Origin of the sequence: Roseibacterium elongatum DSM 19469, from assembly GCF_000590925.1 — a bacterium.
Taxonomy (GTDB): Bacteria; Pseudomonadota; Alphaproteobacteria; order Rhodobacterales; family Rhodobacteraceae; genus Roseibacterium; species Roseibacterium elongatum.
Genome location: NZ_CP004372.1, coordinates 2,523,246 through 2,635,756, shown reverse-complemented (window position 1 = coordinate 2,635,756; position 112,511 = coordinate 2,523,246). Strand labels below are relative to the sequence as shown.

Genomic DNA, 112,511 nt, shown 5'->3' with positions numbered 1-112,511 from the left:
ACCCCGTGCGCATCCTGCGCCCGAAGTCGGCATCGTACAGCCGCCATGACATCTAGGTGCAGAAAAACGCGAGTTTTTCTGCCTGGAAAACGGCAGTTTTCCGTACGGAAATCTCGAGATTTCCGTTTGCTATCTTGGTGCGAGTTTCAACCAGATCCCGTCCTTGGCGCGCACGGTCAGGTAGGCCACCGGAACGGGGTCCTTGCCGTCGATCCGCTCGAATCGGAACGCGCGCAGCAGCATCGCCAGAAAAAGCGGCCCTTCGACCATGGCGAAACCGGCCCCGGTACAGACCCGCGCGCCCGTCGAAAACGGGATCCACGCCTCGCGCAGGCATGTCTTGCCGTTCTCGGTCGCCCACCGGCCCGGATCGAAGCCATCGGGGTTGTCCCACACCCGCTCATGGCGATGCAGGTGCCAGGGCGACAGCACCACCTGGCTGCCGACTGGCAGGTCGCGGTCGCGGAACCGTTCCGGCCTGACGGTTTCACGCACCATCATCGGCACGGGCGGATAAAGGCGCAGCGCCTCGCGGAACACGTCCCGCGCCAGTTTCAGCCGCGACATCACTGCGAAATCCATGCCGCCCGCGAGGACCGCCTCGGCCTCGGCGGCCACCTTGTCCTGCCAATCGGGAAACAGCGCCAAAAGGTAGAGCGTCCACCCCAGAGCGCTGGCGCTGGTCTCGTGGCCGGCCAGAAAGAAGATCGCAACCTGGTCCACCATCTCTTCGGTCGTGAAGCATTCGCCGGTTTCGGGATCGCTGGTCGTCATGATCTTGGTCGCCAGATCGTCAGGCGCCGTGCCCGCCTGGATCAGGGCCATGCGCTCGGCGGTCAAGGTCTCGATCAGGCCGCGGATGGCGCGGGCGGTCCGTTTTGTTTCGGCCGCGAACCCCCGCGGCATCCAGCGCGGCAATGGCACGAAGGCCGCCGCATTCAGAATGGGCTGCGTGCGTTGATAGGCCCGGAACTGGTGAAAGGTCTCGGCGGCGACCTCGTTCTCGATCGGGATGGAAAAGAGCGTGCGAAAGATCACATCGGCCGCCGCATGACTCATCTCGGCCTCGACTTCCACCTCGCCGGTGCCCATGCGCGCCACCGCCGCCTCTCCCGCCGCCCACATGGCGGGAAACGTGTCGCGCAGCCGCCCCCCCTCGAAGGCCGGGTCGATGATCCGTCGCTGCCGCAGCCATGCCGCGCCATTGGTCAGAAAGACCGAATTGCCCAGCAAGGGGCGCAACCCTTCGCCCACGCGGTCGGACTTCGGGAAATCCATGGGCCGCGCTTTCAGCACCTCGTCCACAAGGCTGGGCTGGTTCACCAGGTAGCTGCGAAAAAAGGGGGTCCGAAACTCGGCCATCCACGCCCGGTATAGCCGCGCCGGCTGGGCCGACAGAATATCCTGTCGGAACAGCTTCAGGTATTGGCGCAACGAGACGCGATCGGGGCGTGCCGGGGGCTTCGGGGGCAGGATCATGCCTTGGGTCTTTCCTTCTGCCCCGTGTGGCGGTTGACGGCGCGTTCGATCCGACTGGCCGAGGGGGCCCGCCGCCCGAACCGTTGCCATAGCGTCAGCGGACCGGCCGTCACACGGAAGTAATCATACTCGCCCACCGCCCCGGACAGATTGTCGAAGGCGTTGAGATACTGGAAATGCAACTCGAACAGCCGCCAGCGCAGGGCGGCCCATGTCTCGGGTTTCAGGGTTTGCGTATAGGCGGCCGACAGGATCAGGGGCCAGCGTTTGCCCACGGGCGCCACACCGCTGACCGCAACCGGATCGCAGAGCGCAAAGCAGCAGCCATCGCCCGGTGCGCTGACATCGACCCAGCTCAACTCGGGCCGGGTGGACAGATAGGCCAGATCGGCGCGCAACCTGTCGGCGCGCGGCAGAAACGCGACCATCGGGACAACATGGCCAAGCGTCAGGAACGACAGGCACGGCCCCTCGTTCGGCACCCGCCCGTCGCGGATCAGATCGGCCAGGATCGACACCGCGAGATAGGCCCCCGAGGAATGGCCGACGATCAGCACTTCGTCGAGATCCCGCTTCAGGGCCTCGGCGATCCTGTCGGCCACCTCGGCCATCCGGGCCTCCTGTTCCTGCGGGAAGGCCCCGCCCAGGCGCGCGGAGAATGCATAATCATGCATCAGATACCACTCGAACAGGGCATCGCGCCGCTGACACCAGCGCAGCACAAGCCAGACCATTGCCCCCCCGCCGGTCGCCGCGATCAAGGCAAAGGCCAGCGTCACGCCGCCCCCCGTGCCGAAAAGCCCCAGACCGGTCGCGGACCAGACCAGCACCTGATACAGGCCCAGCCCCGCGACAACACCGATCACCGCCGCGATGACCAATTCGGCCAAAAGCAGCACAACCGGGTACAGCGCCGCGATCACCGGCCCCTTGCGCAAGCGCATCAGGCGAAACAACGCGCCCGAGCCGATATAGGCCCAAGCCGTGCGCAAAAGCTGTCCATAGGTCGCCAGAACACCCTGCTGCATCGATGCGCGCACGATATCGGCCCAATAGGCGACCTCGATTTCGGTCTCGACCGCGGCCCCCTCCGATCCGCGCCGAGACATGCCAGCCGAAGCGCGCGTCGCCCCGCGCCTTGCCCATGTCGATCTCGTAGCACGCCAATACGGCCTGTTTCGCGGCCTCGCGCCGATACCGCTCGCGATACTTGCGCGGCGGCACAGGATCGTATCCGGGGATGTAGATCACCCGGCGGCGGGACACGCTTGCGCGCGGTGGGTCTGGCTCGCCCCTGCACATGAGCGCATGTTTAGCGGCCAATTCCGGCACGCCTATGGCACAAATCAGCCCAGGTTACCCAAGGCCGGGAAGGTCTCGAGGAGCCAGAAGGAAAAGGCCGAAAACGCCCCCGTCATCAGAGCCACCCCCACCGAGACCAGCAGCAGGCCCATGGCCCGCTCGATCAGGCGCATATGCCGCTTCAGACGCGTCATGACCGACATCGCCTTGTCGATGAAGCCCGCGGCCAGCAGGAAGGGGATACCCAGCCCAACGGCATAGACACCCAGCAAAACCGTGCCGCGCGTGACACTCGCCTCGGTGGCGGCGATCGACAGGATGGCGCCCAGTTGCGGCCCTATACAGGGCGTCCAGCCAAAGGCAAAGGCCAACCCCAGCACATAGGCCCCAAAGGCGGACCCGCCCTGGTCACCGGCATCCAACCGGGCCTCGCGGTTCAAAAGCGGGATGGTGATGATCCCAAGGAAATGCAGGCCGAAGATGATGATGACCGCACCTGCGATCCGCGCCAGCAGCATCTGGTTCTGCAAAAAGAACTGCCCGAAAATCGACGCCGTGAACCCCAGAAAGACGAACACCGTCGACAGGCCCAGCACAAAGAACACCGCTGCCAGCAACGCCTTTCTGCGCGCCGCGCGCCGAGCCTCGGTCGCGGCGTCTTCGGCGACATCGGCCATGGTGATGCCGCTCATGTAGGCCAGATAGGGCGGCACGATGGGCAAGACGCAGGGGCTGAGGAAACTCAGCACCCCGGCGGTCAGCGCCACCAGCATCGCCGGCAAGAGCGACGCATCGAACAGGTCAATTCCGAACATGACCGAGGCATACGCCGAAATCGGGGCGGCGTCACGCCGCCACGGGTCACATTGCCGTGGACAGGGCGTCGCGCCCGGGGCTAAGCCCCGTGGCATGGATTGGGATCTTGAACTCGACGCCGAAGGGCTGAAATGCCCCTTGCCCGTACTGCGATTGCAACAGGGCTTGCGGACCCTCGCGCCCGGACAGGTGCTGCGCCTGCTGGCCACCGATCCCATGGCCGCGATCGATGTGCCGCATTTCTGCGCCGAACACGGTCACGGCTTTCTCGGGGCTGACACCGGCGGCCCCTGCCCCGCCTATCTGGTGCGCAAGGGGGCCTGAGCCGCCCCGCCCCCTCTTTATCCTTCAAATATGCCCCCGCGCGGCACGCGCGACAGCGCCGCACGGGGCTCGATGCCCCGTGCGGCGCTTGCCCCCGGCGACGGCAAAGCCGGCGCAACCCCTCAAGGGAACAGAACCATCGCCCGCGGGTCCCAGGCCAGACGCGCCGGGTCACCACGTTCCAGCACCCTGCGGCCCGGCATGTTGCGCATCGAGACCGACACTTTCGACGGCGCGCCGTGAATGAGCACGTCGTAATAGGTCATGTCGCCATAATAGACGACCTCTTCGACCACGCCCTCGGCGCTGCGCCCGCTTTCGGCGGTCTGGCCTTCGAACAGGATGGTCAGGCTTTCGGGCCGCAAGCCGATCCGTGCGGCCCCTTTGGCCGCGCCGCCGGGGCATTGGCCGGCCTCCAGCGCCGCGCGGCCCAGTCCCGCGACCTCGACCTCGGCCTTGCCGCCCGCGACATCGACAACCTCGGCGGGCAGGAAGTTCATCATCCCGATGAACTCGGCCACGCGGCGCGACTGGGGCCTGCGATAAAGCATCTCCGGGTCATCCAGCTGCGCGATCTCGCCCTCGAACATCACGGCGATGCGGTCGGACATGACCAGCGCCTCTTCCTGATCGTGGGTGACAAGGATGAAGGTGATCCCCACCTCGCGCTGCAGCTTGATCAACTCCACCTGCATCTGCTCGCGCATCTTCTTGTCCAAAGCCGAAAGCGGCTCGTCCAGCAGCAGCACCTTGGGCTTGAGGATCAGCGCGCGCGCCAGCGCCACACGCTGCCGCTGCCCGCCCGACAACGCATGCGCGGCGCGTTTGCCGAAATCGGCCAATCCCACCATCTCCAGCGCTTCGGCCACGTCGCGACGCTTTTCGCCCGGCGTCTTGCCCGACTTCCGCAAGCCGAAGGCGACGTTCTCGGCCACGCTGAGATGCGGAAAGATCGCGTAGGACTGAAACACCATGTTGGTGGGCCGCCGGTTGGGCGGTACGCCTTCCATGTTGCGCCCGCTCAACTGGATCTCCCCCGAGGAGATATCCTCGAACCCCGCGATGGCGCGCAAGAGCGTGGTCTTGCCACAGCCCGAGGGCCCCAGCAGCGAAAAGAACTCGCCCTGCCGGATCTCGGCCGAGATGCCGCGCAGCGCGTGATAATCGCCGTAATACTTGTGCACCTTGTCCAGCGTGATGATGGCGCTCGGCGGTGTCGTGTCTGTCACAGGAACCCTCCGGTGTCTTCCAGGCCCGCCCGCCGCAATCCGCGGCGGCGGAAAATCTCGGCCACCACCAGCAGCAGCACGGACAGCGCCACCAGGATCGTGCCAAGCGCCATCACCACCGGCAGACGCGCGGGAAAGCGCAATTGACCCCACAGATAGACCGGCAGCGTCGGCTCGTTGCCCGACAGGAAGAAGGCGATGATGAACTCGTCCAGCGAAATCGTGAAACAGATCAGAAGCGACGCGATGATCCCCGGCAGGACCAGCGGCAATGTCACCAGCCGAAAGGTCGAGACCGGTGTTTCGCCCAGATCGATCGCGGCCTCCTCCAGGCTTTGGTCCATATTGGCAAAACTGCCCTGCAGGATCGCGATGGAAAACGGCATGCAGAGCAGCGTGTGGCCCAGGATGATGGTCCACAGGCCCGAATCCAGCCCCAGCTGCATCAGCACCGCCAACAGCGAGATCGCCACGATCACCTCGGGCAGAACCAGGGGCAGCATGATAAAGCCGAGGATGCCCGGCTTGCCCGGAAAGCGGTAGCGCGTGGCCGCGCGCGCGGCAAACAGCCCAAGCGAGGTGGCCAGAAGCGCGACAGACACCGCGATGATCAGTGAATTCAACGTCGCCTCGTGCAGTGCCGGCGTTTCGAGAAGGGCCGCGAACCATCCCAGGGTGAAGCCCTGCAGCGGAAAGGCGATGATCGTGCCGTCGTTGAACGCAAACAGCGGCAGCAGCACGATGGGCGCATAGAGGAACGCGAGATAAAGGATCGCGTAGAGCTTCAGACCCCCGCCCCTCATCGTTTCGGCCCCGTCCAGCGGCGCGTCAGCAGGATCAACCCGATCGAGATGACCGCGACCGTGCCCATCGCCAGAACGGCCAGCGTCGCCCCCATGGGCCGATTGTTGAGGTCGAAGATCTGCGCGTAGATCATGTTGGCGATCATCGTGCCGCCCGATCCGCCCACAAGGCGTGGGGTGACGTAATCGCCCACCGTCGGGATGAACACGATCAGCGCCGCGGCCAGCACACCCGGCATGGCCAATGGCAGGGTCACGCGAAAGAAGGTCATCACATGGCTTTCGCCCAGATCGCGCGCGGCCTCCAGAAGGCTGCGGTCGATGCGTTCGAGGCTGACGAAGATCGGCAGAATGGCAAAGGGCGCAAAGGCGTGGGCCAGGGTGATGACCACCGCATTGGCGTTGTAGAGGATGAAGCCCAACGGCTCGTCGATCACCCCCAGCCCCAGCAGCGTGCCGTTCACCGGCCCGTCATAGGCCAGGATCACGCGCCACAGAAAGACGCGGATCAGGTAACTGGTCCAGAACGGAATGGTGATCAGAAACAGCCACAGCGATTTCCGGTTCGACTGAACGTGAAAGCTGATGAAATAGGCGATGGGAAAGGCCGTCACCACCGTGGCCAGCGTCACCAGCCCCGAGATGCGCAGCGACCGCAGCATCAACTCGCGATAGAGCGGGTCAGTCAGCGCCTCTTCGTAGTTGGCGAGGGTAAAATTGGTGTCGATGGTCAGAAACTGCTGGGTCCAGAAACTCAGCAGGACGATGGTGGCCAACGGGGCCGCCAGAAGCAGGAGGGTATAGACCAAGGGCGGGCTGACGATGGTCAGGCCCTTGCCCCCCTCGCTGCGCAACGCGCGCCTGAGCCGTGATTGGCTATCGCCCATGGTCTGGCCGTTCCCCTGTGCCGGAGCCCCGTCCCCGGCCCCGGTGATCGACGATGGCGGCATGCGTGCGCCGCTGCAAGGGGGCATGAACGATCACGGGGCGCGCCATGACGAAAACCGCCCGCCCCCGCGCGCCGTCAGCTCAATTCCTGCACAGTTTCGAACACCTCCAGCACGGGCGGGCCATCATACATCTCGCCCGAGGATTTCGCGCCCTTGTGCGCCCGACGGAACGCCTCGGACTTGGTCCACGCCTCGAAGGCCGCCTTGTCGCGCCACATCGTGTGGCTGGCATAGAGGCGGAACCCGTCCGCGGACTCGCCCTTCATGAGGTAGAAACTGACGAAACCGTCCACGGTCTTGAGGTGGCTGTCGCGCGACACCCACATGTCCTCGAACGCCTCTTCCGAGCCGGATTTCACACGAAAGCGGTTCATCGTCAGATACATGGCTTGGCCTCGCTGGATTTGGTCGGTCTTTCACGCAGATGGGCGGGCTTGCCCCCGCCTTGTCAAGCCCGACACCGCGCTGGCTTTGCGCGCGTGGGTTTCAACGGGTCCGGTTGATTGGGCCGCCGAGAGGCGACCCAAGGTCTTGAACGACCGCCCCCCAAGAGCCGGGGGCGCGGATTACAGCGCCGGGGCGGGTGTCACGGGATCTGCGCCTGCGGGCTTGAGCCCCTCGCCGCTGGCGGCGGTATCGGCGTCGAGGACCAAGGCCTCGTCAAAGATCTGCTTCTTGCCTTGCAGCGCCAAAAGCGCATCTGCCGGCAAGGGCGCGGCCGCGTCATGCAGCTTTGCCGCAGGATCGGGCGTCCCTGCCCCGACGGCGACCGGGCTGCCCGAGGCTGCGGCAAGCGTCGGCAGGCCGAGGGACAGGACGAGCGAAAGCACCAAGCGTGTCATGATCGGAACTCCCTGGTATGGATGTGCAAGGATCGCGCGGGGGACTGACCCGCAGATCACCGCGCGACGCCCGCGATCCGGGAGATCCGTGGCTCCCACGGAAGATCGCCTCACGAAGATGTGACGCGGTATCGGCATAAGAAAATGGGCCGCCCCGAAGGGCGACCCGTGTCGGTCCGGAAACCGGGATGATCAGCGCTTGGAGAACTGGAAGCTGCGGCGCGCCTTGCGGCGGCCGAACTTCTTGCGTTCGACCACGCGGCTGTCGCGCGTCAGGAACCCGGCCGCTTTCAGCGCACCGCGCAGCGACGGTTCGTACAGTTGCAGCGCCTTCGAGATGCCGTGCTTGACCGCGCCGGCCTGACCCGACAGGCCGCCACCCTTGACGGTGGCCATCACGTCGAACTGGTCCTCGACACCGGCGACGGTGAAGGGCTGGCGCAGGATCATCTGCAAAACGGGACGGGCAAAGTACTTGTCCATCGACTTGCCGTTCACCACGACCTTGCCCGAGCCGGGCTTGATCCAGACGCGGGCGACCGCGTCCTTGCGCTTGCCTGTGGCGTAGGAGCGGCCAAGCGCATCGCGCTGAGGCTCGCGCGGGGTTTCGTCCATGGTGACGGCGGCAGCGGCATCCGCCCCGTCCACGGCGCCTTTCAGCGCATCGAGCGAAGAGAGAGTCTCGGCCATTGTCATGCGCTCCGGGTGTTCTTGGGGTTCATCGACTTGACGTCGAGCACTTTGGGCTGCTGCGCCTCGTGCGGGTGATCGGCACCGGCATAGACGCGCAGGTTGGTCATCTGCTGGCGCGACAGCTTGCCGCCCGGCAGCATGCGCTTGACGGCCTGCATGACGACACGCTCGGGGTGGTCCCCCTCGAGGATCTGGCCGGTCGTGCGCGACTTGATCCCGCCCGGATAGCCGGTGTGCCAGTAATTCGGCTTGTTGCGCTTGTTGCCCGTCAACTGCACCTTGTCGGCGTTGATGACGATGACATTGTCGCCCATGTCCATCGAAGGCGTGAAGCTCGGCTTGTGCTTGCCGCGCAGCCGCATGGCGATGATCGAGGCGAGACGGCCGAGCACGACGCCTTCGGCGTCGATCACGATCCAGTCCTTCTCGATATCCGCCGGGGTAGCGGTGAAGGTTTTCATCGGTTTTCGTCCTTTCGGGGGCCGGTGGGCCGGCCGGAAACACACGGGACACGCACAGTTCCCACGTGCCCCTTTGGTGGATGGCGGTGTTCTAAGCATTTCCAACGCGGCGTCAAGCGCTGCAGATCAGTGAAAAATATTGATATTCAATGGTTTACGTTTGTGGTACTATTTTACCCCACAAAATACCGCGCCGAACAAGAAACACCGCCCCCTCTCGGGGACGGTGCATAACGCCGCCGATGCGCCGTTGGGCGGGGTCAGTCGCCCAGCTTGTCGCGGAAAAACAGCGACTCGACCGTGTAGACCAGGATCGACATCCCGACCGCCCCCAGGACCGCGATCCCGAGGAAGACGATGATGTCCACCGGCCCGCCGATATCTGCCAGTTGCGAGTCGGTCATGAACATCACGAACCAGATGGCAAGCACGGCACCCACCGGCATGAAGAGCTGCGCGATCAGAAAGCGCCGCATGCCCAGGTTGTGGTCGCGGATCAGCACGTAGAGATACCCGACAGTGATGATGGCGGCGACGGCCACCATGGTCCAGAACAGGCCGGGGCCGAAGACTTCTTCGAACACGGCGATCATGGTTTCCAGTGTGAGTTCTTCCATGGTTTCGGTCTCCTCAGGCCTGGCCGCGCAGCATGGCGTTGTAGGTGGCTTTCAGGGCGATTTCCTTCATCAGCCAGCTGATCCACAATTCCTCTAGCGGGGCGATGACCCCGGGGAAGGACGGCGTCAGGTTGTTGTTGTAGTCGAATTCGATCAGCATGGCGCGCCCGATGCGCGTGATCATCGGGCAAGAGGTATAGCCGCCATAGGTGGCCGTACCTTCCTGGCCCTGGATCGCCGCGACGAGATGATCCTCGACCACCGGCACCTGGAACTTGACGCTGGCCGCGGTCTTGCCCTTGGGCACGCCGGCCACATCGCCCACCGCCCAGATGTTGTCATAGCGGTTGTGACGCATGGTGTACTGGTCGCAATCCACCCAGCCCTGATCGGTCCAGCGATCGGCCCAGCTGAGGCCCGAGTCGCGGATGAACTGCGGCGCGCGCTGCGGCGGGATGATGTGGATATAGTCGTAATCCTGCTCTTCGGTGCCGTCCGGCGTGTCGAAGGTCGCGATCTTGCGCTCCGAATCGATGGCACGCAGCGTGCGCTGATAGCTGTACTCGATATCGCGATCCCCAAAGAGCATCCGCACCCGCTCGGCCACGATGGGCACGCCGAACAGGTTGGTCTGCGGCGCGGCATAGAGGATTTCGGCCGCACCGCGATTGTCGGCGCGACGCAGCCGGTCGTCGATCAGGAACGTGTGCTTCAGCGGCGCCCCGGCGCATTTCATCTCGGTCGCGGGGCGCGTGAACAGGCCCTTGCCCCCCTCTTCGACGAATTGCGCAGCGGCAGCCCAGGTGGCGGCGGCGTCTTCGGGCCCGCCATAAAGCGCCCCGATGCCGTTCGTGCCGATCATGTCACGCGAAAATCCTTCAATCGCGCCATGATCCAGGATCAGACCAGGGGCCAGCACGAGGAAATCATAGTCGACCGTTTCGCCGCCTTCGGTTTCAACGCGCTGTACCTCGGGATCGACGGCCGAAACCGCGTCCTCGATCAGGGTCACGCCATCGGGCATCCATTCAGTCGTCGTGCTGACGACGTAATCGGCGGGCTTCAGGCCCGCGGCCACCAGCGTCAGGCCGGGCTGGTAGAGGTGGCGCGCCCGCGGGTCGATCAGCGTGATCTGCGCCCCGTCGAGGCGTTCGACCAGACGGTTGACCAGCGCCGTGCCGGCGGCGCCGGCCCCGATGATGACGATGCGGGCATTGGTCGGCACCTGTTGCGCGCGCGCCTCGGCGCCGGGCAGCGTGGCGGCTGCGCCCCCTGCTGCGGCCAGCGCCAGAAAGGCGCGGCGGCTGGTTTTGAATTTTTCGGTCATACGCATGTCTCCCGTGTCCTAGGCGCGTCTCTCTCTTGGCATGCAATAGTGTGCCGAGTTAATTTCCGACTTTGACATATATCAAATGACTCGCCCCTGGCGTGAATTTGTCGCGGCACGCGCAATTTCCCTCTTGATCCGAATCCGGCGGGGCCTTAGGTGCGCCTTCACGAACCGGGACCGATCCCAACTTCGGCGACAGCCGGGGGGGCGCTAAGGACCCACCACATCACTCTACTGGTAAGAAGGGGACGCGCCATGGACCGCGCAGACCTCTTCCAACTGGGGACTGGTCTGGAGACAGGCGCCCATGCGGAAGATTCCCGCAGCCTTTCGGCTGCAAACGACATGTCTCGCGACATTTTCGACGAGACCCGCGACGATCATTTCATTCGCCGTGACGGCGCGGTGTTCGCCGGCACGCACCTGATCATCGAGGTCGAAAACGGCCACGGTCTGGATGACGAAAGCCGCATCCAGCAGGCGTTTCGCGATTGCGTCGACGAATGCGGCGCGACGCTGTTGCACATCCATACGCACAAGTTCTCGCCCCAGGGCGTGAGCGGCGTGGCGGTGCTGGCTGAAAGCCATATCTCGGTGCATACATGGCCCGAGATCGGCTATGGCGCCTTCGACGTGTTCATGTGCGGCGATGCCCAGCCGTGGCGCGCCGTCGACGTGCTCAAGCGCGCCTTCGGAACCGACACGGTGCATGTCAAGGAACTGCGCCGCGGCGAGGGCCTTGTGACCGAGACCGCGGCGGCCTGACCCGCCCCACCGCATCGACAGATCACACGGGCCGCGCGCACCCGCCGCGGCCCGCATCCGTTTCACGAGCCTCAAGGGGACCGACGACATGACCGACCGGATCGACTGGCCCGCAGATTGGAACATCGAACGCCTGCATGACGATCACCTGCAGGGCCTGCGCATCACCACCGAGTTCTACGACAGCGCGACCGAGCACCAGCGCATCCGTGTCTTCGAGAACCCGACCTTTGGCCGGATCATGACACTCGATGGCGTGGTGCAGGTCACCGAAGCCGACAATTTCATCTATCACGAGATGCTGACCCATGTGCCGATCCTCGCCCATGGCAATGTCAGGCGGGTGCTGATCATCGGAGGGGGCGATGGCGGCATGGCCCGCGAGGTGCTCAAGCATGACAGTGTCGAACAGGTCACCATGGTCGAAATCGACGATGGCGTCCTCACCTTCTGCCGCGAATACCTGCCCGGCATCTCGGACGGGGCCTTCGACGATCCGCGGCTGGACCTGGTGATCGCGGACGGCGCGGTGTTCATGAAGGAAAACGCCGACCTCTACGATGTCATCATCGTCGACTCGACCGATCCGGTCGGCCCCGGCGAGGTGCTGTTCACCGACACGTTCTATGGCCACGCCCGCGCACGACTGGCCGAGGGCGGTATCCTCGTGACACAGAACGGTGTGCCCTTCCTGCAGGGCGAGGAATTGACCAACACGATGCGGGCCTTTCGCGCGCTGTTTGCGGATGCGACCTGCTACCTTGCCACAATCCCGACCTATGCGGGCGGGCCAATGGCGTTTGGCTGGGGCACGAATGGCGGCGCCCGGCAGACCGATCTTGCCACCCTGCGCGCGCGGTTCGACTCGGCGGGTCTGGCGACCGACTACTACACCCCCGAGGTGCACCAGGGCGCCTTCGCCCTGCCCCCTTACGTGGCGCGGCTCATCCCCTGACCGCGCCGTTTTCCTGAAGGAAAACGGACGAAAATCTCGGGATTTTCGGGGCGGAAAACAGGTGTTTTCCGCTCCTTTCTCATTCCGGCACGCAGATTTCCCCGCGGGCGAGGGCCAGGCCCGTGCGCAGGATCAGGCCGCCCACGACCAGCGCGAGAAAGATCAGCACGCCCTGCCCCAGCGCGATGTGAAAGGCGCTTTCACGCAGGCCGCCATAGAGGAACGAGGCGATCGACAGCGCCGCGACCGGAAAGGTCAATGCCCACCAGCTGAGCGCGAAGGGCAGCTTGCGCAGCTTGGGCAGTTCGAACAGCACCAGCGCCGCGAAGACATAGGCGATGTTGATCAGCATGATGGCAAAGGTATCGAGCGCGCCCACCAGCCGCATATAGGCGATGAAGCCGATGGCCGGCGGCGCGATCAGGATCACCATGGTCGGGAACAGCTTGCCCGGCAGCGGATTGTGAAAGATCAGCCGGTTGAAGACCAGCACCAGCAGCACCAGCCAAAAGATCATCCCGGCGGAAAAGAACAGCCAGCTGATCTCTTCGAACCCGAGGGGCGCGCCGGCCACAGGGACGACGACATTGCCGACGGCAGGAATGAACCAGGCCGGGTTCAGATGCCCAACCTCGAAGGCGCGGTGACTGATCCAGCCGTTGATGACGCTCAGCGTGAGTACCCCCTGCGCGACCGCGCCGATCATCCAGACCACACGCGCGACATCCGGATAGGGCGTCATCATCGCGGTGGCGGTCAGCAGCAGCGAGATCGAGATCGTCGGAAAGAAGGCCAGCTTGACGGGGTGGTGCCACTCGGCCACGACGGCGCGCGGAAAGCGTAGCGCCTTGAGCAGATAGGTTCCCGAGATCACGGCGAAGGACCCGATACCGACCCACAGCATGATCAGCGACAGCGCGTCGGTCCAGGGCGTGTGATGCGCCGCCGCATGCAAGGCGAGCGTCAGGCCGAACAGCCCCATGAGGATGGCATGAAAGGTCACCGGCATGTGTTCCAACCGGCTATGGGTGGCCTGGGGCGCAGCGGTCTCGGTCATGACGGTCCTCCGATCCTCATTCGATTGATTTCGTCAACTACCTAGGCCCGCACCCGGCGGAATGCAGCGGTGCAGGGTGTCGCAGGCCCGCGCCCTCAGCGCTCGGGCGGGATCGAATAGGTCATCGAGGCACGGGCGACCGGGGCCTCGGTTCCTTCCGAAAAGATCAGGCATTCGCCCACGGCCAGCACGCGCCCCAGCTTGAGCAGGCGACAGATGCAGATCAGGTCGGTCTGCGCGGCGGGTTTGCGCATGAAATCGATCGAGCAATTCGTCGTGACGGCCAACGCCTTGGGCCCGATCATGGCCAGCAGCGCCAGGTAGACGGACACATCGGCCAAGGCAAAGATCGACGGCCCCGAGACGGTGCCACCGGGCCGCAGGTGCCGCTCGGCCACAGGCAGGCGAACGCGGATCGACATGTCGGCCACCTCTTCGATCACGAAATCATCGGCCGTCTGCGGAAACTCGCGGGCGAGAAAGCCCTGCAAGTCGTCCTCGTTCATCACCACCGGCATCACACCACCCCTTGCTGTTTTCACCGCCCCCGATTGCGGCTAACGTGCCGCCCGGACGGGACGGTGGCAAGGGAGACATCCACGAATGACCGACGAAATCCTTTTGCGCGAAGATCGCGGCGCGGTCACGCATCTGACGCTGAACGCGCCGGGCAGCCTGAATGCACTGTCGGATGCCATGCTGGCGCGATTGACCGACAGTTTTCAGGACCTGATGACCTCGGACACGCAGCGCGTGATCGTGCTCAAGGGGACGGGCAAGGCGTTCTGCGCCGGTCATGATCTCAAGGAGATGAAGGCCAAACGCGAAGGCGGCAGCGGCGCGGCCGAGCTGCGCGACCTGTTCGACCGCTGTGCGCGGATGATGCAGGTGATCCCGCGCCTGCCCCAGCCCGTGATCGCCCAGACCCATGGCATCGCCACGGCCGCGGGCTGTCAACTGGTGGCGTCCTGCGACATGGCGGTCAGCGCCGAAAGCTGCCGTTTCGGTGTGAACGGCGTCAATATCGGCCTGTTCTGCTCGACCCCGATGGTGGCGTTGTCGCGCAACGCCCCGCGCAAGCAGGTGTTCGAGATGCTGACCACGGGCGAGTTCATCGACGCCGCCCGCGCGCGGGACCTGGGCCTGGTGAACCGCGTCGTGCCCGACAACGCCCTGGATCAGGAGGCCGAGGCCCTGGCCACCCTTGTCGCCAGCAAGCTGGGCACAGCCGTGCGCATCGGCAAGCGCGCCTTCTACGACCAGATCGACCTGCCCCTCGACAAGGCCTATGCGCTGACCGGCGCGGTGATGGTCGAGAACATGCTCGACAAGGGCACGGCCGAAGGGGTCGATGCCTTCATCGAAAAGCGCAAGCCGGACTGGAACCAGCCCGGCTGATCGCTTGACCGGCGCGCGCGGACCGGGGCCTAAAGGTCGTAGATCGCCCCGAACTTGGCGTCGAGATAGTCCAGAAGGGGTGCTTCGCTGATCTCGGCGCCGGTCGCTTCCATGATCGTCTCGCGCGGGGTGCGTAGCCCGCCATGGCGTTGCAGGCGTTCGCGCAGCCATGCGGTGGCCGGCGACGGGTCGCCCTCGGCCAGATGTTCGTCGAGCGCCGGGATATCGCGGCGCATCGCCTCGTGCAGGCAGCCGGCATAGACATTGCCCAGGGCATAGGTCGGGAAATAGCCGAACAGGCCCACCGACCAATGCACGTCCTGCAACATGCCGTGGCTGGGACGGTCGACCCTGACCCCGAAATCGGACTCGAACCGGTCGTTCCACGCGGCCTCGAGATCGGCGACGGCGAGATCCCCGGCAATCAGCGCGCGCTCCAGATCGAACCGCAGCATGATGTGCAGGTTGTAATGCACCTCGTCCGCCTCGGTCCGGATGAAGCCCGCGCTGACCCGGTTCACCGCCGCATGAAAGGCGGCCTCGTCGGGCAGGCCGATCTCGTCGAAATGCGCCCGCATCCGGTTGAACAGCCAGCCGGTGAAGGCGGTGGACCGGCCCAGCTGGTTTTCATAGATCCGGCTCTGGCTTTCGTGGACACCCATCGACACGCCCTGCCCCAAGGCGCTCAGCAGGTAGGCGTCATCGATATTCTGCTCATAGGTGGCGTGCCCGACCTCGTGGATCGTGGAATACAGACACCCCAGTGGTTCGGCCTCGTCCACCCGCGTGGTGATGCGCACATCCTTGCCCGACCCCGAGGAGAACGGGTGCACGGCCTGATCGATCCGCCCGTGCAGCATGTCATAGCCAAAGGCTTCGGCCACCTCCTGGGCCAGCGCCAGTTGCCCGGCCTCGCCAAAGGCGCCCGACAGGCCCTTGGGCGGGTGGCCCGCGCCCAGTACACGCTCGCGCAGGGCGACCAGACGCGGGCGCATCCGGTCGAACAGCCCGGCGATATCGGCGGCGCTGGTGCCCGGCTCGTAGTCTTCGAGCAGGGCGTCGTAAAGCGGGCCGTCACCGGCAAGGGCGGCGGCCTCCTGACGACGCAGGTTCACCACCCCTTCGAGCGTGGGCAGAAACCCCGCGACATCATCGGCGGCGCGCGCCCGCGCCCAGATGCCTTGCGCCAGCGACGTGGTCCGCGCCAGGGCCGTGGCAAGGTCCGCGGGCACCTTGACCGCGCGCTCATGGCCGCGGCGGATCAGGCGCAGGTGCGCCGCCTCGACCTCACCCAGTTCCATGTCTTCGACCGCCGACAGCCAGTCGCCCACGCGCGGGTCGGTCCGGCGGGCGATGCAGAACGGCCTCCAACGCGGCCATTTCCTCGGCCCGCTGCTCGGTCGCGCCGCGCGGCATCACGGTTTCCTGATCCCAGCCGAGCCGGCCCATGACCTGCGACAGGGCTTCGGTCTGGCGCTGATAGGCCAGCAGATCGGTCAATGCGGTCATCTCGGTCAGCCTCGGATGGATTGTTTCAGGGGGTACATGGACAAAAAGCGTGCGCGCAGGATCAGCACCATCAGCAACACCGCGCCCACCTGATGCAGAATGGCCATGTACCACGGTGCCGAGGCCATGACCGTCATGATGCCGATGGCGACCTGCACCACGAGCATTGCCATCATGTCGTGAAACGCCCCGCGCGTGGCCTTGCGGGCCGAGCGCAGGGCCATGACCCACGCCACCAGACCCATCAGCAAGACCAGATATCCCAGCATGCGATGGATGAACTGGACCGTGCCGTCATTCTCGAACAGGTTGCGCCACACCGGCTCGATCGCCCACATCCCCGGCGGCGTGAAGCCACCGGCCATCAGCGGCCAGTCGGTGTAATTCCGCCCCGCATCGATGCCCGCCACAAGGGCGCCGACGATGATCTGCAGAAACGCCAAGTGCATCACGCCCGTGGACACGCCCTTGAGCTTGCGGTCGCCCTCGCGCCGGGCGGCCAGCAGCTCGGATTCCGCGCGCCCCAGCCGCATGACGTACCACGCGATCAGCGACAGGATCAGAAAGGCCAGGCCCAGATGCGTCGCCAGCCGGTACGAGGCCACGTCGAGCATGCCCTCTTCCAGCCCCGAGGCCACCATCCACCAGCCGATGGCGCCCTGCGCGCCCCCCAGCGCGCCCAGCATCAGCAACCGCAAGGACCAGCCGCGCGGAATGTTGCGCGTCACCAGCAAGCCCAGGAACCCGACCGCCCAGACCAACCCGATAAAGCGGCCAAGCTGCCGATGCCCCCATTCCCACCAATAGATGACCTGGAACTCGGCCATGCTCATGCCGCGGTTCTGCAACTGGTACTCGGGAATGGCGCGGTAGGCCTCGAACTCGGCCTGCCAGTCGGCCTCGGACAAAGGCGGGATCGCCCCCGACAAGGGTGCCCATTCGGTGATCGACAGGCCCGAGTCGGTCAGCCGGGTCAATCCGCCCACGGCAACCATCACCACGACCAGCGCGAACAGGATCTTCAGCCAGCCACGCACCAGCCGCCGCGCGCGTGTGCGATCGCGGCTGATGCCACCGGGCGTGGCGGCGGGTTTCTGCGTTTCGCTGACGTCCTCGAAAATGCTGCGACGTTCGGCCATGGCCCGTCTCCCCTCACATTTCGGGTTCAGACCTATCCCGTGCCCCAACCGCCTTCAAGCGCCTGCGCCTGCCCGACATCGCCGCACCCGTCCCTTCATCTTGGCAAGAAACCGTCCGGGGGGGGCGCGGGACGCGCGCGGGGGCAGACGCCCCCTACCCGTCGCGGCGCTTGTCGGCCCAGCGGACCATCTGGCGCAGCATGCCATGCAGCATCTGCACATCGGCGCGCGTCAGCGGCAGGCGCGACCACATGTTGCGCAGGTTCAGCTTCATCCCCTCGGCCTTGAGCGCGGGAAAGAAGAACCCCGCCTCTTCCAGCCGTTCCTCGAAATGATCGCCCAGTTTCTCGACCTCGAGCGCAGTGGCGAAATCGGTGCGGGCCATCTCCGTCACCTCGGGCGGTGTTTCGACCGTGACGCGGCGCCATTCATAGGCTGTCAGCAGCACGCATTGCGCCAGATTGAGCGAGGGGAACGCCGGGTTCACCGGAACCGAGACGATGGCATTGGCCAGCGCGATATCGGCATTCTCCAGCCCGGCCCGTTCCGGCCCGAACAGAACGGCGACCTTTCCGCCCTCGGCTGCGATCGCGCGCGCCTGCTGCATGGCGCGTTCGGGCGTGACCACCGGCTTGGTCAACCCGCGCTCGCGCGCGGTGGTGGCAAAGACATATATGCAATCAGACACCGCATCCTCGACCCGGTCGAACAGGCCCGCCCGATCCAGCAGCCGCCCCGCCCCGCTGGCTAGGGCCACGGCGCGTTCGTTCGGCCAGCCGTCGCGCGGGCCCACGACCCGCATCCGGTCCAGGCCGAAATTCCACATCGCGCGCGCCGAGGCGCCGATATTCTCGCCCATCTGCGGGCGGACGAGGACGAAGGCGGGCTGTGTCGCAGGATCGTTCTGTTGCATGGCGGCCCGATAGCCGTTGCGGCGCGCACAGGCAAGGCACCGCACGCCACCTGCCCCTTGCTTGCACGTCCGGCTGCGCGTATCGACGCCCACGCGAAACAGAGGACACCGCATCATGGCCGACGCCGAGCGCCCGCAAATCTACCTGGTCACCCCCAAGACTTTCGATCCGCAGGCCTTCGCCCCGCAACTTGCGGCCGTTCTCGACGGGGTCGAGATCGCCTGTTTGCGCCTGGCCCTCGTCGCCGACGCCGAGGATGACCTTGCGCGCGCCGCCGATACCTGCCGCGAGCTGGCCCATGCCCGCGACGTGCCCCTGGTGATCGACGGTCCTTTCGGGCTGGTCGAGCGCCTGGGCCTCGACGGGGTGCATCTTTCGGATGGCGCGCGCTCGGTCCGGGCGGCGCGCAAGGCGCTTGGGGCCGACGCGATCCTCGGGGCCCATTGCGGGGCCTCGCGCCATGACGGGCTGGTCGCGGGCGAGGCCGGTGCCGATTACATCAGCTTCGGGCCTGTCGGACACAGCGATCTCGACGATGGCGCCCCGGCCGGGCGTGACCTGTTCGCCTGGTGGTCGCAGATGATCGAACTGCCTGTGGTTGCCGAAGGGGCATTGACACCCGATCTGGTGGCAGACTTCGCCCCGGTCGTCGATTTCTTCGCCATCGGCGCCGAGATCTGGCGTCAGGACGATCCGTTGGATGCGCTCCGTCGGATGATCGCCCCCCTGGACTGACGCGGCCGGGTCAAACCGACTTGGTCGATCGGGTGCCGCCCTTTGCCCCGCCGTCGTCAGGCGACCGGCCCTGGTCGTAACCGGCGCGCACCGCCCGTTCGGCCGCGCGGGCCAGGGCTTTGCGATCCTCGAAATCGCTGACTTTCAGGGGCGTGCCATAGCGCAGCTCGACCCAGCCCTGCCGTGGCGCGGCCAGCACCTGCAGCAGGTTTGCGCCGAACTCCATATCGCCCCACCACCCGTAGAATCGCGCATCCGCCCCGTGCGGGGCGTGGTAGTGCAAGCTGATTGGCTGCACCCACAGGATATCGCGCAGACGGTCGGACAGAAACGCCGCGAAAAGCGTGGTCTTGAACGGCAGAACCCGCCGCCCGTCGGTCGAGGTGCCCTCGGGAAAGAACAAGAGCTTGTGCCCCGCGCGCAGCCGATCCTCGAACATCCGGGTCTGGGCGGCGGCCTCGCTGCGCCGGTCGCGGCGGATGAACACGGTGCCGGTGCCCCGCGCCAGCCAGCCGATGCCCGCCCATCCCGCCACCTCGGCCTTGGAGACGAAATAGAGCCGTTTGCCGGCATTCAGCACGAAAATATCCAGCCAAGTGGAATGGTTGGCCACGAACGCCCCGCGCTGCGGCATCGGCTGGCCGATCACCTTGCGGCGCAGCCCCATGAACCGGCAGGCCAGCACGCAGACGGCCTGGGTGATCCAGGGCGTCACCGGGCGGTTCAACCCGAACAGCGCCCGCTCGGGCACCCGCAAGAGCAACAGCAACGGAAAACAGATCATCAGCGTGACCAGGATCGCGCCGCCCCGCCGGGCAACGCGCAGCCAATCGCCAAGGGCAAGGCGGCGCTGTGGCGGCGGCGGCGCGTCATCCGTCCAGGTCACGCTCATGGTACCGCGACCCCGGCGCCGCGCTGATAGATCGCGCGGTGCTTTTCGGACATGCGGGCCACATCCATCACCAGGCAAACGTCGATGCAGTTGAAGGCGCGGTCGATGAAGGCCCCCTCGCCCACAAAGCCGCCCAGCCGAAGATAGGCCTTGATCAGGGCCGGCATGGAGCGGATCGCAGCGGGCCGGTCGAGGGCCTCGGCCCCGATCAGGTCCATCCGCGTCGCCCCGGGCGGACGGGCGGCCGGCCGGATATCGGGCGGCGCGAGGTGGCGGTGATGCAACAGCGACAGCGGCGCGGCCAGGGGCGCGGGATCGGTGCCATGAAAGCTGGCGACGCCGAACATGACCTCGATGTCATGCGCGGCGATATAGGCCGCAAGACCGTTCCACAGATGCATCATCGCCGTGCCGCCGCGATAGTCGCGATGCACGCAGGAGCGGCCAAGCTCCAGCAGGGGCCGCCCCGACCGACGCAGCGGGGTCAGGTCATATTCATCCTCGGAATAGAATTGGCCCGCCGCCTCGGCCTGATCGAGGCGCATGACCCGGTAGACGCCGACCACCTGATCGTCGCCCGTGCGGCGGTGATCCAGAAGCAGCAGGTGATCGAAATAGGGATCGAAACGGTCCGCCTCGAGCCGGGCGGCATGATCGACAAGCGGCCCGTCGCCACCCAATTCGGCGACGAAGACCTCGTAGCGCAGCCGCTGCGCCGCGCGCCGGTCCTGCGCATCGCGGGCCAGGCGCAGTTCGAAATGGCTGTCGTCGATCTGCATCTCGGGGCGGCTCGGGTATTTGGATCTGGCACGCGGAGGCCGCGCGGTTGCTGAGGGGTTACCCGAGACGGGCAGACCTGTGCAAGCGATGGCGATGGGCCGCAGCGCCGCGCCATGTTAAACTCGTGTTAACCGCTCGCGCCTAGGGTGAGCCAAGAACCGGAGATCCGGCGACCCTTACGGGAGGAATTCCATGATCAGCGTCACGCGGCGGCCGTCAATCACGACCTTTCCCTCGTTCTCGAAATTCACCGTGATCCGGTCGGCGATGTTGGACTGGACCTGCCCCAATCCCCAATCTGGCCGGTCGGGGTGGCGCACGAACATTCCCGGTTCCAGAATTGCATTGACCGAGTCGGACATGAGGCCCCTTTCATGATGGATGATCACGCATATCCCGCCCAGACCGGGCAAAGCCTGGCCGACCTGATCGGCTCGCGTCTGTGTCACGACCTAAGTAACCCGCTTGGCGCGATCGGCAAGTGGGGTCGAGCTTCTGGGCATGACGGGGACGGCCGACGGCCCCGAGATGGACCTGATCCGTGACGCCGTGACGGATGCGCAGGCCCGGGTGCGCTTCTTTCGGCTCGCCTTTGGCGCGGCCAACGCGCAGCAGCTGACCAGCCCGCGCGAGGCCATCGGCACCCTGGAGGGATACTATCGCACCAGCCGCCTGTCCCCCGCACTGAGCGTGACACGCGACCTGCCCCGCCGCGAGGTGAAGCTGGCCTATCTGATGGCCCTCTGCGCCGACCGCGCCTTGCCCATGGGGGGAACGCTGGCGTTTGAGGCGACCGGCCCCGGCGCATGGCAGCTTATGGCCGAGGGGCCGCGCCTGGTGCTGGATGAACCGCTGTGGTCCGTGCTGCGGTTCGGGGCTGGCGGGGCTGGCCGGGCCCTGCGCCCGGCCGAGGTGCAGTTTCTCGCGCTGCACACCCTGGCCGAGGACATGAACCTGACGATCAATTTCGTCGCCGATGAGCCTGTCCTGCGCATGGCGACCCGCTAGCTGGCGGGGCCTGCGTCACCCGCATCACCCGATCGGGCGCAGACCCTCGCGAAACCGGCGCATCCGGTCGCGGTAATGCGCGGCCGAGCCGAGCAGGTCGCCTTGCGCCGCCGCATCGAGGCTGCGCACGATCTTGCCCGGCATGCCCATGACAAGCGATCCGTCGGGGATCTCTTTTCCTTCGGGGTATCAACGCACCGGCCCCGACTCAGGCACCCCCGCCCGATCCGCGCGCCATTGAGCACCGTCGCCCCCACTGCCGATCAGCGACCCGTCCCCGATGGTGCAGCCATGCAGCATCGCCTTGTGGCCGATGGTGCAGTCACGACCGACCTGCAGCGGATAGCCCATATCGGTGTGAAACACGCTGTTCTCCTGCACGTTCGACCCCACGCCGATACGGATCTCTTCGTTGTCGCCGCGCAAGGTCGCGCCGAACCAGACTGAGGCCCCGGCCTCGAGCACGACGCGGCCGATCAGATTCGCATCCGGGGCGACCCAGGTATCCTCGGCCAGCTCGGGTGCGATTCCGTCCAGTTCATAGATCATGCGGCGCCCTCCTCGAATTCATCATGCAACTGGCGGACATGGCCGGCCAGGCCCGGCTGCTGCGCCCGCCGCAACCGTTCCGCGGTGACAATCGTTTTCAACCGATCGAATGTCGCGTCCAGGTCGTCGTTGACCAGAACGTAATCATACCCGTCCCAATGGCTGATCTCATCCCAGCTTTTCTGCATGCGCTTGGCGATCACCTCATCGCCATCCTGCCCGCGCGAAATCAGCCGCCGTTTCAACTCGGCGATCGAGGGCGGCAGGATGAAGATCGACAAGGTGTGCCGCCCCAGGGCCGAATTGCGGATCTGTTGCGCGCCCTGCCAGTCGATGTCGAACAGCACGTCGCAGCCGCTTTCAATGGCCGTGGCGACCGGCGCCATGGGCGAGCCGTAGAAATTGCCAAAGACATGGGCGTGTTCCAGCATCGCGCCTTCGGCGACCATGGACTTGAAGGCCGCCTCGGACAAGAACCGGTAGTCTTGGCCATCCACCTCGCCGGGGCGCGGCCTGCGCGTGGTGGCCGAAACCGAAAAGCTCAGCGTCGGGTCCCACTCCATCAGCCGCCGGGCCAACGTGGATTTGCCGGCGCCGGATGGAGAGGACAGGATGATCAACAGCCCGCGCCGGGCAACGATGTCGGAGGCCATGCTCACTCCACGTTCTGAACCTGTTCGCGGGTCTGGTCGATGGCGAGTTTCAGGTCAAGCCCGATGGCCGTCAGCGCGGCGTCGCCGGATTTCGAACACAGCGTGTTGGCCTCGCGATTGAACTCCTGCATCAGGAAATCGAGCTTGCGGCCGACCGGGCCGCCACCGGCCAGCAACGCGCGCGCGGCCGCGATATGCGCCCGCAGACGGTCGATTTCCTCGGTGACGTCGGATTTCACGGCCAGAAGCGCCAGTTCCTGCGCCAGACGCGCCTCGTCGAGGTCGCTGGCCTCGACCAATTTCGCCAGGTTGGCGCGAAACGTATCGACCTGGGTTTCGGTCCGGGCGGCGGCCGCCTTGGCGGCCTGTTCGGTCAGATCCGCGATCTGGTCGATCTGGGCGGCCAGCACGCCCGCGAGCGCCGCGCCTTCGGTGCGGCGCATCTCGACGAAGGCGTCGATCAGGGGCGTGGCATCGGCCAGGAGCCGGTCCGCAGATGGCAGGCCCGCCCCGTCGGCGCTGTCGCCCACGCCGCGCAGCGACAGGATATCGGCCGCGCTGGGGTCGGCCAGCGGCATGCCGCGCGCCTCGGCCGCGACGCGGATCTGCGCAAGCGCGTGAAGGGCATGATCCAGCGCCTCGGCACTCGGCCCACCTGCGCCGGGCAGGCCGCTGCGCGCCAGGCGCAGGCCCAGGGCGACCGATCCGCGCGACAGACGCGCGGACAGCATCTTGCGCAGCGGCGCCTCGATCGCGCCCAAACCCTCGGGCAGACGCAGGCGGATGTCGAGGCCACGGGCATTCACGCTGCGCAACTCCCACGACCAGCCCATGGCCCCGTCCCCGCCTTCGCGCGCCGCGTAGCCCGTCATCGACGCGATGGCGCCGTGCCCCTCGGTATCGTTAACCAATGCTTAACTCTCCCCCTGCCCCTAAAAATTAATCCAAGCTATTAAGGAATGGGAAAGGAAAACGCCCCCATGGTCAAGCAAGGCCCCCGACCGGACCCCGATCGGCCCTTGTGGGTCTCGGAGGCGCGATGCGACGGCCACCCCGATCCCGGAAGGAGGCAAGGCCATGGAAACCCCAAAACCACCACCATCCGAGCGTGCCCGGACACACGCGATGATCCCGCCGCGCTATGGCGATGCGATCTTGCGCGATGCGCTGCGGTACTGGGACACGCGGCGGGCTGGCAGGATCGTCCCGGCGCGCCATGATCTCGACCCGGCGGAGATGGCCGATATCCTGGGCCATGCCGCCCTGATCGCGCGGCCACGCCCCGGCACGCTGCGCCTGCGCCTCGTGGGTGGGCGCATCACCCGGCTGATGGGGATGGAGCTGCATGGCATGCCGCTGCGCTGCCTGTTCGACCGGCGGGACCGGCCACGCCTGACAGCCGAGGTCGAAGCGGCCTTTGCACCCCCCGCCTGTGTTGGCGACGGTCTCGGCGGCGGCAGAGCGCAGCGCCGCGCCGGTCACGACCCAGATGGCCATTCTTCCCCTGAGCGATGCGCGTGGCGAGTTGTGTCAGGCCCTGTGCGTACTGGGCGAAGGCGCCTGCCGTGTCTCGGGGCCGCCGCCCTGCCGCTGGCGGATCGCACAGATGACGCGGGTTGCGCTGTCTGCCGGCCAGCCCGTGACCCCCGAAACCGCGCGCGCACAGGCGGGGCCGCGCCTGCGTGTCATCCAGGGCGGCAAACGGTAAGTCGTGAAAAAACCGCGTGCCCTGCGGCGACGCGGTTTTCCCGTTATTCGCGGATGTGACAGGCTCAGCCGGCGGCGCGCAACGCATCGCGGCTTTGCTGCAACTCCTCGGCCACGAGGAAGGCCAGTTCCAGCGACTGGCTGGCGTTCAGGCGCGGATCGCAGGCCGTGTGATAACGCGAGGACAGGTCCTCGTCGCTGAGCGCGCGCATGCCGCCGGTGCATTCGGTGACATCCTTGCCTGTCATCTCGAAATGCACACCGCCCGGCACCGTGCCCTCGGCGCGGTGGATGCCGAAAAACTCCTGCACCTCGCGCAGGATCGAGTCGAAGGGCCGCGTCTTGTACCCGGTCGAGGACTTGATGACGTTGCCATGCATCGGATCGCAGCACCACAGCACGTTGGCGCCTTCCTCCTGCACGGTCTTGATCAGACGCGGCAGGTGATCGCCGACCTTTCCCGCGCCGAAGCGCGCGATAAGCGTCAGGCGTCCGGCCTGGTTTGCGGGGTTCAGCTTGGCCATCAGCACCTTCAGGTCCTCTGCGGTCGTGCTCGGCCCGCATTTCAGGCCGATGGGGTTCTGCACGCCGCGGCAGAATTCGACATGGGCGCCATCGGGCTGGCGGGTGCGGTCGCCGATCCAGATCATGTGCCCCGATCCGGCCAGCCATTTGCCCGACGTGCTGTCGAGGCGGCACAGCGCCTCTTCGTATTCCAGCAGCAGCGCCTCGTGGCTGGTGTAGAAATCGACCGTGCTGAGTTCGTGATTGGTGTCCCCCGTCAGGCCCGCCGCCGTCATGAAATCGAGGCTGTCCTGAATCCGGTTGGCCAGATCGCGGTAGCGCTCGGCATCGTCGCCGTCGGTGAACCCCAGCGTCCAGCTATGCACGCGATGGATGTCCGCAAATCCCCCCGTCGAGAAGGCGCGCAACAGGTTGAGCGAGGCCGCGGCCTGCGTATAGGCCTGCAACATGCGCATCGGGTTCGGGCTGCGCGCCTCGAGCGTGGGCGCGATGTCGTTGATGATGTCGCCCTTGTAGGAGGGCATCTCGACACCATCGACCACCTCGGTCGGCGCGCTGCGCGGCTTGGCGAACTGACCGGCCATGCGGCCGACCTTCACCACCGGCACCTTGGCGCCATAGGTCAGCACCATCGCCATCTGCAGCATCACCTTGAACGTGTCGCGAATGGTGTCGGCGGAAAACTCGGCAAAGCTTTCGGCGCAGTCCCCGCCCTGCAGCAGGAACGCCTCGCCCCGGCTGGCCGCGGCCAACTCGTCACGCAGGCGCCGCGCCTCGCCGGCGAAAACGAGGGGCGGATACTTGCCAAGCTGGGCCTCGACCTCGGCCAGGGCCGCGGCGTCGGCATAGTCGGGCATCTGCACCCGAGGTTTCTCGCGCCAGTTCGATTTGCTCCAGGGCTGCGTGGTCATGGCCGCTCTCCGCTTGTCTCACGAACCGTGTCTATACTGGAGGTGAGGACGCGGGCCAATCCCGCATTTGCGACCGACCGGGGATTGCGCCCGGTCAAAATTGGTGCTTCGCTAAAAAACCGAGCTGAAACCGCGTGGGCACACGGACCCGACAACAGGAGGCGCGAGGCAGACATGGGCGAGCCAGTCGATCCGATCCAGCAGGCGTCATCGCCGCGCCGCTTCGTGTTCGTGCTGCTCGACCGCTTCACAATGCTGTGTTTTTCCAGCGCCGTCGAAGCCTTGCGCATCGCCAACCGCATGTCGGGCCGCCCGCTTTACAGCTGGGTTCTGGCCGGTGAAGGCGGCGAATTCGCCGAATGCAGCGCCGGCATCAGCTTCAAGCTCGACTGCGATCTCGAAGAGATCAACCGCGACGATACTATCCTCGTGTGCGGCGGCATCGACGTGCAGGGCGCTACCACAAAGCGCGTCATCGGCTGGCTGCGCCGCGAGGCGCGCAAGGGCCCGGTGATCGGCGGCTTATGCACCGCGGGCTACACGCTGGCCAAGGCGGGGCTGCTGGATGGCAAGCGCGCCACGATCCACTGGGAAAACCAGGACAGTTTCGCCGAGGAATTCGAAGAGGTGATGCTGACCAAGTCGGTCTTCGTCATCGACGGCAAGCGCATCACCACCGCCGGCGGCACGGCCTCGATCGACCTGATGCTCAAGATCATCGCGCAGGATCATGGCGAGGATCTGGCCAATCTGGTGGCCGATCAGTTGATCTATACCTCGATCCGCACCGATCAGGACACGCAGCGCCTGTCGATCCCGACCCGCATCGGCGTGCGCCACCCCAAGCTGGGGCAGGTCATCCGGATGATGGAACAGAACATCGAAGACCCGATCAGCCCCGCGCAACTGGCCACGCAGGTCGGCATGTCGACCCGGCAACTCGAGCGGCTGTTCCGCCGCTACCTCAACCGCTCGCCCAAGCGCTACTACATGGAGTTGCGGCTGGCCAAGGCGCGCAACCTGCTGATGCAGACCGACATGAGTGTCATCAATGTCGCCATGGCCTGCGGCTTTGCCAGCCCGTCGCATTTCTCGAAATGCTACCGGGCGCATTACGACACCACGCCCTATCGCGAACGTGGGTCGCAGGCGCACCGCAAGACAGAGACCGAAAGCTGACGCGCCGCCCCCTCAGAACAACGGGATCAGAACGTCGGGATCGCTGTTGAAGGTCATGTTCAGCGCCACCACGCCCCCCTCGGGCCGCGTATGAAACAGAAGCCGGGCATAGATGTAATTCGTCCCCCCCTCCCAATAGGCGATCAGTTCCTGCTGGAACCCGCCGCCCATCGGCTGGCGCAGCATGACGGCATTGCCGGTGAAATCGCGCGGGAACAGCGCGCGGACCTGCCCCTCGATCTGGGCCATGTCGGCCTGGCTGATTTCATCGGCCCCGCCGAACATGGTCAGCAATTGCGTGATCTGGCGCGTGCTCATCAGCTGATCGAGGGTCGCCCGCATCTGCTCGTAACTGGCGAACATGCCCGAGCCGGGGGTCTGGGCCAGGGCCGGTGATGTCGCCACCAGCGACAGGACAAGGGCAAGGGCGGAAAACAGTCGGGCCATCTGGGCACTCCTTAGGATGGTCGGGGATCACGAGTCGGCCAGCCGGGCGCGGCGGCCACCGCGTCGGCGCGGCATCGGCGGGTGCTCCAGCCCTTCGGCCAGAACCTTGTGCATCGGGTGATCGGCCGGGGCTTCGGCGTGCCGGGCGATCAGGGCCGCGATGGGGTCACGCATGTCCGCCGCCGTCACCGACAGCGCCCAGTCCACAAGGATCGAGCGGCATTCGTCATCGGTGATCCCCTCGATGCGGAACGCTTCGAAGACGAGACCCTTCGGGTCGTAGGGGTCAATCGGTCGGGTCGGCATGGGGTGCGGCCTTTGCGGTGATGCGGTCACTGTCATGGCATTCCAGCGCTGCGTCAATCACGCTGACCGCGCTGGCGCGCAAGCTGTCGAGCTGGCCGGCCAGCGCCGCCGCGTCCGGCATGCCGGCCTGTTCCGACACAAAGGCGCGCGCGCCCGCCCCCACCTGATCGGGGTCGAAGGCGTCATCGGTCACCAGGCGCATGGACTGGTTTACCGTGGCAAACAGCAGATGCCCCGCGCACAATGTGTCGGCCGCGCCTTGCGACAGCCATCCGATCTCGGCCCCGGCCCGGATCTGGTCGGACACCGGGCGCAGCGGCACACCGGCGATCAGGGCTGCGGCCTGGGACACCAGCTCGATATCCTGCATCCCGCCGGGGCCGTCCTTGACCTGCCAGGTGCCGCCCTTGCGCCCGGCCGCCGCAAGCCGGGCGCGCATCTCGGCCGCATCGGGGAGGACACGGGCGGCATCGGCCTTGTCCTGGATCACGGCGGCCCGGATCGTTTCGATATCCGCTTGCAACGACGCCTCCCCCGCCACCGCCCGCGCGCGGGTCAGGGCCATGTGCTCCCATGTCCACGCCTCCTCGCGCTGGTAGCGGTCGAAGGCGGACAAGGCGGTGGCCACGGGCCCCTGCCGGCCAGACGGCCGCAGGCGCATGTCCACATCATAGAGCTTGCCCGCCGCGGTCGGCGCCGAGAGCGCGGTGACAAGCGCCTTGGTCGCCTTGGCGAACCAGCCGCGCGCATCCAGCGGGCGCCGCCCCTCGGTCATCTCGACGCCGCCGGCGTCGTAGATCACGATCAGGTCGAGATCCGAGGCCGCCGTCATCCGACCCGAGCCCAGACTGCCCATGGCCACCACCGCCCCGCCGCGTCCAGGCGCGGGACCATGGCGGCGGGCGATCTCGTCGCAGACCGCCGGCCACAGCGCGATCAGGACCGCATCGGCCAGATCGGTGTAATGCGCGCCGGCGGTCTCGGCATCGATCATGCCGCGCAACTGATGAACGCCGGTGCGAAAATGCCATTCCTTCTGCCAGCGGCGCGTCTCGTCCAGCCGGTCTTCGTAATCGAGCCCCTCGAGCGCCGCGCCGAGATCGGCCACGAGTTCCGCCCGCCCCGGCCATGGGGCAAAAAAGCGCCCGTCCAGCACCGCGTCCAGAACCGCCGAATGCCGCGACAGATACTGCGACAGGCCCGGCGCAGTGGCGCAGATATCGACGATCAGATCGACCAGGGGCGGGTTGGCCTCGAACAGCGAGAAAAGTTGCACCCCGGCGGGCAGCCCGCGCAGGAACCCGTCGAAATTCTGCAGCGCCTCGAGCGGTTTGGCGGCCTTGCCGAAGCGGGCCAGGAAGCCGGGCTTGAGGCGTTCGAAAATCTCCTGCCCCCGCACGGAGCGCAACGCGGCGTAACCAGGCCAGCGCGCGACGATCTCGGCGGCCTCCTGGGAAATCTCCGAGGGACCATCGGCCTTTTCGCGCCCGGTCGGTGCAAAGAAGGCGCCGCAGATCTCTTCGGTCTGCTCCAGACGGGCAGAGAGCTGATCGCGAAACGCCTCGGTGTCGGCCTCGCCGCAAAACCGCGCCAGCCGGTCGAACCCTTCGGCCGATTTCGGCAGGCTGTGGGTCTGGGCATCATCGATCATCTGCAACCGGTGTTCGATTTCACGGTGCTGGACGTACAACTTGGCCAGATCGCCCGCGGCTGCGCCCTCGATCCAGCCCGCGCGGGCCAGCGCCTGAAGCGCCTTGACCGTACGGCGCTGGCGCAGGCTGTCGTCGCGCCCCCCGGCCACCAATTGCCGTGTCTGGGCGAAAAACTCGATCTCGCGGATGCCGCCCGCGCCCAGTTTCATGTTGTGGCCTTCCAGAACGATCGCCCCGCTGCCGCGATGCAGGCCCTTGTGCTCGCGGATGCGGCGGCGCATGTCCATCGTGTCTTGCACCATCGCGAAGTCGAGATGCCGCCGCCAGACAAAGGGCGTCAGCGTGTCGAGAAACCGCTCGCCCGCCGCGATGTCGCCCGCCGCCGCGCGGGCCTTGATATAGGCCGAGCGTTCCCAGCTGCGCCCCTCGGCCTCGTAATAGCGTTCGGCGGCGGCCATCGAGATGCAGACGGGCGTGACGGATGCGTCGGGCCGCAGGCGCAGGTCGGTGCGAAACACGTAACCCTCGGCCGTGTTGTCCGACAGGGCGGCGGCCATCTTGCGCGTGGCCCGGATGAAGCCCGCGCGCGCCTCCATCTCGTCGGCGTCGTCGAAGCGGGTTTCATCGAACAGGCAGATCAGGTCGATATCCGAGGAATAATTCAACTCGCCCGCGCCCATCTTGCCCATCGCCAGCGCCACCATGCCGCCCGCATCCGCAAGGGCCTGGTCCTCGGTCACGCCGGGGATCTTGCCGCGCTTGGCCTCGGCCGCGACATGGCGGTGCAGTGCGGCCTGCACACAGGCATCGGCGAAATCCGTCCAGGCCTGCGTGACCGTGTGCAACGCCCAGACGCCGCCCAGATCGGCCAGCGCCACGATCAGCGCCGCGCGCCGCTTCAACTGCCGCAAACCGGGCGCGAGGTCTTTGAGCGACAACTCGCCCGCCTCCTTGATCAGGGTGGCGATGGTGTCCTCGGGCGGCTCGGTCAGGGCATGCGACAGCCAATGGCCGTCCTTGGCCATAAGACCCGCCAGATAGGGGGAGCAGCCGGCTGTCCCTTGGATCAGCGGACGCAACTCGGGCGCCAGATCGTGCAGATGGGCAAGGGCCTCGGCCCCGCGGTCGGGGGCGTGGGCGATCGGATGGCGCGTGATGCGATTTGCGAAACTCATGGCACTTGCTTGCCCGTCAGGGGCGTGTCTTGGCTGAAGATGTTCACAAGGCGCCCCTGTTCGAGCCGCCAGATCGAGCTGACCAGCATGGTGTCGGGCGTGTGGCCGGGCCGCGCATAGCGCACGCGATAGGCATAGAGATAGTGCCCGACCCCAACGGGGGCGCACGTGATCCTCGGTGATCTCGTATGCCACGATCGAGGGACCAAAGGACAGCTGATCGACATGGGCTGAGCGCCCGGCGAACCCATCCGGGTAAACGCCCAGGAAATCGTCCGACGACAAGGCCTTGTCCGTCTCGACATCGCCGCGGCGCAGGGCCTCCCACACGGCGCATTCGGCCCGCCGCAACGCGGTTTTCGTGGCGTCGTCCAAGCGCCCCCCTTTCTTGTGGCTTGCAGCCCGGGGACGACCTTGCAAGGGTCGGCGCGCGACGACAAGGGGTGTAGCGATGTCCAAAAGCTTGAAACGTGTGAAACAGGCACTGGAGGCCGCGGGGATCGGGGCCGAGATCGTCGAAATGGCCGAAGGGACCCGCACCGCCGCCGAGGCCGCGCGCGCGGCCGGATGCGAGATCGACCAGATCGCGAAATCCATCATCTTCCGCGCCGAGGATCACGGCACCGCAGTTCTGTTCGTCACCGCGGGCGGCAACCGCGTCGACGATGCCAAGGCCACGGCGCTGGCCGGCGAGCCCCTGGGCAAGGCCGATGCCGCGCTGATCCGGGCCCAGACCGGGTTCGTGATCGGGGGCGTGGCGCCGGTTGGGCACCTGTCGCCCATCCGCGCGTGGTTCGACCCGCGCCTGTTGGCGTTCGACCGCGTCTATGCCGCCGCCGGAACGCCGCGCCACATCTTCGCCATCGCGCCGGACGATTTGCTGCGGCTGTCGGAAGCGGTTGCAGCGGATTTCACCGCCTGACACGGGCGGCCGCGTCAGATCACCGACAGGACCGACCGGGCCGCGCGCAGGCCCGGATCCTCGCCCCCGCGCCCCAGCCGCAGCATGGTTGCCGCCATCGCGTCCAGTTGGTCCCTGCGGGCGGCGTCATTCTCGATCAGGCGTCGCAGGGCCGGCGCGATCCGATCCGCGCGGCAATCGGGCCCGAGAAATTCGGGCACCGCGCGCGTATCGGACACCAGATTGACCAGGGTCACCGTATCCACCCGCAGCATCGAGGCGATGACCTTGCGCGTCAGCCAACTGAAATCATAGGCGATGACCATGGGTGTCGCAGTCGCCGCCAGTTCCAGGCTGACCGTGCCCGAGGCCGCCAGCGCGACATCGGCCGCCGCGAAAGCCGCCCGTTTCTCGGCCATGAAGGCGCCCCCGTCCTGCCCGCGCGGGTCGAGGATGATGGGATCGCCGGGCCAATCCGACAGTTTCGCGGGCAGACCGCCGGCCACCGCCTCGGTCGTGGGCACCACCAGACGCGCGGCCGGGTGTGCGGCCAGAACCGGCTGCAATCCCGCGCCGAAAACCGGTGCAAGACGCTCCACCTCGCCTCGGCGCGAGCCGGGCAGAACCAGGATCAGGGGCGCAAGGTCCGCAATACCGTGGCGCGCGCGAAAGGCCGCGGCCTCGGCCTCGGACGCGACCGGCTCGGTCGTGACGGGGTGGCCGACGAAATCGCAACTCATGCCGGCCGCTTCCATATAGGGCGGCTCGAATGGCAGGAGGGCCAGCACATGGTCGATGGATTTCGCCATTTTCGCGGCGCGCTTGGGCCGCCAAGCCCAGACCGTCGGCGCGACGTAATGGATGGTCGGCAGGGTTTCGGCCCGCGCCTTGACCCGGGCTGCCACGCGCAATGAGAACTCGGGGCTGTCGATGGTGATCAGCGCATCGGGTTTCAGATCGATCACGGCTTCGGCGGTCTGGCTGACCCGCGCCAGCAGGCTGCGCAAACGCGGGACGATCTCGGTCAGGCCCATGACCGACAACTCCTCCATCGGGAACAGGCTGACCAGCCCCTCGGCCTGCATCAACGGCCCGCCGATCCCGTGCAGCTCGACCGGCCCTGAATGAAGCTGTTTCAGACCACGGATCAGCGCGGCCCCCAGCCGGTCGCCCGATGGCTCGCCCGCCACCAGAAACACGCGCAAGCTCACGCCGCCGCCCACAGGGCCAGGCCCGTTTCAGCGCAGGCCTCCAGCACGGCCGCACGATCCAGCAGCAACACCGCCCCCGCCGCGATCTCGATCGCGGACAAGCCGGCCTCGGCGGCCAGATGCACGGTGCGCGGGCCGATCGCGGGCATGTCGACCCGCAGATCCTGCCCCGGCTTGGGGCGCTTGACCAGAACGCCCCCGGATGCGGGCGCGGTGGCGGCGACATATTGCAACAGCGCGTCGGTGCCTTGCAGCGTTTCGATGCCGATCACCTGCCCCTGCGCGGCGATGGCGGCCTGCCCCACATCCAGCGGGCCAAGCGCGTCCAGCACGGCCCGCGCGCGGGCGACATCCACCGCATTCGGCGCCGGGCCGCACAGGGCCCCGGCCTCGGCCACCAGGTCGGGCCGGATCTGATGCGCCCCCAGAATCGCGAAGCCGCGTTCCTCGAACAAGGCCATGACATCGCGCAGCAGCGCATCGTCGCCTTGCGCCATGGCCGCGGTCAGACGCGGCACAAGAGCGGCCGTGGCGGCGTCGAACTGGCCGGGGTCGAGGACCGGCCGCGACATCGCCCCGGCAAAGGCCACCTCGCGCACCCCGGCGACCGACAGGTCGTAAAACAGCTTGCCCAGCTTTTCGAACCGGGCCGGGATCAGGCGGGCCATGCCGGGCAGGTCGGGCGGGACATCGTCGAAACTGACCACATGGGCCGGGGAGCCGGCCAGCAGCAAGGCCGGCAAAGCCCCCGTTCCCGCAATGATGGCCCGCTTGACCATGGGTCTGTCTCCGCTCAGGGCGTCAGGTAGGAGCGGTCGCTGACGCCCAGCACGAACTCGACGATCTCGCGCACATAGGCGCTGTCGGCCAACTCGCTGTCACCAAGGCGCTTGGCACGATCCTGGAACGCGCCCTCGCCCTGGGCCAGCGCCTGAAACGCCGCCCTGAGCGCGGTGATATCGGCCCGGTCCACGCCGCGGCGTTTCAACCCGACCAGGTTCAGCCCGTCCAGGCCGCCGCGGGGGCCCTGCACCAACCCGTAGGGAATGACATCGTTGGTCACCATCGTGACCGCCCCGATGATGGCCCCCCGCCCGATCCGTACCCATTGATGCACGCCCGACAGGCCACCGATGATCACGTCATCGTCGATCACGCAATGCCCCGCGACCGAGGCATTGTTGACGAGGATCACGCGATCCCCGATCTGCGCATCATGGGCCACATGGGCCCCGGCCATGAACAGACCGTCATCGCCGATGCGCGTGACACCGCCGCCGCCCTCGGTCCCGGTGTTCATCGTCACACCTTCGCGGATCCGGTTGCGCGCGCCCACAACGAGGCGGGTGCGTTCGCCGCCGTATTTCAGATCCTGCGGGATGTCGCCGATATTGGCGAAGGGAAAGATCGCCGTTTGCGCGCCGATCTCGGTCCAGCCTGTGACAACCGCATGCGATTTCAGCACCACCTCGGGGCCAAGCGTCACCTCGGGCCCCACAACGCAAAACGGCCCGATCCGGCACCCCGGCCCGATGTTGGCCCCATCCTCGACCACCGCCGAGGGGTGAACCTGCGCGCTTGGATCGATGGCCATCACGCGCCCTCGGCGGGCAGGTCCATCATCGCGGTGAACTCGCATTCCGCCGCGACGTCGCCCTCGACCGTCGCCCGCGCGGCGAATTTCCAGACCTTGCCGCCAGGCTTGCCGCGGGTCACGTCGATGGCAAGCTCCAACACATCGCCGGGGCCGACCTTGCGGCGGAACTTGCATTTGTCGATGCCCATGAAATAGACCAGCAGGTCCTCGTCGGCGAGGTTCGAGCTGACGCCGACCATCACCGCCGCGGTCTGGGCCATCGCCTCGACGATGGTCACGCCGGGCATGATCGGAACGCCCGGAAAATGCCCCTGAAAATGAGGCTCGTTATAGGTGACATTCTTGATGCCGACCGCGGATTTGAACGGAACGATATCGCGCACCTTGTCGATCAGAAGAAACGGGTAGCGGTGCGGCAGAATGCGCTGGATCAACTCGATATCGGCGGTGGTGGGCGTATCGGCCGTGCGGCTCATCGGCGGCTCTCCTCAGGGTCGGATCTGGGGCGTCGGGGCGCCACTGCCGCCCGGCCCGTTCCTGCGCGGCTTAGCAACTTGGTCTGCCTCGGGCAAGCGCGGGTGTCTCGCCGCGCATCAAGGCTCGGTCTGCGGCGGGATGGGCGGCGGCGGTGCATCGGGGTCCGCGCCCGGATCGTCGTCGGGGGCGTCGGCGGATGCCGCGCCATCCAGCGAGATCAGGGGGCGCGCGCCGCCCTCGCCCAACTCGGCATCGATCCGGGTGATGGCCGCCTCGGTAATGTCGACGCTGTCGGCGGACAGCAACACCGCGCGACTGTCCATCAACACCGCCGCCCCGCGCGCCCGCACGAGGTCCAGCAGAATGGGCAGTGTCAGCTCGAAGAAACGGGCCTGCGCGATCTCGGTCTGGTCCTGCAGATCGCGTGCCTTGGCATCCTGTGCCGCGCGAATGCCCTCGACGCGGCTGTCGAAATCATCGGCAAGGGCGCGAAACTCCTCGGCCTGCAGCGTGTCGCGCAACTCGGTCAGGCGCAGCTCTTCCTCGGATAACTGCCCCTCGATGCGACGGTTTTCAGCCGCAAGCGCGTTCGAGGCCAACTCGAGTTCGCGCTGGATGCGCTGGCCATAGAGTGTCTGCGAAATCAGGCGTTCCTGGTTGAGAATGGCGATACCGCCGGTCGGGGCCGCCTCCTGCGCAAGGCCGGGCGGAACGAAAAGCAGCACGGCCGCCAGGACGGCGGCCGGCATGATCCTCACGAAACGTCGCATGAGCCCGCGATCAGAACCGCGCTTCGACGGTGAAATCGAACTCGCGCGTGCGGTCATAGGGCTGGGTATCCAGCGCGTGGCTGAAGTTGAACCGCAGCGGGCCAAGGACCGTGTCCCAGAAGATCGACACACCGATGGCCTGACGCCAATACAGGTCGTCATCCACGGTGCCGTTGGTCGATCCGTCGGCGTTGCCGCCCGCGGTGTTGTCCAAGCCCCAAACCGTTCCGATGTCATAGAAGACACCGCCGGTGATCCCGTATTCTTCCGGAAGGCCAAGGGGGAAGCCTGCCTCGAACCGCGCCACGGCGAAATAATTGCCGCCAAGGGCGTCTTCGTTGTCGGCGGCCAGGTCGCGCGGCCCCATGCCATAGGTGTCGAAACCACGCATCTGGCGCGAGCTGAGGTAGAAGCGATCCGACTGGCGGCTGTCACCGTCGATCGAGTAGAGCGCGCCGCCCTCGAACGTCGCCCGCAGGCTGACCTCTTCGCGCATCACCGAGGTTTCGGCAATGGCCAGGGCGCGGGCCCGAATGAATTCGGCATCGCCGCCAAGGCCCGCATATTCCGCGCCGAACTGCAGCCGCACACCGGCGTTCGGATTCAGGCCGGCATCGCGGCTGTCATAGGCATAGCTGATGCCCAGGATCGAGGCGATCCGCGCGCCCGCGTCTTCGTCGGCGCGGATGATGGCCGAAGAGCCATCGGGCACGTCCGAAATCTCGTTCTGCGAGAGGTCATAGGAAATGCGCAGGCGGCCAAGCTCGCTCAACGGGAAGCTGATCGACGTGCCGAGCGTGTAGTCCTCGGTATCATAGGCGCGGTCCTGCCCGGTGGTCTGGCTATAGCCGAGCGACATGCCAAGGCCCACGTCGCGTGCCATGAAATTCGGCTCGATGAAGGAGAAGCTGGCGCTTTGCCCGCCTTCCACGGTGTTGAACGCAAAGGCAAGGCGTTGTCCACGGCCAAGGAAATTATTCTCGGAGAAGTTCACCGCAAGACCCGCCCCCGTGTCGGACGAATAGCTGGCCGAGAATCCGAGCGAACCGGTGGGCTGCTCTTCGACATCGACATCGACCACGACCTGATCGGGCGCGCTGCCCTGGCGACCCTCGACCTGCACATCGGCAAAGAAGCCCGTGGCGCGGATGCGTTCGGCGGCCTGACGGATTGCCCGCGGATCGAACGGATCCCCTTCGACGGTGTCGAACTGGCGGCGGATCACGCGATCGAGCGTCGTGGCGTTGCCTTCGATGTCGATCCGCTCGACAAAGACGCGCTCACCCCGCGAAATCACGAATTCCAGGTCCAGCGTCAGGCTGGCGGGGTTGCGCGTGACCCGAGGCTCGATCCGGACAAAGCGCAGACCCTGCTGCGTGGCCAGGTTTTCCATCCGGCTGATGGTGTTGTCGACCAGGCGCGGGCTGTAGGTGACACCCTCGCGGATGCGGATGACGTCGCGATATTGATCAGCATTCGCCTCGGGGATCTCCGAGACCACCGAGATGCGACCGATGTCGAAGCTCTGCCCCTCGCGGATGTTGAAGGTCACGAAATAGGCGCCCCGGTCGCGCGACAACTCGGGCGTCACCGACAGGATCTCGAAGTCGACATAGCCGCGATCCTGGTAGAAATCGGTCAGCAATTGCCGGTCCAGCGCGATGCGGTCGTCGATGAAGGTGTCCGAGCGGATGAGCGCATTGAACAGGCCGGCCTGCGTGCTCTCGAGGACCTGCCGCAGGCGGCGGTCCGAGTATTCGCGGTTACCGACGAAGGAGATGCGCTGGGTTTCGACCACACGACCCTCGGCCACTTCGAAAACCAGGTCCACGCGGTTGTCGTCCCGACGGATGATGACCGGATTGACGGTGGCGGTCAGGCGGCCGGACTGACGATAGGCTTCGGCAATCGTCGCGGCATCGGCCTCGGCCACGGCGGGCGAGTAGACGCGGCGCGGCTGCGAGTCGATCATCGCCAGCAGATCCTCGTCATCCAGCCGGCGGTTGCCCTCGATCGCGATGCGGTTGATGGCCGGATACTCGCGGACCTGAATGACAAGTGTGCCGCCGCGCGGCAGGATCTCGACCTCTTCGAACAACCCGGTAGCCTGAAGCCGTTGCAAGGCATCGTTCACCTGCGCCGCCGATACGGTCGCACCGGGCGCAATGCCGGCATAGGCCAGGATGGTTTCGGCCTGAATGCGGGTGTTGCCCTCGACCGAGAAATTGGAAAAGCGGAAGTTCTGCGCATCGGCCGGGACCGGCGCCAGGGCCAGCGCGACTGCCACCACGACCGACGGGACCGACACGGCCCGAGTCCTTGGCGCACGCCCCTGCAAAGCCAAAAGTCGTACAGCAACCGCTGCGAACCATGCGCCGACATGCCGGATCATCGAATCCAACCCCTCAGTAACCTTGCAGACGTGATCTGCGTAGCCATTGGGCATTGGCTTGTCAAAACGATGATAAGCAGGGATTGGGTGTAGCGCCGTCTTTGTCACAACCTGTGGCCATGGAAGCACGAAATCGGCCCCTCGGCCCGATCTCGACAGCGCTGGACTTGACAGGTCGCCGCCCCGATTGCGGCGCGATGTCCCGAGTCGAAGCTGCGCCTCAGACGGCCGGCATCAGCGACAGCAACCACCCGGCCAGCGTCAGGGCCGCAACGATCATCACCGGCACGAGAAGACGGTCGGTGTTCAGCCGGATGACGAGCGACAGGCCGCGGTAGCTTTCGTTGATGAGTTTCATCGCGCACTCCTTCGCAGGCGTTACCGAACCGGGTATGCCGAAAGAAGATGGCGCGATTGTGGCTACCCAAAGACGATTTGGCGAAACCTGCGTTTGCGCTCAGGGGCAGAACAGATCGTTGGTCAGGGCAAACAGCATCAGCGACAAGAGCAGCGTCAGACCCACCGTCATGAAGACGCGCAACGCCTTGTCGGACGGCGGCTTGCCCGAGACGGCCTCGTAGGCGTGGAACATCAGGTGCCCGCCGTCGAGAACGGGGATCGGGAACAGGTTCAGCAACCCGACCGCCGTGGACAGGACGGCGATGAACCAGATGAAATTGTCGAGGCCCTGGCTGGCCGCCGCGCCCGAGGTTTCGGCGATCCCGATTGGGCCTTGCAGGTTGCACGAGGAAATCGCCCCCGTGATCATGTGCCATAGCCCCGACAGCGACGAGCGTACGACGAACCAGGTCTGGTCCGCGCCCGATACGATCGCCGACCAAAGACCGACGCGTTCGGTCACCGGGTCGAAGATCAGGCCGCCGCTGATCCCGATCAGCCAGCGGGTCTCGAACCCGCCATCGGCGGTGGGCAGATCCGTGCGGCGCGGGCTGAGGGTGATCGGAAGACGCGCGCCATCGCGCCAGATGGTCAGGTCCATCGGCGCCCCGGCCGAGGCATCGACCGCCTCGCGCAGTTCGGAAAAGGCATAGATCGGCGTGCCGTTGACCGCCTCGATCAGGTCGCCTTCCTCGAGCCCGGCCTCGATGGCCGCCGATTGCGGCGTCACCGACTGGACCAGCGGCAACAGCAGGAACGAGGCCGTCACGGTCATCTCCTCCCCTGCCCGCTCGACACGGTAGTCGAGCGTCGGGGACGGCGCGAGATCGCGCGCGGTCGCATAAAGCTCCGACAGGGTTTCGACCGGCTGCCCGTCGACGGCGAGGATCAGGTCGCCTTCCTGCAGCGTGATACGCTCGGCCGGCAGGGCCGCGGGCGCACCGACAATCGGCGCCTCGACCGGACGGCCCGACACCATCAACACGCCGGCGAAAATGATGATCGACAGGATGAAGTTGAAGATCGGCCCGGCCGCAACCGTCGCCGCCCGCGCCCAGAGCGGGGCACCATGCATCGACCGTCGCCGTTCCTGCACATCGAGCGCATCGATCGCGGCGGCGTCCTTGCCGCTGGCGGCGTCGGAATCGCCCAGGAATTTCACGTACCCGCCGAAGGGCAAGGCCGCGAGTTGCCATTTGGTGCCGTGCCGATCCACCCGGCTGAGCAGGACCGGCCCGAAGCCGATCGAAAACACCTCGGCATGGATGCCGGACCAGCGACCGACGATGTAATGGCCGTATTCATGGATCGCGACGATCACGGACAGGGCCGCGATGAAAGCCAGAAGGGTAAAGGCGAACCCACCGAAATCGGGAATGAACTCCATGACTCAGGCTATCTCCTTCTGACGGATGCAGGACCACGCGCGATCTCGTGCCATTTGGTCCACCTCGAGCACCTCCTCAAGGGTAGATGGGGATATTGTGAGGCCGAATTCCGACGACATCGCGTCAAGGGTCGCCTCGACCACGCCGGCCATGTCCATGAACCCGATGCGGCCGGCGATGAATCCGTCCAGCGCGATCTCCTTGGCGGCGTTGAAGATACAGCCCGCGCGCCCGCCCGTTTCCATGACCGATTGCGCGATCCCGAGCGCGGGATAGCGCCGCAGGTCGGGGGCGCGAAACTCCAGCGTGGCGACCTGCGCCAGATCGATCCGGTTGACGGGCAGATCCCGCCGGTCGGGCCAATGCAGCGCATAGCCGATCGCGTGGCGCATGTCGGGCGCGCCCAGATGCGCCATCAACGCCCCGTCGTTGAACCCGACAAGCGCGTGGACGATGGATTGCGGGTGCACCACCGCCTCGATCCTTGCGGGGGGCACGCCGAAAAACTCCTTGGTTTCGATCAGCTCCATCGCCTTGTTGAACATCGACGCGCTATCGATGGTGATGCGCTGCCCCATGTCCCAATTGGGATGCGCGCCGGCATCCGCGACGGTGGCATTGGCCAGCGCCTCGAGCGACCAGTCGCGCAGCCCGCCGCCCGATGCGGTGATGATGATGCGCTCGACCGCGTCCATCTCCTCGCCCACCAAGGCCTGGAAAACGGCCGAGTGTTCGCTGTCGACCGGCAGGATGGTGGCGTCATGCGCCCGCGCCTCGGCCAGCAGAAGGGGGCCGGCCGTCACCAGGCTCTCCTTGTTGGCCAGGGCCAGCGTGGTGCCATGGCGCAGGGCGCGAAAACCGGGGGCAAGACCCGCCGCGCCCACAATGGCCGACATGATCCAGTCGGCGGGTCGATCGGCCGCCTCGATCAGGGCCGCCTCGCCCGCGGCCACCTCGATGCCCGTCCCGCGCAACGCCGCGCGCAGGTCGTCGAGACGATCCGGGTAGCAGGTGACAGCCAGGTCGGCATTCAGGCGCTTCGCGTCCTCGGCCAGTCGGGAGATATTCGCGCCGCCGGTCAGGGCGACCACATCGTAAGCGTCGGGATCGCGGGCAATCAGATCGACCGTGTTCTGCCCGATGGACCCCGTCGCGCCGAAAATGCTGATCCGTCGTGTCATGCTCACATCACTCCGGGCATGGGCGGAAACTCGGTCAGGCTTTCGACCACCAGCAGCACCAGCGCCGCCCCCAGCATACCGTCGAACCGGTCCCACAACCCGCCATGGCCGGGCAGGAGCGACGAGCTGTCCTTGACGCCGGCACGTCGCTTGACAGCCGACTCGGCGATATCGCCCATCGGCTGGCCATGCTCAATGCGACCGAAACGCCGATCAGTTCCAGGCCAGCGCCCGTCACCGCCATGAAGATGGCGCCGATCCCGCCGGCGCCGACCCATCCCGCGATCGTGCCGGACCAAGTTTTCTTGGGGCTCACACGCGGCCAGAACTTCGGCCCGCCGAAAACGCGCCCGGCGAAATAGCCGAAGATGTCGGTCACCGCGACCACCAGCACCAGCCACAGCATCCAGGTCACGCCAAATTCGTCGCGGTGAAACATCAGGCCGAAACTGGCCAGCATGATCAGCACTGTCAGGATGACGAACAGCGTGCGGTTGCGATCCAGCACCGCAATCCCCGAAATGCCCGCCAGCATCAGCAACGGCAGCGCAAGTCCGACGGGCAGGAACTTGGCCGCGAGCAAAAGCGCCCCGGCCAGTGCGCCCAGAATCAAGGCGCGCTTGGCGCCGGCCTCGAGCATGCGGGCCAGTTCCCAGATCAGCGTCGCCACGACCGCCACGACCAGCAGGCTGAACCAAGGATGCCCGGCCCAGACGGCCCCCAAACCCACCGCGGCCAGCACGATGCCCGTCAGCAACCGCGTCAGCAGATCCGAAAAACTGTCGCGCGACAGCGCCATGCGCGCCTCAGACCGGAACCGCGCCGAAGCGACGCTCGCGCGTGCCGAACCTTTCCAGCACTTCGGCGAACACCTCGGGGGTGAAATCGGGCCAGAGCGTGTCGATGAATTCGTATTCCGAATAGGCCGACTGCCACAGCAGGAAGTTCGAGATCCGCGCCTCGCCCGATGTGCGGATCACCAGGTCGGGATCTGGCAGGACATGGGTGTCGAGATAGCGCGGAAAGGTCTCGTCGCAGATGTTGCGCGGATCGAGCTTGCCCAGCTTCACATCGTTGGCCAGGCGCCGCGCGGCGCGCGTCACCTCGTCCCGCCCGCCGTAATTCAGCGCGATGGTCAGATTGATGCCGGTGTTGCCCGCGGTCATCAACTCCAGCCCGTCCATCAGATCGACAAGCGCCGGCTCCAGCCGCACCCGGTCGCCGATGAAGCGCACGCGCACATTTTCCTCGAAGAGCGCACGCGCCTCGCGCCGGATATAGCGCTTGAACAGCTTCATCAGGCCCGCGACCTCGGTCTGGGTGCGTTTCCAGTTCTCGGTCGAGAAGGCGAAGACGGTCAGGTAATCCACCCCCAGATCGGGACAGGCGCGGACGATTTCCTTGACCCGGCGCGCCCCGGCATGGTGGCCGACCAGTCGCGGACGGCCGCGTGTCTGAGCCCATCGGCCGTTGCCGTCCATGATGATGGCCACATGCGTGGGTGTCTTCTGCGTCATGTCAAAATTCCGTTCTTCATGTGGACCTTAAAGAAAAGCCGGCCCGCACGAAGCCATCCGGCGCCTTGGACCACGGGCCGCGCGATGCGCGCAGGGCCCGCGCGCCCCGCATCATACCTGCATGATTTCTTTCTGCTTGTGCTCGAGCGCGTCGTCGACACGAGCGATATGGGCGTCCGTCATCTCCTGCACCTCGGCTTCCCAGAGTTTCTGGTCGTCCTCGGACATGTGGCCTTGTGCCTTGGCCTTCTTGATCTGGTCCATGCCATCGCGCCGCACGTTGCGGATGGCGACACGGGCATGTTCGGCATATTGCGCGGCCACCTTGGTCAGTTCGCGGCGGCGTTCCTCGTTCAGCTCGGGGATGGGCAGCATGATGATGGTGCCGTTGAGCTGCGGGTTGATGCCGAGGCCGCTTTCGCGGATCGCCTTTTCGACCTTGCCCACCATCGACTTGTCCCAGACGTTGATGGTGACCATCCGCGGCTCGGGCACATTGACCGTGCCCACCTGGTTGATCGGGGTGGGCTGGCCATAGGCCTCCACCATGACCGGGTCCAGCATCTGGGCCGAGGCCCGCCCCGTGCGCAGAGACGCGAATTCCGTCCTCAAGGACGCCAGCGCGCCATCCATGCGGCGCTGCAGGTCATCGGTATCGATCTCGATTTCATCCTCGGCCATGTTTTCTGCCCACTCCTATTCAGGCTTGTCGTGCGTGGTGATAACGCGGCGCGCGGCAAGTTTCCAGAACTCGATTCGACGGCATCCGCCGCGTGCGCGCCGTCCCGATCAGTCTGCGACGCGGGTATAGGTCCCCTCGCCCGCCAGGATGCCGCGGAAGCCGCCGGGTTCGTCCAGGCTGAAGACGATGATCGGCATGTCGTTCTCGCGCGCCAGCGCGATGGCCGAGGCATCCATCACGCCCAGATGCTGGGCCAGCACCTCGTCATAGGTGACCGTCTCGTAGCGCTTGGCATCTGCGTGCTTTTTCGGGTCCTTGTCATAGACGCCGTCCACCTTGGTCCCCTTGAAAATCGCCTCGCATTTCATTTCGTTGGCGCGCAGGGTGGCGGCGGTGTCGGTGGTGAAATACGGGTTGCCGGTGCCCGCGGCGAAGATCACCACACGCTTCTTTTCGAGATGCCGCACGGCGCGGCGGCGGATATAGGGCTCGCAGACCTGGTCCATGGGAATGGCGCTGATCACGCGGGTAAAGACGCCCATCGATTCCAACGCCGATTGCATCGCCAGCGCGTTCATCACCGTGGCCAGCATGCCCATGTAATCGGCGGTCGTCCGCTCCATCCCCTGCGCGCTGCCCTGCAGCCCTCGAAAGATGTTTCCGCCCCCGATCACCATGCAGATCTCGACGCCCAGATCGCGCACCGACTTGACCTCGCGCGCGATGCGCTCGACCGTGGGCGGATGCAGGCCGAACCCCTGGTCCCCCATCAGCGCCTCGCCCGAAATCTTGAGCATCACACGGCCATAAAGCGGATCGACCGTGCGTTCGATGGGACGCGCGTCGTCGGCGGGCATGTCGGACGGGGTTTCGGGCATGAGGGCAGGTTCCTGTTGCGACGCAGGGTCGGCGGTAAGACGGCTTTGGTTGAGTTCGCCGCAACATGGTCTAAAACCGGGCCCGGTTCAACGCCTTGCGCACCCGCGCCGGCGACACATTCGGATGGCTGCGTGATCCATTGGTGACACTCGACGACCTGCCCCCTGATCTGCCGGTTCTGATTGCCGGGCCGACGGCCTCGGGCAAGTCGGCCCTGGCCGCCCGCATCGTGTCCGACCGCGGCGGGATGATCGTGAATGCCGATGCCTTGCAGGTCTATGACGGATGGCGCGTTCTGACAGCGCGCCCCAGTGCGGCAGAAGAGGCCGCCCTGCCCCACGCCCTTTACGGGCATGTCCCGTTCGGGGCCGAGTATTCCGTCGGGCAGTGGTTGCGCGACCTGCGCCCGGTGCTGTCGGGCGACCGGCGCCCGGTGATCGTTGGGGGAACCGGCCTCTATTTCCGTGCCCTGACCGAGGGGCTGGCCGAGATCCCGCCCGTGCCGCCCGAGGTGCGGGCCGAGGCCGATGCCATGTCCCATGACGCGCTGCTGGCCGATCTCGACCGGGTCGATCCGGTGCTTGCCGCCAGGATCGACAGGGCCAACCGCGCCCGCGTGCAGCGCGGGCTGGGAGGGTCTGGCGCGGCCACGGGTACGGCCCTCGAGCCGGTGGCAGGACGCCACGCCACCGCCCCTGCTGCCGCTCGATCGCACACGCGCCTTTGTCGTCGAGGCCGATCGTGACTGGCTGAACGCGCGGATCGCGCAGCGTTTCGACGCGATGCTTGCCGCCGGTGCGCTGGAGGAAGCGCGCGCCAACCTGCATCGCTGGGACACGGCCGGGGGCGCGCGCAAGGCCATCGGCGCGCCGGACCTGATCGCCCATCTGCGCGGTGAGATGACCCTCGATGCCGCGCGCGAGGCCGCCATCATCGCCAGCCGCCAATACGCCAAGCGCCAGCGCACCTGGTTCAGGGCGCGCATGGGGCATTGGGAAAAGATCCGCCGACCCTGACCGGGCGCGCGGCCATCCCGCTTGCGCTCGCCTCAGAGAAGAGTAGCGTTGCGCACATGTTCGAAACCACCCGCCGTCCGCTCGTTCACTCGGTCCTGTCCCTGGGCAAACTCAGGATGCAGGGGGCCTGGAAGCTGGAGCTTCTGCATTCCAGCCCCAGAAACCGGCTGTACTGGATCACGCGCGGCCAGGGGCGCATCACCGTCAACGGCATCACGCGCGGCTACGGCCCCAACACCGCGATCTTCGTTCCGGCGCGCGCGCAACTGGCGCTGGAATTGCCGGCGCAGACCCAGGGCCTGGAACTGGGCCTTCCGCCCGATGACAGCCTCGGCCTGCCCGAGGGGGCGCTGCACCTGCGCGTCTCGAATATCGAGGCGCAGGGCAGCCTGACCAGCCATCTGGAAAAGATCGAACGCGAAATCGCCGCCCAGGCCCCGGCGATGGAGCGCGCCCTGACAGCCTATTCACTGCTGATCTCGGTCTGGATCGCGCGCGAATTGACGCGGCAGGAAGGCAGCGTCCTGCGCGAGAAAAGCCACCGGCTGGCCGAATTGTTCGCCGAGCGGATGGAGGCCCAGTTCCGCACCGGGCGCGGCGTGGCCGACTACGCGGCGCAACTGCAGGTGACCCCGACCCATCTCAGCCGTGTGTGTCGCGAAGCTTCGGGGCGTCCGGCCCATGCCCTGTTGGTCGAACGGATCATGTCCGAGGCCCGACGCCTGCTGATGAGCACCGACATGCCGGCCCGCGAGATCGCCGAACATCTCGGGTTTTCCTCGGCGGCCTATTTCACCCGCGCCTTTTCACAGGCGACCGGACAGACCCCTTCGGATTTCCGATCGCCGGCGCGACGCGCCTGAACCATCTCCGACCAGACAGGCCGCCGCGCCCGTGCTGCTGCGCAGAATCGGGTTGCGCTCGGGGGAGATGTCGTTTTTCTTCGATAATGATGTCGCAATTGGACAATTACTGGTCGCGACTTACCGTTGACGCTGGGGCGACTCCGGGCGCCAATGGCGATATGGTATCGTTGGTCTCGCGTACGCAGTCCGCACAGGTCTATCCCGCGGACGCACCGCACCCTGCGGTCACGAGGCCCAAAACAAGAAAACACGACATGTCACAGGGAGACGACATAGATGACGAAAACCCAGACACAGGGCCTTGCCTCGCATCCGGTGGCCGAGATGTACGCCCGGGAATACAAGGACGGCAAACTCAGCCGACGTGAATTCCTCGTGCGCTCGACCGCCCTTGGGGTCACCGCCGCCGCCGCCTATTCGATGATCGGCGCCACACCCGCCGCCGCCGAAACCATGCGCGCCACGCCGCCGATGGGCGGTAGCCTGCGCATTCAGATGGAGGTGCGCGCCCTGAAGGACCCGCGCACCTATGACTGGTCGCAAATGGCCAATGTCAGCCGCGGCATCCTGGAATATCTGATCGAATACAATGCCGATGGCTCGTTCAGCGGTGTCCTTCTGGACAGCTGGGAGGCCAACGAGGACGCCACCCAGTACACGCTGCGCCTGCGCGAGGGCGTCAAGTGGAACAACGGTGACGATTTCACCGCCGAGGACGTGGCCGCGAACTTCATCGGCTGGTGCGACTCGACCGTCGAAGGCAACTCGATGGCCGCGCGCATGGGCGGTCTGGTCGACCCTGATACCGGCGTGGCCCGCGACGGCGCGATCGAGGTGGTCGATCCGCTGACGGTGCGCATCAACTACCCTGCCCCCGACATCACCCTGGTGCCCGGTATCGCCGACTACCCGTCGGCCGTGCAGCACCGCGACCTGATCGGCACCAACCCGCTGGATCACGGCGTGGGCACGGGCGCCTACCGCATCACCGATTACGAGGTCGGCGTGCAGGCGCGGCTGGAGAAGAACCCCGATCACGACTACTGGGGCGAGGCCTATCTGGACGAGGTGATCTTCGTCGACCTGGGCCAGGATCCCGCCGCATGGTTCGCCGCCGCCGAAGCCGATGAATTCGACATGACCTACGAGACCGTGGGCGAGTTCGTCGATCTGTTCGCCGCCATCGGCTGGACCCAGTCCGAGGTGACGACCGCGGCCACCGTGGTCATCCGCCCCAACCAGAACACTGCGCCCTATGACAACCCGATGGTGCGCAAGGCGATCCAGCTGGCGGTCGACCCGCAGGTCTGCCTCGATCTCGGCATCAACGGTCAGGGCACCTTGGGCGAACATCACCATGTCTGCCCGATCCATCCCGAATATGCCGAACTGCCGCCGCTGACGGTCGACCCCGATGCGGCCAATGCCATGCTGCAGGAATCCGGGCATGCCGACCACGTGTTCGAGATCGTGTCGATCGACGACGACTATCGCCGCAACACGACCGACGCCGTCGCGGCGCAGTTGCGCGACGCCGGCTTCAACGTGGAACGGACCGTCATTCCCGGCTCGACCTTCTGGAACGACTGGACGACCTATCCGTTCAGCTCGACCAACTGGAACCACCGCGAACTGGGCGTGATCATCCACAACCTCGCCTACCGCTCGGGCGTGGCGTGGAATGAATTCGGCTATTCCAACCCGGAATTCGACGCTTTGCTGGATCAGGCCAACGGTATCCTGGATGCCGAGGCCCGCAGCGAGGTGATGGCGCAGCTCGAAAGCATCCTGCAGGAGGACGCGGTGACGCTGCAGCCCTACTGGCGCTCGCTCTTCCGGCACCACAAGGCCGAGGTCATCAACGCCGACATGCATCCCAAGTTCGAGATCAACGTCCACTACCTGGGCGTCGAAGCCTGATCTCGTGACACCTGCCGGGGCGGGCCATGACGGCCTCGCCCCGGTTCCCCTGCCAGTCCCGGCGGGACCCATCCAGATCAAAAGGGCCCTCACCGACAAGAGGCCCGGCCATCGGGGGCGCGGCCGCACGCGGCGCGACCCGTACAGACAGGGATAGACATGGGACTCTTCATTCTCCGCCGGTTCGGCGTGATGGTTTTGACGGCGATCTGCCTGACCTTCGTGGTGTTCTTTCTCACGAACCTCTACCCCAACCTCGAAAAGCTGGCGAAAACCCAGGGCAACGCGCGCATGACCGATGCCGAGGTCGCCAGCTGGCTGGATCGAAACGGTTATGGCGGCCCCTTGATCCTGCGTTATGGCGAATGGCTGGGCGTCGTTCCGGGCTGGACGCGCGAGGGCCCCGAGGGTGAGATCACCGGGCGCTGCATCGACAGCGACACGCCGGCCGACATCGCGCCCACCTTCTGCGGGCTGCTGCAGGGTGACCTTGGCTATTCGACAGTGTCCGATGACGAGGTGTCCAACATCATCGGCGGACGCCTGGCGCTGACCGGCAAGCTCATGTTCTGGGCCTTTGCGGTGATGGTGCCCGCGGCGCTGATCATTGGCGTGCTGGCGGGCATGCGAGAGGGGTCGCGCATGGACCGATCCCTGTCGACCGTCTCGATCGCCTCGACCGCGACGCCGGAATATGTCTCGGGGGTGATCTTCATCGTGCTGCTGGCCTCGTCCACCACGGGCCTGTCGCCGTGGCTGTCCGAGATGGGCTGGATCGAGGGACGCACGCTGTTCCTGGGCTCGGCCCGTTCGGCGATGGAGGGGATAACCTTCTGGAACTTCACCCTGCCGGTGATGACCATCGCCCTTTACGGCATGGGCTACATCGCGCGGATGACGCGTGCCTCGATGGCCGAGGTGATGACCGCCCAATACATCCGCACCGCCCGGCTGAAGGGCGTGAGCTTTCGCAACATCGTGCTGAAACATGCGCTCAGGAATGCGCTGATCGCGCCCTTCACGGTCATCATGCTGCAATTCCCGTGGCTGCTGACGGGTGTCGTGATCGTCGAGACCCTGTTCAACTACAACGGCTTTGGCTGGACGCTGGTGCAGGCGGCCTCGAACAACGATATCGAGCTGCTTCTGGCCTGTTCGATCGTCGCGGTTTTCGTCGTGCTGGTGACGCAGCTGATCTCGGATATCGGCTATGTCTTCCTCAATCCGCGCATCCGCATCTCATAAGGGAGAGTGCCCATGGACCTTCTGACCTGGACTGGCGCGCTCGGCCCCATCCTGAACCCCTTGATGCTGGCGGCGGTGGTGGTTTTTGCCATCGGCATGCTGTCGAACTTCGCCCTCACCCTTGCCGGGCTGCGCGCGGGCGAGGTGCAGATCAACCCCGACCACACGCTGACCGTCAGCCGCACCCCGGTCGATTACGCCCTTATGGCGATGAAATACGCGGTGTTCCTGTTCCTCGCCTGCTGCGTGGTGTTCATCATCGGCGGCCTTGTACAGTCCGACCCGATGGACCAGGGGGTCATCGGCGCCATGGCGCGGCAATTCCTGCCGGTCTGGATCGCGCTGATCGTGCTTTTCGCCGTGTCGATCGCCTTCAAGCGCAAGCTGGGCCTCTATGGCAAACTGTTCGACAGCCTGATCGGCATGATCGGCTTTGGCATCGTGATGTTCTGGATGTTCACCGCGATCTTCGCGGGCATGGTCATCACCTACGGGCCGATCGACGTGATCAGCCAGATGCGCAACGAAGTGCCGGGCACGCCCGTCCCCAGCCCCGATGACGGGGCCTATCTGTACTACCTTCTGGGCGGTGACAACCGTGGGCCGCGACGTGTTCAGCCGCATGGTCATGGGCGCGCGCGAAGTGCTCAAGATCGCCCCGGCCGCGACGCTGTTCGCCTTCATGGTCGGTATCACCCTGGGCCTGCCGGCCGGCTATTTCGGCGGCAAGCTGGACACCATCCTGACCTTCATCGCCAATCTCGTCTTGGCCTTCCCGGTGATCCTGCTCTTCTACCTGCTGGTGACGCCCGAGATCGTGGCGGCCGGCATCCCCACCTACATGGCGGCGGTTCTGTTCCTGTTCCCGATCCTGTTCTTCGTGGTGCTGTTCAACTCGCGCTACTACACGCAGCCTGCGAAACGGATGACCTATATCGCCATTTCGCTGGTCATCGGCTTCTGGCTGTATTCCGGGCTGGCCTTCAATGCCGATCCGCTCGGCATCATCTCGATGCCCGGCAATATCCTGATCGTCTTTGTCTCGGTGGTCTTCGTGAACAGCCCCACCGTGTTCCGCATCGTTCGCGGCATCGTGCTGGACATCAAGACGCGCGATTACGTCGCCGCGGGCCAGACCCGCGGTGAAGGCCCGTGGTACATCATGCTGTGGGAGATCCTGCCAAACGCCCGCGGGCCGCTGATCGTCGATTTCTGCCTGCGTATCGGCTACACCACGATCCTTCTGGGAACGCTCGGCTTTTTCGGCCTCGGCGTCAGCCCCGAAAGCCCCGATTGGGGATCGACCATCAACGAAGGCCGCCGCCTTCTGACGATCTACCCCCACCCCGCCCTGCCGCCCGCGCTTGCGCTCATGAGCCTGGTGCTCGGCCTCAACCTGCTGGCCGACGGCCTGCGCGAAGAAAGCCTGAAGGACTGACGCCATGCTCGATCAATCCCCCGATGCCGCCGCAGTTCTGCCCGACCGCTATGACGGGCCGATCCTGGAAATCGAGAACCTCTCGATCTCGTTCTTCACCCGGCTGCGTGAAATCCTGCGGTGATGGATTTTTCCTGCAAGGTCATGCCGGGCGAGGCCATGGGCCTCGTGGGCGAATCCGGCTGCGGCAAATCCACGGTCGCGCTCGGCGTGATGCAGGACCTTGGCGTGAACGGCCGCGTCGTTGGCGGCACGATCAAGTTCAAGGGACGCGACCTGAACGAGATGAGCCAGGAGGAGTTGCGCGCCATCCGCGGCTCGCAGATCGCTATGATCTACCAGGAGCCGATGGCGTCGCTGAACCCGGCCATGCGCATCGGCAAGCAGCTGATGGAAGTGCCCATGATCCACGAGGGCAAATCCGAGGCCGAGGCCTACCAGATGGCGCTCGAGGTCGTCCAGGACGTGCGCCTGCCCGACCCCGAGCGGATGCTGCGCAGCTACCCCCACCAACTGTCGGGCGGCCAGCAACAGCGCATCGTCATCGCCATGGCGTTGATGTCGAAACCGTCGCTTCTGATTCTGGACGAGCCGACCACCGCGCTGGACGTGACGGTCGAGGCCGGGATCGTGGATCTGGTGAAGGGTCTGGGCGAGAAATACGGCACCTCGATGCTGTTCATCTCGCATAATCTGGGTCTCGTGCTGGAAACCTGCGACCGGCTGTGCGTGATGTATTCCGGCGAGGCGGTCGAGACAGGCTCGATCGAAGATGTGTTCGACGAGATGCAGCACCCCTACACGCAGGCGCTGTTCCGCTCGATCCCGCTGCCGGGTGCCGACAAGAACGCGCGCCCGCTGGTCGCGATCCCCGGCAATTTCCCCCTGCCCCATGAACGCCCGCCCGGCTGTAATTTCGGGCCGCGATGCAATTACTTCGAAGAGGGGCGCTGCAACGTGGGCGAGATCCCGATGGCCCGTGTGCCCGGCAATGACCGCCACAACACGCGCTGCCTGCGGTTTCAGGAGATCGACTGGAGCGCGCCGCCGGATGTGGCCGAAACGACCGAAAAGGCCGAGGTCGGCGACACCGTCCTGAAGGTCGAGAACCTCAAGAAATACTACGAGGTGGCCGCCAGCGCCCTGTTCAGCGGCGGCGACAAGAAGGTGGTCAAGGCCAACGAGACGATCAGTTTCGAAGCGCGCGAATCCGAGACACTGGCCATCGTCGGCGAAAGCGGCTGCGGCAAGTCCACGCTCGCCAAGGTTCTGATGGGGCTGGAAACCGCGACCGAGGGGCAGGTCCTTCTGGACAACAGGAATATCGAGGACATCGAGATCCAGAACCGCGACACGCGCACGATCTCGTCGGTGCAGATGGTGTTCCAGAACCCGTTCGACACGCTCAACCCGTCGATGACGGTGGGCCGTCAGATCATGCGCGCGCTCGAGGTCTTCGGGATCGGCAAGACCGATGCCGAACGGCGCGAAAAGATGCTGGATCTGCTCGACCTCGTGAAACTGCCGCGTGCCTTTGCCGATCGCATGCCCCGGCAACTCTCGGGCGGGCAGAAACAGCGCGTGGGCATCGCCCGCGCCTTTGCCGGGGGCGCACGCATCGTCGTGGCGGATGAACCCGTCTCGGCGCTGGACGTGTCTGTGCAGGCCGCCGTCACCGACCTGTTGATGGAGATCCAGCGCCGCGAGAAGACGACGCTGCTGTTCATCAGCCATGATCTCAGCATCGTGCGGTATCTCAGCGACCGGGTAATGGTCATGTATCTGGGCCATGTGGTCGAGATCGGCGACACGGCACAGGTCTTTGCCCCGCCCTACCACCCCTATACCGAGGCGCTGCTGTCGGCCGTCCCCATCGCCGATACATCGGTCGAGAAAAAGCACATCGTGCTTGAAGGCGACATTCCATCGGCCATGAACCCGCCCTCGGGCTGTCCGTTCCAGACGCGGTGCAAGTGGAAATCCGACGTGCCCGGCAACCTTTGCGAGACCGAGGTGCCGCCGATGAAGCGCTTGGCCGAAGGGCATGAAATCAAGTGTCATCTGGCCGACGACATCCTGCAACGGATGGAGCCGGTGATCGTCGTGACCGACGACTAGAGACACCTGTCGAGGGGCCAACCGGCACCGGCGTGGGGGACCTGCGCCGGTGCAGTTTTTGACGACGCAAAATATCCCCCTTTTTGAATGTGTTCCTCCGGGTTACCCTTGGCCCCATAGGGAGGACGACAATGACACTTACCAAACGCGCATTCCTGGCAACCTCGGCGGCGGCGGCGGCCAGTTTGACCCTGCCCCGCCGTGGCTGGACCCAGACCACGGCCACGATCGGCGGGATGGAGGTGACGACGCTCAGCGACGGCAACCTGATGCTGCCCGCCGAGTTCATCTTTGGCCCCATGCCGCAGGACGACCTTGCCGGCGTGCTGGCCCCCTTCGACATCGCACCCGATCAGCCCCTGACACCACCCTGCAACGTCACCTTGCTGCGTCACGGCGACAATATCGTGCTGTTCGATTGCGGCGCGGGCTTTGCCTTTCAGGACAGCGCGGGGCAGTTGGGCGATGCGCTGGCCGCCGCAGGGATCGACCCCCTGGATGTGACACATGTCGTCGTCACCCATGGACACCCCGATCACATCTGGGGCATGCTCGACGATTTCGACGAGCCGTTGTTCTACAACGCCGAGCACATGATGGGCGAGGTCGAGCATGCCTATTGGATGGACGACGCCACCGTGAACAGCATCGGCGAGGAACGCGCCAGCTTTGCCGTGGGCGCCAAGCGCCGGCTTGAGATGATGGCGGGCAACATGACCCTGTTCTCCGACGGGGCCGAGGTGCTGCCCGGCGTGTCCGCGCAGATGACGCCGGGCCATACGCCGGGGCATATGAGTTTCGTCATGGCCGATGGCAACGACGCGCTGATGGTGGTGGGCGATGCGATCGGCAACCCCCATGTCGCCTTTGCCCGTCCATCCTGGCATTCGGGCTCGGATCAGGATCTCGCCATGGGGGCCGCGACGCGCACGGCATTGTTGGACCAGATCGCAACGGATGCCATGACGATGATCGGCTTTCACCTGCCGAATGGCGGGATCGGCCGGGCCGAGCGCGATGGCGACGGGTATCGCTTTGTTCCCTCTGCCTAATCGCTAGGCGAAACGGCCGGGATATCCGCCATTTGCGGCGATTGGTGCCGCACCGCGCGCGCGCAGGCTTTCCCCTGGGCGCGCGTTTTGCTGTCATGAGGCCATCCCTGCAATCCCCGGAGGCCCCATGACCCGTATCATCCCGACCGCTGCCCTGATCGCCCTGGCCGGCCCTGCCCTGGCCCATCCCGGCCACGCGGACGGTCCTGCGCATTGGCTGGCGCTCGACCACCTGGCCATGCTGGGCGCGATGGTGGCCATCGCGGGGGGGCGATGCTCTGGCGCAACAGGGCGCGGGTGCGTGTCCGCGACGACAAGGATCGAGGGCGCGACACCTAATCTTTTACAAGATCTGTGGGCCAACGTGGCCGCATGGCCCTTTTGCAGAAACATCTTGCATAAGAATGATGCGGGCAGATGGCACCCCCCAAAGGTCGCTGATCAGGTCGAATTCCGCAACGAATTCTGGCCCGCCACGCCGGGTCGACTTGACCGTTTCAAAAAGAAAAAGGGGGAGCACGAGGCTCCCCCAGGTTCGCTGATCAGGCTCTGATATTTACTGCCCGAAGTGTTCTGCCTGCGGCCTGATCCGCGTCAGGGGCGAGCGCACCCGCCCCGGAACTCGCGGGTTTCCCTTGGGAAACCCTGCGGCGTGGGACAGAGCGGAAATCCGGAAGATATCCTGCGGAGTCCCACCCCGCTTGCAGGCCGGGCACCACGGGGGCGCCCGGCCCGATCCCTTCAGCTACACCCGCTCGTCGCGCCGCAGGTATTGCACTTCATGCAGGTGCCGTTGCGCACCAGCGTGTAGTTTCCGCACTCGCCGCAGGCCTCGCCCTCGTAGCCCTGCATCTTGGCCTTGGCGCGGGCATCCATGCCCACGGTCCCGGTCGCGACCGCCGTGGTCGCGGCGACCGCGGCGATGGTGCCGCCCCCGCCCTTGGTTTCGGGCACCAGCGTCTCGAGCGTGGCCATCGGATCGACCCCGCCCTGCAGCACGGTGAAATCCGTGGGCAGGCGTTTGCGCAGATACCCGGTCGAGCTGATCTGCTTGAGCACTTCCAGCGATTTGGTGGCCGCGCTTTCGCTCAGCTCCTGCACGTTGGACACGCCTTCTTCCACGCCGCGGCCCAGATCGTCGAAGGTGGTGCCTTCGGGCGCGACATGGGCGAGGTCCGTGCGGTCCAGATAGCTGACCGCCAGTTCGCGGAAGATGTAGTCGAGGATCGACGTCGCGTTCTTGATCGAGTCGTTGCCCTGCACCATCCCCGAGGGTTCGAACTTGGTGAAGGTGAAGGCATCGACGAATTCCTCGAGCGGCACACCGTATTGCAGGCCCACCGACACGGCGATGGCGAAGTTGTTCATCATCGCGCGGAAGCCGGCACCTTCCTTGTGCATGTCGATGAAGATCTCGCCCAGGCTGCCATCCTGGTATTCGCCGGTGCGCAGATAGACCTTGTGACCGCCCACGATGGCCTTTTGCGTATAGCCCTTGCGACGCTCGGGCATCTTTTCCCGGCTCGAGCGGACGATTTCCTTGACGATGACCTTCTCGATCACCTTTTCGGCCAGCACCTGCGCCTTTTCCTGCGGAGTTCCGCTTTCCAGCACCTCGGCGGCCTCGTCGTCATCCTCGACCAGGGCGGCGGCCAGCGGCTGCGACAGTTTCGAACCGTCACGGTAGAGCGCGTTGGCCTTCACCCCCAGCGACCAGGACAACTCGTAAGCCTTCTGGCAATCCTCGATCGAGGCGTGGTTGGCCATGTTGATCGTCTTGGAGATCGCGCCCGAGATGAAGGATTGCGCGGCGGCCATCATGCGAATGTGACTTTCGACGCTGAGATAGCGCTTGCCCTTTTTCCCGCAGGGATTGGCACAATCGAAGATCGAGTAGTGCTCTTCCTTGAGGAAAGGCGCCCCCTCCAGGGTCATGGTCCCACAGACATGGTCGTTCGCAGCCTCGACCTCGGGCTTGGAAAAGCCCAGATGCCGCAGCATGTCGAAGGTGGGATCGTTCAGCTTTTCGGCCGGGATCCCAAGGGTCTGGGTGCAGAACTCTTCGCCCAGGGTCCACTGGTTGAAGACGAAGCGGATATCGAAGGCCGAGGGCAGCGCGGCCTCGATCTTCTCGATCTCTTTCGCGCCAAAGCCATGGCCGATCAGCGCCGTGTGGTTGATGCCGGGCGCGTTGCCGATGGTGCCTGCCCCACGGCGTAGCTGATGATTTCCTCGATCTGGCTCGAGGAGTAGCCCAGCTTTTCCAACGCGGCGGGCACGAGCGGTTGATGATCTTGAAATAGCCGCCGCCGGCCAGCTTCTTGAACTTCACAAGGGCGAAATCGGGCTCGACCCCGGTGGTGTCGCAATCCATGACCAGGCCGATGGTGCCCGTGGGGGCCAGAACCGTGGCCTGCGCGTTGCGGAAGCCGTGGCTTTCGCCGAGGGTCAGCGCCTCGTCCCAGGCCTGCTTGGCCAGGTCGATCAGGCGCTGGTCGGGGCAATTGCCATGATCCAGCGCGACGGGGTTCACGTTCAGCCCCTCGTAGCCCTCGGTCTTGCCATAGGCGGCGGCGCGGTGGTTGCGGATGACGCGCAGCATATGCTCGCGATTGTTGGCATAGCCCGGAAACGCCCCCAGTTCCGAGGCGATCTCGGCCGAGGTCGCGTAGGACACGCCGGTCATGATCGCGGTCAACGCCCCGCACAGCGCGCGGCCTTCGGGGCTGTCATAGCTCAGCCCCATGTTCATCAAGAGACCGCCGATATTGGCATAGCCCAGACCCAGCGTGCGGTAATCGTAGCTGAGTTGCGCGATCTCCTTGGACGGGAACTGCGCCATCATCACGCTGATCTCCAACGTGAGCGTCCACAGACGGCTGGCGTGGATGTAGCTTTCGGCATCGAACTGGCCGCCCGAGTAGAAGGTCAGCAGGTTCATCGACGCGAGGTTACAGGCCGTGTCGTCCAGGAACATGTATTCCGAGCACGGGTTCGAGCCGCGGATCTCGCCATCGGCCGGGCAGGTATGCCAGGCGTTGACCGTGTCGTGAAACTGGATGCCGGGGTCGGCACAGGCCCAGGCGGCATGGCCCACCTTGTCCCACAGATCGCGCGCCTTGACCGTCTTGGCGACCGAGCCATCGACACGGTTCGTCAGGTGCCAGTCCTCGTCGTTTTCGACGGCCTTGAGGAACGCATCAGTGACGCGGATCGAGTTGTTCGAGTTCTGCCCCGAGACGGAGCTGTAAGCCTCGCTGTCCCAATCGGTGTCGTAGGTCGGAAACTCGATCGAGGTATAGCCCTGCTTGGCGTAGTCCAGCACGCGCTTGATGTAGGTTTCCGGCACGCTGGCCTGCTTGGCGGTGCGGACGGCCTTTTTCAGCGTGTCGTTCTTGGCCGGATCGACCGCATCCTCGAGGCTGCCATCCCATTCGCGGATCGCGGTGAAAATGCCGTTGAGCGTTTTCTCATGCGCCTTGGACCCGGCCACGAGGCTGGCGACCTTCTGCTCTTCGACCACCTTCCATTCGATGAATTCCTCGATATCGGGGTGGTCGGCATCGACGATGACCATTTTCGCCGCGCGGCGCGTGGTGCCGCCCGACTTGATCGCGCCCGCTGCGCGGTCACCGATCTTGAGAAAGCCCATCAGGCCCGACGACTTGCCGCCGCCCGACAGGCTCTCGCCCTCGCCGCGCAGGTGGCTGAAGTTCGTGCCGGTGCCCGAGCCATATTTGAACAGACGCGCTTCGCGGACCCACAGGTCCATGATGCCGCCCTCGTTCACCAGATCGTCCTGCACGCCCTGAATGAAACAGGCATGCGGCTGCGGATGCTCGTAGGACGAGGTCGATTTCGTCAGCTTGCCGGTCTTGTAGTCCACATAGTAGTGGCCCTGCGCCGGGCCATCGATGCCATAGGCCCAGTGCAGGCCGGTGTTGAACCATTGCGGGCTGTTGGGTGCTGCCATCTGGCGCGCCAGCATCAGCTGCATTTCGTCGAAATAGGCGCGGGCGTCGTCTTCGGTGGTGAAGTAGCCACCCTTCCAGCCCCAATAGCACCAGGCCCCGGCCAGGCGCCGGAAGACCTGCTTGGCGCTTGTCTCGCCGCCATAACGCTGGTCCTCCGGCAATTCCTCCAGCGCCTTTTCGTCGGCCACATGGCGCCACAGGAAATCGGGCACGCGCTTTTCCTTCACCGGCTTCAGACGTGCGGGCACGCCGGCCTTGCGGAAATACTTTTGCGCGATGACGTCCGAGGCGACCTGGCTCCAGCCGGCGGGCACTTCGACCTCGTCGAGGCGGAACACCACCGTCCCGTTCGGATTGCGGATCTCCGAGCTGGTGGTCGTGAATTCCAGTTCGGCATATGCGTCTGCACCGGCGCGCGTGAATCTGCGTTCGATTTTCATGGCTGCCTCTTTCGCCCTTCGTTTCCCCTGTGCGGCCTGCCAGCGTCTTGAAGCACTCTGGCCGTCGTGTTTCGATCCGTCAGGGGCCCCGCCAGGCGTCGCACAGACCACCCCGGCTCCGCGCCGGGGCGCAGATGCTGGTGATCGGCGATGTCATGTTGCGAGCTTACCCTCTGCCCCTGTCGAGTGGCGCTATATCTAGTGGCCCCGATCTCGACAAACACAAACTGACGTAGTTGGACCTAGAGCGTCAACGGCTTTTTAAGACTATCCACTGCTATTTTTTTGCTTGCTTTGCCGCCCCCTTTCCGGCACCGCCCTAATCAGCGTGATTCACAGCAACGTCATGCTGCGGTTGCAGAACGGCGAATTTTCTCAAAGGACGATAGGGATAAGCCCCGCGGCTCAGGCAACGGGCCAGGCGTGGCATGCGGCACGACGCCCAGCTTGGCCGTCTCGCAACGCGGAGACGATGGCCAATGCCACACCACTAGATGTTGCGATCAGGTCACGCACAAAGAGGCAATGCCGGCCTCACGACCCGATGCGACCAACGAGATACCAGATGTTGTGGGAAGGCTGGGGGCATGGTCGGGGCGGCGAGATTCGAACTCACGACCTTCTGTACCCAAAACAGACGCGCTACCAGGCTGCGCTACGCCCCGACGACTGCCCTGTTATCCGCGCGGACGCGGCAAGGGCAAGCCCCTACTCGCCCTCACAGGGCCAAACGGCCAAATCTTCCGACACCGACGGGTGGCGAAACGTGTCGCCCACGTCGATGCCCAGTTGCCGGGCCATGCCGCCGTTGATTTCGAGGACGTATTGAACGCCGTCGCCACCGGGAATGCCCGTCCGGTCCAACGGAACGGCGTTTTCGTGGATGCGGGTCACGACACCGGTTTCGTCGAAAAAGATCATGTCGAGCGGGATCAGCGTGTTCGCCATCCAGAAACTGACGGATTGCGGCCGCTCGTAAACAAAGAGCATGCCCGCCATGCGCGGCATCTCGGGGACATGCATAAGCCCCTGCGCCCGTTCGCGCGGGTCATCGGCCACGGCGACGCGAAACCGGACCGTGCCGAAATCGCCCCGCAATTCGACCCGGTCGTCGCTGCAGGCCGCCGCAACCGGACCTGCGGGCGAGGTCAGAGCAACCGGCAAGCGCCAGACGAGATGCCGAGCCAGTGTCTCAAGTCACGAAATCCCAGCTGCGCACTTCGGCGGCCAATTTGCCACGCGGTCCTTCGACGACCTTCATCGCCACCGCCTCACCCGCCTGCAGATCGGACAGACCGTGTCGACGCAAGATCTCGACATGGATGAACACGTCCTCGGGCTGGCCGAAGATATTGGCAAAGCCAAAGCCCTTGGCCTTGTCGAACCATTTCACCCGTGCCGCGAGGAAAGGCGCATCGGCCGGCGCCTCGGGCAGATCGGCGCCCAAACCGCCCCCGTCGGCATCGGGTGCGGGCGGCTCTATGGCCAGCACCTCGTAGGCTTGCAGCCCGCGCGGCGTCTCGTTGGCCAGAACCGTGATCGCCGCGCCCTCGGCGACCGATCCCTGTCCGAAATTCCTTAGTACATTTGCATGCAGCAAGATGTCCGGCCCCCCGTCGTCCGACAGGATGAACCCGAACCCCTTTCCTGCATCGAACCACTTCACGCGGCCCTTGACGATATCGTCGCCCGTTTCCGTTTCGGCCATATTGGCGCGCCCCTCACTCGACCCGAAAGCCGCCTGTTTGCTGTCCCACCTTTGATATTGTCGTGAACGGGACAGGCGACAACCGAAAAATATCCCGCCATTTCAGGCGACTGGTTTTTTCGCGCGGCGCGAGTCGGTGTGATTTGCAATGAAACGCGGGCCATTCCACCGTTTCAGGGATTGAGCCGGGTCACCTGCCACGGGCTGCCGGGCCCGGCCCTGCGCCATTGAAACCGGTCGTGCAGACGGAACGGTCCGTCGGCCCAGAACTCGATCTCGACCGGCCTGATGCGGAACCCGCCCCAGAATGGCGGCCGTTGCGGGTTGGTCCCCTTCTGGGCGGTCACGCGGGCCACCTCGGCCATCAGGGCCGAGCGCCCCGACAGGGGCTGCGACTGTTTCGAGGCCCAGGCCCCCAGCCGGCTCTTGAGCGATCTCGACGCGTAATAGGCATCGGCCTGTGGCCCCTCTTCGCGCTCGACCGGGCCGCGCACGCGGATCTGGCGGCGCAGGCTTTTCCAATGCATCACGAAGGCGGCCTTGCCCGACTGGTCGAGTTCGCGCCCCTTGGCGCTTTGGTAATTGGTGTAGAAGACAAATGCCCCGTCGCCGCCACCCGGTGCCTCGATCTCCTTGAGCAGGACCATCCGGACATTCGGCAGACCCTCCGCATCGACGGTGGCGAGGGCGATGGCGTTGGGGTCGTTGACTTCGGCCTCCTCGGCCTCGGCCAGCCAGTCCCGCGCCAAGAGGAACGGGTCGTCACCCGCAAAAAGGCCGTTTCGATCGCTCATGACAGGGTCCCCAAACTCCTCCGGTCTGCGGGCAAACCTAGCCATGTGCGTCCGGCCTGCAAGTCGTCAGATGCCGGCCTGTCCAATCTTGCGGCCCTGACCCCTTTGGCCTACACCGGCCCCCGACGGCTGCATGGATCTACACACGAGGGACATCGATGGGTCTTATGACGGGCAAACGCGGGCTGATCATGGGCCTTGCAAATGACAAGTCCATCGCCTGGGGCGTGGCCAAGGCCCTGGCCGCCGAGGGCGCCGAACTGGCCTTTTCCTACCAGGGCGAGCAGTTGCTAAAGCGGGTCAAACCGCTGGCCGCCCAATTGGGCAGCGACCTGCTGATCCCCTGCGACGTGGCCGACGAGGACAGCCTCGACGCCCTGTTCGAGACGCTAAAGGAAACATGGGGCAGCCTCGATTTCGTGGTGCATGCCATCGGCTTCTCGGACAAGTCCGAACTGCGCGGGCGCTATGTCGAGACCAGCCCGGCGAATTTCGCGATGACCATGAACATCTCGGTCTATTCCTTCACCGCCGTCTGCCAGCGCGCCGAAAAGATCATGCCCAATGGCGGCAGCCTGCTGACGCTGACCTATTACGGCGCGGAAAAGGTCATGCCGCATTACAACGTGATGGGCGTGGCCAAGGCCGCGCTGGAAGCATCGGTGATGTATCTGGCCGAGGACCTGGGCCGCGACGGCATCCGCGTCAACGCCATCAGCGCCGGCACGATCAAGACGCTGGCGGCCAGCGGCATCGGCGATTTCCGCTACATCCTGAAATGGAACGAGAACAACGCGCCCCTGCGCCGCACGGTGACGCAGGACGAGGTCGGCAAATCGGCCCTTTACCTGTTGTCGGACCTGTCCAGCGCGGTGACGGGCGAAACGCACCACGTCGATGCCGGCTACCATGTCATCGGCATGAAGAACCCCGAGGCCCCGGACATGAGCCTCGAACGCAAGGAGGGGTAAGCCATGGTCACGCCACTGCCGCATGAAAAGGGGTTTCACGTTTCATGGGACCAGTTGCACCGGGACAGCCGCGCGCTGGCCTGGCGGCTGGACAAGCACGGCCCCGAAGAGGGCGGCGCATGGGCGCGGTGGTGGCGATCACCCGTGGCGGCATGGCGCCCGCGATGATCGTCGCGCGCGAGTTGGACATTCGCACCGTCGATACGATCAGCGTGAAATCCTACCATTCGGCGGTGGCAAGGCAGACCAGCGCCGCGAGGCCGAGGTGCTGAAAAGCCCCGATGCCCAGATGATGGGCGATGGCGAAGGTGTTCTGATCGTCGATGACCTTGTGGACACCGGCAAGACGCTGGAACTGGTGCGCCAGCTTTACCCCAAGGCGCATTTCGCAACCGTCTATGCCAAGCCCAAGGGCGAGCCGATGGTGGACACGTTCATCACCGGCGTCAGCCAGGACACCTGGATCTTCTTTCCCTGGGACATGGCCCTGCAATACGTGGAACCCTATCGCGGCAAGGACTGACGGAGGAATCCCTCCATCGACGCGGATCGTGGATAGTGAAACGATCAGGAACCGGGTCAGTCCGGACCCAATCGTTTCGACACGGGAGAGCCGCTGCCATGCCGACCATCGATTCCACCGACCGCAATTTTCACGACTATCTCACAGGCGCCCATACCGGCGTGTCCTATAACGGAATGTCCGCCGCGGGCGCGGCAACACATGTCCCTCCCGCTATGCCGGGGGCGGCCCCCGTCGCCCCCCCGGCACCCGGCGGGATGCGCGGTGTCGCCCTGCCCGACATCGATGCGCCGATCTGGTTCCGTATCGTCACCGGCGCAATTCTTGTCGAGGCGGTCGAAGTCGTCACCTTCGCCACGGGTGAGGCGCTGAAACATCGCCTGACCCTGTGGCTTGCCGTCATTTGCGGGATCGCCGCGCTGATCTTCGGGGTTGCGGTCGGCGTTCCGCCGATGGTGCAGCAAACGCTGCCCTATGCCGAGGCGTCGTTTGCGGCCATCGGCTTCGCGCTGCCCTACGGCGTGCTGCTCGGCCTGTTTGTTGCAGGCACCATTCTTGGGGCTTTCATCGCGGGTGTCCTGACGCTGGCGCTGAACCTGTTGCGGCTGGCCGTGGTTTTGGGCGTGGTCGCCGCGATCGGCTACGGGGCCTATTACATGCTGGTGCTTGCCTGAGGCGGCCTGTCCCCGTCACCGGGTGTTCAACGCATCGACCAGCACGCCCCGCACGACCTCGCGCGGGACATCGGCGGTGACAAAGGCCTCGCCGATGCCCCGCGCAAGGATGAAGCGCAGCTTTCCATCCACAACCTTCTTGTCCTGCGCCATCAGGTCCAGCAGGCCGTTGGCGTCAGGAAATTCGCCAGGAATATCAGACAGATCGCGCTTGGCGTTCATGTCGGCTAGATGCGCCCGGACACGGCTGGGGTCTTCCTGACTGCACAGGTTCATCCTCGCCGACAGCTCGAAGGCCAGCGCACAGCCGATGGCAACGCCCTCGCCATGCAAGAGCCGGTCGGAATAGCCCGTCGCGGCCTCAAGCGCGTGACAGAATGTATGCCCGAGGTTCAGCAGCGCCCGGTCGCCCTGCTCGGTTTCGTCGCGCGCCACGATATCAGCCTTCATCTGGACCGAGCGGCGCACCGCCTCGGCCCGCAGGGCCGTGTCACCCGCGGCCAGCGCCGGACCGTTGTCTTCCAGCCAGCCGAAAAACGCCGCATCCCCCAGCAGCCCGTATTTCTGCACCTCGCCGTAACCGGCCAGGAAATCGCGCGGCGTCAGCGTGCCCAGCACGCCGATATCGGCCAGAACAAGGCCGGGCTGGTGGAACGCCCCGACAAGGTTCTTGCCATGCTCGGTATTGATGCCGGTCTTGCCGCCCACCGAACTGTCCACCTGCGCCAGCAGGCTGGTCGGGATCTGTACGAACCGCACGCCACGGCGCAGGATCGCGCTTGCAAACCCCACCAGATCCCCGATCACCCCGCCCCCGAACGCGACGACGATATCGCGCCGCTCGACGCGTTCCGCGAGCAGCCACTCGACCACACGGATCAGATGCGGCCAGCTTTTGGTCGCCTCGCCCGGCGGCAGGACCAGCGCCTCGGCCGCGACGCCGCCCGCCGCAAACCCGTCGCGGAGTGCCTGCAGATGCAGGTCGGCGACCGTCTCTTCGGTCACGACCCAGACCTTTGGGCGTTTGAGAAGCGGCGCGATTTCCGCCCCCGCCCGCTCGATCAGGCCCTGTCCGATCCGCACATCATAGCTACGATCGCCCAACGGGACCCGCACGATGTCCATGTCGCTCATCTCGCCTCCTTGCGCTGGGTCACCACCGCCCCCGCGTCGATCAGGATGTCCAGCACCGCGTCGGCCGTCTGGTCGATGGACCATCCGGGATCGACCCGCAGCCGTAGCGGCGCCAGGGCATAGATCGGCTGGCGGGCGTGAAAGATCTCGGTCAGGGTCGCCTTGGGATTGGCGGTGCGCAACAGCGGGCGCGTCGTCTTGTGCCGCACCCGGCTCCAGAGCAGGTCAAGCCCCGCATCCAGCCAAAGCACCGTGGCCGTTTCCGTCAGCATCGCGCGGTTGCGCGCGGCCAGCCACGCACCGCCGCCCGTCGACAGGATCGACGGCGCCCCGTCCAGCAGGCGCGCGATCACCTGCGTTTCCTTCTCGCGAAAGAACCCCTCGCCGAAGCGCTCGAAAATCTCGGCGATGCTCAACTGCGCCGCCTCGACGATCTCGGCGTCCGAATCCTTAAGCGGGGCGTCCAGCCGAGCGGCGAGCGCGCGGCCGATGGCCGTCTTGCCCGAGCCCATCATGCCGATCAGCACGATGGTCCGGCGCAGTCGCTGCTGGGTCTCCGGCACGGTTTCGCCCATCGTCGAAAAAATCTTCCTGTCTCTGGCGCAAACGCCCCCGGCATGGCTTATATGGAAACCAAAGCGGCGGCAAACGCCGAAGGGCGACCCAGGATAAAAGGTGCGCAAGCGATATGGGGCGGTTGATCCGATTGGTTTTGATTCTGGGTGTCCTGGGCGCGATCGCCCTCGTCGTCTATGCCTATTCCGGCTATCTGCAACCCGAGCAGACCAGCGTGACGCGACCTGTCGAGTTGAATGTCGACTAAGGCCATGATCCGCCAAGCCGCACCGATCATCGCCGCGGCCCTGACCCTTGCCTGTCCGACCGCCGGTGCCCTGGCGCAGCAGCCCGCGCCCCCGGCCGATGTTCCGGCGACGGCCCCGCCCGATTGGCTGTCGGACACGGTGCACGACCGCATGCGAATGTGGCCACCTCCGCCAGCCGTCCGGCATTCACGATCGAACCGCTCGACGCGGTGCGCCTGGACGCGGTGGGCATTCTGCCGCCGGCCATCACGGGATTCCCGGCGGATTTGTGGGGCAGGTCTGACACGGCGGATCTCGAACGCCTGATCCGGGCACAACCGACCCAGGGCCTGCCGGCGATCCTGTCCTTCACGGAAACGCTGGCCCTGGCCGAGCTTGATCCGCCGCGGGGCGCGGCGGGCGATGGGGCGGGGTTGTTCCTGGCGCGGCTCGACATGCTGCTGGCGCGCGGCGCGCTGGACCAGGCCCAGGCGTTGATGGAGCGCGCGGGCCCGACCGAACCGCAGGTGTTTCGGCGCTTTTTCGATGTGAGCATCCTGACCGACCGGGCCGACCGGGCCTGCGCCGCCATGACGGCCAATCCCGGTATCGCGCCCACCTTCCCCGCGCAGATCTTCTGCCTGGCGCGGACGGGCGACTGGCCCGCCGCGGCGTTGTCGCTGGATACCGGCGCGGCGCTCGGGCGGATTTCGGATGCGGAATACGATGTCATCGCGCGATTTCTCGACCCCGAGCTTTTCGAGGGCGACGCCCCCCTGCCCATCGACACGCATCTGACGCCGCTGGCCTTTCAGATGCGCATGGCGGTGGGCGAACGCCCCGATGTCACCGGCCTGCCGCTGGCCTTCACCCATGCCGATCTGTCCGATCTGGCCGGCTGGCGCGCCCAGCTTGACGCGGCCGAGCGGCTGACGCGCTCGGGCGCGATCGAACCGCAGCAGTGGTTCGCCATCTATACCCAACGCGTGCCCTCGGCCTCGGGCGGGATCTGGGACCGGGTGGCCGCCATCCAGGCGCTGGAGCCGCCCTTCTGGCGCGCGAAACCGCCGAGGTCGCGCGCCGCCTTCCCCCGGCCTGGGCCGCCATGCAGGAGGCAAACCTCGAGACCGCCTTTGCCGAGGTGTTCGCTGACCGCCTGCTGGGATTGCCCCTGATCGGCGAGTCCAGCCTGTTGGCCCGTCGCGTCGGGTTGCTGTCACCGGGCTATGAGATCGTTGCGCAGCAGGCCACGCCGCAAACCCCCGACGAGGTTTTCGCCTTTGCCATCGCGCAGGGACTGCCCGCCACCGCGCCACGTGGCGCCGACCGGCAGGCCCTGGCGATCGCGGCGGGGTTCGCCGAAGATCCCCTGCCCCACAGCTATACCTGGTTTCTGCAGAACGACCGCCTGGGCGAGGCGCTGTTGCGCGCATCCATCGTGCTGGGCACCCCGGCACAGGATGGCGACGATCTGGCTGAGGCGCTGCGCCTGTTCCGCGAGGTCGGCCTTGAAGACGTAGCCCGCCGCGTCGCCCTGCAACTGCTTTTGACCGGGCGCTGAGCGATGCCGCCCGTACCGACCGATCCCGACTGGATTTCCCTGTTTCTCGAGGCGCAGGCCGCCGAACAGGGGGCGGCGCGGAACACCCAACTGGCCTATGGCCGGGACCTGACGGATGCGATGGCATGGCTGTCGCGCCGGGGCAGCGGCTTTGGGCAGGCCGATCGCGCCCAGATCGAGGCGTATATCGCCGATCTCGAGGCCGGGGGGCTGGCCCGTGCGACGCGGGCAAGGCGGCTGTCCTCCCTGCGTCAACTTTACCGTTTCGCCCATGAGGAAGGCTGGCGCCCGGACAATCCGACGCTTCAGATCACCGGCCCGGCCCGCCAAAAGGCGCTGCCCGATACGTTGAACATATCCGAGGTCGATCTCCTTTTGACCACCGCCCGTCAGCACGGGCGCAGCGCCGCGGACAGGCTGCGCAACACCTGTTTGATGGAACTGCTCTATGCGACCGGCATGCGCGTCAGCGAGTTGGTCACCCTGCCTGTCGCCGCCGTTCGGGGCATCCGCACCTGCTGCTGGTCAAGGGAAAGGGCGGCAAGGAACGCATGGTGCCGCTGTCGCCGCCGGCGCGCGCCGCCATCGCCGCATGGCTGACCGTGCGCGACACGGCCGAGGATCTGGCCCGCACCGAAGGCCGCGCGCCGCCTTCGCCGTTTCTGTTTCCCTCGCGCGGGAAGGCCGGGCACCTGACGCGCATGCGTTTTTTCACCCTGGTCAAGGAAATCGCCCTGTCCGCCGGCATCGACCCGGCCCGCGTCACCCCCCATGTCCTGCGCCACGCCTTTGCCACGCATCTTCTGCAGAACGGGGCCGATCTGCGGGCGATCCAGACCCTGCTGGGCCATGCCGATATCGCCACCACGGAAATCTACACCCACATTCTGGACGAACGGCTGAAACGGCTGGTGCTGGATCACCACCCCCTGGCCGATCGCGACGGGTGAGGCGCGCGGCCTGAAATCACCCCACAACGGCCCGCTGGCCACGCTTGCATCTTGAAGCAGGGCGCGCGCGCCCCCATAACCGCCTCATGGACCCGACCCTTCCCGTCGATGCAGCCGCCAACGCGCCTGCCTCGCTTTCCGATCCCACAACATGGATCACCGCAGGTGTGATCCTTTTTCTTTTGCTTTGCTCGGGCTTTTTCTCGGGCAGCGAAACCGCCCTGACCGCCGCGTCACGCGGCAAGCTGAAATCGCTGGCCGACAAATCGGACGGCCCGTCGAAAGGGGCCGACCGCGCCCTGCGCCTGAAAGAGGATAACGAACGCCTGATCGGCGGCATCCTTTTGGGCAACAACCTGGTCAACATCCTGGCCACCTCGCTGGCCACGGCGCTGTTCACCGCCCTACTGGGCGAAGGCGGCGTTGCCGTAGCCACGCTGGTCATGACCGCGCTTGTCCTTGTCTTTGCCGAGGTTCTGCCCAAGACCTACGCGATCAACGACCCCGAAACCTCGGCGGCACGGGTTGCGCGGCCCATCGGCCTGGTCATCGCCGTGATGGCCCCGATCGTCGCCGTTGTCCGCGTCATCGTGCGCGGCGTCCTGCGCGTATTCGGTGTGCGCATCTCGGCGGGCGCCAACATGCTGTCGGTGCAAGAGGAAATCATGGGCGCCTTGTCGATCGGCCATTCCGAGGGGTCGGTCGAAAAGGAACAGCGCGACCGTCTGTTGGGTGCGCTCGATCTGCACGAACGCACGGTCGAGGAAATCATGCTGCATCGCTCCAAGATCGAGATGATCGATGCCGACGCCCCGCCCGAAGAGATATTGAGCCAGGCGCTGCAATCGCCGCACACGCGCCTGCCCGTCTACAAGGACGAGCACGAGAACATCATCGGGGTGGTTCACGCCAAGGACCTGCTGCGCGGGATCGACCGGCTGACCCGCGGCGAGGCGGCGCCGGGTATCGAGGCGTTCAAGATCGCCGACGTGGCGATGAAGGCGTATTTCGTACCCGAGACGACGACGCTGGACGACCAGATGCGACAGTTCCTGCGCCGCCACACCCATTTTGCCCTGGTGGTCGACGAATACGGTGCCCTGCGCGGGCTGATCACGCTCGAGGACATTCTCGAGGAAATCGTGGGCGAGATCACGGACGAGTTCGATATCGAGGATGTGCCGCTGCTGACGCCCGATGCGCAGGGGAATTACCTGGTCGATGGGGCGATGACGATCCGCGACCTGAACCGTGCGACCGATTGGACCCTGCCCGACGAAGAGGCCAATACCGTGGCCGGCCTTGTCATTCACGAGGCGCAGACCATCCCCGAACCGGGCCAGACCTTTGCCTTCCACGGCTTCCGCTTCGAGGTGGCCGCGCGCGAGATGAACCGCCTGACGCAACTGAAAATCCGCAAGCTCTAGGCGGGGCGGCGGTGCCGGCACGCCCGATCGGACCGGCCGGCCCGTTCACCTGCGGGGGGCGCGAGGCGGGGCGGCCCGCAGGATGTCGCATTTTGACATGAACGGCCCCGGTGCCCGCCGTCAGATGGGCAAAACCGACAGGACGGAGGCCGCATGAAACCCACCACCCAAGTCTGTGTCATCGGCGGCGGCGTCGTCGGATGCTCCGTTCTCTACCATCTGACCCGGCTGGGCTGGTCGGATGTGATGCTGCTGGAACGCTCGGAATTGACGAGCGGGTCGACATGGCATGCGGCGGGCGGGTTTCACACGCTGAACGGCGACACGAACATGGCGGCGCTACAGGGCTATACGATCCGCCTCTACCGAGAGTTGGAGGACCTGACCGGACTGTCCTGCGGGCTGCACCATGTGGGCGGCGTCACGCTGGCCGACACGCCCGAACGGCTGGACATGCTCAAGGCCGAGCGCGCCAAGCATCGCTACATGGGTCTCGAGACCGAGATCCTGTCGCCGTCCGAGATCGCCAAGGTCGCGCCGATCACCAATCTCGACGGCATTCTCGGGGGGCTTTACGACCCGCTGGATGGCCACCTCGACCCCTCGGGCACGACGCATGCCTATGCCAGGGCCGCGCGGATGGGCGGGGCCGAGATCGTGCTGCATACTAGGGTCTTGGAGACCAACCCCCGCCCCGATGGCACATGGGACGTGGTCACCGACAAGGGTACGATCCATGCCGAGCATGTGGTCAACGCCGCCGGCCTCTGGGCGCGCGAGGTCGCGGCGATGGCGGGCTGCTACCTGCCGCTGCACCCGATGGAGCATCAGTATATCGTCACCGATGACATCCCCGAAATCTACGAGCGCGGGGCGGAACACCCGCATGTCATGGACCCGGCCGGCGAAAGCTATCTCAGGCAAGAGGGACGCGGCCTGTGCATCGGGTTTTACGAGCAGACCTGCCGCCCTTGGGCAGTGGGTGGCACGCCATGGGAATTTGGCCACGAGCTGCTGCCCGACGATTTCGACAAGATCGAGAACAGCATCGCCTTTGCCTACCGCCGCTTTCCGGTGCTGGAAACGGCGGGCGTCAAATCGGTGATCCACGGCCCCTTCACCTTTGCCCCAGATGGCAACCCGCTGGTCGGCCCGGTGCCGGGTTTGCGCAACTACTGGTCGGCCTGCGGGGTGATGGCGGGGTTCAGCCAGGGCGGTGGCGTCGGCCTGACGCTGGCGCAATGGATGGTCGAGGGCGAGCCGGAGCGCGACGTGTTCGCGATGGACGTGGCGCGCTTCGGCCGCTTCACCACGCCCGGCTACACGCTGCCCAAGGTGATCGAGAACTACCAGAAACGGTTTTCCGTCAGCTACCCGAACGAGGAGCTGCCCGCCGCGCGGCCCTTCCGCACGACGCCGATGTATGACCTGTTCGACGGCATCGGCGCGGTTTGGGGCCAGCAATACGGGCTGGAGGTGCCCAATTATTTCGCCGCCCCCGGCGAGCCGCGCTATGAGACGCCGTCGTTTCGACGCTCGAACGCGTGGGAGGCCACCGCCCGCGAGGTCGCCGCCGTGCGCGCGGGCGTCGGCATCAACGAGCTGCAGAATTTCGGCAAATACGATGTGCAGGGCCCCGGCGCGCGGGACTGGCTGGACCGGATCATGGCGGGCCGGATCCCTGCGCCGGGGCGGCTGTCGCTGAGCCCGATGCTGTCGCCGCGCGGGCGAATTGTTGGGGATTTCACCGTGTCCTGCCTGTCGGAGACGCATTTCCAACTCACCGCCTCCTACGGGGCGCAGGATTTTCACATGCGCTGGTTCACAAGCCATCCGCCGTCGGGTGATGGCGTGACGCTCGACAATGTCTCGGACCGGCGCACGGGGTTTCAACTGGCAGGCCCACGCGCACGCGATCTGCTGCAAGCGGTCAGCCGCGAGGATGTCGCCGGCATGCGCTTTCTGGATGTGCGGCAGGTGACCATCGGGCTGTCCACCGCGATCGTGCAGCGCGTCAGCTATACCGGCGATCTGGGTTACGAGATCTATGTCGACGCGATGGAACAACGCGCGCTGTGGCAGAGGTTGTGGGAGGGCGGACAGGCGCATGGCCTGCGCCCCTTTGGCATGCGCGCGATGATGAGCCTGCGGCTCGACAAGTTTTTCGGCGCGTGGATGCGGGAGTTTTCGCCCGATTACACGCCGGGGGAAACCGGACTGGATCGCTTCATCGCGTGGAAGAAGAACGCCGATTTCATTGGCCGCGCCGCAGCCGAGGCCGAGCGGGCCAAGGGTGCCGAGCGGCAGCTTTGCGCCTTTGTCGTCGAGGCGCTGGATGCCGATGTGGTCGCCTATGAACCCATCTGGCTTGAGGGCGCGGTCGTGGGCTTCTGCACCTCGGGCGGCTATTCGCACCACGCGGGCGTGTCGGTGGCGCTCGGGTTCCTGCCGCGCGACCGGGTGGCCGAGGGGCTGACAGTCGAGATCGAGATTCTGGGCGAGATGCGCCCCGCGCGACTGGTCACCACGCCGCTTTTCGATGCCGACGGCGCGCGGATGCGCGGCTAGGCCCCTGGCCGGGGCGCTCCCGCGCGCTTCGGGCGCTGCCGCGCCCTGCCAGCCCTTGGGCCCGGCACGCTGCGCGTGCGGTCGGTGCCCTGACCCTCGGGTGTAGGTAGGATTGGCTGGCGGGACTTCCATGTGCTGAGTGGCCGTTTGCGGGCAGGTCTGCCAGCAAACAGGCCATATTCATGGTGCAGTGCGAGTCGACGGCCGCGTCAAGGACGCGCTTCGCGCACCGGCTACGCCGGTCTGTCGATCCTTGACCCGGCCGCCGACTCGCGATCTGTCTGCGGTCATGGAGGATGCCATCGATATCGTGCTTTTGGCCGCGGGCCGGGCCACGCGGATGCGCGGGGCCGACAAGATGCTGCAAGAGGTGCCTGTCATGCTGGGCACCGAGCCGTTGATCCGCGCCATGGCGCGGCGCTGCGCCCGCGTGGGTCCGACCCGTGTGGTGATCGCCCGGGATCAGGATGCGCGCCGCGCGGCGGTGGCCGATCTGGATGTCGAGATCGTCGACATCCCGCCGGGCGGGGGCATGGCGGCCTCGATCGTGGCGGGGGTGCAGGGGCGCGATGGCCCGATGATCGTGGTGCTGGCGGACATGCCCGACGTGACGGCGAACGACATCTACCGCCTTGCCGGCCTGTCGCGGCAGGCCCCGCAGGCCATTCTGCGCGCGGCCGCCGCAGATGGAACGCCCGGTCACCCGGTCCTCTTTCCCGCCGACCTGCGCCCGGCGCTGGAGGGGCTGACAGGCGACGCCGGCGCACGCGCCATCCTGCAGGCGCACGAGGCGCGCGTGCATCTTGTGCCGCTGGACGGAGAGCGCGCCTTGACCGACCTCGACACACCCGAGGATTGGGCGCGCTGGCGCAAGGCGCAGCGCTGAGCCCGCAAAAAAGACGGGCCGCCCGGTGGGGGCGGCCCGTTTCGTCTGAACCGAGGGGCCTCGCGTTCAGAGCTGCAGCAATTTGGCCTCGTGCGCCTTGAGCGTGCGGCGCGCGGCGGCATAATCGCTCTGGCCGACGCGACCCTCCAGTTCGGGGAACAGCGTGAGGATCTCGTTGCGCTGCGTCTCGCCCATCGAGCCGAGGGTCATGTCGCCGGGCTGGAAGCTTTCGGTCCAGGCCCCGTCGGACAGCACCACCTCGTGGCGGTCGAACATGAAATGCACATAGGTCGTGCGCATCGTGTCGATCTGGTCGATGCCTTCCATGCCGACCAGATGCTTGGCGGCCACCAGAACCTCGCTTTCGGCGAAGTAGAGCTGGGTGGCCTGACCGCTGGCCAGAACCCGGTGCTGCGGGCTGACCATCATGTCGCGCTCGGGCAGACCGTGGCCGAGGCTGCCGGCCTTGATCAGGATCGGGCGCAGGTTCGGCGCCGTCTGCAACTCGGGCCGGGTCAGGGTGCGGCTGCCGATCCACCGGATCTCCTGGATGCCATTGTCGCGGGTCAGCACCTTGTCGCCTTCGCGCAGGCTCTCGACCGGCACCTCGCCCGTCGGGGTCGCGATCAGGGCGCCGGGCGTGAAGCAGGGGATGACCTTTTCGATCTCTTTGAAGGTCAGGGTCCCCGCGACTTCGGTCTGCGAGGCATCGGTGTAGAAGATCACCGTGCCGCTTTCCCCCGGCTCGCCTGTCGGGTCGATCGCATCGTCGAAGACGATCTTGAGCGGGCCGCCATTCGACAGATCGAGCACGTCGATATCGCCGTCATCGGCATCTTCGCCGCCCGCGACACTGTCGCCGGGTGTCAGGCTGTCGGCACCGACCCCTTCGAGGTAGGTATCGCCAAAGATCGGATCGGTGAACTGGCCGACGGTGAAAGTATCGTTGCCGACCCCGCCCGACATCGTGTCGGCCCCCTGGCCGCCGATGATCAGGTCGTCGCCCTCGCCGCCCTCGATCACGTCATCGTCGATGCCGCCATCCAGCGTATCATTGCCCGACCCGCCGAGGATCGTGTCGTTGTCATCCTCACCCAGGACCAGGTCGTTGCCCGCCCCCGCATCGATGAAATCGTCGCCGTTGTTCAGGATCGGGTCATTGTTGATCGGGTTGACGTTGTCGTCGATCAGATTGACGAGCGGCTCGCCCTCGCCCCCGATGATCGTGTCGTCACCGGCGCCCGAGGAAATCGTATCGTCGCCCTCGCCCCCGATGATGAAGTCATCGCCCGACCCGCTGGTGATGCTGTCGCGGTCGAACCCGCCATCGATGACGTTGTCACCGTCGCCGGCGTCGATCACGTCATCGTCGTCCCGGTCGTGATCGTGTCGTCGCCGGCCCCCGCAATCACCGTGTCCAGATCGTCCGCCGGGTCGGGGTCGCTGTTGCCGACGAAGGGGAAGCCCAGATCGGGCAGACCGTCGATACCGGCGTTGATCAGGTTGTCGCCGTCACTGTCGCTGATCAGGTCGTTGCCCGAGGAGCCGTTGAGGGTGTCGTCATCCACGCCACCGTCCAGCGTGTCGTTGCCCGACCCGCCCGTCAGTGTATCGGCGCCCGCGCCGCCCAGCAGGCTGTCATCGCCCTCGGCGCCGCCCATCGAGTCGTCGCCCTCGCCGCCGTCGAGCGTGTCGTTGCCCTCGTTGCCGCGCAGTTCGTCATTGCCGGACCCGCCCGAGACGCTGTCGTCGCCCAGCCCGCCGGACAGAGAGTCGTCGCCACCCTGTCCAAGGATCACGTCCGCGCCGGTGCCGCCTGTGATGGTGTCGTTGCCCTCGGGGCCGGTCGGATCGGTCACAAGATACATCTGCACGTCGTCGATGGCCGCGCCGACGTTGTTCTCGTCCCCCAGCCCCTCGAATTCCAGGCGGTTGCTGCCGTCGCCGGCGCCGCCCACGACCTCGAATTCAAAGGTCGTCATGTCCCCTTGCTCAGGGTCCACCGTGGCGATCAGTTCACCGCCCCAGTACACGTTGACCAGGTTTTCGCCGGGGCCGGAGTCGGCCGCGAACTCCGAGTCGCCCGCGTCGAACACCAGCAGATAGGTCTGGCCATCCTCGATGCCGGCCACGTCCTGGCCGATGCGGTTGTTGCCCGGCGACCCCTCGAGGTCGAGCCAGTTGGTCCCGTCGGACGCCTCGAGATTGCCGCGTTCATCGTTGTGGACGTTGATCTGCGTTCCATTGGCATCGGTCCAGCCGGGCATGGCGCCGGGCGAGACGAAACCGAACACCGACGTGTTCATGCCCGACGTGTCCTCGAACGACCCGTTCACGATCAGGTTTGGCCCGACCGGCGTGCCGGCCTCGACATCGTCGCCATAAAGCGTGTCGTTGCCGGTGCCGCCAGAGATCACGTCGTCGCCGGTTTCGCCATAGATCAGGTCATCGCCGTCATTGCCCTCGAGCGTGTCGTTGCCCGGGCCTTCGGGATCGGCCGGCAGGGGCGCATCGAAATAGACATCCGTGATGTTCACACCCGAATTGGCGCCGCCATCCTGGCTATGTTCGATCACGATGCGCGACACCGGACCGGGAATGTCGACCAGCATCGAGTAATTCGGCGAATCGTCCTCTTCGTAGCCGCCGTTCGAGTCGGCGCCGTCGATCTCGCCATCGCCGTCACTGTCGATGCCGGTCAGGTTCGCGCCCAGCGTCAGTTCGATCTCGATGGGCTGGCCCGCCGCGTCGAAGGCGAAGACCTTGACCACGCCATCGCCATCGATGTCGTTGACGCGGAAGGCCACATTCTCGACCTCGTCCGAGAAGGACAGCTGGTAGCTTTCGCTGTTGCCCGCACCATTCGTCGTCGACTCGAAACTGCTGTTGTCGTCGATCGTCTCGCCGCCGGTGTCGATACCGGCCACGTTCTGGTCGCTGTCCTCGTAGATATTACTGACCGTCGGCGATTGCGGATCGAGGATCGAGAAGGTGACATCGACATTGCCGGTGTTCTGGGTGAACCCTGTGATGTCGTCGCCATTCTCGATCGGGTCGGCGCCGTTCGGGGTCGGGGGCCTGATCCCACTCGAAGCTTTCGCGCACCGATCCGGGCCGCCCGCCTCGCCCAGCGCGCTGTCGCCGAAAATGACATCGTCGCCGCCATCGCCCGGCACCGAGTCGTCGCCCGACCCGGCATAGACGGTGTCGTCTGCCGCACCCGCAAGGACCGTGTCATCGCCTGCCCCGGCATCGACCAGATCCTCGTCGCCGCCGGTCTGGTTGTCGCCCGCGTCGATCAGGTCGCCTTCGGGGTCGCCGGTGTAGCCCGCGTCGATCAGGTCGCCGTTATCGCTCCCCTCGACGATGAAATCGCCGCCGGGTTCCGCCGTATCGTAGATGGCGACATAATCGATCGCCCCCTTGAAGAACTGGTCGTAATCGCCGTCGTCTTCTTCGCGGGCGCCGAAGGTAAAGCTCTCGTCGTCATTGTCGCCGATATCCATGGTCAGACCCTTGGTATCGGTCTCGACGGATTGGCTGGTGCCGTCGGTGACATTCTCGACGGTCAGTTTCGCGCCGGTTTCCGCATCCCAGCTGTAGGAGGCGTTGATCACGTCACCGGGATCGACCACGCCCGGCGCCGTCTCGAGCGTCGAGACGGTGCCGTCCTTGGTGTAGTGGTCCACCACGACCTTGCCGTCCTTGGTCACCTTGATCGCGAACCAGCCCTCGTCGTCCTTGTCGTCGAACTCGCCGCGGTTGACCACGACATCCGGGCTGGTGCCGACCTGTGCGTCTTGCGTGAATTGAACCTCGATCGTCCCTTCCTTCAGGTCGAAGGGGTCATCCACGCCCGTCACATCGAAAAAATCGCCGTGACCGTCGGTCACCATCTGGTCGCCGGAGGCCGCCGCATCGCCATGGAAATGGCCGTTCTGCGCAAATCCGTCGTCGAGGCCGGTATCCTTGTTTTCCGCACCGCTGCGGAAATCCCAAAGGCCGATCAATCCGGTCACGCTGCCTGGATCGCTGAAATTGGTCATGATCTTTCTCCCAAACGGACCGGAGTTCCGGCCTTGTCCACAGCTGCGGACAACAAAAAACAAACAACTGTGGACGATGCGCCGGCAAAAAGGCGACCGCATCACGCGCGCTGCATCCAATCTGGAGGAGAGGAAAAGGCCATATGGCGCCACGAGCGGACACTCGCAGCCGTCAATGCACCACGATCGTGGCGCACCTACCCCGTGTTCCCGGCGACGGCCGTTATAACCGTCCTATCGCGACAACACCCTCCTCGCATCGAAAGATACGCGTCGTGTGCGGCCGCCCCCGTGGCCTATGGCAAACATCGCCCCCCAGTTGGGCTGCCTTTTTGATACCCGAATTCCGCCACACCCAGAAACTAAAATTGTTCGCGATGTGGCAGACTTGGGGCAAACGCCCCGTGCAGACGGGGGCAATTGAGGCGACATCATGGCAAATTGTTTCCGCACACACGCAACCTGACAGCCCGAAAAGCCAAGCACTCTACATGCTTTCATCTAAAGGGACGTCGGCCAACCGCTGGCGGTTGTTTCCCGCCTTGCGACAATCACGATCGCTCTCAGGAAACAGATTGTCGCCGTCAAACGGCAAAACATGGCACGAACATGTCACCCGAGGGCCAAATGTTGGCGCATTCGCGTAACCAAAACCGAATCAGAATCGATTCGTCCATGCGACGCGGCGCGGCCTTTTGACATGTCTGGAAGACTGCGGATGGTACCCGAGGTCGGACTCGAACCGACAAGCCTTGCGGCGGGGGATTTTGAATCCCCTGCGTCTACCAATTCCGCCACTCGGGCACGCCAGCGCCACTTACCCAAGCCCGCGGGCGCCGTCAATCGCCCGTGTCGCTAGCCGAAGACGACGCCGACCAGCCACAAGGTGACCCCCGGAAACAGCACCAGCAGCACGACGCGCAGCAGATCCGACAGGACAAAGGGGGATCACCCCGACATAGGTCCGCCACATCGGCACGTCGGGGGCCATGGAATTGATGATGAACAGGTTCATGCCCACCGGCGGCGTGATCAGCCCGACCTCGACCACGATCAGCGCGAGGATGCCGAACCAGATCGCGGCCTCTTCGGGGCTGAGCGCGACACCCAGCACCACGAACTCCTGCGCCAGGATGATCGGCAGGAAGATCGGGATCGTCAGCAGGATCATCGACAGCGAATCCATGACGCAGCCAAAGGCCAGGTAGGCCAGCAGCATGACGCTCAGGATGACCAGCGGGGCAAAGCCCGACGCCTCGACCCACAGCACCAGCTGATCGGGCGCCCGCGTCAACGCCAGAAAGGCCGAGAACAGTTTCGCCCCCCACAGGATGAAGAAGATCATCGCGGTCGATTGCGCGGTTTCCAGAACCGCGTCGCAAAACCCGCGGCGGTCCAGCCCCCCGGCCAGCCAGCCATAGACCCCCGTTGCGATCGCGCCGACGGCCGCGCCCTCGGTCGGGGTGAACAGGGCCTGGACGCCATCCTGCGCCCAGTTCCAGTCGGCGGCGATCCCCCCCATCACCAGCCCGAAGATCGCCACAACAGGCCAGACCCGCCATGTCCGGCGCAGGCGCAGACCCAGGGGCACCCGGTCCTCCTGCCCGGCCGATCCGGGGCGCATCCGGACATAGACCGCAACGGCCAGCATGTAGCCAAGGGCGGCCAGCAGCCCCGGCACCACCGCCGCGATGAACATCTTGACGATGTTCTGCTCGGCCAGGATCGCGTAGATCACCAGAATGATCGACGGCGGGATCAGGATGCCCAGGGTGCCGCCCGCCGCCAGAACGCCGGTCGACAGGCTGTCGGAATAGCCGCGCTTGCGCATTTCCGGCAGGGCCACCTGCCCCATGGTCGAGGCCGTGGCCAGAGACGAGCCGCAGACCGCCCCGAACCCCGCGCAGCCGCCCACGGCGGCCATGGCCACCCCGCCCTTGCGGTGCCCCAGCCAGTCCGACGCCGCCTGAAACAGCGCCGCCGACAGGCCCGACTTGGTCGCGAATTGCCCCATCAGCAGAAACAGCGGCACGATCGACAGGTTGTAATCCTTGAACGTGTCATAGGTCAGCGACTTTAGCTGGCTGAGCACCGGATCGGGCCGGCCATAAACCAACCAGGACCCGACGAAGCCGGTGATCGCCATCGCGGCCCCGATGGGCACGCGCAGAAAGATCGCCACAAGCATGAAGGCAAAGGCGCTCAAGGCCAGTTCCAGCCCGCTCATGTCGGCTGCTCCGCGCCGCTCAGCACCCAGTTGAGCGCACGCCACACGGTGTAGAGCGCGGTCAGAAAGAACAGGGCCGCGCCGATCACGGCCAGCCCGTAGGGCACCCAGATGGGCATTTGAAGCTCATAGGTCGTTTCCGGAAAGAACGGGCGATAGCCCATGCCCAACGCCGCGCGTAGCGCGTCCGAACCATAGGGCAGTTTTTCGCCGAACCCGGCCCATAGCCGCCAGACCATGACAAAGGCCGCCGCGGCGATCAGGATATCGCCGAGCAGGCCCAGCACGGCGCGGGCGCGCGCCGGCAAGGCGTTGGCCACCAGATCGACGGCCACATGCCCGCGGTTGAACTGGCACCAGGGCAGGAAACAGAACACCGCCAGCGCGCTGCCGATCTCGACCATCTCGTAATCGGCTCGGATCGGCCCGAGAATCCAGAGACCGTCCAACTGCCGCCCGAGGATCGAGGCGCAGACCATCAGCCCGATCAGCGTCAGGATCGCCCCGCCCGCCAGCGCCATCGCCCCCGCAATGTGTTTGATGACCCGCCCGACGGCCTGCTCGGCGCGCGGTGCCAGTGCCGTCATGCTCCATGCCCTCCAATCGTCGGCCGCGCGGGGGGCTGTCCCCGGACGGCTGCGGTCGCGGCACTCTACGGCGCCGCCTCGGCATGCAAGCCACGCCGGAGGGGCGTTTGCGCGTCAGATGCTTGACGCCATGGCCGAGTTGCGGCACCGCAGCGCGAGGGGTCCGCGGGATCCGCGACAGACAGGAGAGCTATCCATGACGGCGCCACCCGACGAGACCATGGCCATCTCGCACCGGCTGACCGATCTGGCCCAGGACGCCGAGGGCGACACGGTCACGCTGGCCTGGATCCTGTCGCAACTGCACGAACGGGCCTTCGGGCTGTTCCTGCTGGTGCTGGCCCTGCCCTGCTGCATTCCCTTTCTCTACGGCGTGCCGCAGGTCGTGGCCCTGCCGCTGATGTTCGTCTCGGCCCAGATCCTGCTGGGGCGGACCACGCCGTGGCTGCCGAAAAAGCTTGCCGCGCGCACGGTGGCGACAGCGTCGCTGCACAGCCTGGCGCGCCGCGCGGGCCCCTGGCTGCGCCGGATTGAGGCGTTCAGCCGGCCGCGCCTGGTGGCGCTGACGCGCCGCCCGATGGACCAGATCGTCGGTCTCGCGCTGGTGTTGTTCAGCGCCTCGATCCTCGTTCCGCTGCCGGGCACGAACACCGTTCCGGGGTTCGCGGTCGTCATCATCTCGATGGGGCTGCTGCAACGCGACGGCATTCTCGTGGTGCTCGGCTCCATCCTCGGGACCGCCTGGATCGGCACCCTACTTTTGGCCGGGGCGACTCTTGCCACCCTGATCCGCGGCTGGCTAGGCGTCTAGGGCGCGGCGCTGCCCTTGCACCCGACCGGTGTTCGCGTAGAGATCGTCGCAGCGACCCCTCCAAGGACCCTCGTGATGCCCCAGATGCCCCTGACGCTCAGCCGCCGCCAGACGATTGCGCTTGCCGGGCTTGGATCGGCGGTGATCCTGGCCGGGGCCTTTGCCTTCCAGTACATCGGCGGGCTGGCGCCCTGCGCCATGTGCCTGTGGCAACGGTGGCCCCATGCCATTGCGGTGGTGCTGTCGCTGATCGGCCTGGCCCTGCCCGGTGTCGTCCTGGCGCTGGCCGGCGCGGCCAGCATGCTGGTGAATACCGGCCTCGGCCTCTATCACGACGGGGGTCGAACGCGACGTGGTGGGAAGGTCCGTCCAGTTGCACCGGCGCCGGCGGGGATCTGGGCGCGATGTCGGTCGAGGACCTGCTCAACCCCGAGGTCGGCCCCGCCATCGTCATGTGCGACGAGGTCGCCTGGGAGATGTTCGGCCTGTCGATGGCCAGCTACAACGCCATTGCGGGGCTGGTGCTGGCCGCGATCTGGATCATGGCCGCCCGCCGCCCGGCCTGAGCCGCCTTTGCCTGCCCGCCCGGGTCAGTGATAGGTGAACTCGCCCGTGACGTTGCGCCATTCGCCGGGGCCGATCATCTGGCGATGAACGAAGCGCACCGAGTGCAGCGGCCCATCCAGCGATTCCTGCCAGAACTCGATGAAGTCGAACAGTTTCGGGTAATCCGGGGCAAGGTCGTAATCCTGCCAGACGAAGGTATTGAGAACGTTGCGATAATCGGGCATGCGATAGACCATCTCGGCGGTGGTCAGCCCGTATCCCTTCAACAGCAGCCCGGTCTCGGTTTCGCGCATTTGGCACCTCTTGCGTTGCCTCCTCCACGCGACCAGACTGCCAGATCGGGACCAAAAATCAACGAAAACAGCATGTTGGCACTTATTCCCCATGGCTGCCAGCGGGTCAGCGGCGCTGCCATTGCACCCCATATCCCGGCCCTCTATACTGCGCGGCAACAAGATATAGACACGCGACAGGACCAAGGCGCAGCCCGTGACCGACACCCCAGAACCGCCTGAAAACCAAGACGAAATCGGTGCCGAGCCGCCCGCGCCCAGCGGGCCGTCGATCGACATCGCCGCCGAGATGAAGACCAGCTTCATCGACTATGCCATGTCGGTGATCATCAGCCGCGCCATTCCCGACCTGCGCGACGGGTTGAAACCGGTCCACCGCCGCATCCTGTTCGCGATGCACGAGACCGGCAACACCCACGAAAAGGCCTATCGCAAATCCGCCCGCCCGGTGGGCGACGTCATGGGCCAGTATCACCCCCACGGCGACTCGGCCATCTACGACGCGCTGGTACGCATGGCGCAGGATTTCTCGATGTCGCTGCCGCTTCTGGACGGTCAGGGCAATTTCGGCTCGATGGACGGCGATAACCCGGCGGCGATGCGCTATACCGAGGTGCGGATGGACGCGCCCGCCGCCTATCTGCTGGCCGATATCGACAAGGACACGGTCGATTTCCAGGACAACTACGATGGCAAGCAGCAGGAACCCACCGTCCTGCCCGCGCGCTTTCCCAACATGCTGGTCAATGGCGCGGGCGGCATTGCGGTGGGCATGGCCACCAACATCCCGCCGCATAACCTGGGCGAGGTGATCGACGCCTGTCAGGCGTTGATCGAAAACCCCGATCTCAGTTCGGAACAGCTGATCGAGTACATCCCCGCCCCCGATTTTCCGACCGGCGGCCTGATCCTGGGCCGCTCCGGCGCGCGCAAGGCTTATCTGGAAGGGCGCGGCAGCGTCATCATCCGCGCCAAGACCCATGTCGAAGAGATCCGCAAGGACCGCTATGCCATCGTCATCGACGAAATTCCCTATCAGGTGAACAAGGCCTCGATGATCGAGCGGATCGCGGACCTCGTCCGCGAGAAGAAGCTCGAAGGCATTTCCGGCGTGCAGGACGAATCCGACCGCGTCGGCGTGCGCGTGGTGATCGAACTGAAGCGCGATGCGACGCCCGAGGTGGTGCTGAACCAGCTGTTCCGCTTCACGCAGATGCAGACCTCCTTTGGGTGTAACATGCTGGCGCTGAACGGGGGCCGGCCCGAGCAGTTGACGCTGCGCGGGTTCCTGACCGCCTTCCTCGATTTCCGCGAAGAGGTGGTCGCCCGCCGCACCGCGTTCGAGTTGCGCAAGGCGCGCGAGCGCGCGCATGTGCTTTGCGGGCTGGCCGTGGCAGTGTCGAATGTCGACGAGGTCGTGGCCACGATCCGCGCCTCGGCCGACGCGGCGGAGGCCCGAGAGAAACTGATGACGCGCCGTTGGCCGGCTGCCGAGATCGCCGATTACATTCGCCTGATCGACGATCCGACCCATACGATGAACGAGGACGGCACCTACAACCTGTCCGAAACGCAGGCCCGTGCGATCCTGGAATTGCGCCTGCAACGCCTGACCCAGATCGGCGTCAAGGAAGTCACCGACGAGTTGGAAGAGCTCGCCGCCAAGATCAAGGATTACCTCGCCATCCTCGCCTCGCGCGAGCGTATCCTGTCGATCATCTCGGACGAACTGGCCGAAGTGCGCGAGAAATTCGCCGTCCCGCGCCGCACCGAGATCACCGAGTGGTCCGGCGATATGGACGACGAGGATCTGATCGAGCGCGAGGACATGGTCGTCACCATCACGCAGGGCGGCTATATCAAGCGCACGCCGCTGGCCGAATTCCGCGCCCAGAAACGCGGTGGCAAGGGCCTGTCGGGCGGTGGTTTGAAAGAGGATGACGTGGTCACCTCGCTTTTCGTGGCCAACACGCACACGCCGCTTCTGGTCTTCACCACCAACGGCATGGTCTACAAGCTCAAGACCTGGCGCCTGCCGCTGGGCAGCCGCGCCAGCCGCGGCAAGGCGCTGGTCAATATCCTGCCCATCGAGATCGGCACCGGCATCGCCGCCGTCATGCCCGTCGATCGCGACGAAGCACATTGGGACGAGTTGCAGATCGTCTTCTGCACCGACCGCGGCACGGTTCGGCGCAATGCGCTGAGCGATTTCGCCAATGTCATGCGCAACGGCAAGATCGCCATGAAATTCGAAGGCGACAGCGAAGGCTGGCGCATGATCAACGCGCGCATCGCCTCGAACGAGGATGACGTGATGCTGGTCACGAAACGCGGTCGCGCCATCCGCTTCCCGGCAACGGATGTGCGCGTGTTCAACTCGCGCTCTTCGACCGGGGTACGTGGTGTCAAGCTGTCGGGCGATGACGAGGTCGTTTCCATGTCCATCATCCGCCATTTCGAGGCCGACCCGGCCGAACGGGCGGCCTATCTCAAGCAGCGGCGCCTGATGGCCGGCGCCCCCGAGGACGAGGCGGACAGCGACGAGGAAGAGACCGTCGCCGAAGGTCAGCTGTCGCAGGAACGCTATGCGGAAATGTCGGCAGCCGAGGACCTGATGCTGACGATCACGGCGCAAGGGTCGGGCAAGCTGTCGTCCAGCCATGACTACCCCGTGCGCGGGCGCGGCGGGCTTGGGGTCACGGCCATGGACAAGGCCATGCGCGGCGGCCCGGTCGTGGCCTGTTTCCCGGTGGACATGGAGGACCAGATCATGCTGGCCACCTCGACCGGCCAATCCATCCGCGTGCCCGTCGACGGCATCTCGTTCCGGTCGCGCAGTGCGGGCGGCGTCAAGGTCTTCAACACCGGCAAGGGCGAAGAGGTCGTCTCGGTCGCGTGGATCGCCGATCAGGGCGAGGATGAAGACGGGGCCGACGCGGCCGACACCGACACGCCGGACGCGCCGCAGGAATAAGGGGCCAGGGCATGCGCATGCTTGACGCCTTGGCCAGCCGTTTCGACGCTGCACTGGCCCTGGTGGCGCGTGTGCTGATGGCCTCGCTGTTTCTGATGGCGGGCATCTCGCAGATTGGCGATGTCCGCGGTTTCACCGAAAGACTGGCCGCCGATGGCGTGCCCATTGTCGTCGGTGGGCTGGTGTTCTGGGTTCTGATCCTCGGGGGCCTGCTGCTGGCCATGGGATGGGCGACACGCGCCGTGGCGCTGGCCCTTGGGGGGTTTTGCCTGGTGTCGGCGCTGCTGGCCTATTCCGATTTCGAACAGGCGACCGACATGACCATGCTGCTCAAGAACATCGCCCTGGCAGGCGGATTTGGGTTCGTGTTTCTGCACGGGCCGGGCGCATGGTCGATCGACAGGGCCATTGCGCGGCCGTCCGCCGACTGAGGCGCGCCGGACCTCGTGGGGCCTCTCCATGTCTGTTGCATGCGCGCGACAGGGCGCCGCCTGTTGCGCGCAGATCATCGACGATCCGACACCATCGGAATTAAATATCCGCTGACCGACTTTCGGACAGGGTCCGATCCGGGTGTTTCGTGATCAGTGCCCCGTCGTTCCAGCACTTATTCCCGTCGAGACGAAGGACTGCGCCCGTGACATGGGATGACTTGCGCTATCTCGTGGAGGTCAAACGCCACAAGACCCTGACCCGCGCGGCCACGGCCCTTGGCACGAATGTCGCCACCGTGTCGCGCCGGATGGACCGCATCGCCCAGGCGCTTGGCCACCCGGCCATGATCCGCACATCCGATGGCTGGACCCCCTCGCCCGAGATCGCGCATCTGCTTGCCATCGCGGAGGACTTCGATCATCGGATCGAAGCCGCGCGCAACAATTTCGATGGCGGCACCGGGACCGTGAGCCTGACAATCGGGGCCGCGCCCGTGCTGCTGTCGCGGATCCTGTTCCCGCACCTGCCGATACTGCGGGATGACGCGCCCGAGCTCGAGCTGGAGTTTCGCAACCGCATCTTTGAAAGCGGCCTTGGCGATTGCGACATCGTCTTGCTGCGCAGCCGACCGGAGAGCGGCCGCCTGATCGCCGCGCGCATCGCGGATTTGCCCATCGGCATCTATGCCCATCCGCAGGCCGATCTTGCGGGCGACTGGATCGGGATGCCAGATGAATACGAACGCTTCGGCCCGCAGGCCATGGCCAAGGCGTGGTTCGGCCGGCCGCCGCGCATTCGCGTCGAACAGATCGACCAGATCGCCGACCTGATCGAGGCCACCCGCACCATGGGTCCTCTGCCACATGTGGTCGCGGCGAAGTATCCGCATCTGCGCCTGCTGTCCGCCCCGCAGGACGATCTCATCGCATCCGTCTATGCCGCCTATCATGCCAGCCGACGCGGGGACCGCACGCTCGAGGTGGTGCTGGACTGGATGCGTACGGCCTTTCGGACCGCAGCGACTGCCACGCCACCGGCGCCGTCTGCCGCGGCGCACACCGTCGCGTTGCACGACCGCAAAGGCATGTTTGCAGCGCTGTCACTGGCCCCGGCAAAATCGAGGCCATAGCATTCCCAATACAACATCCGGCAGCAAAGCCGGGGTGAGGCAGGAGAATGCGAATGATAGTCTTCGGTGGGTCATGTTGCCTTTCCGTGCGGGTGCTGCTCGGGGTCAGCTACCTAATCGTTGCGGCTTTGGAAATGGTGGCTCCGGGGGCGCTGGCGCCTGCGTCGGGCGATCCGTTCTTGCGCTCGCCCGATCTGGAACTCAAATCCGCGATCGCGCTGCTGATCCTTGCCGTCGCCGCCTCGTGGCTGGTCCTGGGCATCCGCACGCGCGTCATGGCCTTGTTGAGCGTGGCGCTGCTGCTGGGTTTTGCATGGTCGAACCACTACATCCAGACCGGCGGCGTCTGGGCAATTTATGCCGCTTCGGCGGTGATTCTCAGCGGCCCGCTCCTGCGGTTTGGTGGCGGGCGTCACGCCCTGGTCAAGGGCGCATGGCAGGGTCTGGCCTGAGGCACAATCCCCCTCATTTTCAAACCGTTATGCGGCCCGCCCGATCGCCCGGCCGGGCCGCTTCGCTTTTCTGCCACGATCTCGCCAAGACATGATCATGGTGCCCTCAAACTCCTGCCCCGTTGGACGCGCAGCTTTATCGGTGAAACATACCCCTGGTCCCGCATCGAAAAGGACGCGAGAAAGACCATGAGCAACGGAACGACAAGCAGGATCGCCCTCGGCGCCGTCGCGCAAGCGACACTGCGCATCATGATCGCCTCCTATTTTCTGGCCGTGGCCCTGAACATCATTCCGGGCACGGATCTGGCGCTGCTGTTTTCCTGGGCCATCCCGCCGATCTGGGCCGGCGCGCTGGCGGCGGCCATCGTGTTTCTTCTGTCCTTCATGGTGATGATCGCCGTTCACACGCGCGTTGCCGCGCTGTTGCTGGGGCTGATGGTCTTTTACACCAGCTACCTGACCATGGTCGAACTGGGTGTCGAGCGCGAACTGGGCGCTTTCTGGCGTGACCTTGCCCTGATCGCGGCGCTTTTGCTGACCTACAGCGATGCACAGCCCGGCGTCCGCGACCGGCGCGGCCCGATCCATCGCCATGTGGCCCCGCGCCGCGTCACGCTCGGGCTCGACATACCGGCCGGCCGTCATGCCACCCCCGTCGGCCCGGCCACCGCCGAGCCAACGCCCGCGCCACGCAGCCACGCCCCCACGTCCAGTGCCCACCGCCCCATGCCTTCCCCGGCCCCCCGCGCCCCGATCAACCAGGCAGCGGTCGAGCCGGATATCGTGAACATCTTTCTCGACGAGGATCAGTACGCCTGACCGATCCACGCACGCTTAACCAGTCGACCATGTGCCAGGCCAACCCAAAAAGCAGGATGAGCAGTCATCCAAGTCCAGAGGCAGAACCATGAGAGACCTGACAGAATGGCTCCGATTGAACATGAGGGTGTGCCTGGCCGCCACGCTCATCATCGAGGCCGCCATCGGGCTGATGCCCCAACTTGAGAATTGCACCTTGCCCAGTGTGGTCGGGGGCATGGATCACCGCATGGAAATCCCCGCCACCGCCCTGTCGGCGCTGTATTTCGTGCTCAGCTTCTGGCTGATGCTGGGCATTCGGACCGGCCTGACCGCCGCCGTGGCCGCCGTTCTGCTGATCGGCCCCGCCATCCTGACAACGCCGGACGGCGACCCGGCCCTGGCGGTGAAGATCACGCTGGTCGCCGTTTTCTCCGTGCCCCTGGTGCTGTTTGGCGGCGGCCGCTACGCGGTCCTGGAAACCAAGGAAGCGTGGATGCTGGACGAGACCGCCGAAGAAAAGCCCGCGCAAGCGTCGATCTGACACCAACCGGCGCGCACCGCCCGCAAAGCGCGCCGTCCGATGTGGTCAAACGCGCCCCGGCCTTGAGGCTTGGGGCGCGTGCCTCTATGTCCCCCGACATGACACGCGAACTTCATATCATCGGTGGCGGCATGGCAGGCTCGGAAGCGGCCTGGCAAGCGGCCAATCTCGGGCTGTCCGTGGTGATCCACGAGATGCGCCCCAAGGTCGAAACCTTTGCCCACCAAACCGGCAACCTGGCCGAAATGGTCTGCTCGAACTCGTTCCGGTCGGACGATGACGAACAGAATGCCGTGGGCCTGTTGCATTGGGAGATGCGCCAGGCCGGCGGGCTGATCATGGACATGGCCGACACCCACCGCCTGCCTGCCGGCGGCGCGCTGGCCGTGGACCGCGAGGCCTTTGCCCAGGGCGTGACCGAGCGTCTGCTGGCCCACCCGCGCATTCGCGTCGAGACCGGCGAAATCACCGCCCTGCCCGATCGCGGGCATTGGATCATCGCCACCGGCCCGCTGACCTCGGGCGCGCTGGCGCAGGCCATCGCGGCCGAGGCCGGACAAGACAGCCTCGCCTTTTTCGATGCCATCGCCCCCATCGTCTATGCCGACACGATCGACATGGACATCGCCTGGCGGCAGTCGCGCTACGACAAGGGCGAGACCGAAGAGGAGCGCACCGCCTATCTCAACTGCCCGATGAGCCGCGAGCAGTACGAGGCCTTCATCGACGCCCTGCTGGCCGCCGAGAAGACCGAGTTCAAACCGGGCGAGACCGCGGGCTATTTCGACGGCTGCCTGCCCATCGAGGTGATGGCCGAACGCGGGCGCGAAACCCTGCGCCACGGACCGATGAAACCCGTCGGCCTGACCAACCCCCATGACCCGCAGACCAAGCCCTGGGCCGTGGTTCAGCTGCGCCGCGACAACAAGCTGGGCACGCTCTACAATATCGTGGGCTTCCAGACGAAGATGAAATACGGTGCCCAGGCGCAGGTGTTCCGGATGATACCGGGCCTGCAGGATGCGAAGTTCGCGCGTCTCGGCGGCATTCACCGCAACACCTTCATCAACGCGCCGACCTTGCTCGACGACCAGATGCGCCTGCGCACGCAGCCTCATATCCGGTTGGCGGGGCAGATCACCGGGGTCGAGGGCTATGTGGAATCCGCCGCGATGGGCTTGCTGGCCGGTCGCATGGCCGCAGCCGAGATCATGGGCGGCACCCTGCCGCCGGTGCCCCACACCACCGCGATGGGCGCGCTCGTCACCCACATCACCGGCGGGGCCGAGGCCAAGACCTTTCAGCCCATGAACGTCAATTTTGGCCTCTTCCCCCCGGCTGACGGATTAAAGGGCGGGCGGCGCGGACGCCGCGATCGGTACAAGGCCTATACCGACCGCGCCAAGGCCGACTGGACCGGATGGCTGTCGGCGACGGCGCTGGACGCCGCCTGACCGCGCCGCTAGCCTTGTGACCATGACGGATGATTACCTGGACAAGGTCTACCGGCTGAGGACGGACGCAGAGCGCCGCGCGCTCTACGACGACTGGGCCGGGCAATATGACGGCGACCTGACGGCGCAGGGCTATGTCACGCCCGCCCGCTGCGCCGCGGTCGTGGCGGGCAGTGCCCTGCCCAAGGACGCCCCCATCCTCGACATGGGCTGCGGCACCGGCTTGTCGGGTCGGGCGCTCGCGGCCGAGGGGTTCACCCGGATCGACGGCGCCGATGTCTCGACCGGGATGATGGCCGAGGCCCGCAAAAGCGGCGTCTATGCCCGGCTGATCGACCTGTCGGGCGCAACGGCCCCGGCCAATCATTATGCCGCCGTCGTCGCCGCCGGCGTGATCGGCACCGGCGCGGCCCCGCCCGATGTGTTCGACCAGTGCCTCGACCTGCTTTCGCCTGGCGGGCTTTTCTGCTTTTCCTTCAACGACCACGCGCGCGCGGTGCCGGCTTATACCGACCGTCTCGACGCAGCGGTGACGACCGGCAAGGCTCGCATCCTGGCGCAGGAGATGGGCGATCACATCATCGGCCTCGGCTCGCGGGCGATGGTCTATCTGCTCGAGCGTCAGTAACCCCCCGTGCGCACCCGCTTTGCCCCCTCGCCCACCGGGCCGCTCCACCTGGGCCATGCCTTCTCGGCCATCACCGCACATGACATGGTGCGCGCGACAGGCGGGCAATTCCTGCTGCGCATCGACGATATCGACCAGTCCCGCGCCCGCCCGGAATGGGAGGATCTCATCACCGAAGACCTCGCATGGCTGGGCCTGACCTGGGACGAGCCGCCCTGGCGGCAATCGGACCACCTGTCGGATTACCGCGCCATCGTCGAGCACCTGGCCGGGCGCGACCTGACCTACCCGTGTTCCTGCACCCGCCGCGACATCGCCGAGGCCGCCGCCGCCCCGCAAGAGGGCACGCCGAAACACGGCCCCGACGGACGCATCTATCCCGGCACCTGCCGCGGCCGCCCGATGTCGGACTGGACCGAGGGCATGGCGATCCGCCTCGACCTGGCCAAGGCGCTGCCCGATCTCGATGTCGGCTTCACCGAAACCGGCCCGGCCCGTGCCGGCCCCCACCGCGTCACCCTCGCCACGCTGCTGGCGCAGGTCGGCGACCCGGTTCTGGCCCGCCCGCACATGGCGGCCAGCTACCACCTGTCGGTCGTGCTCGACGACGCGGCGCAGGCCATCACCCATGTGATCCGCGGCGAAGACCTGTTCGAGGCCACCCAACTGCAGCGCGCGCTGCAGGCGCTGCTCGGCCTGCCGACGCCGATCTATCACCACCACCGGCTGATCCGCGACGACACCGGCAAGCGCCTGGCCAAGCGCGACGACGCCCGCGCCATCCGCACCTACCGCGACGAGGGCGCCACCCCAGCCGACATCCGGCGCATGATCGGCCTGTAGCGCGGAAACCCGCCCCTTCATCTTGGCAAAAATACCTCCGGGGGAGTCGCCGCAAGCGACGGGGGCAGAGCCCCCTAATCCGTCATCGGCCGCATCAGCTCCACTTCCACGCCATCGCGCAGGGCGGTGTAGAAACAGGACCGCCGATTGGTGTGACAGGCCGGCCCGGTCTGGCGCACCACCGCCAGAAGGCAGTCGCGGTCACAATCGATGCGCAGATCGACCAGCTCCTGCACGTGGCCGCTGGTTTCGCCCTTGATCCAGAACGCCTGGCGCGACCGGCTCCAATAGGTCACGCGACCTGTTTCCAGCGTTTTCGCGACGGCCTCGGCATTCATCCAGGCCATCATCAGAACCTCGCCCGTGCCGTCCTGCTGCGCGATACAGGGGATCAGGCCGTTGGCGTCGTAACGCAGGGTTGATGGATCGAACCGGGTCTGGGGCATGGCGGGACTCTTTGCAAATGGCGATGTCGCCGCTACCTATGGGGAAAGCGACCGAAAGGCAAAGCGCCCATGTCCGCGAACAGCGACCTGATCGACCTCTATTCGCAGAAGATCCTCGGCCTTGCCGCCGATATTCCGCATCGCGGGCGGCTCGAGGGCGCGCAGGCCAGCGTCAAGAAACGCGCGCCGCTCTGCGGCTCGACAGTGACGGTGGATCTTGACCTCGATGAGGCGGGCCGGATTGCGCGGTTCGGACAGGACGTGAAGGCCTGTGCCCTTGGGCAGGCCGCGGCCGCGCTGATGGGGCGCCATGTGATCGGCCGCACGCGGGCCGAGATCGAGACCGCGCGCGATGCCCTGCGCGCCATGCTGAAAGAGGGCGGCCCGCCGCCCGGTGACCCGTTCGACGGCTACGAGGTGCTGACGCCCGCGCGCGAGTACCGCAACCGCCACGCCTCGATCATGCTCTCGCTCGAGGCGACGGCCGATGCCGTGGCCGAGGCCGAGCGCGCCGCCTGCGCCTGACCTTCGCCCCACCTCCCCCCCCAAAAAAACCGCCGCACATCCAGGGGGATGGCGGCGGAAGGATGCGTGTCCATCGGGCAAGGCGTCGGTCCCGGAGCATGGGGACCAGTGACGAGGCAGGTCAGGGGCGCATCAGGGGACAGACGATGCGCCGGTGGCCCTGCCCGGACCGCAGGCAGAAACAGAAACCTCAGATCAGACCGGGCAGATGCAGCAGGACCATCATGAAAATGGCCAGGGCCAGAACGCCGGCGGTATCGGCCAGAAGCGTCTGACGCGATTGGCGCAGGATGGTGGCGATGCGGGTCATGGCGGCGTCCTCCGGTCTTGGGTGTTGATGCTTTGTTCTCATATCTCGCCCCGCGTGTCGAGAACTTTTTAAGAACATTTGAGAACAAACCGGCATTCTGCCGATCAACCCGCCCCGATCAACGCGATCGCCTTGTCCTGTTCCATCAGCCAAAGCAGGATACGCGCGGCCTGTCCCTGCGCGCTCTCGAGGCGTGGGTCGCGCGCCAACAGCGCCCGCGCCCCTGATTGCGCCAGCGCCATCAGCGCCGTCTGGCTTTCCAGATCGGCGATACGGAACCGGGGCACGCCCGACTGCGCCGTGCCGATCAGGTCGCCCGCGCCGCGAATGGCCAGGTCTTCCTCGGCAATGCGGAACCCGTCCTCGGTCTCGCGCAGGACCATCAGCCGCCGCTTGGCCGTTTCCCCAAGCGGCGAGCGATACATCAAAAGGCAGGTCGACTCCGCCGCCCCGCGCCCCACGCGCCCCCGCAACTGGTGCAACTGGGCCAGGCCGAACATGTCGGCCTGCTCGATCACCATGATCGAGGCATTGGGCACATCGACCCCCACCTCGATCACCGTGGTGGCCACCAGCACCCGCGTGCGCCCCGATTTGAAATCGGCCATTGCGGCGTCCTTCTCGGCCACGGGCATGCGGCCATGCACCAGCCCCACCACCCCCTCGCCCAGGCTGGCGCGCAGATGCTTGAACCGCTCCTCGGCCGCGACCGCGTCATAGACCTCGGACTCTTCGACCAAGGGGCAGACCCAATAGGCCTGCCGCCCCTCGGCGATGGCGTCGCGCAGGTGCTGCACGACCTCGTCCATCCGCGCGGTCGAAATCAGCGCCGTCTTCACCGGCGTGCGCCCGGGCGGTTTTTCGTCCAGTACGCTGACATCCATGTCGCCATATTGCGCCAGGCTGAGTGTGCGGGGGATCGGCGTCGCGGTCATCACCAGCATATCCGCCGCCTGCCCCTTGCGGCTGAGGCGGATGCGCTGGGTAACACCAAACCGGTGCTGTTCATCCACGATGGCCAGCCGCAGGTCGCGAAATTCAACATCGTCCTGAAACACCGCATGCGTGCCCACCAGAAGCTGGATGTCCCCGCGCGCCAGCGCCGCCAGCTTGGCCTTGCGCTCGGCCCCCTTGTCGTTGCCGGTCAGCATCTCGATCACGACGCCCGCCTCTTCGGCCAGCGGCTTGAGATTCGCGAAATGCTGCCCGGCCAGGATCGAGGTCGGCGCCATCATCACGCCCTGCCCGCCGGCCTCGACCGCGACCAAGAGCGCCATCAGCGCCACCAGCGTCTTGCCCGCCCCCACGTCGCCCTGCAACAGGCGGCTCATCCGCGTCGGCGCGCCCATGTCGGACTCGATGTCCGAAATCGCCCGCAACTGTGCGCCGGTTGGCGAAAATGGCAGCGCGTCCAGCACCTTGTCCCGCAACCGCCCGTCGCCTTGCGTGACGAAGCCCTTTTTCTTGCGCCGCGTCTGGCGGGCCAGCGCCAGTGTCATCTGATGGGCGAACAATTCGTCAAAGGCCAGCCGTTCGCGCGCCTTGGCCGAGCGGCTCAGATCCTCGGGGCCCTCGGGGGCGTGGGCCTCCCGCAGGGCCGCGCTCCAATCGGGCCATCCCTTCTGCCGTTTCAACTCGGCATCGCACCATTCCGGCAGGTCGGGCACCCGCCCGAGCGCCGAGGTCACGGCTTTTTGCATCCCCTTCTGCGTCACCCCGGCGGTCAGCGGGTAAACCGGCTCGAAGGGCGGGATATCATCGGCCTCATCGACCGGCAGGATATGGTCGGGATGCGCCATCTGCGCCACCCCGTCGAACAGCTCCAACTTGCCCGAGACGACCCGACGCTGGCCCGTTGGCAAGATGCGTTGCAGGTAGTCGGCCCGCGCGTGGAAAAACACGAGTTGAAAGGTGGTTTCCGCGTCCTCCACCTCGACACGGTAGGGCCCGCGGCCGGCAGGCGGGCGGTGACGCCCCACCGTGACCTCCACCGTCGCGGCCCCCGGCAGCGGCACCTCGCGGATCGAGGCGCGCCGCGCCCGATCCACCCCCCCAACGGGCAGGGTCAGGACCAGGTCCTTTGGCGTTTCGACCGCCAGCCCCTTGAAATGCTTTGCCGTTTTCGGACCGATCCCGTCCAGCGTTTCCAACCCGGCAAAGAGCGGAAACAGGATCTCGGGCCGTCCGCGGGGTGTCGCCGGGGCGTCAGCCATCACCGATCAAGGCCAGCCAGCCGTCCTCGTCGATCATCTCGATGCCCAGATCCTCGGCTTTTTTCGCCTTCGATCCCGCCCCCGGCCCCGCGACGACCAGATCGGTCTTGGCCGACACGCTGCCCGACACCTTGGCACCGAGCGCCTCGGCCCGCGCCTTGGCCTCGGCACGGGTCATCTTTTCAAGGCTGCCGGTGAAGACCACGGTCTTGCCGGCCACGGGGCTGCCCTCGGTGGCGCGCGCCTCGGGCGGCTGGATGTCGAGATGTGCGATCAGCCGGTCGATCGAGGCGCGCTCGGCCTCCTGCGCGAAGGTATCGCTGAGCGACAGGGCGACGGTCGCGCCGATCCCGTCAATGCCGACAAGATCGTCCCAGGCCGATTGGGCCGCCTTGGGCACGTCGGCCGCCTCCCATGCGGCGCGGCGGGTCTCGCTGATCTGCGCGCGGCGGCCTGCCTCTCGTGCGGCCGCCTGCTCTTGGGCGACGGCCGCCTCGCCGGCGCGATGGGCGGCGGCGGCCGGGATGGCCTGAATCACGGCCGCTTCAAACGCCGGCCAACTTGCGAAATGTCGTGCCAGATCATCGGCGGCCACCTCGCCCACGTGGCGGATGCCAAGCGCGAATATCACACGCTTGAGGGGAATTTTCCGTTTATCATCAATGGCATCAAAAATATTCTTCGCGCTTTTCTCGCCCCAGCCTTCGCGATTTTTCAACTGCTGCAAGCCAGTGCCATATTTTTCTTTCAATTCAAAGATATCCGCGGGTTCCTTGACCCATCCGTCGCCATAGAACGCCTCGACCTGCTTGGCCCCCAAGCCATCGATGTCAAAGGCCGCGCGACTGACGAAATGCTTCAACTTTTCAACGGCTTGCGCAGGACAGATCAAGCCGCCCGTGCAGCGGCGCACGCTGTCGCCCTCCTCGCGCACGGCGTCCGACCCGCATTCGGGGCAGACACTCGGGAACACGTATGGCTGCGCATCCTCGGGCCGCTTTGACAGGTCGACATCCGCAACCTTGGGAATGACATCGCCTGCGCGATAGACCTGCACCCAATCCCCGATGCGGATATCCTTGCCCTCGCGGATCCTCTCGCCGCGACTGTCGCGGCCCGCGATGTAATCCTCGTTATGCAGGGTGGCGTTCGACACCACCACGCCGCCCACGGTCACCGGCGTCAGCCGCGCGACGGGCGACAGCGCCCCGGTACGGCCAACCTGGATGTCGATCGCCTCGAGCCGGGTCCAAGCCAGCTCAGCCGGGAACTTGTGCGCGATGGCCCATCGCGGCGTGGTCGAGCGCATCCCGAGACGGCGCTGCAGATCAAGGTCGTTCAGTTTGTAGACCACCCCGTCGATATCATAGCCTAGGGTCGCGCGGTCCTGCTCGATGGCGCGGTAATGGGCCAGCATCTCGGCCACGCTGTCACACGCTCGGGTCCGGTCATTGATGACGAACCCGAACGCCCGCAGCCGGTCGAGGGCGCCCATCTGTGTTTCGGCCAGGCTCTCGGACAGCGCGCCCCAGGAATAGGCGAAGAACCGCAAGGGGCGGGCGCGCGTGATCTCGGCATCGAGTTGCCGCAGCGACCCGGCCGCGGCGTTGCGCGGGTTCGCGAAACTCTTGCCACCGATCTCGGTCTGGCGCCGGTTCAACGCCTCGAAATCGGCGTGGCTCATGTAGACCTCGCCGCGCACCTCCAACACCTCCGGGGCGTCATCGATCCGCGCCGGAATATCGTCGATGGTCAGCGCATTGGCGGTGACATTTTCGCCGACGCTGCCATCGCCGCGCGTGGCCGCGGCGACGAGCCGGCCATGTTCGTACCGCAAGGAGAGCGACAGGCCGTCGATCTTGGGTTCGGCGGTAAAGGCCAGGGGCGCATCCGCGGCCAGCCCGAGATAGCGGCGAATGCCGGCGACGAAATCGGCGACATCCGCGTCGTCGAAGGCATTGGCCAGCGACAGCATGCGTTCGGCATGGGTGACCTTGCCAAACCCCTCGGCGGGGGCGGCACCGACCTGCTCGCTGGGGCTGTCGGCACGTTTGAGATGCGGAAAGCGCGCCTCGATCGCGGCGTTTTCACGCTTCAGCGCGTCATATTCGGCATCCGAAAGGGTCGGGGCATCCTCCGCGTGATAGGCCGTGTCGGCGGCGTGCAGCAGATCGGCCAGTGCGGCCAGCCGGTCGCGCGCCTCGGCTTCCGTCAACTGTTGCGGCGCCTGGTTTGCGGATGTTCCGGTGCCGGCCATGGTCCCCCCGAGAAAAGGCTGATCCTTCGGGATAGGTGATAGGGGGCTGGTCGGGTCTGGTCCAGCGGCTTGATCGCCGGGCGGGGCCTGCCGAACACGGGGTCACGGCCCGTTGCACCCAAGGCGGTCGCGACAGACGCGCCGAGACCACCACAGGACGCGCCTAGGCATCGCCCGCCGATTGGACGCTACGCGCTGCGGTCAGGCCGAGGCGACGAGATCCGCGTCGGGCTGCGCCGCGGGGTCGCGCAGCACATAGCCCCGGCCCCAGACGGTCTCGATGTAATTGTCGCCGCCGGTGGCCTCGGACAGTTTCTTGCGCAGTTTGCAGATGAACACGTCGATGATCTTCAACTCGGGCTCATCCATGCCGCCATAGAGATGGTTGAGGAACATCTCCTTGGTCAGGGTCGTGCCCTTGCGCAGGCTCAGCAACTCGAGCATCTGGTATTCCTTGCCCGTAAGATGCACCGGCGCCCCCGCCACATCCACTGTCTTGGCGTCCAGATTGACCGAAATGCGCCCCGTGTTGATGACCGATTGCGCATGGCCCTGGCTGCGGCGGATGATGGCGTGGATCCGCGCGACCAGCTCCTCGCGATGAAACGGCTTGGTCAGGTAATCATCGGCCCCGAACCCGAAGCCCTTGAGCTTGTTTTCGGGATCGTCCAGCCCGGACAGGATCAGGATGGGCGTCGTCACCCGCGCGGTCCGCAGCTGACGCAGCACTTCGTGGCCGGTGATGTCGGGCAGGTTCAGATCGAGCAGGATGATGTCGTAATCGTACAGCTTGGCGAGATCGACCCCTTCCTCGCCCATGTCGGTGGAATAGACGTTGAGGTTCGCGTGCTTCAGCATCATCTCGATGCTTTTCGACGTCGTTGGGTCGTCTTCCACAAGCAGAACGCGCATGTTTTCAGTCTCCGAATCTCGCCTTTTCTCGACCTACCCTGGGATCAAATGGTTAATTACACGTTACCTGTTTGAGCCGGTTGGCCCGGAAAAAACCATGGATGCTCACGCAGATAGCAGCCCTAGTTGCGGAAACGCTGCACCGAAGTTGCTTTCAAAGCTGCAACACCATGGCGCGCGACGGCGCGGCGCCAGCCCTCCAACTCCTCGTCGGAGAGGGACCAGGTGCGAATCGCTTCCTCGGCGGATATCAGCCCGGAATCGACCGCCTGCACGACCAGCGCCTTGCGGCTGGCGACCCAACGGCAGGTATCGGGCGGCGGCAGATCGGCCCGGGTCAAGAGCCGCCCATCGGGCAATGTCACGGCATGGGGCCCCTTGATCCGTCTGATATACATGTCCCCTCGTCTCCCGGAAGTTGTCTCGGCTATCGGCGGTTCTGACGTGGAGTGTTTAATTCGGCGTTAGCAGCGCCTTGTGGATAGGGGTGTTTTTCCTATATTCCGCTCATTCCACGCGCGTAACAGGACAGGAACAGGCCCATGGCCCTAGACCGGCCCCACAGCCTCAATTCGCTTGGCTTGCCCAAGCCGCCCGCCGAGACCCGTGTCGTCGTGGCGATGTCGGGTGGTGTCGATTCCTCGGTCGTCGCCGCGCAGCTCGCCGATGAAGGCTATGATGTCGTGGGCGTGACGCTGCAACTCTATGATCACGGGGCGGCACTGGCCAAGAAAGGCGCGTGTTGCGCGGGCCGTGACATCCACGATGCCCGCCGCGTCGCTGAAGAGATGGGCTTTCCCCATTATGTCCTCGATTACGAGAACACCTTTCGCGAGGCCGTGATCGACGAATTTGCCGACAGCTACCTGGCCGGGGCAACGCCCGTGCCCTGCATCCGCTGCAACGAGCGCGTGAAGTTCAAGGACCTTCTGGCCACGGCCCGCGACCTCGATGCCGATTGCATGGCGACCGGCCATTACATCCAGCGCAAGATGGGGCCGGACCGCGCCGAGTTGCACCGCGCCGCCGACATGGACCGCGACCAGTCGTATTTCCTGTTCTCGACCACGCAGGAGCAGCTCGATTTCCTGCGCTTTCCGCTGGGGCACCTGCCCTCCAAGGCCGAAACGCGTGCCTTGGCGGCCAAATACGGGCTGCCCGTGGCCGACAAGCCCGACAGCCAGGATATCTGCTTCGTGCCCAATGGCGATTATGCCAGCGTGATCGAAAAGCTGCGCCCCGGTGCGGCCGATCCGGGCGAGATCGTCGATATGGCAGGCAATGTGCTGGGCACGCATCGCGGCGTGATCCATTATACGATCGGCCAGCGGCGGGGCCTGGGGATCGGGGGGTTGGCCGACCCGCTTTACGTGGTGAAGCTCGATCCTGACACAAGGCAGGTCATCGTCGGCCCCAAGGAGGCGCTGGCCAAACGCACGGTCCCGGTGCGCGAGATCAACTGGCTGGGCGATGCGCCCTTCACCTCGCGCCCCGAATGGGAGGTCGAGGTGCGGATCCGGTCTACCCGGCCGCCCGCGCCCGCCGTGATCCGGCCGTTGTCCGAGACCGAGGCCGAGGTTGAGCTGGTGACGGCGGAACAGGGGGTCAGCCCCGGTCAGGCCTGTGTCTTCTACGACCCCGAGAGCACGCGCGTCTTCGGCGGCGGCTGGATTCACAAGGGGGTGAGCGCCGATCCGGTCTGAAGGAACGGCGGTCGCCCCGGTGGGGCGGCCGAGGCGTGACCGGGCGGAGCCCCGGCCAAGCGCCGGTCCGGCCTGACAAGGCCTGCGGTCGCCCCGCTGGAGCCGCCGGGGCGTGACCGTCTCGCCAACAGCCCCGGGGTGCCGCGCTACATACCGCCATTCATCAGGAAACTGCGAAACCTGATCGCCTGGTGGCTGACCCGCAGCTCGATCCGGGCGCTGTCCAGCCGCACGATGCTGTCGCCGCGACCCCCCGATGCATCCAACCTGTACCCCCCTGCCCCAAAGAGCGCCATGCTGCCCGCGGGCCGGTCGGCATCGTCGCTGCGCGCGATCTGCTGAAACCGCGCCGACAGGGCACTGCGCGCCTCGGCCTCGGGGATGAGGGCGACGCGGCGCGTATCGTCCCAGGTGATCATGCAGGCCAGCCGGGCCACGGCGTTCTCGGGCCAGACCGCCGCGTCGTCCGGGGCGGCGCGCGTCGCCCCGAACAGGGCGAAAGCCCCCGGATCGGTCAATTCGGGTCGCGGCCAGCCGATCCCGCGTCGCAAGGCCATAGCGCGAACAGGCCACGATCCCGCCCGGTGTCGTGACACCGGCAAGTTCTGTCCCGAACCGGCCCGTCAGCGACCACAGCCACGGATCGCGCAGGCGCATCGCCTCGGGCAGTGGTCCCGTTTCGACCACGACACCGCCAAGCGCCCCGTCCAGCGCGGCGCGAAACCCGTCGCGATCCTGCCAGGGGGCCTCGGACAGGGCGAGCACGGCCTGCGCGTCCAGCATGACCTGTGCGGGCAGGCGCATCGGGATCACAAGGCATAAGGTTAGGGCAATGGCCGCGCGGAACATGCAGCGAAGGTAAGCCATGCAGCCGCCACGACCAGCCTTTGGCCGCCATCGGCGGCGGCGCCGCAGCGATCCTGAGCGTGAGGATTCTGTGGGAAAATGGCGCGGTTGACGGGGCTCGAACCCGCGACCCCCGGCGTGACAGGCCGGTACTCTAACCAACTGAGCTACAACCGCGTGGAGGCCTGATTAGGCAAATCCCAAGGCGGCGTCAATGCCGGAAGCGGCGCTTTTCGCGCCAACACGGATCGCCGCCTGCCCCACCCAGGACGGTGTCCCCCGCGCCACGGCACAACCCGCCCACCCAAACGAAAAACCGGCCCGCAAGGGCCGGCGTTTCATCGCATTGCTGCGGGGATGGTGATGGCGCGGTTGACGGGGCTCGAACCCGCGACCCCCGGCGTGACAGGCCGGTACTCTAACCAACTGAGCTACAACCGCTCACCATGCGCCTTGGGCGGTGCCCGTGGCGTGTGGGGCGGTTTAGGCCCCCGTTCTGCGCCCGTCAAGCGGGCTTTTGCACTTTCGCCGCGGATTTCGCACGATCAGCTGCGACGTTGCGGGCGCGAGGCCGCCAGGGGCCGGGCGCGGGCGCGTTCCCGCGCAAACACATACAGCCCCGCGCCGGCGATCAGGGCGGTGCCGGCCAGCATCGGCAGGCTCGGCACCTCGCCAAAGATCACCCAGCCCCAGAGAATCGCAATGGGTAGCCCGGTGTATTCATAGGATGCCACCGTCGCGGCATTCCCGATCCGGTAGGCTTGGCTGAGGGCATAGCCGACCCCCCCGGCAAGCAGACCGAGCAGGCCGAATTTCCACCAATCCGCCAGCGGCGGCCAGACCCAGGCGCGCAACAGGAACACCAGGCTGTCGCTCTCCAGCCCCTCGGAAAAGCGGCCGTCACCCGCCACAAGGAAAAAGGCCAGGCTCACCAGGATGAAGGTCGTCTGGATATAGACCGCCATGGCCGAAGCGGCCGATTGCGCCCCCAGCTTGCGGGTCAGCACCTGCATGCCAGCATAGCACAAGGCGGCGGCGACCGGCAGCAGCAAGCTCCACCGTGCGATGCCGCCCCAATCCACGCCCGGCGCCATCATCACCGCCACACCCAACAGCCCGATCAGGATGGCCGTCATCCGGTGGCGCCCAACCTTTTCGCCCAATACCGGGATCGCAAGCAGGGTGATGAACAGCGGCGCCACGAAAAACAACGCCGTCGCCGCCCCCAACGGCATCACCGCAAGGGCCGCGAAAAAGGTCATGTTGGCCATGACGATCAACAGCGCTCGGACCAGATGCAACCCCGGCGTCGCGGTGCGCAACATGGCCAGCCCCCCCTCGTAGCGCAGGATCACCAGCGACACGCAGATCCCGATCGCCGAGCGCACGAAGACCATCTGATGCAGCGGGTAGTCGCCCGACAGCAGCTTGATCAGCATGTCATTGATCGAAATGAAGAAAACGCCTGCCAGAATGAAAGCGATGGCACGGGCGTTCGCGCCCTGCGCCTCTGCGTCAGCGGTGCTCATGGCTGCGCCTGTCGCGGCGCAGCCGCCCGCGCGTACCAATCCCATGCGCGGTTCCGATCGCGCAAAAGCGTCGGGTCGGTCGAAAGGGCGGGGCATGACATCATGGGCGCACCCTGCCCCGCCGGCCCGCGCCGGGCAAGCGGTCTCGGCCTCAGGGCAGCGGGATGAACTCGTCGCGATCGGTTGGCGGCAACTGAAAGCGGCCATGCTCCCAGTCGCCCTTGCGCCAAGCCTCTTTCGCTTCGTCGATCCGCTCTTTCGAGGAAGCCACGAAATTCCACCAGATGTGACGCGGCCCCTCCAGCGTATCGCCGCCCAGGATCATCACCCGCGCGCCAGTCTCGCCCGCCCGCAGGGACACGGCGTCACCGGGCCGGAACACCATCATCTGGCCCCGCTCGAACACCTGACCGGCGATTTCGACCGACCCATCCAGCACATAGGCGCCGCGATCCTCGTGGTCGTCGGGCATGGGCAGGCGCGCGCCCGGCTGCACCAGGGCATCGGCGTAAAACATCGGCGAGGGCGTCGCCACCGGGGCCGTGGCGCCATAGGCCGCCCCGAGGATCAGGCGCAGTTCCTTGCCCTCGCCCTCCAGCATCGGCAACGCGGTCTTGGCCGCATGGGCGAAATCGGCCGGTCCATCCTCGGCCCCCTTGGGCAGGGCGATCCAGGTTTGCAGACCGGACAGGCGATAGGGCTGGTTCAGCATGTCGCCGTCGATCCGCTCGGAATGGGTGATGCCATGCCCTGCCGTCATCAGATTGACCGCGCCCGGTTCGATCCACTGATCGGTACCAAGGCTGTCGCGGTGGTGAAACTTGCCCTCGAACAGGTAGGTGACGGTCGCCAGACCGATATGCGGATGCGGCCGGATATCGACCCCCTGGCCCGTCAGAAACTCGGCCGGGCCCATCTGGTCGAAGAAGATGAAGGGTCCGACCATCTGCCGCCTGGGGGCGGGCAAGGCGCGGCGGACCTCGAAATCGCCCAAGTCGCGGGCGCGCGGGACGATCACGGTCTCGATGGCATCGACGGCATCGCCGGTGGGGCATTCGGGGTCGAGGGTGGGGTTCCAGCTCATGTCGGCTCTCCTGCAAGGCTTGCACGCAAAGGTAGGGCTGCGCCAACAGGCTGGCCACCGCAACAGCCGCACGGCGCAAGTGCGCTCTCGCACAACAAAAGCCTAACGCATATCTATTTGTGCGAAATTACAAAAAGCCATGTCTCGACACGACGGGCGCGGCAAGGCGCCCTCGCGGGTTGGCGCGGTGGTGGGTGGTGAGGGACTCGAACCCCCGACATCTTCGGTGTAAACGAAGCGCTCTACCAACTGAGCTAACCACCCGGCCGGTGCGGTGCATAGCCCGCCGAGAACCCCGTCGGCAAGCCCGATTTCGCACTTGCCGCGCCACACCATGACAACGCCAGACAGGCACCGTATCGCGGGGCGGAGGGGAAAATGGTGGGTGATGAGAGATTTGAACTCCCGACATCTTCGATGTGAACGAAGCGCTCTACCACTGAGCTAATCACCCGCCGGGTGGGGCGGTGTTTAGCCCCAAGCCCGTAGCTCTGCAAGAGGGGTTTGCGCCCTTTTCGTGCCAAAGGCGCATGACGGTCGGCTCAATCCTTTTCGTCCGCGCCCGGATCGGCCTCGCCCGGTGCCTCGGTCGCGGCGGATGGGCCCGGTTGCGGCCCCGTGCGCTTGAGCTTGACCGTCAAGAGCGCGCCACCCGGTTTTTCGACCCGCTTTTTGACCATCAGCTTGCCCAAGGGCGACACCGCCAGCTCGTCATGCGCATCGAGAAGCGTTCCCATCTCGGCCAGCACCAGATCCATGACCAGCTTCACATCCGAGCGTTTCATGTCGCTGCGCGCAACAATCGCATCCAGAAGATCGGGACGTTTGGCGCGCTCGGGCGTCTCTGCCGACGTCTTGCTTGCGGTTTCGTCAATTGCGGGGGGCGTCGCGTCGTTCTTCGGCACCACTTGCATCGGCGCGGGCCGCTCGGCGGTTTCCGTCGCCTCGGCCTTTGACGCCGTGCTGGATGGGCCGATGCAGGGGATGGGGTGCTCCGTCTCGGTCCGGCGGGCGTGGATTTCCGCGTCCTGCGCGCAGTGGTGGATTTCCGGGCCATCTGTCTGCTCTCCTCGGCCCCATGCATTGACCGTGCGGGGCTCTTTGTTGCCATACTGGGAACAGTGCTACGGCAAATGAGCGGATTTTTCCAGTGATGACCGAAAACCATGACGCCCCGGGGGCCGAAGCCGTGGCCCGTCAGTCGCGCGGCGACCGCGCGGCCAACCGGATGCGACGCTGATCCCAACGGGGCCAGCCGATCAATTCCGAAACGGTGACGAACCGGAACCCGCGCGCCGCAAGGTCGGAAATCGTCGAGGGCATCGCGCGGATCGTCGGGCCATGGATGTCATGGGCCAGCACGACCGCGCCGGGATGGGCGCTGCGCACGATGCGCTGCGTAACGACCGTGGCGCCGGGGCGTTGCCAATCCTGCGGATCGACCGACCACAGGACGGTTGGCAGATTGCGCTCACGAAACAGCATCAGGCGCTGCCGATCATGGAAGTTGCCATAGGGCGGGCGCATGGTGACCGGCGGGCGTCCGACCGCCTCCTGGATGGCGATGCTGGTGCGGTCGATCTGGTCCAGAACCCCGGCATCGGAACGGCCTGTCAGGTTGGGATGCGACCAGGTGTGGTTGCCGATCTCGTGCCCTTCGGCGGCGACGCGGGCGGCCAGTTGCGGATGGCGCGCGACACTGCGCCCGATCATGTAAAAGGTCGCGCGCACATTCGCGGCGCTAAGGATATCCAGCAACTGCGGGGTCAGGCGCGGATGCGGCCCGTCATCGAAGGTCAGGGCGACCAGCGGCTGGCGCGTGTTGACGCGCTGCACGGTGACATCCGCCCCGCGCGTCACAGGGCCATCGCCCCCGAAACTGGCCGGGATCGCATGCGCGCCCGCCCGCCCCGTCAGCGCAGGGCTGGCCAATGCGGCCCCGATGGCGATCAGGGCCTTGCGTCGGTCGAATCTGGGGCGCGAGGGCTGTGACATGGCAGGGAAACCCGTCGATGGAAGACGATTGAGCGTGGGTCGTTGCATCAATGACAATCAAGCGCCACGCGGCACGCCACCCAGTTTGGCCCGCGACCGTGCCCTCGCCGCAACGCATCATGGCGCCGGCGTGGCAGCAAACCGGCAACACCCTGGCCGTTTGGCCCTTGGGCGCGTCTGGATGCGTCGGTGTCTGCCGAAAAGTCGTCGATGTCGTCGAATCGGGCCACGGGACATCCGTGGCGCGGCCTCGACCTTGCCTTATGGGTGGACACCTTGCCCCGCCTTGTCGCTTCCACCGCCCCTGGCCTGACGCTTTCCACCTCGACCGCCCTTGCCGGTGGCATCGCGGCAAACGGCCTGACGCTCTCGGCGTATCGCGACATCTGGTCAGACACGGTCCAGACCGGTGCCCTGACGGGGCGGCCTCGGGGGCTGATGTGGGCCTTGCGCAACAGTGTGGCCCAAAATCCCGCATGGCCCATCTGCCACAGTCGCCCGCAGCGTCGAATCGACGTTTCTTACCGCGCAAGGCGTGTGGCACGGCCGGTCGCTGTCGCAAATGGCCCGCACCGCCGAACAATGGATTTGACGAAATGTCAGTTTCGAAAGGGGAAAACATGAAACGTCTGCTCGCAACCGCCGCCATCGCTCTGGCCCTTGGCACCGCCACGGCGCCCACCGCCGACGCCGGGGGCATGGTCCATCCGGTCACGCCGCCGATCGTCGTCGTCGAGGACACCGCCTCGAGCGCGCATGGCATCCTGGTGCCCGTGCTGGCCCTGATCTTCGTCGTGGCGGCGCTGCACCACTGATCCGCGCCACGTCCTTCGCCGCGATGGCGCGGCGCAAGAAAAAACCTCGCCCATCGGTTTGGGCGGGGGTTTGTCGTTTCGCCGGGGCGCGCGCGATCAATGGGCGGTTGCGCCCTGCCCCTTGCCTTCCAGAGCGGCCTGGGCCGCCGCGGCCTCTTCTGCCTCCTCGTCCCAGTCGATGCCCTCGGGCCTGGCCGTCAGGGCGTGCTCCAGCACCTCGGAAACGTGACTGACGGGAATGATGGTCAGCCCCTCTTTCACGTTGTCCGGGATCTCGGGCAGATCCTTTTCGTTCTCGGCCGGGATCAGCACCGTGGTGATGCCCCCGCGCAGCGCCGCCAGCAGCTTTTCCTTCAACCCGCCGATGGGCAGGACATTGCCGCGCAGCGTGACCTCGCCGGTCATGGCGATGTTCTTCTTCACCGGGATCTGCGTCAGAACCGAGACGATGGAGGTCACCATCGCGATGCCCGCGCTCGGCCCGTCCTTGGGCGTGGCGCCCTCGGGGACGTGGACGTGGATATCCCACTTGTCCAGACGCGGCGGTTTCACCCCGATCGAGGGCGCGATCGAGCGCACGTAGCTGGCGGCGGCGTCGATCGACTCCTTCATCACGTCGCCCAGCTTGCCGGTCGTCTTCATCCGGCCCTTGCCCGGCAGGCGCAGCGCCTCGATGGACAACAGGTCGCCGCCGACGCTGGTCCACGCCAGCCCGGTCACGACACCGATCTGGTCCGCCTCTTCGGCCAGGCCGAACTTGAAACGGCGCACGCCCAGGAAATCCTCGAGGTTGTCGGAGGTGACGGTGACCATCTCCTCTTCCTTCTTGAGGATCTTGGTCAACGCCTTGCGACAGATCTTGGCGATTTCCCGTTCCAGGTTCCGCACCCCCGCCTCGCGGGTATAGTAGCGGATCGTGTCGGTCAGCGCGGCCTCGGTCAGGTCGAATTCCTTGGCCTTGAGCCCGTGATCCTTGACCTGCTTGGGGATCAGGTGGCGGATCGCGATCTCGCGCTTTTCATCCTCGGTATAGCCGGCCAGCGGGATGATCTCCATCCGGTCCAGAAGCGGCCCCGGCATGTTGTAGGAGTTCGCCGTGGTCAGGAACATCACGTTCGAGAGGTCGTATTCCACCTCGAGATAGTGATCGACGAAGGTCGAGTTCTGTTCCGGGTCCAGCACCTCGAGCATCGCGCTCGCCGGATCGCCCCGGAAATCCTGGCCCATCTTGTCGATCTCATCGAGCAGGATCAGCGGGTTGGTCGTCTTGGCCTTTTTCAGGGCCTGGATGATCTTGCCCGGCATCGAGCCGATATAGGTCCGGCGGTGGCCACGGATCTCGGATTCATCCCGCACGCCGCCCAGGCTGATGCGGATGAACTCGCGCCCGGTGGCCTTGGCCACCGATTTGCCAAGTGACGTCTTGCCCACGCCCGGCGGGCCGACAAGGCACATGATCGGCCCCTTCAGCTTTTTCGAGCGCTGTTGCACGGCCAGGTATTCGACGATGCGTTCCTTGACCTTTTCCAGCCCGTAATGGTCGGCATCGAGGATATCCTGCGCGCGCCCGAGGTCTTTCTTGGTGCGCGATTTCACGCCCCACGGGATCGACAGCATCCAGTCGAGATAGTTGCGCACCACGGTCGCCTCGGCCGACATGGGCGACATGTTCTTGAGCTTTTTCAGCTCCGCCTCGGCCTTTTCGCGCGCCTCTTTCGACAGCTTGGTGGCGGCGACCTTTTCCTCGAGTTCGGCCACTTCGCCGCCCTCTTCGCCGTCGCCCAGCTCGCGCTGGATCGCCTTCATCTGTTCGTTGAGGTAATACTCGCGCTGCGTGCGCTCCATCTGCGATTTCACGCGCGTCTTGATCTTCTTCTCGACCTGCAGCACCGACATCTCGCCCTGCATCAGGCCAAAGACCTTTTCCAGCCGTTCCGAGACATCCAGCGTTTCCAGAAGGTCCTGCTTCTGCTCGACCTCGATGCCCAGATGACCGGCCACCAGATCGGCCAGCATCTCGGGGTCCTGCGCCTCGATCACGCTGGTCAGCGCATCCTCGGGCACGTTCTTCTTCACCTTGGCGTATTTCTCGAATTCCTCGGCGACAGAGCGGGTCAGCGCCGCGACGGATGTCTCATCGCCCATGCGCTCTTCCAGCTCGATCACGCGGGCTTCGAAATAATCCTCGGTCGCGGTGAATTCCTCGATGCGCACGCGCTTGCGGCCTTCGACCAGCACCTTGACGGTGCCATCGGGCAGTTTCAGCAATTGCAACACATTGGCCAGCACCCCGGCGCGATAGATGCCTTCGGGCGTGGGGTCGTCGACCGCCGGGTCGATCTGGCTGGAGAGCAGGATCTGCTTGTCGTCCTGCATCACCTCTTCCAGCGCGCGAACGGATTTCTCGCGGCCGACGAAGAGCGGCACGATCATGTGCGGGAACACCACGATGTCGCGCAGCGGCAGGACAGGATAGGTCGCTTGTTGATCTGGCATTTTGCCTTCCTTGGTTCTTGGCAGGGGGCCCGGCCCTGGCTTGGCAGCGGCCCCGGCCCCTTCCGGGTAAGGATGTCTTAACGTTGGGGCGGCAAGCGGGGGGTTTCAAGCGCACCGCCCCACCCGTTTGACCGCCAGCATGCGCTTCCCGTGCCGGCCGCGCAAGGGAGGGATAGCGGTTTCCCGCCGCGGGCACACAAAATGCTGTGGAGAGCAGCGCGTTGCACCGCCTGACGACCCAAGCGGGCATTTCGACGGCCCGACTGGTCGCCCGCAGGCATGCAACGAAGCCCGGCCAAACGGGCGCATTGTCTTCTCTTGGCAGCCTTGAGCCATGTCAAAGCCCGAGGGTCGTTGCGACTGTAACATTTGACAGGTGTTCGCAAATCCGAGGGAGGCCATGATGCGATTCGAAAGACAGGTCCTGCTGGGGGCCGCATTTGGCGTGCTATGCGCCGGCGGCGCCATCGCCTGCCCCAACCCCGCCTTTACCGGGGCCACGGCATATTTCACCGGCGGCCAGCTTGCGACGCCGCAGACCCTTGCCTCGACCGCGACGGGCGGCGCGCAACTGTCCGCATGCGGCATTCCGGGCACCCGCGGCTATGCAGCGCCGCAGCCCAATTTCACCCTCTATCTCAATCAGATGCAGGGATATGGCCTGAATTTCGACGTCGACAGCGATTGCGACACGACGCTTCTGATCCGGGCGGCGGACGGGACCTGGCATTTTGACGATGATGGCGGCGAAGGTCTGACGCCCGAGATGGATCTGAGCGCACCCCAGCATCTCGAAGGCCGCGTCGATGTCTGGATCGGCACCTATTCGAACACGTCCTGCCCCGCCACGCTGGCCCTGCAGACCACGCCAAGCGCGCCGCAGCCCCTGCCGCCGCAGCCGCCGCAGGTTGCGGGCTGTCCGAACCCGGCCTATGGCGGGCAGGCGGTCAGCTATAACGCCAACCAGCTGTTCACCAGCCAGAGCCTCGGGGTGCTTGCTGCGGGGTCGACACCGCTGTCCTCCTGCCCCGGCATCGACGGGCGCGGCTATGTCAACGCCGCCCCGGACTACAGCTTTTACCTCTCGGGCATGGATCCCTATGGGCTGGAGCTTGACGTGGATGCCGCCTGCGACGCCACGATGTTGGTACGCACCGCCGACGGCATGTGGCATTTCGACGATGACAGCGATGGCAATCTCGATCCGCGCCTGACCCTGCAGCGGCCGACGGTGCTGAACGGGCGCATGGATGTCTGGGTGGGCACCTATGGTGGCAACAGCTGCAATGCCACGCTGAACATGCGCGCCGGTCCGACCGAGTTGCCGCCGCCCCCGCCGCCACCCCCGCCACCGCAGGCCGGATGTCCCAACCCGTCGCTGAACGGTCAGATGCTGGGCTACACCGCAAGCCAATTGGCCGGTGGCCAGAGCCTCGGTGTCATGGCCGCCGGATCGACCCGCGTGGCGGGCTGCGGAATTCCGGGCGGCGGCTATGCCAATGCGCAGCCCGATGTCACGCTGAACCTGTCGCAGATGCAGGGCAGCACTTTGACGCTGGCGGTCGATGCTTCCTGCGACTCGACGATGCTGATCCATGCCGCCGACGGCAGCTGGCACTACAATGACGACGGCAACGGCAATCTCGACCCGCGGATCACGTTGAGCGAGCCCGGCGAGCTGAACGGGCAGCTCGATCTCTGGATCGGCACCTATGGCGGCAACAGCTGCAACGCCACGCTGACCCTTCAGACGTCGGGGTCCGGCGGCGGTGGCATCGTTCCGCCGCCCTCGGCCGGCCTGTCCGGCACCTGGCAGTGGGAGGCCACGGGCGGCACCGTCACGATCAATGCAAACGGGACGGTCACCGATAACATGTATCCCAACACCGGCACCTGGAGCGGTCCCGGATCGGACGGCCGCTACACCATCGTCTGGAGCCATGGCTACACCGATTTCATCACCATGTCCGCGGACGGAAACGCCCTGACGATCATCAACAACACCGGCTATGCCTTTGGCGCCACGCGCATCAGCAGCGGCACGGGCGGCGGCGGCGGCGGTGGCCTGATGGGACGGATCAACGTGCTGTCGGCAAGCTACGGAGTCAATTGCGGCGCGCCGCAAGGCAACGTCACCGGCCATATCGCGGCCCAGTGCAACGGGCAGACAAGCTGCGACTACCGTGTGGATCACACGGTGATCGGCGATCCGGCCGTGGGCTGCCGCAAGACATACCAGGTCTCCTACGAGTGCGGCGACGGCGTGACCCGCACCGCCGAGGCCCCCGCCGAAGCAAGCGGGCGCAGCGTGGCTCTGCAATGCGCCGGCGGGTCGTCGGGCGGCAACACCGCCGCGCTGGAGGGCACCTGGAACATCAATGCCAACGGCCATCGCGGCACGATTACCTTCCAGCATATGGGCGGTGGCACCTGGACCGGCACCCTGACCTTGGGATCAAGCGAACCGATCACGGATGTCGTGTTCAATGCCGCATCTGGCCGGGTCCTCTTCGAACGTCCGAACGTGCCACAGTACTACACGGGTGTCGTCACCGGCGGCGAGATCTCGGGGTCGTTCGAGTCGTTCGGAACGACCTATACCTGGACGGCCACGCGCTGACCGCCCGCGCATGGGCGGCCCCGGTCGCCCCTGCGCAACCCATTTCCCATTGCACAAGCGCTGGAGGCTCCGTTGAAACATCTGTCTTTTGCCGGGCTGGCACTCGGCACACTCATGCTCGCACCCGGCGCGGCCGTGGCCTGCCCCAGTTCGGACTACATGGGCGCAACCCTGTCCTATTCCGGGGCGCAACTGGCGACACCGCAGGTTCTGTCGGCGACAGCCGCCGGCATGATCCCGGTCAGCCAATGCACAAATATCTCCGGCGCTGTCGGCCATGCCGAGATCGCGCCGGATTTCACGTTCTTCTTCAGCCAGATGGGCAACAGGGGCGTCGTCTTCGACGTGCAGTCCGATTGCGACTCGACCCTGATCGCGCATACCGCCGATGGCGCGTGGCATTTCAACGACGATGGCGGTGTCGGGCTGATGCCCCGTTTGACCTTGGGCGGCGCCGGCGTCATGGGCGGGCCGAGCCCGGTCGAGGGGCGGGTGGACCTGTGGCTGGGCACCTATCGGGCAAATGACCTGTGTCCGGCCAACCTGACCGTGCGCGCAAGCGACAGCGCCATCCCGCAGGGCGGATGCCCGAACCCCGATGGCGTTGGCCAGGTGCATCGCTTTTTCGCAGGGCAGCTGATTTCGCCCGTGCGGTTGAACAGCATCTCGGCCCAGGGCGCGACCGAGTTGCGCAGCTGCGGCATTACCGGCACCGGGTTCGTCGACCCGAACCCGGACATCACGCTCGAGCTGTCGAATATGCAGGATCGCATCCTGGACCTTGCCTTTTCCGGGGCCTGCGACACAACGATGCTGGTGCGCACCGCCGACGGGCAATGGCGTTTTGACGATGACAGCAACGGCAATCTCGACCCGCGCCTGACACTGACCGAGACGCGCCAGATGGAGGGCCGGGTGAATGTGTGGATCGGCCGCTATGGGCAACAGGCCTGCATGGGCACACTCACGCTGCACGCGCGGTCGCTGAGCGGTCGGCCGCCGCCGCCGCCGCCCGACAGCGGACCGCTGGCCGGTGACTGGCGTCTTTTGGCCAATGGCTATGGCGGCAGCCTCAGCTTCCGCCCGGCCGGCAACGGGTGGACGGGGGTCCTGACCCTCGAGGGCGGCCCCGAGACACTGCGCGACGTGCGGTTTGACCCCCATTCCGGCCGGATCGAGTTCCTACGCCCAATCCCGGGCCTTGAACAGCACTATGTCGGCACCCTTCGCGACGGGCGGATCGAGGGGCAGTTCAACCAGAGCGGCAGCGCCTACGCCTATCTCTGGACCGCCACGCGCTGAGCCATGCGGATGGGCGGCCCCGGTCGCCCATCCCCGTTCTGTCTCCACGACAGTGGGCGGGGCGCCCTGACACAGCATTCCTTGCACGGCGTTGCGACCGGCGCCCCACGGGTTCCGCGTCGGGGCGCGGCTGGGCCTAGAGGGGCGCGATATCGCCCTCGGCACGCTGCGCGTGAAAGGTGGCCTCGAACGCGGCAAAGCGGCCTTGTGCAATCGCGGCGCGCATGCCGGCCATCAACTCCTGATAATAGTGCAGGTTGTGCCAGGTCAGAAGCATCGAGCTGATGATCTCGCCCGACCGGAACACATGGTGCAGGTAGGCCCGTGAATAGTTGCGACAGGCCGGACAGGTGCAGTGTTCGTCCAGCGGGCGCGGATCGTCGGCATGGCGGGCGTTCTTGATGTTGACCTGCCCGCGACGTGTCCAGGCCTGGCCGGTGCGCCCCGAACGCGACGGCAGCACGCAATCCATCATGTCGATCCCGCGCGCCACGGCCCCCACGATGTCGTCGGGCTTGCCCACGCCCATCAGGTAGCGTGGCTTGTCGGCGGGCAGCATCTGAGGCGCGTAGTCGAGGCAGCCGAACATCGCCGCCTGCCCCTCGCCCACGGCCAGCCCGCCCACGGCATATCCGTCGAAGCCGATGGCCTGAAGGGCCTCGGCGCTTTCGCCGCGCAAATCCTCGTCCAGCCCGCCCTGCTGGATGCCGAACAGCGCATGGCCGGGGCGGTCACCAAAGGCCTCTTTCGACCGCTCGGCCCACCGCATCGACAGGCGCATGCTTTCTGCGATGCGGTCACGGTCGGCGGGCAGCGCGGGGCATTCGTCGAAACACATCACGATGTCCGAGCCGAGCAGCGTCTGGATTTCCATCGAGCGTTCGGGGCTGAGCATGTGCCTCGAGCCGTCGATATGGCTGCGGAAGGTCACCCCCTCCTCGGTCAGCTTGCGCAACTCGGCCAGGCTCATGACCTGGAACCCGCCGCTGTCGGTCAGGATCGGCCCGGACCAGTTCATGAACTTGTGCAGCCCGCCAAGGGCCGCGATGCGTTCGGCGGTGGGGCGCAGCATCAGGTGATAGGTGTTGCCCAGCAAGATGTCG

Annotated in this window: 100 protein-coding genes, 6 tRNA genes and 12 pseudogenes (2 of these 118 cut by a window edge); 46 read left to right on the top strand and 72 right to left on the bottom strand. The window is 65.9% G+C overall.

Features of this window, described 5'->3' with window-relative positions:
- Nucleotides 1–56, top strand: the end of a protein-coding gene (locus tag ROSELON_RS12810) for a hypothetical protein (RefSeq protein ID WP_025312753.1). It extends 208 nt beyond the left edge of the window; 56 of the gene's 264 nt are visible here — the last part of the coding sequence; its start codon lies off the left edge, out of view; the stop codon is at nt 54–56.
- A 73-nt stretch (nt 57–129) separates the two neighbouring features.
- Here ROSELON_RS12810 and ROSELON_RS12805 read toward each other — a convergent pair whose 3' ends face one another.
- From ROSELON_RS12805 to ROSELON_RS12795, 3 genes and pseudogenes are all read right to left on the bottom strand, one after another.
- A complete protein-coding gene (locus ROSELON_RS12805) occupies nt 130–1,479 on the bottom strand; it encodes a cytochrome P450 (protein ID WP_038650410.1) in 1,350 nt (449 codons plus the stop codon).
- A pseudogene (locus ROSELON_RS12800) lies at nt 1,476–2,781 on the bottom strand (hypothetical protein). Before ROSELON_RS12800 ends, ROSELON_RS12805 begins: the two are co-directional and overlap by 4 nt.
- Nucleotides 2,782–2,825: 44 nt before the next feature.
- Nucleotides 2,826–3,596, bottom strand: coding sequence for a cytochrome c biogenesis CcdA family protein (locus tag ROSELON_RS12795; RefSeq protein WP_025312751.1), 771 nt, complete (start codon nt 3,594–3,596; stop codon nt 2,826–2,828).
- Nucleotides 3,597–3,690: 94 nt separating this feature from the next.
- Here ROSELON_RS12795 and ROSELON_RS12790 point away from each other — a divergent pair, with 94 nt between their 5' ends.
- On the top strand, nt 3,691–3,921 hold the full coding sequence (locus tag ROSELON_RS12790) for a sulfurtransferase TusA family protein (RefSeq protein ID WP_025312750.1): 231 nt from the start codon (nt 3,691–3,693) through the stop codon (nt 3,919–3,921).
- Nucleotides 3,922–4,043: 122 nt separating this feature from the next.
- On the opposite strand, the gene ROSELON_RS12785 is transcribed toward ROSELON_RS12790, so the two are convergent.
- From ROSELON_RS12785 to ROSELON_RS12745, 9 genes are all read right to left on the bottom strand, one after another.
- On the bottom strand, nt 4,044–5,150 hold the full coding sequence (locus ROSELON_RS12785; protein ID WP_038650406.1) for an ABC transporter ATP-binding protein: 1,107 nt from the start codon (nt 5,148–5,150) through the stop codon (nt 4,044–4,046).
- Nucleotides 5,147–5,953 (bottom strand): ABC transporter permease, encoded by an 807-nt coding sequence (locus tag ROSELON_RS12780; protein ID WP_025312748.1) that lies wholly within the window; start codon nt 5,951–5,953, stop codon nt 5,147–5,149. The genes ROSELON_RS12785 and ROSELON_RS12780 overlap by 4 nt, the downstream gene beginning before the upstream one ends.
- On the bottom strand, nt 5,950–6,840 hold the full coding sequence (locus ROSELON_RS12775; protein WP_038651544.1) for an ABC transporter permease: 891 nt from the start codon (nt 6,838–6,840) through the stop codon (nt 5,950–5,952). Before ROSELON_RS12775 ends, ROSELON_RS12780 begins: the two co-directional genes overlap by 4 nt.
- Nucleotides 6,841–6,977: 137 nt before the next feature.
- Nucleotides 6,978–7,289 carry an antibiotic biosynthesis monooxygenase family protein gene (locus ROSELON_RS12770; RefSeq protein ID WP_025312746.1) on the bottom strand — a complete coding sequence of 104 codons (312 nt, stop codon included), beginning with the start codon at nt 7,287–7,289 and terminating at the stop codon, nt 6,978–6,980.
- A gap of 180 nt (nt 7,290–7,469) precedes the next feature.
- Nucleotides 7,470–7,745: a hypothetical protein gene (locus ROSELON_RS12765; RefSeq protein WP_025312745.1), complete on the bottom strand. Its 276-nt coding sequence runs from the start codon at nt 7,743–7,745 to the stop codon at nt 7,470–7,472.
- Between the two features lie 192 nt (nt 7,746–7,937).
- Nucleotides 7,938–8,435: a 30S ribosomal protein S9 gene (gene rpsI, locus ROSELON_RS12760; RefSeq protein WP_025312744.1), complete on the bottom strand. Its 498-nt coding sequence runs from the start codon at nt 8,433–8,435 to the stop codon at nt 7,938–7,940.
- A gap of 2 nt (nt 8,436–8,437) precedes the next feature.
- A complete protein-coding gene (rplM, locus tag ROSELON_RS12755) occupies nt 8,438–8,899 on the bottom strand; it encodes a 50S ribosomal protein L13 (protein WP_025312743.1) in 462 nt (153 codons plus the stop codon).
- A 260-nt stretch (nt 8,900–9,159) separates the two neighbouring features.
- On the bottom strand, nt 9,160–9,516 hold the full coding sequence (locus ROSELON_RS12750; protein ID WP_025312742.1) for a DUF5368 domain-containing protein: 357 nt from the start codon (nt 9,514–9,516) through the stop codon (nt 9,160–9,162).
- A 13-nt stretch (nt 9,517–9,529) separates the two neighbouring features.
- The gene (locus ROSELON_RS12745; RefSeq protein WP_025312741.1) at nt 9,530–10,849 is read right to left on the bottom strand and encodes an NAD(P)/FAD-dependent oxidoreductase; all 1,320 of its coding nucleotides are present in this window, start codon (nt 10,847–10,849) and stop codon (nt 9,530–9,532) included.
- Between the two features lie 252 nt (nt 10,850–11,101).
- Between ROSELON_RS12745 and speD the strand changes: the two genes are divergently transcribed.
- Nucleotides 11,102–11,611, top strand: coding sequence for an adenosylmethionine decarboxylase (speD, locus tag ROSELON_RS12740; RefSeq protein WP_025312740.1), 510 nt, complete (start codon nt 11,102–11,104; stop codon nt 11,609–11,611).
- 88 nt (nt 11,612–11,699) lie between these two features.
- Nucleotides 11,700–12,566 carry a polyamine aminopropyltransferase gene (gene speE / locus ROSELON_RS12735; RefSeq protein WP_025312739.1) on the top strand — a complete coding sequence of 289 codons (867 nt, stop codon included), beginning with the start codon at nt 11,700–11,702 and terminating at the stop codon, nt 12,564–12,566.
- Nucleotides 12,567–12,645: 79 nt separating this feature from the next.
- Here the strand turns inward: speE and ROSELON_RS12730 are convergent, their stop codons facing one another.
- On the bottom strand, nt 12,646–13,623 hold the full coding sequence (locus ROSELON_RS12730; RefSeq protein WP_025312738.1) for an SLAC1 anion channel family protein: 978 nt from the start codon (nt 13,621–13,623) through the stop codon (nt 12,646–12,648).
- A gap of 95 nt (nt 13,624–13,718) precedes the next feature.
- Nucleotides 13,719–14,141: a PaaI family thioesterase gene (locus tag ROSELON_RS12725; RefSeq protein WP_025312737.1), complete on the bottom strand. Its 423-nt coding sequence runs from the start codon at nt 14,139–14,141 to the stop codon at nt 13,719–13,721.
- An 85-nt stretch (nt 14,142–14,226) separates the two neighbouring features.
- Here ROSELON_RS12725 and ROSELON_RS12720 point away from each other — a divergent pair, with 85 nt between their 5' ends.
- Complete coding sequence (locus ROSELON_RS12720) at nt 14,227–15,021, top strand: enoyl-CoA hydratase (RefSeq protein ID WP_025312736.1); 795 nt, start codon at nt 14,227–14,229, stop codon at nt 15,019–15,021.
- Nucleotides 15,022–15,050: 29 nt separating this feature from the next.
- Here ROSELON_RS12720 and ROSELON_RS12715 read toward each other — a convergent pair.
- The 3 genes and pseudogenes from ROSELON_RS12715 to ROSELON_RS12705 all read right to left on the bottom strand — a co-directional run bounded on the left by ROSELON_RS12715 (nt 15,051) and on the right by ROSELON_RS12705 (nt 18,582).
- Nucleotides 15,051–16,530 (bottom strand): annotated as a pseudogene (locus ROSELON_RS12715) (carboxypeptidase M32).
- A gap of 5 nt (nt 16,531–16,535) precedes the next feature.
- The gene (gene ctaA / locus ROSELON_RS12710; protein WP_025312735.1) at nt 16,536–17,669 is read right to left on the bottom strand and encodes a heme A synthase; all 1,134 of its coding nucleotides are present in this window, start codon (nt 17,667–17,669) and stop codon (nt 16,536–16,538) included.
- Nucleotides 17,670–17,823: 154 nt separating this feature from the next.
- Nucleotides 17,824–18,582, bottom strand: a complete 759-nt coding sequence (locus tag ROSELON_RS12705; protein WP_025312734.1) for an RNA methyltransferase — start codon at nt 18,580–18,582, stop codon at nt 17,824–17,826.
- Between the two features lie 115 nt (nt 18,583–18,697).
- Here ROSELON_RS12705 and ROSELON_RS12700 point away from each other — a divergent pair, with 115 nt between their 5' ends.
- Nucleotides 18,698–19,318 carry a thiamine phosphate synthase gene (locus ROSELON_RS12700; protein WP_025312733.1) on the top strand — a complete coding sequence of 207 codons (621 nt, stop codon included), beginning with the start codon at nt 18,698–18,700 and terminating at the stop codon, nt 19,316–19,318.
- A gap of 10 nt (nt 19,319–19,328) precedes the next feature.
- Here ROSELON_RS12700 and ROSELON_RS12695 read toward each other — a convergent pair whose 3' ends face one another.
- The 3 genes from ROSELON_RS12695 to ROSELON_RS12685 all read right to left on the bottom strand — a co-directional run bounded on the left by ROSELON_RS12695 (nt 19,329) and on the right by ROSELON_RS12685 (nt 21,352).
- Entirely contained in the window at nt 19,329–20,210 is an 882-nt protein-coding gene (locus ROSELON_RS12695; protein ID WP_025312732.1) for a lysophospholipid acyltransferase family protein, read from the bottom strand.
- Nucleotides 20,207–20,989 (bottom strand): GNAT family N-acetyltransferase, encoded by a 783-nt coding sequence (locus ROSELON_RS12690; RefSeq protein WP_025312731.1) that lies wholly within the window; start codon nt 20,987–20,989, stop codon nt 20,207–20,209. Before ROSELON_RS12690 ends, ROSELON_RS12695 begins: the two co-directional genes overlap by 4 nt.
- A 177-nt stretch (nt 20,990–21,166) precedes the next feature.
- Nucleotides 21,167–21,352, bottom strand: a complete 186-nt coding sequence (locus tag ROSELON_RS12685; protein ID WP_025312730.1) for a DUF3553 domain-containing protein — start codon at nt 21,350–21,352, stop codon at nt 21,167–21,169.
- A gap of 139 nt (nt 21,353–21,491) precedes the next feature.
- Here ROSELON_RS12685 and ROSELON_RS12680 point away from each other — a divergent pair, with 139 nt between their 5' ends.
- Nucleotides 21,492–21,998, top strand: a complete 507-nt coding sequence (locus ROSELON_RS12680) for a histidine phosphotransferase family protein (RefSeq protein WP_051508416.1) — start codon at nt 21,492–21,494, stop codon at nt 21,996–21,998.
- Between the two features lie 24 nt (nt 21,999–22,022).
- Here the strand turns inward: ROSELON_RS12680 and ROSELON_RS12675 are convergent.
- The 3 genes and pseudogenes from ROSELON_RS12675 to ROSELON_RS12665 form a co-directional block, all read right to left on the bottom strand.
- Nucleotides 22,023–22,547, bottom strand: a pseudogene (locus tag ROSELON_RS12675) (gamma carbonic anhydrase family protein).
- Nucleotides 22,544–23,200, bottom strand: a complete 657-nt coding sequence (gene gmk, locus ROSELON_RS12670; protein WP_025312729.1) for a guanylate kinase — start codon at nt 23,198–23,200, stop codon at nt 22,544–22,546. Before gmk ends, ROSELON_RS12675 begins: the two are co-directional and overlap by 4 nt.
- 2 nt (nt 23,201–23,202) lie before the next feature.
- Complete coding sequence (locus tag ROSELON_RS12665) at nt 23,203–24,111, bottom strand: YicC/YloC family endoribonuclease (protein ID WP_342665293.1); 909 nt, start codon at nt 24,109–24,111, stop codon at nt 23,203–23,205.
- Nucleotides 24,112–24,277: 166 nt separating this feature from the next.
- Between ROSELON_RS12665 and ROSELON_RS19225 the strand changes: the two are divergent.
- Nucleotides 24,278–24,619, top strand: a pseudogene (locus ROSELON_RS19225) (PAS domain-containing protein); the annotation flags it as partial.
- 16 nt (nt 24,620–24,635) lie between these two features.
- The gene (locus ROSELON_RS18800) at nt 24,636–24,908 is read left to right on the top strand and encodes a hypothetical protein (protein WP_025312726.1); all 273 of its coding nucleotides are present in this window, start codon (nt 24,636–24,638) and stop codon (nt 24,906–24,908) included.
- Nucleotides 24,909–24,972: 64 nt separating this feature from the next.
- Here ROSELON_RS18800 and ROSELON_RS12650 read toward each other — a convergent pair whose 3' ends face one another.
- Nucleotides 24,973–26,343 (bottom strand): class II 3-deoxy-7-phosphoheptulonate synthase, encoded by a 1,371-nt coding sequence (locus ROSELON_RS12650; RefSeq protein ID WP_025312725.1) that lies wholly within the window; start codon nt 26,341–26,343, stop codon nt 24,973–24,975.
- Between the two features lie 174 nt (nt 26,344–26,517).
- On the opposite strand from ROSELON_RS12650, the gene ROSELON_RS12645 reads away from it, so the two are divergent.
- The gene (locus ROSELON_RS12645) at nt 26,518–27,522 is read left to right on the top strand and encodes a GlxA family transcriptional regulator (protein ID WP_025312724.1); all 1,005 of its coding nucleotides are present in this window, start codon (nt 26,518–26,520) and stop codon (nt 27,520–27,522) included.
- Between the two features lie 12 nt (nt 27,523–27,534).
- Here ROSELON_RS12645 and ROSELON_RS12640 read toward each other — a convergent pair whose 3' ends face one another.
- Genes ROSELON_RS12640 through ROSELON_RS18950 form a run of 4 tightly spaced genes read right to left on the bottom strand, consistent with a single transcriptional unit; the run spans nt 27,535 to nt 31,227 of the window.
- Nucleotides 27,535–27,969: a hypothetical protein gene (locus tag ROSELON_RS12640; protein WP_025312723.1), complete on the bottom strand. Its 435-nt coding sequence runs from the start codon at nt 27,967–27,969 to the stop codon at nt 27,535–27,537.
- Nucleotides 27,970–27,996: 27 nt separating this feature from the next.
- The gene (locus ROSELON_RS12635; RefSeq protein WP_025312722.1) at nt 27,997–28,275 is read right to left on the bottom strand and encodes a hypothetical protein; all 279 of its coding nucleotides are present in this window, start codon (nt 28,273–28,275) and stop codon (nt 27,997–27,999) included.
- Nucleotides 28,256–31,102 carry a bifunctional [glutamine synthetase] adenylyltransferase/[glutamine synthetase]-adenylyl-L-tyrosine phosphorylase gene (locus ROSELON_RS12630; RefSeq protein ID WP_025312721.1) on the bottom strand — a complete coding sequence of 949 codons (2,847 nt, stop codon included), beginning with the start codon at nt 31,100–31,102 and terminating at the stop codon, nt 28,256–28,258. Before ROSELON_RS12630 ends, ROSELON_RS12635 begins: the two co-directional genes overlap by 20 nt.
- The gene (locus ROSELON_RS18950; RefSeq protein ID WP_281172815.1) at nt 31,099–31,227 is read right to left on the bottom strand and encodes a hypothetical protein; all 129 of its coding nucleotides are present in this window, start codon (nt 31,225–31,227) and stop codon (nt 31,099–31,101) included. The genes ROSELON_RS12630 and ROSELON_RS18950 overlap by 4 nt, the downstream gene beginning before the upstream one ends.
- Nucleotides 31,228–31,553: 326 nt before the next feature.
- On the opposite strand from ROSELON_RS18950, the gene ROSELON_RS12625 reads away from it, so the two are divergent.
- Entirely contained in the window at nt 31,554–32,024 is a 471-nt protein-coding gene (locus ROSELON_RS12625) for a YbaK/EbsC family protein (protein WP_025312720.1), read from the top strand.
- Between the two features lie 14 nt (nt 32,025–32,038).
- On the opposite strand, the gene lpxB is transcribed toward ROSELON_RS12625, so the two are convergent.
- From lpxB to pyrH, 14 genes and pseudogenes are all read right to left on the bottom strand, one after another.
- The gene (gene lpxB, locus ROSELON_RS12620) at nt 32,039–33,208 is read right to left on the bottom strand and encodes a lipid-A-disaccharide synthase (protein ID WP_025312719.1); all 1,170 of its coding nucleotides are present in this window, start codon (nt 33,206–33,208) and stop codon (nt 32,039–32,041) included.
- Between the two features lie 2 nt (nt 33,209–33,210).
- Nucleotides 33,211–33,993, bottom strand: coding sequence for an LpxI family protein (locus tag ROSELON_RS12615; protein ID WP_025312718.1), 783 nt, complete (start codon nt 33,991–33,993; stop codon nt 33,211–33,213).
- Nucleotides 33,994–34,007: 14 nt separating this feature from the next.
- A complete protein-coding gene (gene lpxA / locus ROSELON_RS12610) occupies nt 34,008–34,808 on the bottom strand; it encodes an acyl-ACP--UDP-N-acetylglucosamine O-acyltransferase (protein ID WP_025312717.1) in 801 nt (266 codons plus the stop codon).
- On the bottom strand, nt 34,808–35,287 hold the full coding sequence (fabZ, locus tag ROSELON_RS12605) for a 3-hydroxyacyl-ACP dehydratase FabZ (RefSeq protein ID WP_025312716.1): 480 nt from the start codon (nt 35,285–35,287) through the stop codon (nt 34,808–34,810). Before fabZ ends, lpxA begins: the two co-directional genes overlap by 1 nt.
- A gap of 117 nt (nt 35,288–35,404) precedes the next feature.
- Nucleotides 35,405–36,058 carry an OmpH family outer membrane protein gene (locus ROSELON_RS12600; protein WP_051508415.1) on the bottom strand — a complete coding sequence of 218 codons (654 nt, stop codon included), beginning with the start codon at nt 36,056–36,058 and terminating at the stop codon, nt 35,405–35,407.
- A 10-nt stretch (nt 36,059–36,068) separates the two neighbouring features.
- Nucleotides 36,069–38,366, bottom strand: coding sequence for an outer membrane protein assembly factor BamA (gene bamA / locus ROSELON_RS12595; RefSeq protein WP_025312714.1), 2,298 nt, complete (start codon nt 38,364–38,366; stop codon nt 36,069–36,071).
- A gap of 304 nt (nt 38,367–38,670) precedes the next feature.
- Nucleotides 38,671–38,808 carry a hypothetical protein gene (locus ROSELON_RS18460; protein ID WP_198020756.1) on the bottom strand — a complete coding sequence of 46 codons (138 nt, stop codon included), beginning with the start codon at nt 38,806–38,808 and terminating at the stop codon, nt 38,671–38,673.
- A 99-nt stretch (nt 38,809–38,907) separates the two neighbouring features.
- A complete protein-coding gene (gene rseP / locus ROSELON_RS12590) occupies nt 38,908–40,236 on the bottom strand; it encodes an RIP metalloprotease RseP (RefSeq protein WP_025312713.1) in 1,329 nt (442 codons plus the stop codon).
- 3 nt (nt 40,237–40,239) lie between these two features.
- The gene (gene dxr / locus ROSELON_RS12585) at nt 40,240–41,418 is read right to left on the bottom strand and encodes a 1-deoxy-D-xylulose-5-phosphate reductoisomerase (protein ID WP_025312712.1); all 1,179 of its coding nucleotides are present in this window, start codon (nt 41,416–41,418) and stop codon (nt 40,240–40,242) included.
- Nucleotides 41,419–41,420: 2 nt separating this feature from the next.
- The gene (locus ROSELON_RS19090) at nt 41,421–41,597 is read right to left on the bottom strand and encodes a phosphatidate cytidylyltransferase (RefSeq protein ID WP_342665292.1); all 177 of its coding nucleotides are present in this window, start codon (nt 41,595–41,597) and stop codon (nt 41,421–41,423) included.
- Between the two features lie 80 nt (nt 41,598–41,677).
- A pseudogene (locus ROSELON_RS12580) lies at nt 41,678–42,217 on the bottom strand (phosphatidate cytidylyltransferase); the annotation flags it as partial.
- A 7-nt stretch (nt 42,218–42,224) separates the two neighbouring features.
- Complete coding sequence (locus tag ROSELON_RS12575; protein ID WP_025312711.1) at nt 42,225–42,935, bottom strand: isoprenyl transferase; 711 nt, start codon at nt 42,933–42,935, stop codon at nt 42,225–42,227.
- 111 nt (nt 42,936–43,046) lie between these two features.
- Nucleotides 43,047–43,616, bottom strand: coding sequence for a ribosome recycling factor (gene frr, locus ROSELON_RS12570; protein WP_025312710.1), 570 nt, complete (start codon nt 43,614–43,616; stop codon nt 43,047–43,049).
- A 108-nt stretch (nt 43,617–43,724) separates the two neighbouring features.
- Entirely contained in the window at nt 43,725–44,474 is a 750-nt protein-coding gene (gene pyrH / locus ROSELON_RS12565; RefSeq protein WP_051508474.1) for a UMP kinase, read from the bottom strand.
- A gap of 161 nt (nt 44,475–44,635) precedes the next feature.
- On the opposite strand from pyrH, the pseudogene miaA reads away from it, so the two are divergent.
- From miaA to ROSELON_RS12545, 4 genes and pseudogenes are all read left to right on the top strand, one after another.
- Nucleotides 44,636–45,512 (top strand): annotated as a pseudogene (gene miaA / locus ROSELON_RS12560) (tRNA (adenosine(37)-N6)-dimethylallyltransferase MiaA).
- 56 nt (nt 45,513–45,568) lie between these two features.
- Nucleotides 45,569–46,375: an AraC family transcriptional regulator gene (locus tag ROSELON_RS12555; RefSeq protein ID WP_025312708.1), complete on the top strand. Its 807-nt coding sequence runs from the start codon at nt 45,569–45,571 to the stop codon at nt 46,373–46,375.
- A gap of 279 nt (nt 46,376–46,654) precedes the next feature.
- Entirely contained in the window at nt 46,655–48,298 is a 1,644-nt protein-coding gene (locus tag ROSELON_RS12550) for an ABC transporter substrate-binding protein (protein ID WP_025312707.1), read from the top strand.
- 159 nt (nt 48,299–48,457) lie between these two features.
- Nucleotides 48,458–49,543: an ABC transporter permease gene (locus tag ROSELON_RS12545; RefSeq protein WP_025312706.1), complete on the top strand. Its 1,086-nt coding sequence runs from the start codon at nt 48,458–48,460 to the stop codon at nt 49,541–49,543.
- On the opposite strand, the gene ROSELON_RS19220 is transcribed toward ROSELON_RS12545, so the two are convergent.
- The gene (locus tag ROSELON_RS19220) at nt 49,538–50,173 is read right to left on the bottom strand and encodes a hypothetical protein (protein WP_407059658.1); all 636 of its coding nucleotides are present in this window, start codon (nt 50,171–50,173) and stop codon (nt 49,538–49,540) included. The two genes, ROSELON_RS12545 and ROSELON_RS19220, sit on opposite strands and share 6 nt — an antisense overlap.
- Here ROSELON_RS19220 and ROSELON_RS19215 point away from each other — a divergent pair.
- The 4 genes and pseudogenes from ROSELON_RS19215 to ROSELON_RS12525 all read left to right on the top strand — a co-directional run bounded on the left by ROSELON_RS19215 (nt 50,100) and on the right by ROSELON_RS12525 (nt 54,704).
- A complete protein-coding gene (locus tag ROSELON_RS19215; RefSeq protein WP_407059657.1) occupies nt 50,100–50,981 on the top strand; it encodes an ABC transporter permease in 882 nt (293 codons plus the stop codon). The genes ROSELON_RS19220 and ROSELON_RS19215 overlap by 74 nt on opposite strands.
- A 4-nt stretch (nt 50,982–50,985) precedes the next feature.
- Nucleotides 50,986–53,099, top strand: a pseudogene (locus ROSELON_RS12535) (dipeptide ABC transporter ATP-binding protein).
- A 131-nt stretch (nt 53,100–53,230) separates the two neighbouring features.
- The gene (locus ROSELON_RS12530) at nt 53,231–54,151 is read left to right on the top strand and encodes an MBL fold metallo-hydrolase (RefSeq protein WP_025312705.1); all 921 of its coding nucleotides are present in this window, start codon (nt 53,231–53,233) and stop codon (nt 54,149–54,151) included.
- A 127-nt stretch (nt 54,152–54,278) separates the two neighbouring features.
- On the top strand, nt 54,279–54,704 hold the full coding sequence (locus tag ROSELON_RS12525; RefSeq protein ID WP_025312704.1) for a hypothetical protein: 426 nt from the start codon (nt 54,279–54,281) through the stop codon (nt 54,702–54,704).
- 188 nt (nt 54,705–54,892) lie between these two features.
- Here ROSELON_RS12525 and ROSELON_RS12520 read toward each other — a convergent pair.
- The 5 genes and pseudogenes from ROSELON_RS12520 to pdxH all read right to left on the bottom strand — a co-directional run bounded on the left by ROSELON_RS12520 (nt 54,893) and on the right by pdxH (nt 61,067).
- A pseudogene (locus ROSELON_RS12520) lies at nt 54,893–58,565 on the bottom strand (vitamin B12-dependent ribonucleotide reductase).
- A 588-nt stretch (nt 58,566–59,153) separates the two neighbouring features.
- A tRNA-Pro gene (locus tag ROSELON_RS12515) sits at nt 59,154–59,230 on the bottom strand.
- A gap of 43 nt (nt 59,231–59,273) precedes the next feature.
- Nucleotides 59,274–59,729 (bottom strand): DUF192 domain-containing protein, encoded by a 456-nt coding sequence (locus ROSELON_RS12510; RefSeq protein ID WP_025312703.1) that lies wholly within the window; start codon nt 59,727–59,729, stop codon nt 59,274–59,276.
- A 28-nt stretch (nt 59,730–59,757) separates the two neighbouring features.
- Nucleotides 59,758–60,273, bottom strand: a complete 516-nt coding sequence (locus tag ROSELON_RS12505; RefSeq protein WP_038650397.1) for a cold-shock protein — start codon at nt 60,271–60,273, stop codon at nt 59,758–59,760.
- A 173-nt stretch (nt 60,274–60,446) separates the two neighbouring features.
- Nucleotides 60,447–61,067, bottom strand: coding sequence for a pyridoxamine 5'-phosphate oxidase (gene pdxH, locus ROSELON_RS12500; RefSeq protein WP_025312702.1), 621 nt, complete (start codon nt 61,065–61,067; stop codon nt 60,447–60,449).
- 158 nt (nt 61,068–61,225) lie between these two features.
- Here pdxH and fabI point away from each other — a divergent pair, with 158 nt between their 5' ends.
- The 3 genes and pseudogenes from fabI (at nt 61,226) to ROSELON_RS12485 (ending at nt 63,235) form a co-directional block, all read left to right on the top strand.
- Nucleotides 61,226–62,038, top strand: coding sequence for an enoyl-ACP reductase FabI (fabI, locus tag ROSELON_RS12495; RefSeq protein WP_025312701.1), 813 nt, complete (start codon nt 61,226–61,228; stop codon nt 62,036–62,038).
- A gap of 3 nt (nt 62,039–62,041) precedes the next feature.
- Nucleotides 62,042–62,561 (top strand): annotated as a pseudogene (gpt, locus tag ROSELON_RS12490) (xanthine phosphoribosyltransferase).
- 98 nt (nt 62,562–62,659) lie between these two features.
- Nucleotides 62,660–63,235 carry a hypothetical protein gene (locus ROSELON_RS12485; RefSeq protein ID WP_025312700.1) on the top strand — a complete coding sequence of 192 codons (576 nt, stop codon included), beginning with the start codon at nt 62,660–62,662 and terminating at the stop codon, nt 63,233–63,235.
- Between the two features lie 15 nt (nt 63,236–63,250).
- On the opposite strand, the gene aroB is transcribed toward ROSELON_RS12485, so the two are convergent.
- Nucleotides 63,251–64,369, bottom strand: coding sequence for a 3-dehydroquinate synthase (gene aroB, locus ROSELON_RS12480; protein ID WP_407059656.1), 1,119 nt, complete (start codon nt 64,367–64,369; stop codon nt 63,251–63,253).
- Nucleotides 64,366–64,944: a shikimate kinase gene (locus tag ROSELON_RS12475; protein WP_025312698.1), complete on the bottom strand. Its 579-nt coding sequence runs from the start codon at nt 64,942–64,944 to the stop codon at nt 64,366–64,368. The genes aroB and ROSELON_RS12475 overlap by 4 nt, the downstream gene beginning before the upstream one ends.
- Before the next feature lie 113 nt (nt 64,945–65,057).
- On the opposite strand from ROSELON_RS12475, the gene ROSELON_RS18945 reads away from it, so the two are divergent.
- The 7 genes and pseudogenes from ROSELON_RS18945 (at nt 65,058) to ROSELON_RS12450 (ending at nt 72,564) form a co-directional block, all read left to right on the top strand.
- Entirely contained in the window at nt 65,058–65,192 is a 135-nt protein-coding gene (locus tag ROSELON_RS18945; protein WP_281172814.1) for a hypothetical protein, read from the top strand.
- 159 nt (nt 65,193–65,351) lie between these two features.
- Nucleotides 65,352–66,347: a hypothetical protein gene (locus tag ROSELON_RS12470; protein WP_051508414.1), complete on the top strand. Its 996-nt coding sequence runs from the start codon at nt 65,352–65,354 to the stop codon at nt 66,345–66,347.
- Nucleotides 66,314–66,733, top strand: a complete 420-nt coding sequence (locus ROSELON_RS17570; protein ID WP_198020755.1) for a hypothetical protein — start codon at nt 66,314–66,316, stop codon at nt 66,731–66,733. Before ROSELON_RS12470 ends, ROSELON_RS17570 begins: the two co-directional genes overlap by 34 nt.
- 3 nt (nt 66,734–66,736) lie before the next feature.
- Nucleotides 66,737–67,683: pseudogene (locus ROSELON_RS18795) on the top strand (tyrosine recombinase).
- Nucleotides 67,684–67,769: 86 nt separating this feature from the next.
- Nucleotides 67,770–69,110 (top strand): HlyC/CorC family transporter, encoded by a 1,341-nt coding sequence (locus tag ROSELON_RS12460; RefSeq protein WP_025312697.1) that lies wholly within the window; start codon nt 67,770–67,772, stop codon nt 69,108–69,110.
- 153 nt (nt 69,111–69,263) lie between these two features.
- Complete coding sequence (locus ROSELON_RS12455; RefSeq protein ID WP_025312696.1) at nt 69,264–71,678, top strand: GcvT family protein; 2,415 nt, start codon at nt 69,264–69,266, stop codon at nt 71,676–71,678.
- Between the two features lie 289 nt (nt 71,679–71,967).
- Entirely contained in the window at nt 71,968–72,564 is a 597-nt protein-coding gene (locus ROSELON_RS12450) for a nucleotidyltransferase family protein (protein ID WP_025312695.1), read from the top strand.
- Between the two features lie 66 nt (nt 72,565–72,630).
- Here the strand turns inward: ROSELON_RS12450 and ROSELON_RS12445 are convergent, their stop codons facing one another.
- From ROSELON_RS12445 to ROSELON_RS12425, 5 genes and pseudogenes are all read right to left on the bottom strand, one after another.
- On the bottom strand, nt 72,631–73,926 hold the full coding sequence (locus ROSELON_RS12445; protein ID WP_051508412.1) for a Hint domain-containing protein: 1,296 nt from the start codon (nt 73,924–73,926) through the stop codon (nt 72,631–72,633).
- Entirely contained in the window at nt 73,923–76,610 is a 2,688-nt protein-coding gene (locus ROSELON_RS12440; RefSeq protein WP_038650393.1) for a calcium-binding protein, read from the bottom strand. Before ROSELON_RS12440 ends, ROSELON_RS12445 begins: the two co-directional genes overlap by 4 nt.
- Nucleotides 76,611–77,329: 719 nt before the next feature.
- Nucleotides 77,330–77,414, bottom strand: a tRNA-Leu gene (locus ROSELON_RS12435).
- A 51-nt stretch (nt 77,415–77,465) separates the two neighbouring features.
- Nucleotides 77,466–78,837 (bottom strand): annotated as a pseudogene (locus tag ROSELON_RS12430) (TRAP transporter large permease).
- A complete protein-coding gene (locus ROSELON_RS12425) occupies nt 78,834–79,424 on the bottom strand; it encodes a TRAP transporter small permease (protein WP_025312694.1) in 591 nt (196 codons plus the stop codon). The pseudogene ROSELON_RS12430 and the gene ROSELON_RS12425 overlap by 4 nt, the downstream one beginning before the upstream one ends.
- Before the next feature lie 196 nt (nt 79,425–79,620).
- Between ROSELON_RS12425 and ROSELON_RS12420 the strand changes: the two genes are divergently transcribed.
- From ROSELON_RS12420 to ROSELON_RS12415, 3 genes and pseudogenes are all read left to right on the top strand, one after another.
- A complete protein-coding gene (locus ROSELON_RS12420; RefSeq protein ID WP_025312693.1) occupies nt 79,621–80,235 on the top strand; it encodes an exopolysaccharide biosynthesis protein in 615 nt (204 codons plus the stop codon).
- 75 nt (nt 80,236–80,310) lie between these two features.
- A pseudogene (locus tag ROSELON_RS19085) lies at nt 80,311–80,511 on the top strand (disulfide bond formation protein B); the annotation flags it as partial.
- Nucleotides 80,436–80,801, top strand: a complete 366-nt coding sequence (locus tag ROSELON_RS12415) for a disulfide bond formation protein B (RefSeq protein ID WP_342665290.1) — start codon at nt 80,436–80,438, stop codon at nt 80,799–80,801. The pseudogene ROSELON_RS19085 and the gene ROSELON_RS12415, both read left to right, overlap by 76 nt.
- 24 nt (nt 80,802–80,825) lie before the next feature.
- Here ROSELON_RS12415 and ROSELON_RS12410 read toward each other — a convergent pair whose 3' ends face one another.
- Nucleotides 80,826–81,095, bottom strand: coding sequence for an usg protein (locus tag ROSELON_RS12410; protein ID WP_025312691.1), 270 nt, complete (start codon nt 81,093–81,095; stop codon nt 80,826–80,828).
- A gap of 196 nt (nt 81,096–81,291) precedes the next feature.
- Between ROSELON_RS12410 and gyrA the strand changes: the two genes are divergently transcribed.
- From gyrA to gluQRS, 9 genes are all read left to right on the top strand, one after another.
- Nucleotides 81,292–84,069, top strand: a complete 2,778-nt coding sequence (gene gyrA / locus ROSELON_RS12405; RefSeq protein ID WP_025312690.1) for a DNA gyrase subunit A — start codon at nt 81,292–81,294, stop codon at nt 84,067–84,069.
- Nucleotides 84,070–84,080: 11 nt separating this feature from the next.
- Complete coding sequence (locus ROSELON_RS12400; RefSeq protein WP_084613776.1) at nt 84,081–84,500, top strand: DoxX family protein; 420 nt, start codon at nt 84,081–84,083, stop codon at nt 84,498–84,500.
- A gap of 206 nt (nt 84,501–84,706) precedes the next feature.
- Nucleotides 84,707–85,633 carry a LysR family transcriptional regulator gene (locus tag ROSELON_RS12395; RefSeq protein WP_038650391.1) on the top strand — a complete coding sequence of 309 codons (927 nt, stop codon included), beginning with the start codon at nt 84,707–84,709 and terminating at the stop codon, nt 85,631–85,633.
- Nucleotides 85,634–85,686: 53 nt separating this feature from the next.
- Entirely contained in the window at nt 85,687–86,085 is a 399-nt protein-coding gene (locus ROSELON_RS12390) for a hypothetical protein (RefSeq protein ID WP_156945939.1), read from the top strand.
- Nucleotides 86,086–86,274: 189 nt separating this feature from the next.
- Nucleotides 86,275–86,907, top strand: a complete 633-nt coding sequence (locus ROSELON_RS12385; protein WP_025312686.1) for a hypothetical protein — start codon at nt 86,275–86,277, stop codon at nt 86,905–86,907.
- Between the two features lie 88 nt (nt 86,908–86,995).
- Complete coding sequence (locus tag ROSELON_RS12380) at nt 86,996–87,430, top strand: hypothetical protein (RefSeq protein WP_156945938.1); 435 nt, start codon at nt 86,996–86,998, stop codon at nt 87,428–87,430.
- A 98-nt stretch (nt 87,431–87,528) separates the two neighbouring features.
- A complete protein-coding gene (gene trmFO, locus ROSELON_RS12375) occupies nt 87,529–88,884 on the top strand; it encodes a methylenetetrahydrofolate--tRNA-(uracil(54)-C(5))-methyltransferase (FADH(2)-oxidizing) TrmFO (RefSeq protein ID WP_025312684.1) in 1,356 nt (451 codons plus the stop codon).
- Between the two features lie 22 nt (nt 88,885–88,906).
- Nucleotides 88,907–89,512 (top strand): class I SAM-dependent DNA methyltransferase, encoded by a 606-nt coding sequence (locus tag ROSELON_RS12370; protein ID WP_025312683.1) that lies wholly within the window; start codon nt 88,907–88,909, stop codon nt 89,510–89,512.
- Nucleotides 89,513–89,518: 6 nt separating this feature from the next.
- Complete coding sequence (gluQRS, locus tag ROSELON_RS12365) at nt 89,519–90,355, top strand: tRNA glutamyl-Q(34) synthetase GluQRS (protein WP_025312682.1); 837 nt, start codon at nt 89,519–89,521, stop codon at nt 90,353–90,355.
- Nucleotides 90,356–90,429: 74 nt separating this feature from the next.
- Here gluQRS and hisI read toward each other — a convergent pair whose 3' ends face one another.
- Complete coding sequence (gene hisI, locus ROSELON_RS12360; protein WP_025312681.1) at nt 90,430–90,801, bottom strand: phosphoribosyl-AMP cyclohydrolase; 372 nt, start codon at nt 90,799–90,801, stop codon at nt 90,430–90,432.
- 69 nt (nt 90,802–90,870) lie between these two features.
- Between hisI and ROSELON_RS12355 the strand changes: the two genes are divergently transcribed.
- The gene (locus ROSELON_RS12355; RefSeq protein ID WP_025312680.1) at nt 90,871–91,326 is read left to right on the top strand and encodes an iron-sulfur cluster assembly scaffold protein; all 456 of its coding nucleotides are present in this window, start codon (nt 90,871–90,873) and stop codon (nt 91,324–91,326) included.
- A 414-nt stretch (nt 91,327–91,740) separates the two neighbouring features.
- Here ROSELON_RS12355 and recG read toward each other — a convergent pair whose 3' ends face one another.
- The 4 genes from recG to sciP all read right to left on the bottom strand — a co-directional run bounded on the left by recG (nt 91,741) and on the right by sciP (nt 97,416).
- Nucleotides 91,741–93,849: an ATP-dependent DNA helicase RecG gene (recG, locus tag ROSELON_RS12350; protein WP_025312679.1), complete on the bottom strand. Its 2,109-nt coding sequence runs from the start codon at nt 93,847–93,849 to the stop codon at nt 91,741–91,743.
- Complete coding sequence (ligA, locus tag ROSELON_RS12345) at nt 93,842–96,106, bottom strand: NAD-dependent DNA ligase LigA (RefSeq protein WP_025312678.1); 2,265 nt, start codon at nt 96,104–96,106, stop codon at nt 93,842–93,844. Before ligA ends, recG begins: the two co-directional genes overlap by 8 nt.
- Nucleotides 96,107–96,307: 201 nt before the next feature.
- Complete coding sequence (gene ctrA, locus ROSELON_RS12340) at nt 96,308–97,018, bottom strand: response regulator transcription factor CtrA (RefSeq protein ID WP_025312677.1); 711 nt, start codon at nt 97,016–97,018, stop codon at nt 96,308–96,310.
- 122 nt (nt 97,019–97,140) lie between these two features.
- A complete protein-coding gene (gene sciP / locus ROSELON_RS12335) occupies nt 97,141–97,416 on the bottom strand; it encodes a CtrA inhibitor SciP (protein ID WP_025312676.1) in 276 nt (91 codons plus the stop codon).
- A gap of 144 nt (nt 97,417–97,560) precedes the next feature.
- Between sciP and mnmA the strand changes: the two genes are divergently transcribed.
- The gene (mnmA, locus tag ROSELON_RS12330) at nt 97,561–98,721 is read left to right on the top strand and encodes a tRNA 2-thiouridine(34) synthase MnmA (RefSeq protein WP_025312675.1); all 1,161 of its coding nucleotides are present in this window, start codon (nt 97,561–97,563) and stop codon (nt 98,719–98,721) included.
- A gap of 146 nt (nt 98,722–98,867) precedes the next feature.
- On the opposite strand, the gene ROSELON_RS12325 is transcribed toward mnmA, so the two are convergent.
- The 9 genes from ROSELON_RS12325 to ROSELON_RS12285 form a co-directional block, all read right to left on the bottom strand.
- A complete protein-coding gene (locus ROSELON_RS12325) occupies nt 98,868–99,278 on the bottom strand; it encodes a hypothetical protein (protein ID WP_025312674.1) in 411 nt (136 codons plus the stop codon).
- A gap of 389 nt (nt 99,279–99,667) precedes the next feature.
- Nucleotides 99,668–99,744, bottom strand: a tRNA-Asp gene (locus ROSELON_RS12320).
- A gap of 187 nt (nt 99,745–99,931) precedes the next feature.
- Nucleotides 99,932–100,008: transfer RNA gene (locus tag ROSELON_RS12315), tRNA-Asp, on the bottom strand.
- A 104-nt stretch (nt 100,009–100,112) separates the two neighbouring features.
- Complete coding sequence (locus tag ROSELON_RS12310) at nt 100,113–101,096, bottom strand: DMT family transporter (RefSeq protein WP_025312673.1); 984 nt, start codon at nt 101,094–101,096, stop codon at nt 100,113–100,115.
- A 151-nt stretch (nt 101,097–101,247) separates the two neighbouring features.
- Nucleotides 101,248–102,180 (bottom strand): pirin family protein, encoded by a 933-nt coding sequence (locus ROSELON_RS12305; RefSeq protein WP_025312672.1) that lies wholly within the window; start codon nt 102,178–102,180, stop codon nt 101,248–101,250.
- A 188-nt stretch (nt 102,181–102,368) separates the two neighbouring features.
- Nucleotides 102,369–102,444 (bottom strand) — tRNA-Val (locus ROSELON_RS12300).
- A 115-nt stretch (nt 102,445–102,559) separates the two neighbouring features.
- Nucleotides 102,560–102,634, bottom strand: a tRNA-Val gene (locus ROSELON_RS12295).
- Nucleotides 102,635–102,722: 88 nt separating this feature from the next.
- Complete coding sequence (locus tag ROSELON_RS12290) at nt 102,723–103,094, bottom strand: HU family DNA-binding protein (RefSeq protein WP_156945937.1); 372 nt, start codon at nt 103,092–103,094, stop codon at nt 102,723–102,725.
- A 283-nt stretch (nt 103,095–103,377) separates the two neighbouring features.
- Nucleotides 103,378–104,175 carry a polysaccharide deacetylase family protein gene (locus tag ROSELON_RS12285; RefSeq protein ID WP_025312670.1) on the bottom strand — a complete coding sequence of 266 codons (798 nt, stop codon included), beginning with the start codon at nt 104,173–104,175 and terminating at the stop codon, nt 103,378–103,380.
- Nucleotides 104,176–104,795: 620 nt separating this feature from the next.
- On the opposite strand from ROSELON_RS12285, the gene ROSELON_RS12280 reads away from it, so the two are divergent.
- Complete coding sequence (locus ROSELON_RS12280; RefSeq protein WP_025312669.1) at nt 104,796–104,990, top strand: hypothetical protein; 195 nt, start codon at nt 104,796–104,798, stop codon at nt 104,988–104,990.
- Between the two features lie 96 nt (nt 104,991–105,086).
- On the opposite strand, the gene lon is transcribed toward ROSELON_RS12280, so the two are convergent.
- The gene (gene lon, locus ROSELON_RS12275; protein WP_025312668.1) at nt 105,087–107,486 is read right to left on the bottom strand and encodes an endopeptidase La; all 2,400 of its coding nucleotides are present in this window, start codon (nt 107,484–107,486) and stop codon (nt 105,087–105,089) included.
- A 403-nt stretch (nt 107,487–107,889) separates the two neighbouring features.
- Here lon and ROSELON_RS18455 point away from each other — a divergent pair, with 403 nt between their 5' ends.
- Both ROSELON_RS18455 and ROSELON_RS12265 read left to right on the top strand, forming a co-directional pair.
- Nucleotides 107,890–110,106 carry a hypothetical protein gene (locus tag ROSELON_RS18455; RefSeq protein ID WP_217520162.1) on the top strand — a complete coding sequence of 739 codons (2,217 nt, stop codon included), beginning with the start codon at nt 107,890–107,892 and terminating at the stop codon, nt 110,104–110,106.
- A gap of 114 nt (nt 110,107–110,220) precedes the next feature.
- Nucleotides 110,221–111,408 (top strand): hypothetical protein, encoded by a 1,188-nt coding sequence (locus ROSELON_RS12265; RefSeq protein WP_217520160.1) that lies wholly within the window; start codon nt 110,221–110,223, stop codon nt 111,406–111,408.
- A 136-nt stretch (nt 111,409–111,544) separates the two neighbouring features.
- Here the strand turns inward: ROSELON_RS12265 and tgt are convergent, their stop codons facing one another.
- Nucleotides 111,545–112,511 carry the 3' portion of a tRNA guanosine(34) transglycosylase Tgt gene (gene tgt / locus ROSELON_RS12260; RefSeq protein WP_025312666.1) on the bottom strand. The gene runs 140 nt beyond the window's last position, so the window shows 967 of its 1,107 coding nt (coding positions 141–1,107); its start codon lies off the right edge, out of view; it ends in the stop codon at nt 111,545–111,547.

Coding starts and splice junctions, on each gene's coding strand:
- ROSELON_RS12700 (WP_025312733.1), top strand. CDS start 18,698: ATGGCCGACGCCGAGCGCCCGCAAATCTACCTGGTCACCCCCAAGACT.
- ROSELON_RS12505 (WP_038650397.1), bottom strand. CDS start 60,273: ATGGCCGAAACGGAAACGGGCGACGATATCGTCAAGGGCCGCGTGAAG.
- ROSELON_RS12780 (WP_025312748.1), bottom strand. CDS start 5,953: ATGAGGGGCGGGGGTCTGAAGCTCTACGCGATCCTTTATCTCGCGTTC.
- ROSELON_RS12730 (WP_025312738.1), bottom strand. CDS start 13,623: ATGACCGAGACCGCTGCGCCCCAGGCCACCCATAGCCGGTTGGAACAC.
- ROSELON_RS12525 (WP_025312704.1), top strand. CDS start 54,279: ATGACCCGTATCATCCCGACCGCTGCCCTGATCGCCCTGGCCGGCCCT.
- ROSELON_RS12750 (WP_025312742.1), bottom strand. CDS start 9,516: ATGGAAGAACTCACACTGGAAACCATGATCGCCGTGTTCGAAGAAGTC.
- ROSELON_RS12290 (WP_156945937.1), bottom strand. CDS start 103,094: ATGCAAGTGGTGCCGAAGAACGACGCGACGCCCCCCGCAATTGACGAA.
- ctrA (WP_025312677.1), bottom strand. CDS start 97,018: ATGCGCGTTCTGCTTGTGGAAGACGACCCAACGACGTCGAAAAGCATC.
- speD (WP_025312740.1), top strand. CDS start 11,102: ATGGACCGCGCAGACCTCTTCCAACTGGGGACTGGTCTGGAGACAGGC.
- ROSELON_RS12775 (WP_038651544.1), bottom strand. CDS start 6,840: ATGGGCGATAGCCAATCACGGCTCAGGCGCGCGTTGCGCAGCGAGGGG.
- ROSELON_RS12390 (WP_156945939.1), top strand. CDS start 85,687: ATGATAGTCTTCGGTGGGTCATGTTGCCTTTCCGTGCGGGTGCTGCTC.
- ROSELON_RS12380 (WP_156945938.1), top strand. CDS start 86,996: ATGAGAGACCTGACAGAATGGCTCCGATTGAACATGAGGGTGTGCCTG.
- ROSELON_RS12450 (WP_025312695.1), top strand. CDS start 71,968: ATGGAGGATGCCATCGATATCGTGCTTTTGGCCGCGGGCCGGGCCACG.
- ROSELON_RS18455 (WP_217520162.1), top strand. CDS start 107,890: ATGCGATTCGAAAGACAGGTCCTGCTGGGGGCCGCATTTGGCGTGCTA.
- ROSELON_RS12625 (WP_025312720.1), top strand. CDS start 31,554: ATGTCCAAAAGCTTGAAACGTGTGAAACAGGCACTGGAGGCCGCGGGG.
- ligA (WP_025312678.1), bottom strand. CDS start 96,106: ATGGCCGGCACCGGAACATCCGCAAACCAGGCGCCGCAACAGTTGACG.
- ROSELON_RS12645 (WP_025312724.1), top strand. CDS start 26,518: ATGGGCGAGCCAGTCGATCCGATCCAGCAGGCGTCATCGCCGCGCCGC.
- rplM (WP_025312743.1), bottom strand. CDS start 8,899: ATGAAAACCTTCACCGCTACCCCGGCGGATATCGAGAAGGACTGGATC.
- ROSELON_RS12765 (WP_025312745.1), bottom strand. CDS start 7,745: ATGACACGCTTGGTGCTTTCGCTCGTCCTGTCCCTCGGCCTGCCGACG.
- ROSELON_RS12280 (WP_025312669.1), top strand. CDS start 104,796: ATGAAACGTCTGCTCGCAACCGCCGCCATCGCTCTGGCCCTTGGCACC.
- ROSELON_RS12795 (WP_025312751.1), bottom strand. CDS start 3,596: ATGTTCGGAATTGACCTGTTCGATGCGTCGCTCTTGCCGGCGATGCTG.
- ROSELON_RS12425 (WP_025312694.1), bottom strand. CDS start 79,424: ATGACGGCACTGGCACCGCGCGCCGAGCAGGCCGTCGGGCGGGTCATC.
- ROSELON_RS12805 (WP_038650410.1), bottom strand. CDS start 1,479: ATGATCCTGCCCCCGAAGCCCCCGGCACGCCCCGATCGCGTCTCGTTG.
- ROSELON_RS12770 (WP_025312746.1), bottom strand. CDS start 7,289: ATGTATCTGACGATGAACCGCTTTCGTGTGAAATCCGGCTCGGAAGAG.
- ROSELON_RS12575 (WP_025312711.1), bottom strand. CDS start 42,935: ATGACGCAGAAGACACCCACGCATGTGGCCATCATCATGGACGGCAAC.
- trmFO (WP_025312684.1), top strand. CDS start 87,529: ATGACACGCGAACTTCATATCATCGGTGGCGGCATGGCAGGCTCGGAA.
- ROSELON_RS12355 (WP_025312680.1), top strand. CDS start 90,871: ATGTCCGCGAACAGCGACCTGATCGACCTCTATTCGCAGAAGATCCTC.
- recG (WP_025312679.1), bottom strand. CDS start 93,849: ATGGCTGACGCCCCGGCGACACCCCGCGGACGGCCCGAGATCCTGTTT.
- speE (WP_025312739.1), top strand. CDS start 11,700: ATGACCGACCGGATCGACTGGCCCGCAGATTGGAACATCGAACGCCTG.
- ROSELON_RS12410 (WP_025312691.1), bottom strand. CDS start 81,095: ATGCGCGAAACCGAGACCGGGCTGCTGTTGAAGGGATACGGGCTGACC.
- ROSELON_RS19090 (WP_342665292.1), bottom strand. CDS start 41,597: ATGGGCGATATCGCCGAGTCGGCTGTCAAGCGACGTGCCGGCGTCAAG.
- ROSELON_RS12725 (WP_025312737.1), bottom strand. CDS start 14,141: ATGCCGGTGGTGATGAACGAGGACGACTTGCAGGGCTTTCTCGCCCGC.
- ROSELON_RS12680 (WP_051508416.1), top strand. CDS start 21,492: ATGACGGGGACGGCCGACGGCCCCGAGATGGACCTGATCCGTGACGCC.
- ROSELON_RS12420 (WP_025312693.1), top strand. CDS start 79,621: ATGACGGCGCCACCCGACGAGACCATGGCCATCTCGCACCGGCTGACC.
- ROSELON_RS18460 (WP_198020756.1), bottom strand. CDS start 38,808: ATGAAACTCATCAACGAAAGCTACCGCGGCCTGTCGCTCGTCATCCGG.
- ROSELON_RS18945 (WP_281172814.1), top strand. CDS start 65,058: ATGGGGCGGTTGATCCGATTGGTTTTGATTCTGGGTGTCCTGGGCGCG.
- ROSELON_RS12650 (WP_025312725.1), bottom strand. CDS start 26,343: ATGACCACGCAGCCCTGGAGCAAATCGAACTGGCGCGAGAAACCTCGG.
- rpsI (WP_025312744.1), bottom strand. CDS start 8,435: ATGGCCGAGACTCTCTCTTCGCTCGATGCGCTGAAAGGCGCCGTGGAC.
- ROSELON_RS12550 (WP_025312707.1), top strand. CDS start 46,655: ATGACGAAAACCCAGACACAGGGCCTTGCCTCGCATCCGGTGGCCGAG.
- ROSELON_RS12305 (WP_025312672.1), bottom strand. CDS start 102,180: ATGAGCTGGAACCCCACCCTCGACCCCGAATGCCCCACCGGCGATGCC.
- ROSELON_RS12545 (WP_025312706.1), top strand. CDS start 48,458: ATGGGACTCTTCATTCTCCGCCGGTTCGGCGTGATGGTTTTGACGGCG.
- ROSELON_RS12790 (WP_025312750.1), top strand. CDS start 3,691: ATGGATTGGGATCTTGAACTCGACGCCGAAGGGCTGAAATGCCCCTTG.
- ROSELON_RS12370 (WP_025312683.1), top strand. CDS start 88,907: ATGACGGATGATTACCTGGACAAGGTCTACCGGCTGAGGACGGACGCA.
- sciP (WP_025312676.1), bottom strand. CDS start 97,416: ATGTATATCAGACGGATCAAGGGGCCCCATGCCGTGACATTGCCCGAT.
- mnmA (WP_025312675.1), top strand. CDS start 97,561: ATGGCCCTAGACCGGCCCCACAGCCTCAATTCGCTTGGCTTGCCCAAG.
- ROSELON_RS12475 (WP_025312698.1), bottom strand. CDS start 64,944: ATGGGCGAAACCGTGCCGGAGACCCAGCAGCGACTGCGCCGGACCATC.
- ROSELON_RS12745 (WP_025312741.1), bottom strand. CDS start 10,849: ATGCGTATGACCGAAAAATTCAAAACCAGCCGCCGCGCCTTTCTGGCG.
- ROSELON_RS12555 (WP_025312708.1), top strand. CDS start 45,569: ATGTTCGAAACCACCCGCCGTCCGCTCGTTCACTCGGTCCTGTCCCTG.
- ROSELON_RS12385 (WP_025312686.1), top strand. CDS start 86,275: ATGAGCAACGGAACGACAAGCAGGATCGCCCTCGGCGCCGTCGCGCAA.
- ROSELON_RS12690 (WP_025312731.1), bottom strand. CDS start 20,989: ATGCAGATCGACGACAGCCATTTCGAACTGCGCCTGGCCCGCGATGCG.
- ROSELON_RS12705 (WP_025312734.1), bottom strand. CDS start 18,582: ATGCAACAGAACGATCCTGCGACACAGCCCGCCTTCGTCCTCGTCCGC.
- fabI (WP_025312701.1), top strand. CDS start 61,226: ATGGGTCTTATGACGGGCAAACGCGGGCTGATCATGGGCCTTGCAAAT.
- ROSELON_RS12720 (WP_025312736.1), top strand. CDS start 14,227: ATGACCGACGAAATCCTTTTGCGCGAAGATCGCGGCGCGGTCACGCAT.
- ROSELON_RS12460 (WP_025312697.1), top strand. CDS start 67,770: ATGGACCCGACCCTTCCCGTCGATGCAGCCGCCAACGCGCCTGCCTCG.
- ROSELON_RS12685 (WP_025312730.1), bottom strand. CDS start 21,352: ATGTCCGACTCGGTCAATGCAATTCTGGAACCGGGAATGTTCGTGCGC.
- rseP (WP_025312713.1), bottom strand. CDS start 40,236: ATGGAGTTCATTCCCGATTTCGGTGGGTTCGCCTTTACCCTTCTGGCT.
- ROSELON_RS12635 (WP_025312722.1), bottom strand. CDS start 28,275: ATGCCGACCCGACCGATTGACCCCTACGACCCGAAGGGTCTCGTCTTC.
- ctaA (WP_025312735.1), bottom strand. CDS start 17,669: ATGGCCGAACGTCGCAGCATTTTCGAGGACGTCAGCGAAACGCAGAAA.
- ROSELON_RS12440 (WP_038650393.1), bottom strand. CDS start 76,610: ATGACCAATTTCAGCGATCCAGGCAGCGTGACCGGATTGATCGGCCTT.
- aroB (WP_407059656.1), bottom strand. CDS start 64,369: ATGAGCGACATGGACATCGTGCGGGTCCCGTTGGGCGATCGTAGCTAT.
- pdxH (WP_025312702.1), bottom strand. CDS start 61,067: ATGAGCGATCGAAACGGCCTTTTTGCGGGTGACGACCCGTTCCTCTTG.
- ROSELON_RS12265 (WP_217520160.1), top strand. CDS start 110,221: ATGCTCGCACCCGGCGCGGCCGTGGCCTGCCCCAGTTCGGACTACATG.
- fabZ (WP_025312716.1), bottom strand. CDS start 35,287: ATGAGCCGCACGGCCGATACGCCCACCACCGCCGATATCGAGTTGATC.
- ROSELON_RS12640 (WP_025312723.1), bottom strand. CDS start 27,969: ATGGCCCGACTGTTTTCCGCCCTTGCCCTTGTCCTGTCGCTGGTGGCG.
- ROSELON_RS12695 (WP_025312732.1), bottom strand. CDS start 20,210: ATGAGCGTGACCTGGACGGATGACGCGCCGCCGCCGCCACAGCGCCGC.
- ROSELON_RS19215 (WP_407059657.1), top strand. CDS start 50,100: ATGACGGGGCCTATCTGTACTACCTTCTGGGCGGTGACAACCGTGGGC.
- ROSELON_RS12630 (WP_025312721.1), bottom strand. CDS start 31,102: ATGAGTTTCGCAAATCGCATCACGCGCCATCCGATCGCCCACGCCCCC.
- pyrH (WP_051508474.1), bottom strand. CDS start 44,474: ATGCCCGCCGACGACGCGCGTCCCATCGAACGCACGGTCGATCCGCTT.
- ROSELON_RS12285 (WP_025312670.1), bottom strand. CDS start 104,175: ATGTCACAGCCCTCGCGCCCCAGATTCGACCGACGCAAGGCCCTGATC.
- gmk (WP_025312729.1), bottom strand. CDS start 23,200: ATGGCCTCCGACATCGTTGCCCGGCGCGGGCTGTTGATCATCCTGTCC.
- frr (WP_025312710.1), bottom strand. CDS start 43,616: ATGGCCGAGGATGAAATCGAGATCGATACCGATGACCTGCAGCGCCGC.
- ROSELON_RS12325 (WP_025312674.1), bottom strand. CDS start 99,278: ATGGCCTTGCGACGCGGGATCGGCTGGCCGCGACCCGAATTGACCGAT.
- lon (WP_025312668.1), bottom strand. CDS start 107,486: ATGCCAGATCAACAAGCGACCTATCCTGTCCTGCCGCTGCGCGACATC.
- lpxA (WP_025312717.1), bottom strand. CDS start 34,808: ATGGCCATCGATCCAAGCGCGCAGGTTCACCCCTCGGCGGTGGTCGAG.
- ROSELON_RS12485 (WP_025312700.1), top strand. CDS start 62,660: ATGCCGACCATCGATTCCACCGACCGCAATTTTCACGACTATCTCACA.
- hisI (WP_025312681.1), bottom strand. CDS start 90,801: ATGCCCCAGACCCGGTTCGATCCATCAACCCTGCGTTACGACGCCAAC.
- ROSELON_RS12455 (WP_025312696.1), top strand. CDS start 69,264: ATGAAACCCACCACCCAAGTCTGTGTCATCGGCGGCGGCGTCGTCGGA.
- ROSELON_RS12600 (WP_051508415.1), bottom strand. CDS start 36,058: ATGCGACGTTTCGTGAGGATCATGCCGGCCGCCGTCCTGGCGGCCGTG.
- ROSELON_RS12400 (WP_084613776.1), top strand. CDS start 84,081: ATGCGCATGCTTGACGCCTTGGCCAGCCGTTTCGACGCTGCACTGGCC.
- dxr (WP_025312712.1), bottom strand. CDS start 41,418: ATGACACGACGGATCAGCATTTTCGGCGCGACGGGGTCCATCGGGCAG.
- ROSELON_RS19220 (WP_407059658.1), bottom strand. CDS start 50,173: ATGACCATGCGGCTGAACACGTCGCGGCCCACGGTTGTCACCGCCCAG.
- ROSELON_RS12310 (WP_025312673.1), bottom strand. CDS start 101,096: ATGAGCACCGCTGACGCAGAGGCGCAGGGCGCGAACGCCCGTGCCATC.
- ROSELON_RS12530 (WP_025312705.1), top strand. CDS start 53,231: ATGACACTTACCAAACGCGCATTCCTGGCAACCTCGGCGGCGGCGGCG.
- ROSELON_RS12615 (WP_025312718.1), bottom strand. CDS start 33,993: ATGGTCAAGCGGGCCATCATTGCGGGAACGGGGGCTTTGCCGGCCTTG.